Raw genomic sequence first — 115,343 nt, 5'->3', positions numbered from 1 at the left:
TAAAAAAAAGTATAATTAAAATAATATGAAGAATTTATCGCAATTATTAGATTTTAAGACGACTGAAATGAGAATCGCAGAGTCTGCGCTCAAGAAAATTAATAAACTTGAAAAAATAGTTTCCAAATTTACAGATGAAGAATTAAAGTCAAAAACACAATTTTTTAAAGATTTATTAAAACAAGGTTATACACTTGATGATATTAGAAATGATGTATTTGCTGTAGCGAGAGAAGCGACAAAAAGAGTTTTAGGAAAAAGACCTTATGATGTCCAAATTTTAGGTGGTATTTTACTTGATTTAGGTTCAGTTGCAGAAATGAAAACTGGTGAGGGTAAGACTATTACTTCTATTGCTCCTGTTTATTTAAATGCGCTTTTAGGAAAGGGTGCTATTGTATCAACTGTTAATGAATATTTAACAGAGCGTGACGCAAAAGAAATGGGTGTTGTTTTTGAGTTTTTAGGCTTAACAGTTGGAATTAATAAAGCTCAAATGGATCCGTATAATAAACGTAAAGCATATGCTTGTGATATAACTTATTCTGTTCATTCTGAATTAGGATTTGATTACCTTAGAGACAATATGGTTCAAACAATTGGAGAAAAAGTCCAAAGAGGTTTACAGTTTTGTTTAATTGACGAAGTTGATTCAATTTTAATAGATGAAGCTCAAACGCCGTTGATAATTTCTGGCGGAGAAACTGATGAAAAAAGTTACTTTGCTGCCGACCAATTTGTAAGAACTTTAGGTTCTGAGGATTATATTATTGATGAGGAAAGCAAGGCTATTGCTTTAACTCATTCCGGTATTGCGAAAGCGAATAAATTTTACCAAACTGAAAATATTTATAATATCGAGAATTCTGAAGATATACATTTAATTCAAAATGCTTTAAGAGCACATAAAGTTATGAGAATTGATGTTGAGTATATAATAAGAGAAGGTAAAATTGAACTTGTTGACGCATTTACAGGCCGTATTATGGATGGCCGTAGTTATTCTGAAGGTTTACAACAAGCTATACAAGCAAAAGAACAAGTAGAAGTAGAACCAGAAACAAAAACGCAAGCAACTATTACATATCAAAATTTCTTTAGAATGTTTAAAAAACTTTGTGGTATGACCGGTACAGGAAAAACAGAAGAACAAGAATTTATAGATATTTACAATATGAGAGTTAATGTTGTTCCGACAAATAAACCTATTGCTCGTGTTGATGAGTCTGATTCAATATTTGCAAATTATACAGATAAGTGAGAAGCTGTTGTTAATAAAATTAAAGAATTATATGAAAAAGGACAACCCGTTTTGGTTGGTACAGCACAGATTGAAGAATCAGAGTTATTACATAAATTATTATTAGAAAAAGGAATTCCACATACTGTTCTTAATGCTAAACAAAATGCGAGTGAAGCGGATATAATTTCTAAAGCAGGACAAGTTAAATCAGTTACTATAGCGACAAATATGGCCGGAAGAGGAACAGATATAAAACCTTCACAAGAAGCAATCGCATTAGGTGGTTTATATGTTCTAGGTACTGATAAAGCAACTTCAAGAAGAATAGATAACCAACTTAGAGGTCGATCTGGGCGTCAAGGAGACGTTGGAACAAGTAAGTTTTTTGTTTCTTTAGACGATCAATTAATGAAAAGGTTTGCAAGTTATGATTCGCTGATAGAAGCGTATGCTGATTCTCAAGGCAAGGAAATAACTTCAAAAAATTTAAAATTTGCATTTAATCATGCGCAAAAGAAAATCGAAGGATTTAATTATGATTCAAGAAAATCGGTTTTAAATTATGATGATGTTATTCGTCAACAAAGAGATTTAATTTATTCTCAAAGAGATTTAATACTAGTAACTACAAACATTCAAAAAGTTGTGAGAGGTATGATAACTTCTTCTGCTAGGTCAATAGTCAAAAATAGAGAATATACACTACATAATCATTCTTATAATTACGCCGCTCTTGTAAATTTCTTAAATGAAAATATAGGTAAATTAGTTGAGTTTAATTTTAATTTAGATGAAATTAGTTCGATTCACGAGACAGATCTTACCAATTATGTGTCAAATATTATTTTAAATGTATTTGAAGAGTGGATAAAAAACGCTTTAGAGTATTCAGATACAGAAACCATTAATTCAGTTGTTAGAGATACTATAATCAGTGTTTTAGATGATAAATGACAAACTCATATTAACAGAATGGACAAATTGAGATCGAATGTTAATTTGGTTCAATATTCACAAAAAAACCCGTATCAAATTTATACTGAAGAAGGAACTAAACTATTTGATGCAATGATTGATGATATTGCTTATGAAGTTATGTTATCTGTTTTTTCAAATAGAATTGGTAGAAAATCTTTATTAACAAAAGAAATAAAAAATGATCCTGTTTTCCAACAAATAGCTCAAAATTTTTCGTTTGATGTCAATAAATCACTAGAAGAACAAGAACAAGATTTAATTAGTTTTTATAATGCAATTAAAAATAGATTGAATGAAATACAAGAAAACGAAGAAAACACTAACTAAATAAAAAATCAAAGCAACTATTGCTTTGATTTTTTATTACCATCTTTACTGTTAAATGTTTGTATCAATCTTACACATCAATTCGGAAGAGTTTGAGCGTCTTCAGATGGTTCTTTTAATAGTAGAATGCCTACTATGGAAATTAATGAAACAAGTACAATGATAATAAACCCGATTATTGCATAAACTAAAGTGTTATTATAACCTAGTGAATTACCAATTATTGGTATTAAGGATACTATTATTGTAAATACTGTGAATATAATATATCCTAATCCTCAAATTAAAGAGAACATCCAACACATTTTTCTTATATTATTATTTTTATACTCATGAGGTAAATTCAAAATAACACCTTGAATTCCTCATAAAAATAATCCTGATAGAAATCCAAATATATATAAGAAAACATAACCAACAATATTTTCTTTAATTACAGAAGTTTTAAAAATAACCAAAGATAATATATAAAATAAAATTCCTAGTCCTAATAGTAATGCTATATATCATTTTCTTTTTATATTGTATTTAGAATAAGCACCAACAGTTAATGGTCCAATAAAGACTGCTGATAAATATATTATTACTCATATTTTAAGAGTTTTATTAAATTCATTTGATATTCCAGAAATATCTTGAAACATCTTCATTGTAAAAATAACTGGAAAAACTGAAGCACTTAATCATCCTCCAAATAATAAAATTCATGAGTAAGTTTCTTTAGTTTTTAAGTATTTTCATAAAATTCTAAATCCGTTCTGTTCTTTTTTTGCGTATGTAATTTCAGCTTTTGTTGGAACATCAAACTTTAAACCGAATATTATCATAACAATTAATGGTATTAAATTGAGTGAACTTAATATTGTTAATATTAATTGTCAATTTTTAACTATGGTTTTAGAACCTTCGATATTTGTTGTCACAAAGGGCAATATAGCAATTATAGTACCAAGAGGATAAGTTAAAATACCAAAAGAAGAAAGCATAGATTTCTGTTTTTTATTAAAAAAACTTGCAACAACAGGTTGTGTTAAAATTATTGTCATTGTTCCACCTATTGCCATTAAAGTACGCATGATCAAGAATAATGCATAATAGCCGTTAGAGTGAGGTAAATATTGTGCGGGTATCCCGAATAATGTTAGGGAAATAGCTATTATTGTTGTTTTTTTGTGAAATAATTTTACTAACAATAGTGCTACAACTACTGAACCAATACCTCTTCCGAGAGTTATACCTCAATTAGTTGCTTGTGTCATAAAATCAAATGATTTATCTTTGATAATTCTAAAATGAGCTAATATTCCGAAATTATCACCACCTTCTATGTATCCCTGGCCATTTAAGGCTCCTGCAAAACCTCAATTAGTTATAAAAATTAAATATGAGAATATTATAAAAAATCATAAAAATATACCATATCCAACTTTATGTTTTTCGCTATAAAATTTCAAAAAATTAATTGCCTTATCAATCATTATTTTAACCTTCTTTTTAAATCTTAATTTTACTTAATAAATAATACAACAATATTATTAAAATTAATAAAAAAAATGCAAAAAATGCACTTTTTTTATTAAAAAACAATGTTTTTACTTTACTTAGTCTGTTTTAATTGAATTTTGATATCAAAAATTCCTTTTGTTCTCATAAAATATTTTTATAATTTGGATCCTCAGGAGTGTTAATATTAAACAAATTTTCTTTAGTTGCTAAATTAATTTTAGCTTTAAATGATGTTTTTAAAACTATTATGTTTTTATCTTTAAACTCAAGGTTAGTATTTTCAAAATCTATTTTAGAAGCTTTATTTGGTTCTAGATTATTAAATAATTTTTTTATGAAATCTTCTTTTTTTGTTATATCATCTTTAATTTTATTATATTCATTTTTTAATGATTCAAAATCGTTGTATTTTGTTAGTTCATTTTCTTTAACTTCTATTGAGTTTTCATCTTGAAATCCAACATAATTTTTTATAGTTTCAAAATTCATATTTTTAAAACCATCTACTTCTAATGTTACTTGGTCATATAATTTCGCTGGTGATACATTTTTTAAATACAAACTAACAACTAAAAATAGTTTACCTTCAAAATCGTTAGCGTATGAATTAAAATAAACATTATATTTTTTGTCAAAAATATTTATTAATTCACTCCTCGCACCTAATAAATAAAAATCTTTTTCCTCTAATTCGTTACTTGTAGGTATTTTTTTCAAGTTAAAAAGTTGTCTTCAATATTCGTTGTTAGCATCCACATTATTTGTCGTTTTTATAACAGGATTTGAGATATAAGCACTTGCATAACTATTTCTTACTCTTTTGTTATAGCTTCCGAAGTTGAAACTTTTTAATTGTTCTTTTTCTGAAATTTGATTATTTTTGCTTGCTACTATAGCTCCTGAAATACTTGCGATAGAAATTCCTATTATAAGAGACCCGAAAATTATTTTCATTTTTTTATTCTTCATTATTACCTTCCTCGAATGCTTGATTAATATCCAACACTAGTTCATTTATTCCTGCTTTTGTTTCCGATGAAACTATAAAATATTTATTAAATTTAAATTTATCTCTATTTGTTTTAATGCTTTTTATTAGAGTGTTTTTATCTTTCTGTCTTAACTTATCTGCCTTTGTAAAAACTAAAGTATATTCAAGATTTATTTTATTAAGAAATTCAATAACGTTTTCATCATTTTTCGTAATACTATGTCTTGAATCGATCAAAAGATAAAGTTTTACTAAATTTTCTCTTTTGATCAAAAATTCTTCAATCATTTTCATCATTTGATCTATTTTTTCTTTAGAAAGTTTTGCGTATCCATACCCTGGTAAATCTACAAAAACAGCACCGAATTCATTTTCAAAAAAATTTAGCATTTGGGTTCTGCCAGGTGTTTTTGAAACCCTTGCTAATTTTTTGTTATCAACAATGCTATTAATTAAACTGCTTTTACCAACGTTTGAGCGACCTCAAAACGCAATTTCGTTATTGTTGTGTTTGTATCAATTATCTATTTTGTTTGATGATTTTATAAATCTAAACATCTTTTTCCTTTTCTTTCAATGATTTTATTAATGAAGAAGAGTATTTTTTGTATTTTTCGTCAGGTAGAATAAAAATAGTTTCTAAATTTTTATTTAAAATTTTGTTACCCGCTGCTAAGTCAAATTCATATTCCAAATCTTCAGAATTTCTAATTGACCTTATTAAATATTTTACACTCAATTCTTTTGCTAAATTTGCAATTAATTGATCTTTGCCACTTAAAACTACAACTTTTTCTAAGTTTTTTATTTCTTCTTTTATTATATTTATGTTTTTTATTATATCATTTTTTTCTTTATCCGGGTTTTGGGCCACAACTAAATAAACTTTGTCGAATAATTTCGTTGCTTTTATTAAAATAGATTTATGACCTTTATGAAAAGGATTAAAAGATCCTGCATATATCGCTTTATGACTCATAAATCTTTAATGCATTTTGAGCAATAAGCAATTCTTCATTGGTTCTAATTACAAAAACTTTAATTTCTGACTCACTACTTGAAATTAATTTAAAATCGTCTATTTTAGATTCGTTCAACAAGTCATCTAAAACTATATTTTTAATATTAATTTTGTTTAAAATTAACTTTCTTATAATCGGATTATTTTCTCCTATTCCTGCTGTAAATACTATCGCATCTACTTTAGGCCCTATTTTGTTAATATAATTAACTAAGTAATCTGCAACTTTTTGAGAGTACATTTCAAAGGCAAAAAGTGCATCCGGATTATTATTTTCCATTTCTTTTTGAACATCACGCATATCACTTGAAATTCCGGAAACGCCAAGCACACCACTTTTTTTATTTAAAATTTCTGTTATTTCTGTAATATTTAAACCTGTTTCTTTGATTAAAAATTCATGAATTGACGGATCTATATCTCCTGAACGTGTACCCATCATAATACCCGCCAACGGTGTTAAACCCATAGAAGTGTCAAATGATTTACTTTCTTTTATCGCACATAAACTAGCGCCATTTCCTAAGTGAACATTAACAAAATTTACTTTTTCTTTATCTAATATTTTTTCTAATTTCAAAGTTATAAATTGATGGGAAATTCCATGTGCTCCATATTTTTTTATGTTATATTTTTCTGTTAATTCTTTAGGAATTGCATATGTGTAATTTATTCTATCTATTGTTGTGTGAAACGCAGTATCAAAGTTGGCTGAGAGTTTAGAATTTGGGAATATTTTTTGGAAACCGCGAATTGTTTTTATAGCTGCTGGATTGTGCAAAGGTGCGTATATTGAGACGCTATCAATTATTTTAATTTCCTTTTCTGTTAATTTGGTTGTCGAGTTGAAAAATTTACCGCCTTGAACGACTCTAAAACCTATATATTCAATTTCTTCTTTATTTTTTATCAAGTTCATTTTTTGCATAAGTTGATAAATACCTTCAACTGCATCGTCATGATTTTTTAATTCTAATTCTAATGTTTGTTTTTGTTGTTTGCTTTTTATGGTTACTAAACCATTTTTTAAACCTATTCTTTCAGCTAAACCATTAGCTAATAATTTTAATGAATCTTTTTCAAAGATACTTATTTTTATGGAACTACTTCCAGGATTAACTGCTATTATTTTACTCATTTTTACCTCCTATTTGTAATGCTGTAATGTAAATTGTGTAAATAATATCTTTTTTACTTGCTCCTCTTGATAAGTCGTTTGCTGGTTGGTTTAAACCTAATAATATCGGACCAAATGCATCATAATTAGCGAGATATTGTGCTAATTTATATCCAATATTTGCAGAATTAAGGTCAGGAAAAATAAAAGATGTAAATTCACATTTATTAAAGTTTGTATCTTTTATTTTTCTAGCTCTAATTTTTTTATCAAAAGCAGCATCAAATTGAACTTCTCCGATTATTTTACGCCTTTTAGTGTTTTTTTGTAGTGTATTACTTATATTTCTAATTTCTTGAGTTTGTGTATTTTCCACGCTTCCGTATGTGGAATAACTCAAAAAAGCAACATTACTTTCTACATTCAATTTTTCTAAAAAGTTAATATGGTTTTTACCGATATTGTACAACGTTTTTTCATCTATGTTAATATTAACTGAAGGATCACTAAAAAAAAGAGTGCTATTCTCTTTTACTAAAAACATGATTGATGAAATTCTCTCTACATTATCATCTAACCCAATTACTTTTAGTGCAGCTCTGATAAAATCGGCACTAGTATATGAAAGTCCACCTATGACTCCATTAAAAAAACCTTTTTTAAGCAAAATTAAGCTAGAATATAAATCATCATATTTTTCAAAAGTTGATTCAATGCTCTCAATATTTTCTTTTCCGTTTCTTATTTTTTTATAAAATTCTTTTTTATCATAAAGATCTTTTTCGTAATCTTTTTTTATACTTTCATATTTAAATAATTTTATTTTATGATTATCCTTGAAGATATCAATCACTTCATCTATCAATGGATCATTATCGATCATTAATATTTTTACTTCGTAATTTATTTTATTTATTCTTTTATCTATTTCTTTGTAAAAATTCATTTTTTTCCTTTTTTCTTATATTAATTTTAAATAAATTTTTGAAATAATTAAAAAACAATTTTATTTTCATAAATATGAAAAAAGTAAAGTATTAATATAATAATTAAATATTTTTTATTTATGTATTTAATCTTATTATATAATTTTGGTGTCTAGGAAGTAAAATAAATAACAAACAAAAAACAAAAAATGCATAAAAGCATTAAAAAATACTTAGTTAGTTATAAGGTTCATCAAAATGATTTAATTTATAATAAACAAAGTTCTAATGTACACTTTGTTAATTTTATTTATTATTTTTTGATGATTATTTTACAAATATTCTAGAAATATTTGATAGACAATGAAGAAAGGAATTAATGAAAGCAATTTTCAGAAAACGATTAAATTCTGAGAAAAAACAGAAATTGAACAATAGTGATTCTGGTAAATTAAGAAAAATATTATCCAAAATTTCAGGTGCATTTATGTTGCCTATATCTATTATGTCAATTGCCGGTTTATTTCTTGGAGTTGGGGCCGCAATTAGTGGTCAAGGTGCAGAAGGTTCTGCACTACAAACTTTTGGTAATGCTATAACTGCATTAGGTGATCCAGTTTTTGCGGCATTACCATTGTTATTCGCATCTGCGTTCGTTATAGCTTTTACAGACGAAGCTGGTGTTGGTGTTTTTGCAACAATAATTGGTTATATGGTTTTTATCGCGATTCAACAAGTGTTTATTTCGCCGGTTGAAACAGATGTATTCTTGCAAAACAAAGAAACTAAAGAGTTTATTTTAAACTCTCAAAACGAAAAAATAAAAATCGGAAGAGAACTTATTGGTTATAAAGTTCTATTTACACAGGGTGGACGTAATCCTGAGACATTAAAAAATTTAGTTGGTACAACTTTAGGGTTTAGAGCCTTACAAACATCTGTATTTGGTGGTATTGCAGTTGGTTTAACTGTCCAATATTTATACAACAGATTTCATGTAATTCAACTACCAAAATTCTTATCATTCTTTGGTGGTAAGAGATTTGTGTCAATAATAACAATCCCTGCTTCTTTTGGGTTAGCGTTGTTGTTCTTATTATTTTGACCATGAGTAGGAGTTGGTTTAAACCACTTTGGAAGCGCACTACAAAAAGTTCCATATGGTATTGAGTCATTGATCTTTGGTTATTTCGAAAGATCTTTAATACCATTTGGTTTACATCACGTATTTTATGCGCCGTTATGATATTCTAGTGCTGGAGGAAGTGTTAATGAAGCACTTAATGCATGACAAGATTCTATTAAAGCTAGCGGTGATACACTTAACGCAGGTGCATCACTATCTGCATTAATTAATGAAGTTTCAAGTAATCCGGATAAGTTTAAAGGTGATTCGACGGCTGCTGTTAACTTATTGAAATTTTCATCTAATGTAATTGATTGATCTATTACAAAAGCAAATGGAGAAACAATTAACTTTAGCAAACCATTATTTGAATTTATTGCTAAAGATTTAGGTATAAAAATTGGTAGGTTTGCTGACGGTAAGTTTGCGGTTATGATGTTTGGTTTACCAGCAGCTGCAGTTGCAATGATTTTTGCAGCACCAAAAGAAAATAGAAAAGTAGCAGCGGGTACAGTGTTACCAGCCGCGTTTACTTCATTAGTAACTGGTGTTACAGAACCAATTGAATTTACATTCTTATTCTTATCACCGCTATTATTCTGAGGTTTCCATGCGTTTACAATAGCAACATCATTTATGTTCGCTAATTTATTAGGTGTTCACATACCTATGGTATTTTCAGGTGGAATTTTAGATTTAACATTATATGGTATTATTCCTTTTGCTAAAGGAACTCAATTCTACTATGTAATTGTTTTAGGTTTAGCTTATGCACCAATTTATTTCTTGGTATTCTATTTCTGAATTAAAAAAGCAGATTTAGCAACTCCAGGTCGTGGTGGAAATACTAAATTATTTACAAAAAAAGACTTTTTAAGCAAGAAACAAACTGAATCAAATTCAGAAAATTCTGAATTTAGTAGTATTGATCAACAAGCTTTAGCTTTAGTTCAAGCTTTTGGCGGGTTAGATAATATTAAGGCATTTAATAATTGTGCTTCAAGACTTAGATATGATGTTAAAGACATAAAAAAAGTTAATGCTGATTCTATTAAACAAGCAGGAGCTTTCGGTGTTAAGTTCGAAGGCGAAACACATGTTCAAGCTATTTTAGGGCCTACAGCTGAACAAGTTAATTCAAAGATTAAATCACAAAGAGATTTAATTGCTAAGTGAGAGCAGGCACAAAAAGATAACAATGCAACAATTCAACCGGAAGTTAAATCAGTTGAATCGCCTACAACAACTGAAACTAAAGAAGTTGAAGAAAAGATTGTATCTAATGAACAAATTATTACTAAAAAAAGTGTAAAAATACAAACTGTTGCAAAAGGTGAACTATTACCTTTAGAATCACTTAATGATGGAGTTTTCTCTGAAAAATTAATGGGTGATGGTTTTGTAGTTAGATTTGATGCTAATAAAGTAGGTAATGTTTATTCCCCTGTAAAAGGAAGAATAGTTTCTTTATTTGATTCTAAACATGCCTACGGTATCGAAACAAAAGAAGGTGTTAAAGTTTTAGTGCACATTGGTATTGATACAGTTAAATTAAATGGTGAAGGCTTTAAATCACACGTAAAATTAGGTAAAAAAGTTAATGCTGGAGATAAGTTGGCTACAGTTGATTTATCTTTAGTTAAAGAAAATGGTTACTTATCAGATGTGGTTGTTATTGTTTTACAAGAAGGTTCATTAAATAAATACGAACCTATCGAAGGAAAAACAAGAGCATTAACAACGAGTGAAATGGTTGGTTTAATTAAATAAAAATAATAAAAAATAAGAATTCTCGCATCAAGCGAGAATTTTTCATTAAACTAACAATAATCTTATCCTTTTAATATAATAATTAATATTATTATCGCAATACTCAAAAATACAACTGACATAAATAATGGAAAATTATATTTTGCTCTTTGTCACGCAGGTAAAAATAATCCAGTTGATTCGTATTTAATATTTTTATGTTTTGGATTATCTTTTATATATTGTTCTAATTGTTTTTCTTTAAAATTAGTAATTTTTTCTTTTGAATTTTTATGAAAAGATATCATAATTAAAGATAACAAAATGAGAGCTACGATTAAAATTATTTTTGCTCATAAGGGTAAGGATGCTAAACCTCTATTTGAGCCGAAGTTCATTTGGGCTGAATTTAAAATTACGTTAAAACTATTATTTGTGGTCACATTTCCTCTTTCTTTAGAATAATTATAAATAACTATTGCATTTATTTTAAATGAATTTATTAAAATTTTATAATAATAATATATTTTCGAAATGGTATTTATAAAAGTTAAAATGTTCAATTTAAAAAATGATACAATTATTTTATAAATTCAATAAGTTGTGTTAAATTTATTTTAGTCGATACCTAATCATATTATTTCTTAATTGAACCTTTTTAGATTGATATAAGATTAACTATTTACTTTTTATTTTTATGATTCTATTTTTTACGGTTACTTATTTTAATTATGGTTAAGATTAATGTTAAGTTTAAAAATAAAATTTAAGGTAATAAAAATTACATCATAATTAAATTGAATTTTGAAAAAAACGAAATATAACATTTTGAAAGGAGATTAAAATGCTAGGAATGATTATAGGGATCATTTTTTTGGTAGTTATTTTATTATTCTTAATTATTGCTTTAATTTCTTCAATTAAGGTAATACCGCAATCTAAATTTGCTATTGTAGAACGTTTAGGTAAATATAATAAAACTTTAGAAAATGGAATTAATTTTATAATACCTTTTTTAGATAGAGTAGTAGCAAGAGAAAATTATAAAGAAAAAGTTCTTGATTTTCCAGAACAAGATATTATAACTAAAGACAACGCGACAATTAAAGTAGATACCGTAGTTTATCTAAAAATAACAGACCCTAAATTGTTTATTTATGGAGCTGAAAACTCTATGAAAGCTATCGAAAATCTATCTGCTACAACATTAAGAAATTTACTTGGTGAATTAGAATTAGACGAAACCTTAACATCTAGAGATACAATTAATTCAAAATTAACTTTAATTTTAGATGAAGCTTCAGATTCTTGAGGAATAAAAGTTCATCGAGTTGAAATTAAAAATATAATACCTCCAAGAGACATTCAAAACGCGATGGAAAAACAAATGCGTGCAGAAAGAGAAAAAAGAGCAAATATTTTAGAAGCAGAAGGTTCAAAAGCTTCTTCTATTTTAATTGCTGAAGGTCAAAAAGAAGCTAAAATATTACAAGCCGAGGCGGATAAACAAGCTCAAATATTAAAGGCGGAAGCTAAAAAAGAAAGTGAAATACTAGAAGCGGAAGGTAAAAGAAAAGCAATTAATATAATCAACGAAGCTAATCTTAATAATGAAATTTTAACATTAAAAGCAATTGAACAACTAAAAGAAATAGCAAATGGTAAGGCTACAAAAATATTCTTGCCGTCTAATTTATCATCTATTGCTGGAACTATGTCGTTAGCATCCGAATTATTTACTAAAGAAAAAACTGAGAAAAAATAAAGTTTATTAATATTAAATAAAAATAAAAACGATAACCTAATATCAAGATATATCGTTTTTATTTTTTAAATTAATTTGCATAAATATGAAATTTTTTTATATTATATATCAAGTTTAAATACAATTTTTAATTGTAATTTAATATTTTTATTATCTAGAATATAATAAAAGTAGATATATATGTATAGTTTTAATATACGGAGGTAAAAATGTACAAATATAAAGCAAAATTAGTTTCAAGTGGTGAAGTTGTAGCAAAAGCAAATACACTGGAAGAATTAGAAGGTTTAATCAAAGGATTTCGAAGAGGTCAAAAACATGGTATGCACACACAAGGTAATGAAAAAATAGAGGTAATCCATGTTGAAAGAGATCACTTAAAAGGTGAAAACTACTCTAAGGAACATTTAATTAAAATAGTTTAGTTTTTATAATTATTTAAAAAAGCAACAAAATATTTTAAATGTTGCTTTTTATTTTCCTAAAAGTAGCGGTATTCCGAAAATTATAAAAGATATAGACACGTTTATAATTATTATTCAAAATAGTGAAAAATTTTTCTTTGCAAGCCAATATGAATATAAAATACCGACTGTTATAAAAATTTTTAATAAGGCATTTTTATAACCCACAAATAAATTATCATTACTTAATATTGCATATTTATCTATACTTTTATTAAATATAATTTCAGGAGCGTATATTCCTATAAATAGTTGTATTGCTAAACTGATAATTATTCCTGAAACGATAGGTTTCATAATTGTCATTAAATTTTGAATAAATGTACTACTTCTAAATCTATTTATATATTTCATTGCTAGTAACATCATTAGAATAGCTGGTATACAAAATATAAGATATGTTAAAAATATCGCCAAATAACCTCACCATTCACCGTTTGCGATTAAATAACCTGTAAAAAAAGCAAATTTTGTTGAAACAACCCCGGGGGTAGTGTTTGAGACAGTAAAAACTTTATTTATTGTATCAGAATCTATTTGTGAACCAAAAGTTGAACTCATTAAGTTTCACATTCAACTAAAAACAGGCATAAATACTTGACCGCCACCAAAAACAATTAGTGATACTAAAATGAGTAATGGTATTGAAACTAGAAGTGCTATCATTATTTACCACCTTTATTTTTATAATATTTAAATATAAAATACATTAACGAAACACTTATTATTGCGACAAAAGGAATGTTATATGGAGATGGAACGAATAAACAGTATCCTGCTGTGAATAAAATAACTGGTATTCATATATATATTGGTAAGGATTGTTTCGATTGTTTTATGTATCTTTGAGCAAATCTCAATAAAAAAGCAATTATTGAAATTAAAACACCAACAGAAATTATTTTTATATAGTCTGACGGTATGAATTTAAATAATAATAAAAATCCGAAAGCCATCAATACATGTGGTAGTATGGCAATTAGAGTTATTAGTGAACCTCAAATTTTACCTAGACGCTTCACTGAAATGTAAGATATAGTTTCTATTACAGAAGCACCAGGTATCATATTGGTTACAATTACAATGTCATCGAACTCAGCTTTTGTTAATCAACTTTTTTTATCAACAACTTCTTTTTTTATTATCGGAAGTAAAGCGTTTCCACCCCCGAAACCAACAAAAGTTACTTTAATTATTAAAATAAAAACAGATCAAAATCTTTTTAAAAAACTTTCTTTATTTTTCATTATTAACCTCGATAAATTATTATAATATTTTCTTTTGTATTTCAAAAAATATATTATAATATTTTTACATATAGCAAATATGGCGATCGTGGTGAAGCGGCTAACACAGCGGGTTGTGGTCCCGTCATTCGCGGGTTCGAATCCCGTCGATCGCCCCAATAATGCTATATTTTTTATTTTTTTAAATGGCTATTTTTTTCTCAAAAACAAGAAAAATACTATAATATTACCATAAAGTAATATATAATAGGGAGATACATATGAACTTCAAAAAAATAAAGAAAGTGTTTTTTTTAAATATAGGATTGGTGCTTCCGATTGCATCTTTATCATGCTCAAATCAATCTATAAAAAACGAAGATCAAGAACCGAAAAATTTTAATGATTCTAAAAAACATGATGATGTTATTAAGGTTTCGAAACTTTTAAATATTGATTTAAATTCTGAAGAAAACCAATTAGATTGGGTTGAATTCAAAGAACAATACTCAAAAATTCAATTTGATGAAAGTAAATCATCTGAATTTTTATCTAAAAACTGAATTACATTTCTGGCTAATTTAAATCAGTTTTATTCTAGACCATACCCTGATAATTCTGAAAATAAAGGTTGATATTTATTTCCTAACACTAATGCAGGAAAACATAGTCAGTTATATATTCATGTTATAGGTGTAGACCCAAAAGAAACACTTTTACAATCTCATAAACACATTAGTCTTCCGGATTTTGATACAAAATTAAATTCAAAGCTTACACAATTTTCTAAAGAATCTATGTTTGATTCAAATGAACGAGATAGTCAAGCTATTTTTCTAACAAAAAGAAGAACAGTTATTAAAATATCTAAGTCAAAAGGAAAAATAAAAGTATTTTATCCGAGTTATACTTTTTTAGCTAAAGATATTAATTCTAACTTTGTTAGATCAATTTCTATAAGTAATGAATATATTAATTTCTTGTTTAACGGAAATATTAATTCTAGAACTCAAAGTGATTTTGATAAATTTGAAAACATGACATTTGAAATTGGCGTTCCGTATAAATCATTTTTAATTTTAAAATAAGATAGTTTTTGAAAAACTGTCTTTTTTGTATTTAAAATAAATTTTATTTTTTTAATAAAAATGTTAAAATATAAAAAGATTATATTTATATTGAAATAATTTAATCGAATATTAAAAAAATAACGGTGAATTCACTTGGGTGTGCCTAAATAATTAGAGGTGCTAGGTGTTCGAAATCGTTACGATAAAAAACAAACTAAAAGGAAATTTAAAATGACAGAAAACAAAAAAGTTGAAAACAACACAAAAGAAACAAAAGAAACAAAAGAAACAAAAGAAACAAAATTACCAATCGTTTCAAGAACAAAATTATTAGAAGCAGGTGCATACTTTGGGCACAAAACATATGCTTGAAACCCAAAAATGAAAGAATTTCTTGTTCCTAATAGAAAAAATAGAGGTGCTCACATAATTGATATTTTTAAAACACAAAAATATTTAGAATTTGCTTATTCTTTAGTAAGTTCGTTAGCTGCTAAAAATGCTCAATTTATTTTTGTTGGTACAAAAAAACAAGCTAAAGATGCTATTAAAGCTGCAGCTGAAAGAACTAACTCATTATATGTAACAGAAAGATGATTAGGTGGAACTCTTACAAATAACGAAACAATTATGAAACGTGTACAAAAAATGGAGGAATTAGAAGCTAAAGCAGCTGATAATTTTAAAGGTTACACAAAGAAAGAAGCGTTAAACTTCACAAAAGAACTTGAAAAATTACATAAAAACTTAAATGGAATTCGTTCAATGAAACGTTTACCAAATGTTATGATTGTTGCAGATCCTATTCAAGACGAAATTGCTGTTAAAGAAGCAAAAAGAAAAGGATTAAAAGTTATCTCACTTCTTGATTCTAACGCTAATCCAGATTTAGTTGACTTCGGAATTCCTGCAAATGATGATTCAGCAAAATCAATAACACTTATAATTACAGTATTAGCCGATGCTATTGCTAAAGTAAAAGGCGGACAACAATTATTTGCGTACCAAGACGATGAAAAAGTTGTTTTACCTGAATTTCAACCAAAAAATACTTCAAACAATGAAGTAAAAGAATCTAAAAAACAAGAAGAAAATAATTAATTAAAGGGGTCATTATATGTCAGTAAACAAAATGGAATTAATCAAAGAATTAAGAGCTAGAACAAATTCTCCTTTTGGAGATGTTAAGAAAGCTTTAGAAGCTACAAACTATGATATTGAAGCTGCTATCGATTGATTAAAAGAAAACGGAATCGTTAAAGCTGCTAAAAAAGCTGGTAGAGTTGCTGCTGAAGGAGCTGTTACAGTTGCTGGTAACGAAAAAAGAGCTATATTAGTTGAAGTAAACTCTGAGACAGATTTTGTTGCTCAAAACGAAAAATTCTTAAGTTTATTAAACAAGGTTGCTGAAGCTTTATATGAAGCTAAAGCTACAACACTTGAAGAATCTTTAACTGTTACATTAGATAATGAATTAACAGTTGAACAAGAATTATTAAACGCAACAGCGGTTATTGGTGAAAAAATTTCATTACGTAGAGTTTTAGCAGTTGAAGCTAAAGAAGATGAAGTTTTAGGTATTTATGTTCATGCAAATAGTCAAATTGCTTCAGTTACAGTTTTAAAAGGTAAAAATTCTGAAGTAGCTAGAAATATATCAATGCATGTATCTGCATTAAACCCTGAATTTGATAAAGTAGAAAGTATTCCTCAAGAACGTTTAGAATCAGTTAAGGCAGGATTTACAAAACCAACAGGATTTGAAAGTAAACCAGAAAAAATTCAAGAAAAAATTGTTGAAGGTTGATTGGATAAACAACTTTCAGAATTTGTTTTAGAAAAACAACCTTATGTTATTGACGATTCATTAACAGTTGAAAAATATTTAAAAACAACTGATTCTAAATTGGTTAAAACCTATAGATTTGAAGTTGGTGAAGGTATTGAAAAAGTACAATCAGACTTTGCTTCTGAAGTTGCAAGCATGGTTAAATAATAAAAAAAGTAAAGTTTGTTCTTTACTTTTTTTATTAAACTGACATTTTGTTAATTATAGATATTATTAATTTCTCATAAGAATCTATAACATTTTCAATATCTTCTAAGTTATTTTTTATTAAAACTCTACTTTCTTTAGCGTCAGCAATTTCAAATGACATAGATATTCCGTAACCTGGATAATTAATTGTTGTGTCTAATCATTTTAATTCTTTTATGTTTTTAATCATATCTGTAAGTATTTTTAAAGAGTTTTGGAGCCCAATTTTAGATTGATTAATTATTTCGTTTAATTTTTCAATCCTATCTTTTTGTTCGGTTATAACTATTTCATTTTGCTTTATTTTTTGATTTAATTCTTCTATTTCTCTTTTTAAATTTTTCAACTCTTCTTTTTTAGAATTTAATTCTTCACTAATTTTTCTTTTTTGTTCTTCTAAATTTTGTATATTTAGATTATTTCTTAAATTATCTTCTGTTAATTGTTTTATTATATTCTCTTTACTTTCTAAATCGGAATTATAATTCTTAATTAAAATTTTATATCTTTCAATTTCTTTATCTTTTTGAGCAATAATTTCTACTAATTCATCATATTTTTTATTTTTTTCTTGTAATTCTAATTCTTTTTCGTTAATTAATTTCAATAAATTACTTATATCTTCTTTTGATTTTTCTAACTCTAATTTTAATTTATTATTCTCATTAATTACTAATGACAATTCATTATTTAAATTATTATTATCATCTATTAAAGAAACAATTTTTTCTTGTTTTTCTTGATTATTTTTAGTTAAATTTTTGATTTTAATATTTAATTCATTAATATTAGAGTTCAATTGTGCTATTTTTTCTTGTTTATTATTATTTTCTTCTTTTGTTTGCTCTAGTTCTAAATTCATTTCTTGAATTCTTTGGTTTAAAGAGTTAATTTCATTATTATTATCACTAATTATGTTTTTAAGATTTAATATTTCGCTTTTATTGTTTGCTATTTTTATATTAAAATCTTCTATTTTTATTTCTTTTGATTTAATAATTTCATTTTTAGAATTTAATTCACTATTTAAATTATTTATTACTCTTTTTTGATCTTTAAGTTTATTTTCAGTATTCTGACTTGACTTTTTTAATTCTTCAATTAATTTATTATATTCGTGATTTTGATTTTCAATTATTAAAATTTGATCATTTAATTTCTTTATTATTTTACTTTTATCTTTGCTGTCGGACGATAATAGTTTTATTGTTTCTAGAATTCTATTATATAAAACTATATTTTCTTTGTGTGCGTTCATTAGTAAGTTTGTATTTAATTCTAATTTACTTATTTTATTAGAAATTGTCTTTATAAATTTAATATTTTTATTAATCTCTAAAACAAGTTGTTCTATTTTATGTTCAATATTATTTATATTTTTATTTATTTTATTAATTTCCAATAAATTCTCTTCGTTTTGACTTTTTAAAAGTTTATTATTTTCTGCGAGAATAATGTTTTTGTTATTTCTATTCAAAATAATTTCTTTTGCATTTCTAGAAATAATTAACTCATTTTCTTCTATTTTAGAATTTAATAATTTTGCTTTATTTTTCTTTTCAATTAATTCTAAATTTAAATCAATAATTTGATTTTCTGAAACAATATTATTATTTATTATTTCGTTTACATTATCTTTTGCTAAATTATAGTTTTTATCAATTGTGTTTGTGATATCTAAAATAATTTGAATTACATCAATTAAGTTATTAACTATTTCATTATTTATAAAGATATATTTTTCTAAATTATTTTTATCTTTTCTATTATAAAAATCATTGGTAATTCTCTTTTTATCTTTGATTTTTTTAAGATTTTCTTGATATGTATGGATATTTGCTTCATTTACTATCTTTGGAATTATATATTCAAACAAATTAAGATTAAGTTCTAAATTTTGATTAAAAATTTTTATTGATGTATCGTTATATATATTCAGAATTGCTAGGTCGATTTCATTCATGTCTTTTATCTTTATTTTGATAGTATTAATTTCTTTTTCTAAACTAGAATAAAAACGTTTTACCATTTCTGTTTCTTGATTTAAAATGTTTATTAAAGATTCATTTGCTTTTGTTTTATCTTCGATTAAATATTTCTTATAACGTAAAATATCTAAATTTATATTATGTATTTTTTTATCTAACTCAAACTTGGACTCAATAGTATTTTTAAGAATAAACGAATTATAGTAATAATCATCTATATGCAATTTATAGTTATTTATTTCATTGTCAAAATAGTTATTTTCTATTTTATCTAAAAAAGAATTATTAAGTTCTTGGATTTGTCTATAAGTTTCTATGTATAGTTCTTTATTTGTAATTTCTATATCATTTAATTGGTTTATACTATGCATTAAGTCTAAATTAAAAATTTTGAGTAGTCCTTTTAATTCTTGATTAACTTCGTTAATTATGTTTTTATTTTCAATTTCATTTATATCTATGTAATTTATACTTATTTTATAAATATCATTGTTTAAATAAATTTTATTTTTTATTAGATTTTCTATATTTTTAAATGAATTTAATAATTTATTATTACTCAATTCTACTTTTAAAGTATTTTTTATTTTTTGGTTATTTTCTATCTCTTTTTCTTTGTTTTTCTTTAATTCTTCGTAGTTTATATTGTTCTCATTTTTTAGTGACTCAATTTTTGAATTTATCTTTTTAAAATCTATTGTTTTGTTTTCTAATTTTTTTATTTCAATATTGAATTTATCTTTTTGCAGCGTTGTTTTAAAGTCGCTATTCGAATTAAATTTTATTTGTTTCTTATTAGTTCAACTAATAGGTATTGTTGCTGTTATTAAACTTCCAACTACAATGCTACTTAAAATTAAATATTTATGTCTTTTCTTCATTTTCCTCCTGAATAATAATTTATTTTTTTGAAAAAATGAACAAAAAAAGTAAAAACAGTATTGATGTTTTTACTTTTAACAAAATATTAATTTCTTCTTGATTTACTAAAATCAAAATTTTCGATTATATTAATAGATTTATCAAAAACTTCATCTTCGCTCAATTTATTAGTATCTATTATTACATATGGTATTTTATATTTTGTGGTTAAATTAATAAATTCCTTTTTATAAATAGAATGTAATTCAAAAAAATATTCAAAATTTTTATTAAAATTATCTATTTCAACTTTTCTTCCTCTTTTTAAAATTCTATTTTCAACATTTTTAAAATTAATATCAAGAAAAATTGCAAGATCAGGATTATTATCTAAATTTATTAAATGCTCAGACATTTCTAAAAAAGCTTTTAGGTATCTAGATTCTTTTTTTGAAAGTGTGACGATTGCAAAAATTATATGCTCAATATTAAACCTATCTAAAAATATATGTGTATCCTTATGTGAATTTTTGTTTAAAAATTTTTTATTAGCAATATTAAATGAATTTTCTAAGGATTCAGTGATATATGCTTGAAAAGATAAATCAATATTTGGCTTTTGTGAATAAATTCATTCTAAATATTTGTTAAAAATTTCATCATTTTCACTAAATTCTTCCAATAAAACAGAGTTTTTATATTTTTTATTTAAAAGTTTTGATAAAGTGCTTTTTCCGCTACCTATCATTCCGCTTACAGATATAACCATTATTTCTTTCTTTCTAAAATTAATTTATTTTTATGTTTTTCGATTATTTCAATTGTTTTGTTAAAAACCTCTTCTTCATTTAAGTTTTTAGTATCTATTATCACGTAATTCAAATTATATTTTTTAGCTTGTTTTTCGAAAGTTTTCCTGTAAAGTGCAAAAAGACTTTTGAAGTATTCTATATTTTCAGAATAGTGATTTATCTCTACTTCTCTACCTCTTTTAAATAGTCTTTTTTCAAATGTCGAATAATCTAAATCTAAATAAATTGCTAGATCAGGGGTCTCCCTATTTTTTATTAAGTTATTAAACATAGCATCATACCCCTTTAAATAGTTATCGCCTTTTTTAGAGAGTATAACTGATGCAAATATGTAATGCTCTATGCTAAATCTATCTAAAAATATATGGTTTTTATCCATTGAATAATTTAATTCATAAAATTTATCTATTATCTCATTTAATTTTGTTGTATGATTTTCAATTACGTACGCTTGAAACCCCATTGTCAAATTTTCTCTTTTTGAATATAATCACTCTAAAAATTGATTAAAAACCTCATCGTTCTCTTCAAATTCTTCAAGTAATAGAGAATTTTTGTAAAATTTTGTTAATTTTTTTGTCAAAGTACTTTTACCACTACTTATCATTCCGCTAATTCCAATAACCATCAATACCTCCGGATATTTTTATTGAAATATTAGTATAACAAAAAAATAATATGAATTTTTGAAAAAATTTTTTTATTTCTTTTTATTTATTTAAATAGTTTTAAAATAATAGAACATTATAATTATTATTTAGGAGTAAATATGTTTTTAAAAAAACCTGAGGGAACTTTGGAAATTATCACCGGCCCAATGTTTTCTGGAAAAAGTGCAGAATTATTAAAAAGATTAAAAATTTTAGAAATTGCAGGAATAAAAACTTTAGTTTTTAAACCTCGTTTTGATAATAGATTCAGCGAAACTATGGTTGTTAGTAGAACCGGAGCAAAAACGGATGCTATTGTAATTGAAAAAGCAAAGGAGATACTAGATAATTGAGACTCTAGCGTTAAGTCTGTTGCTATTGATGAAATAAATTTTGTTGATGATGGAATTTATGAAGTAATAGATTTTTTAGTTTTAAATGGAGTTAGGGTAATAATAAGCGGTTTAGATATGGATTTTATGCGAAGACCGTTTGGTGTTACTCCACATCTATTAGCTATTGCCGATTATGTGACTAAATTAAAAGCTGTTTGTTTAGTATGTAAGTCTGATGCGGCATTTTCTTTCCGTAAAGAAATTAATAGCGAATTAAATTTGTTAGGAGACTCCGAATACGAACCTAGATGTAGAAAATGCCATATTATTGGTGAGAAACAAAAAAATGATACTTATTTTAAAAAGTAAAAAGTGCTATTTATCGATAAATATATAGCGCTTATATTTATTTTTATTTTTTCACTTATTTTAAGTTACAAAAAATGTATAATAATTACAAGATTATTTATTAAGAATAATCTCTTAAAAAATATCCCAATCAAGATTAAAAATATAATTAAAATTTATTAAAAGAGGAAAAAATATGAAACGTTTATTATGTTTATATAAGCCAAGCAATGATAAAAATTATCCGTGAGCTTTAAAACACCCAAAAGTTAAATCTGCTTTAGCGTTATTTAAAACACGTAAAGATGCTATGAATTGATTCTTAGAATTAGGATACGATTGTGCTACTTATTTTCAAACTGAAAAAAAAGTTTTTGGTGGTCTTTTTATTTCTGAAAAAAACGAAGATGGAATTTTTGAATTTGAAGTTAATACCGAAAGATACGATGGTAACGTTGATGAATTTGATATTCTTAGAGAATTTAATGTTGATCAAAAAACTGGTTTAAGAAATTATGAAGAAGCTGGAAAATACTTAAGAGAAATTGTTGATTTTAAAGTTTTACGTGATCATGAAACTTATTTCCCTGCTGATGACGATTTTGTTATTGAAAGAAAGAAAAACCCTAAAGATGTTCAAATTGAAAAATTACAAAAACAAATCGAGGAATTACAACTTTTATTACAAAGCAAAAACGTAGATTCACATGAAGTTTCTGTATTACTTGCAAAATTAAACGATACAAATTCAGACAAAGCTGCTTTACAAAGAGAAATTGAAATATTAAAAGCAAGAGCTGAATCTTATGATAATGTTGAAGTTAAAAAAGAAGTAGAAGTTAGAGAAGTAATTAAAGAAGTACCAGTTGAAGTCGTAAAAGAAGTTGAAGTAATTAAAGAAGTACCAGTTGAAGTCGTAAAAGAAGTTGAAGTAATTAAAGAAGTACCAGTTGAAGTCGTAAAAGAAGTTGAAGTAATTAAAGAAGTACCAGTTGAAGTCGTAAAAGAAATTTATACAAATGATAATGATTTAATTAAATATCACTATATTAGAGACCTTTCAAAAGAAGAACAATTAGAGTCATTAGCTGTTTTTGCTAACAAATTAGAAAAAATTTCAGATAAAGTAGTTGAAGAGAAAATAACTTCAATTCAAGATAGACAAGATATTAAAAACGAACTATCTTATTCGTTATCAGTTGCTAAAGAGTTGAAAGAATATTATAATGAAGATGTTAAAAAGACAAAATTATTAAAATTAATTATAGAGTCTTTAACAAAATCAACTAGTAGATTATCGACAAAAATATTTGCAAGAGAAGATGTTGCGCATGCACCTGAAAATTTTGTATATGTACAATTAGAAAATGGCGAAAATATTAGATTATCACAAGAAATTTCTTTTGTTATCTACAATAGAAAATATGTGGCTTTTGTCGAAGAAAAAGATTACTCATATGCTTTTGTTGCTCAAAGAGTTTCTAATAAAGATCATTTATTAGTATTTACTGATTATTCAAATAGTGTAAAACAAGAAACTATTGTAAAAACAAAAGAAATTTATGTAAATGAGAGTGATTCATTCTTATTCTGATCGGTATTATTAATTTCATTAGCATTTGGAGTTTTAATAACATTAGTTTTCATGCTTTGATTAGGATATGTACCTACATTAGCATAATTAAATATAATATAAAAAATAATAGGGAGCCTTTACCCTGTTATTTTTTATATTTTTTGTTTAGCTATTATGGGTTTTTAAAAGTGGAGAATTATACCAAATTTCCCAAAAAGCATTTTAAAAATTTGGTATAATAAATATTATGGCTATAAAAAGAGAAAAAATGTTAGAAATAGTAAATCATCTCAAAAATTTTGGTTTTGTTTTCCAAGGTAGTGAAATATACGGAGGATTGTCAAATACATGGGATTATGGACCGTTAGGTTCTTTATTAAAAGATAATATTGCGCGTGCTTGAAAGTTAGAATTTATTACTAAAGAGTCTAATAATCATTTGATTGATTCTAAAATTTTAATGAATCCAAATGTTTGAGTTACCAGCGGTCATGTTGGTAATTTTAGTGACCCACTTATTGAAAATAAAGTCAATCAAAAAAGATATCGTGCAGATAAATTGATTCAAGAAATTGATGAAAATATAATACCAGAAAAAATGTCTAACGACGAAATGAGAGATTTTTTAGTAAAAAATTTACCTGAATATGAGGGTTCAAAAACAGATTGGTCAGAAATAAGAAAATTTAATTTGATGTTTCAAACTCATCAGGGTGTAGTTGAAGGCGAAAAATATGTTGTTTATTTAAGACCGGAGACAGCTCAAGGTATTTTTGTTAACTTTAAAAATGTTTTGAGAACTTCAAGATCTAAATTACCTTTTGGTATTGGACAGATTGGTAAGAGTTTTAGAAATGAAGTTACACCTGGTAATTTTATTTTTAGGACTAGAGAGTTCGAACAAATGGAACTTGAATTTTTTACACATCCTGACGAAGCTAATAAATGATTTGATTATTATATAAATAAAGCATGAAATTTTGTTAAAAAAATAGGAATTAAAGAAGAAAGTATTAGATTAAGAAAGCATGATGAATCAGAACTTTCACATTATTCAACAGCAACAAGTGATATTGAATTTAAATTTCCTTTTGGATGAGGCGAATTATTAGGGGTTGCAAATAGAACTGATTTTGATTTAAAGTCTCATTCTGAAGTGACTGGTGAATCGTTAGATTATTTAGATCCGCAAACAAATAAAAAAATAACACCATATGTAATTGAACCAAGTATAGGATTAGATCGCTTAATGTTGGCTGTAATTTCAGATGCTTATAGTATCGAAACATTAGAAAATGATGAAAGAGTTGTATTAAAATTTCCTATAGAAATTTCGCCATTTAAATTGGCTATTTTGCCTTTGATGAAAAAAATTTCTCAACCTGCTATTGAGCTTTATAACAAATTGCTAGAAAAAGGAATTAGCGTAAGCTACGATGATGCTGGTTCTATTGGTAAAAGATATAGACGTCAAGATGCAATAGGTACATATTGATGTGCGACTATAGATTATCAAACATTAGAAGATAACACAATCACATTAAGAAATAGAGATACAATGGAACAAATTAGAATTTCTATCGATGATATTACTAAATATTTATAAAACTTAAAAAGGAGTTTAATTAAATGGCGACAATTCCAAACGAAATTGTTAATGAAATAATTTCGAACTCAAATATTGTAAATGTTGTGTCTAATTTCCTTGCTCTTAAACGAAAAGGGAATAATTATTCCGCACTTTGTCCTTTTCATTCTGATAGTAACCCGAGTTTTAGTGTTTCGCCGCAAAAAAATATTTATAAATGTTTTTCTTGTGGAGAAAGCGGAAATTCACTAACTTTTGTTATGAAAAAAACGGGTAAAAATTTCGTAGAAGCATTGGAATTTTTAGCAGAAATGATCGGATATACTTACGATTTTTCTAGTTATAAATTTAATCCTTTATCCACCTTTTCAAATGAAGAATTAAATTTATTTGAACTTTTGGATGCCGCAAACACTTTTTTAAAGACACAATTATTAAAATTTGAAAGTGCTCAAAAATTTTTAAATGAGAGACAAGTAAATAATTTTGATTTATTAAATACTTTTGATTTAGGTTATTCAAGAGAATCTGATTTATCTGATTATCTAACCAATAAATTACATTATTCCGAAAAAGAAATGATAGATGCTGGTCTTCTAAATAGCGATTTGTATAATTTTTTTAAAAACAGGATAACATTTGCTATACGTGATAATAACGGTAAAGTAGTTGGTTTTAGTGGTAGGACTTTAGATCCTAAAATCAAAAGTAAATACATCAATTCACCTGAAACTAAATTATTCAAAAAGTCTAAAATTTTATATAATTTTTATAATGCAAAAGAATTTATAAAAGCAAAAAAAGAAATTATTATTGTAGAAGGTTTTTTTGATGTAATTGCACTTTATAAATCTGGTGTTAAAAATGTTGTGGCATTAATGGGTACGTCACTTAGTGAAAATCATATATTTAATATTAAAAGTTATAAAATAAAGTTATTTTTGGACAATGATCAGGCAGGGATAAGTGCATCATTGAAATCAATACTATCATTGTATAAACACGGAGTCCATGATGTAGATGTTATTATAAATACTTATAATAAAGATCCGGATGAAATTTTTAAACAATATGGTAAAAATAAAATTTTAGAACTTTTAGAAAATACTAAAAATTCTTTAGATTTTATTTATGAGCATTTTATAAATAAAAATAGACTAATGGATAATAGAGATTTCAGTAGTTTACAAAATTTTGAAAATGATATTATAGAGTTTTTACAGTATTTACCAGAAAAATTTTCTGACTATATAATTAATAATTTTTATAAATCATATGATTATAAAATTGAAGTTAAGAAAAATGATCTTGAATACGAACTAAAAGATGATACTTATCTTGAAAATACAATTCCTTTAGACGAAAATTACTTGATACCTAATTATGTGCCTGCTGAATTTAACGAACAAAATCTAAGATCTTCAAATAATAATTTTATTAATAATAAATATATCGATAATAATTCAATAAATCTTTTAAGCAAAACAATTAATAATAATATACAGATTAAATTTTTGATATATATGTTAGAAAATAAGTATATCAATGATAAAATCGACCAATCAGATAATAGATTTTTCTTTTTGAAACATGAATCATATAAATATATATATACTAAGATACAACAAATGCACAAACAAAGTGATAACTCAGAAAATTTTTTAGATAGTCTAGAAGATGATTTCGAAGTAAGTAGTAATATAAAGAATATTATTAGGATAAAAAAAGAAGAAGTTTTAAATGATTTAAAAAATATTTTTTCACAATTAATATACTTAAAAAATAAAAACTCTAATATAGATCAAACTTCTATAAATTCCTTTTTTGAAGAATATTCAAAAAGAATTAAAAATGAATTAAATTCAAATGACGAAGAATGAGAAATTAGTTTAGATCCATTAATAAGAGCATTTACTAATGAATTCATATCAAAAAATAAAAATAATATGGCTAATATTGATATGTCTCAAATTGATTTAATAAGAGCTTACAAATCAAGAAACGTAAAAACAACCATAAATAAGAAAAAGCCAAAAGGAGAATAAAATGAATAATTATGATTTAGTAATTGACATTTTAAAACAAGAGTTAAAGAGAAAAAAGAAAACTTTTTTTACTCAAGAAGAAGTTTTTGATATCTTAGATAAAAGAAAACTAAGTATATCACAAGATGACGAGTATGACGGTATTACCGAATTTTTTGAAGTTCTTATGGAGCATAAAATCATTAGTAATAAAGTTGATCAAGGTGATGATGAACTAATTGATAATACATGATCAAAAGAATTAGAAAATAATACTAAAAAATTATCAAAAAATAAAGATAAAAAAACTTTAGAATTTAATGAAGATTCCGAAGAAAATGAGCTTGATTTTGATTCAGAAAACGATGAACTAGATCCTGATTTGTTTGAAGATGATGAAGAAATAGATTCTTCAGATGATGAAAAGACAGAGTACGATTATTCTAATGATGACAATGATGAAATAGATTCTGAAGAAGACGAAGATTCCGAAGAAGAACAAGAAGATGATGATTTATACTCATCATCGGATGATGAAGATTTTGATTTAGATTTGAATTTTGATCCTAACCAATCTATATTATTAGAAACAGAAAATAAAAAAACAAGTAACTTAGCAAATAAATTAACAGAAACAAATGATATTGTTAAATGATATATGCGTTGAATCGGTAAATATGGTAATCTTTTAACCGATGAAGAGGAAGCTGAAATTTGTCGTCAAATAGAAAAAGGCGGATTTAGAGGAAAAAGAGCTAGAGATAAATTAGTATTACGTAATTTACGTCTAGTTATCAATAATGCTAAAAAATACAAAAATAGAGGGCTTTCTTTTATAGATTTAATTTCAGAAGGAAATCAAGGTATAATGAAAGCTGTTCAAAAATTTGATGTTTCAAAAGGTTTTAAATTTTCAACCTACGCAACATGATGAATTAGACAAGCGATTACGCGCGCGGTAGCTGATCAAGCTAGAACTATTAGAGTTCCTGTTCATATGGTTGAGACAATTAACAAAGTTTCTAAAATAGAACGCGAACTTCAACATAATTTAGGCTACGAACCATCGGATAAAGAAATAGCTGATGAAATTAATAAAATCGCTGGAAATAATGATTTTACAGCTGATAAAGTAGCGTACATTAAAAAAATTAATATTGATCCAATTTCTCTTGATAAGCAAGTTGGTAAAGAAAACGATTCTTCATTTAGTGATTTTATTAAAGACGAAAACACAATTGGACCAGTTGATTTTTCAGCTCATGAAGAGTTATCTGATTTAATTTTAAAAATGATAGATGAAACATTAGAAGAGGATGAAAAAGAATTAATTTGTAAACGTTATGGTGTTGGCTATGATAAAGATGGTAATCGTTATAGGGTACATTCTTTAGAAGAATTGGCAGTTTCTAGAAACAATGTTTCTAAAGAAAGAATTAGACAAATTGAAAATAAAATATTAAGAAAACTAAGAAATAATCCTAAATTTGGTAAAAATTTAAAAGATTATCACGCATAATATGAAATTAAAAGAATTAATCAATGAACTTGAAAAAATGTACCCTTTATCAAATAAAGAGATATGGGATCCTTCTGGATATTCAGTTAAAACCCAACAACATAAAAAAATAACAGGTATTTTATTTGCAATAGATTTAACAAATGATGTTCTAAAATTTGCAATCGAAAAAAAATGTAACTTAATTTTAACCCATCATCCTTTTTTATTTGAAAAAGATAAAAAAACAGAATTTTTAAAAGCGCCTTATAAAAAGGAAATTGTTTCTAAGTTAAAAGAACATCAAATAACTTCTTATTCTATGCATACCAATTATGATTGTTCGTTATTAGGAACTTCATATCAAATAGTGAAATATATTGGTTTAGAAGAATATTTTGATTATACTTCTCCAAAGTATAGTGCTATAATAAATAAAAAAACTTCATTAAAAGAAATTGTTTTTTTATTACAACAAAAATTAGGTTTACATTCTTTTAGAACAAATCTAGATAAAGAAGATTATGATAAAGCATTTAATAATATTGCTTTTTTGAGCGGTAGCGGTTATATAGGTCAAATAATAGAAATGAAAGATAAAATTGATTTATTTGTAACAAGCGATCTCAAATGAAGTGATTGAATAACATACAAAAATACTAATGTTAATATATTAGAAATACCTCATTTAGATGAAGAAGTTTTTGCTTATCATTTACACGAAATTGTAAGAACTAAATTTAACAAGATAAATAATTTGCATATATACAAAATGAAATTACCTTATAATAATGTTCTAGAGGAGAAATAAATGAGCAAAATAACATCATATAATAATAATGTTCCGATATATTCTGAAGAAAAAACTTTAGAATATATCGAAGTTTTAAAAAAGTTTTTAAAAAATAAATTAAAAAGAGCCAATGCAACTGGTTTCATAGTTGGTATTAGCGGTGGAATTGATTCTGCATTAACTTATTCTTTAGCTAAATTAGTTGCTCCAAATACTACAATTGGTGTTGTTATGCCCATATCATCAATGAGCGATTATGACTTAAAACATATTAGTGAATTGGAAAAAACATTTGGTCAAGAATTTATTAAAGTTGATTTAAGTAGTGTTTTTGAAGAGCAATTAAAACAATTGAATATTTCTAATAAATTAGCTATAGCAAACATTAAACCTAGGTTAAGAATGACAACTTTATACGCTTTAGCTCAAGAAAATAATTCGTTAGTTTTAGGTACTGATAATGCTGATGAAGTTTATATTGGTTACTTCACAAAATATGGAGATGGTGGAGCAGACTTATTACCCATTTCTAGGTTAACTAAGGGCGAAGTTAATTTTATGGCTAAAATTCTAGGAGTTCCAGAAAGTATTTTAAGAAAGAAACCATCTGCAGGGCTTTGAGAAGGACAAAACGATGAAGATGAGTTAGGTTTTAGTTATTTAGAGCTTGATTACTATATAAATCATTTAAATGATAAGGATAAAATTAATTCATATATTAAAGATGAATCAATAGAAAGAATAAAACATAAGCATAAAATTTCTAAACATAAAAGAGATGGCGCTTATAAGCCAAATAAAATAAAATAAAAGGAGAAATAATATGGCAGGACATTCACATTCAGCAAATATAGCACATAGAAAAGGTGCGCAAGATGCGGCTAGAGGAAAAATTTTTCAAAAATTATCTAAGGAGATCTATGTAGCAGCAATGCTAGGACCAGATCCGGATACTAATCCTACACTTAAATTAGCTATTTCAAAAGCTAAATCAAAAAATATGCCAAAAGACAATATTGAAAGAGCTATTGCTAAAGCTAAAGGTTCAAAAGATTCGGAATCATTCATTGAATTGTTATTTAATGCGACAATTAGTGGCGGAGCTACATTTATGGTTTTAGCTTTAACAGATAACGTTAATAGAGCGAAATCTAATGTGCAATCATATTTTAACAAACAAAATGCAACACTTGGAAAAACAGGTCAAGTCCCTTACGCTTTTGATAAAAAGGGAATAATTGAAATATCTAAAACATTAGTTTCGGAAGATGATTTAATGATGGTGGCACTAGAAGCTGGAGCTGAAAATATTGAAACAAATGATGATACTTTTGTTATCTTAACAGAGCCAGATGGTTTTACTGAAGTTAAATCTAAATTAGAAGAAGATTTAAAGATTAGTGAATTTATCCAATGTGAAGTTACATACATTCCAAATATGTATGTTGAATACGATGACGAAAAGAAAGAAAAATTATTTGAATTCATTGATAAATTAAAAGATGACGATGATGTTCAAGAAGTTTATCATAATATTCAGGAGTAAATTTAATGAATTGAATTTACGAAATTTATAAAGGAATTAATAGCGGGATTCAAAATGATAGCGCTTCCAAAATAATATTAGTTTTAATTTTTTTACTAATATTACTTTCTATACCGACAATTTTATCGATAACTTTACCTTTTGCAAAGAAACTTTTAAATAGCAATATAAAAGTTTATTTATATGCTTTTTCAACAGGTTTTTTTATTATACTTGCGACTTTTGGTTTTTTACGAGAATCAATAGAGCAGTCTTCTTTATATGCTTTTAATAATAATTTTTCAACGAATAAAACGTATTTATATAATATATTTTTAGTTGGTGGTGGTTCGCTTTTGGGCCTTATAATTGCAATAGTAATTAAATTTGTTATCTCATACAAACTTAACCAAAAATTGATGAAATCCAAAAAATTAAGTGTTTTTATTCACGAACATAATCATTCCGACGGAGAGATACATCATCATTCCCACGAAGAATTTATGTCAAACAAAGACGATAGAATAAATTTGGTTGAAGATACAATTTTTGTTGAAAAAGTAGAAAAAAAGTTAAAAATAATTGCTTTACTACTCCTATTAACACATAGAATACCTGAAGGTTTACTAATCGGGTATAGCTTGTCTCAAAATATACTTTCGGGATATTATGCAGAAATGCAATTGTCGGATGGTGGAGTTACAACTTTAACTGCTGCGTATCTTTTTTCTTTAATATTACATTTAATACCCGAAGAGTTAATTTTTTATGTTAGATTACGTGAATCAGGGTTTTCTCCTCTTAAATCACTAATGATTTCGTTTTTAGGATTATCACTTTTCTTACCTTTTATGATCATTGGTGTTTTTGTTAATATAGGCAATGAAAAATACATAAATTCTTTAATTTATTCAACAATTGGTACTATATTTATTTTCACTTCTTTAGTTGAGTTTTTACCTGAATTCTATCATTGAATTCTTAATAAAAGAAAATATTTTTTTGTTATATTAATGATGTTTATTGGAATATTATTTGCAATTTTTGTTTTATCATTCCATTCACACAGTCATTAATTAAATAGGGCGACAAATAACGATTCGCCCTTTTTGTTATTTAAGTATAAATAAGAATGTAAATAATGTATAATTTAATTAAAGATTATTGTTTTTGAAAGGAATTGATGAATACTAAAAAAAAATACTTTGCATTTGCGTTTTTATCTATTCTTTTAGTTTTAATATTGATAATTTCCATCTCTATAATCTATGTTAAAAATGTAAATATACATACACATTGATTAATAATTGAATTGTCGGTTGTTGTTTGATTGATTTTAACATCATATTCTATAAATCAAACTATTTTGTATTTTGCTAAAAGTAGAGAAATAATTAAAAAATCATTTAATGGATTTGTAGAAGATATAATGGATTCTAATTCTATTGGTTTAATTATTTATGATGTTGATAAAAAAATTTTATATACGACAAAATACATAAGAACTAAATTTAAAAAAGATTTTATTGGCAGAAATATTTTTGATTTTTTTAAAGAAATAAACCCAAAATATAAGGATTTAAATTTTGATGCTAATAATTTTAATATTAGTAATGAGAACAATGATTATGAAGTTCAATTTTGACCTTTAAATAATGTTGTTGTGATAAGAGATATAACTGCAGAATCAATTTATAAGAATGAAATTTGAGAGCAAAAGCCCGTTATTGCAGAATTGGAAATTGATAATTATAGTTTATATCAATCAATTCTTTCTGAAGAACAATTATTTAAAATTAATTCTATAGTAATTAATATAATAAACGAATGTGTTAAAAAATATAATATTATTTATAGACAATATACTAATGGTAAATTTCTTATTTTTACAAATGAATTAACTCTAAAGGAATTGATTGAAAATAATTTTGATCCGTTTATGAATATACAAGAAGATATTTCGAGAGAAGAAATTAATATTAATAAGCTATCATTAAGTATTGGTGTTGCTCATGGTTGAAATTCTTTAAATGAAAAATTAGAACAAGCGAAAAAAGCTTTAGTTCAAGCTCAATCTCGTGGAGGGGATCAAGTTGCAATATTTTCAAATTTTATGCCACATAAATATTATGGTTCTAATAATGAAATACTTCCGGATAATAATAGAACAAAAATTAGAGAAGTTTCTAGTTATTTTTCAAAAAAACTAGAAGATACAAAAATAAAGAATGTTATCATTTATGGTCATAGGTTAGCAGATTTAGATGCTCTTGGCTCTGCTTATGCAATACATTTGATTGCTAAAAAATTTGGTAAAAAATCATATATATGTAGTGAAACGTACGACAGTACCGTAGAAAATTGGCTAGAATCAAACCCTTGATTTAATAAAAATCAAATATTAATAAATAGAAAACAAGCTTTAGAATATAGTTCTGTTGATGCATTAATTGTTTTAGTTGATAATTCTGACCCATTAAGAACAGACAATCCTAATTTACTTGTAAATACTAAACGTGAAAATATTTTTATTTTTGATCATCATAGAGTTGCAAAACAAGTTGATTATGCCTTAAAAACTAACATTTTTATTGATACAAGTTCTTCGAGTGCTTCTGAAATAGTAACCGAAATATTAATGTTTTTATCATATAAAAATATTTTAGACACAAATGGGGCTCAAATGTTATTAAATGGTATATATTTAGATACAAATAATTTCTCAAAATCAGCTACTCCAAGAGCATTTGAGGCCGCGGCTTGGTTAGGTTTAAAAGGAGCTAATCCAGTTATTAGTAGAGATTTATTAAAAATAGATGAAAAAACTGAAAAAGTAATTGAATCAATGCTATCAAATATAACTGAAATAAAAGAAGGTTTTTACTTAGCTTATTCTGATATTGAAGTAACTAATGATGTTATTTCTATAGCAGCAAACGAAGTTTTAAAAATTAAAGGTCGTGTCGCTTCTTTTGTTGTAGCAAAATTAAAAGGCACTAAAAAATACAAACTTAGTGCACGTGGGATAAATACAAATGTTCAAATAATTTGTGAAGCTGTTGGTGGTGGCGGTCATTTTAGTGTAGCAGCCGCAGAAAGTGATGAGCAATTAGAAGTATTTATTGATAATATTAAACAAGCAATTTCCCAAAATGGAAATAAGGAAGGATAAAAATGAAAATAATTTTAATTAAAGATTCAAAAGACGGAAAAGCTAACACAATTATTGATGTATCTCCAGGTTATGGTACTAATTATTTAGTTAGAAATAAAATTGGTGTTCCGTATAACGAGAAAAATTATGCTGAATTACAAAGAAAATTAAATAAATTAGTATCAGATGAACACCAAACAAGACAAGAAGCTCATGAGTTAAAAAATAAACTAGAAGATTTAGTTTTAAAATTTGAATTAAGCGCAAATATTGACGGAAATAAGAACTTAAATGTTCATGGTTCTATTTCTACTAAAGATGTCGAAAAAGAAATTTCAAAACTCGGTTTTAATGTTCCTAAACATGCTTTTCAAAAAATTCATTTAATTTCTGAAGGAAAACATGATGTCGAAGCTATCTTATATAAAGATATAGTTGCCAAAATTAGAATTGAAATAAAAATAAATGTACACAAATAATAAATTTAACAAAACTTTAAAATATTCTAATTTCGAAAAATTATCTTCAAAGTTTTTAACAAATACGCTTTTTCATGATTATAATATTGAGAGAAGTGTGTTGGCAGTCATGATATCAGTTGAAGATAAACAAACAATGGGTGTAGAGTATTTAAATTCTGATGTTTTCTTTTATGCGGATAATAGACAAGTTTTTGAATTTATAAAATTGAAAAGAGATTCTAACGAGGGTTCTATAGTATCTTATTCTTTTACTGATTTAAGTAATTTCTTAGCATCTAATGATGAATTAGCAAAAAGATTTCCCTTAGTAGATCAAGGACTACTTAACGATTTATCAACATTAATAGTTAATGAAAATAATTTTTTAAATTATATTCAAAAATTAATCGATTTACACAAGTTAAGACTATTGGAAGTTTTTTATAGTGACACTATAAATTCTATGAAAAATAAAACTGATGTTAAGTTCCAAGATTGTGTAGAAGACTTCGAAAAATTTGTCATTAATAATAAGGTCGACACCGTAGATAATAGTAGTTTTATTTCTCTTTCAGAAGCTACGAAAAATTATGAAGAGCAAATGCAAAAAATTATGGAAAGTGATGGTTCCTATAATGATGATAGAATTTTTACAGGATATCATGGAATCGATAAATTTACAAATGGTTTTAAAGGTGGTCAATTAATTGTTTTAGCTGCTCGTCCTGGTGTTGGGAAGACTGCTTTAGCATTAAACATTGTAAGTAATATTTTAAAAAATCCAAAGCGTAATTGTGCTTTCATATCTCTAGAAATGCCAGTAAATGAATTGGTGATAAGATATTATTCAGCAAATTCTAGAACACCAATGCGCAAAATATCAGACCCAAAGCAATTATCACCTCAAGAAATTGATGTATTAAAAGAATCTTTCAACAATAATGCTTTAGATAGACTATATTTTGATGATTCGCCTTCTAGCAAAATATCAGATATTATTTGAAAAATTAAATATTTATCAAAAGAATTACCAACTAAATTAGATTTTGTTGTTGTTGATTACTTACAACTTTTAAGCGGCGGAAATTTGTCTAACGGAAATAGACAAAATGAAGTTTCTATAATATCAAGAACACTAAAAACGCTTGCTTTAGAACTAGAAATACCAATTTTAGCACTTTCACAACTTTCAAGAACTGTCGAACAACGTGAAGATAAAAGACCACAACTACACGATTTAAGAGAATCTGGTTCAATTGAACAAGATGCAGATATCGTTATATTTTTAAATAGATCGAATAAATTTTTACAAGAAAAAACAAATACTGAAGATAGAAATAACCCTATAAAAATAGATTTAACCATCGCTAAAAATAGAAATGGACAACCCGGTATTTCTAATGTATATTTTGAAGGAAATATTGTGTTATTTCAAGAAATTCAAGAAGATAATTATTAAAAGGAGAAGCGGAATAATGGATTCTTATTATTGATGATTTAAAAGTAATATTAAAGTAGGTATTGCTCATGGATAGTTATTATTATTATTACATTTTTATACCAATACTGCTAGCTTTATTTTTTTTAAGTGGCGTATATAGTGGTTGCGAAACTGCTTATTCAACTTTAACAAAAGCTAAAATATATGAAATGGTTGAAAATAAAGAAAAATTTTCTAAAATAATAGAAAAACATAGTAATAGATACAATAGAATTTTAACAACAATATTGATTGCGAACAATATAGTCAATGTCTTATCTGCGACTATGACTGCATTATTATTAGGTAAGGTGTTTGAAAACTATACAAATGCTTCGTTTTTAACAACTATAATTTCAACCGCGTTAGTAACCCCTCTTTTAGTTATTTTTGGAGAAATTACTCCTAAATTATTAGCGAAGACAAATCCTAAAAAGTTTTTAAAAATGTGAAGTTGATGAATTGATGTTAATTATTGATTTTTTTGAGTTTTAACATGACCAATTAGCAAATTGTCTAAAAAAGTTTATGTTACGCATTCAGAAGAAGATTTAAAGAATATAATTAATATAGCTCAAAATGAGGGTGTATTACAAACGGGAGAAAGTTTATTAGCTCAAAATGCACTTGATTTAGATTCTACAAAAGTATCTTCGCACTACATTAGAATGAAAGATGTAACATATTTAAATTATAAAACTAGTATAGCGGATGCTCTCAAGGTTTTTGCAGAAACAAATTATTCAAGAATACCTATTGAAAAAGATAAAAAAATGATAGGAATAGTACTATTAAAAGATATTTTTTTACTTAAAAAAGGTCAATTATTAAAATACGTTAAACAAGTTCCGCAAATTTCATCAAATTCGATATTATCAAGTGCTTTAGAAAAAATGAGAAGCGCGCAAGCACAGATGGCTTTTGTGGTTGAAAATAATAGTAGCACAGATGTTTTAGGAATTATAACCATCGAAGATATTGTTGAAGAAATTGTCGGAGAAATATATGACGAATATGATGATGATGAACAAATTTATGAAATTTCATTAGAAAAATCTAGAGTACAAAGTGATGTGATAATGTGAGATTTATTCAAACAACTTGAAATAGATTCTTCATTACTAGAAGATAGTGAACACGATTTAACTTTAAGAGATTTTATACTATTAAAAACTTCTAAAACGAGACTTTACAAAAATGCTAGATATGTTTTAAATGATAAAGTAGCATTTAAAATCATCGAAATTAGCAAAGAAAAGAAAAAAATATCGACTGTTGAAGTAACAAAATTATAAAAAATAGACATTTTAACATAAGTTAAAAGTCTATTTTTTTTTATTTATTTTTTACCTAGCATGCTAAACATATTCTTTTTATAAACTTCGACACCAGGTTGATTAAATGGATTTACCCCAAGCAAGTATGCGCTCATTGTTAATGATCTTTCAAAGAAGATGAAAAGAGCACCTAAAGTAGATTCGTCAAATTTATTAAATAACATATGAATAACTGGTATTTTACCAACTTCATAATGAGCTTGTGAAGTAGCTTCAAAAGCTGTATTGTTAATAGAATGCAAGTTGTTTTTATCTAAATATCCTAGCTTATCATAATCTACTTCGTCTGTAGTGAATTCTATATTATCTTGTGGATTTTTAAGTGTTAAAACTGTTTCAAATAATATTTTATTACCATCTTGAATCATTTGACCTAAAGAGTGTAGGTCTGTGGAGAAAATAGAACTTGTAGGTCATATTCCTTTTCCATCTTTACCTTCTGACTCTCCGTATAATTGTTTTCATCATTCCATAAAATATTGCATTTTTGGTTCGTATGAAACCATCATTTCAATAGTAAAGTTATTTTTTGTATGTAATAAAAATCTAGCGACGGCATATTGATAAGCTTCATTTTCACTAATTTTATGCGAACTTAACTCTTTGTTTGTTTCGTTTGCTCCATCTAATATTTTTTTAGCATCAATTCCAGCACATAAAAATGGGAATAAACCGACAGCAGTTAAAACTGAAAATCTACCACCGATATCATCGGGTACTATAAATTTTGTGTATCCTTTTTCACTTGCTAATTCGAATAAAACACCTTTTGATTTATCCGTTGTTGCAACAATTAAATCTTTAGAATTTTCTCCTTCTTTTTCTTCTAAAATTTTTCTAAATTCCCTAAAAGCTATTGAAGGTTCAAGTGTTGTTCCTGATTTGGAAATAACATTAATTGCAAATTTTTTATTTTTTACATAATTCAATTTTGCTACTAATGTTTCAGCTGAAATGTCATTTCCAGCAAATAATAATTCCATTTTTGGTTTTTTCATTGAGTAAGGACCATAAATAAAATCATAACCAGATTTTGCACCTAAATAAGAACCACCAATACCGATTACAACAACAACTTCAACTCCATTTTTGTGTCATTCGTTAGCTTTTTGTTCCATTTTTGAAAATTCTTCTTTATTATAATTTTCGGGTAGATCATATCATCCAAGTCAATCTTTTTCAGCAACGTTTTTATTTAAAACATCATTATGAATTTTAGTGACATTATCTTGTAGTGAATCAATCATTTTTTTATCTAAATGTTGAGATGTTTTTTCTAAATTGATTTTTAAATATTTCATTAATTCTCCTTTAATAATTTAAATTATTAAAATTATATTATAATTTCACAAAAAATAATATTGTTTTTTAATCGTTCTTGATATTGTAAGTTATCTTACCAGAAGAATATGTGTAATTTTTTTGTTCGTTTTCAACGTCTTCTAATTTATACTCATATTCTTCTATTTCTGGAAATTTTTTTCTAAATAAAAACATTATAAAATCATATACCATAATCATTGCTCGAACATCGTTTTCACAATATCTTTTCAATTCCGGAACTACATTTTGTTCCCATACATTATCACTTATTCCGTTAACATGTCTTAAAATAGCGACTTCCATTGCCATAGTTCCTTTTTGGATTACTAGTTCAGAATAAGGTGTTATTTTAGATCTAAGGTCAAAATTCATTTTATTAATATATTTTTCAATTCCTTTTATTGAATAAAAGTAATTTAAAAATTTTATATGTATTCTTGTTTTTTCTAAAATCTTATTATTTTTCTCAAGATTAACGTTTTTATCATCACTAATTTCAATGTCATTTCCGTTTTCTAAGAATGTAAAATAATCCTTAATTTCATAACTATTTAATTTTGAATGTCCAAAGCAATCTAGTAAGTCAATTGTATTGTTATTTATTTTATTTATCTTGTTATCAAATTCGCTTTTTTCTTTGTAGATTTTATTAAATTCATTGATAAAATCAACATCATTATCCTTGAAAGCTTTTTCAACAAGTTTTTTAATCTCTCTATTTCTAGTGTTTTCATAACTTTTATTATAAACTACGTAATAATCATAATCATCGCTATGTATTTGATCTATCATTTTTACTAAATCGATAAGTTTTAAATTTTTGGTATCGCAAACAATATTCTTTTTATCTATCTCATTACCGTTTTTTGTTATTATTATGGATACTTGATTAACAATTTGATTGTAAGGTCCTATGTTATTTAAAGGTGGATAAAGTTCTGCAAAACCTTCATAATCATATCAACAAATTTTGGCATCTTTTTTATGTAATTTTTTAATTTTATTTAATGCTGCTATTGTAAAAAAGTTATCAGTTTCATTGAATTTTTTATTCTCATCTATTATGCTTTTGATATTATTTTTCGAAATATTTTTATAGTATTTGAAAGAAATTCTTTCAAATTTATCTTTTGTTAAGAATTTGAATATTGCATATTTTTCTTCTTTATCTATTCCTAACATATCATCAAAATAAATATTATTAATCTCATGGTTAAATGTATTTAAATTACCGTTAAGTCAATTTTCTACTAAGTTTTTCTTATCATTTTTATTATTAAATTGTAAAAAATGTACTATTGCATCTAGATTAATATTTTTAAAATCAAAATAGGATTTAGTAATTATTTTTTCATAAAAATCATAGTTAAAAATTGTGAACGCATAATCAGAATCATTATTTGATTTTTTTTCATTTTTAAACGGTATAACAATTTGTCCTTCTCTGTAACTAGTTATATCTTTCTTTGAATAATTAAAAAGAAGTAAATCATTAAAATTCAAAGAAATATTATTTTCTGGAAATATCATATTTTTAGATGCTTTTAAAAAACTATACACTGAATTATTTTTATCATATTTGTTATTTATGAACAGTAAGTTATCACCAGATTTTGTTATAGCCTCCGAAAATTCTTTCAACATATCTGTAAGGTTTTTTCCTGTTGGCTTAGATATTGATTTATTAGGTGACGCAGCAAAAGATTCGTAAAATTCAATTTTATTTTTTGTAATTTTTCCATTTAATTTTGTGTATGGGTTTATTAAAATGGTGGACATATCTCTTATGATAAGATTATTTTTGATAAATAAATTATTTGCAAAAAAGAACTTATAATATAGTTCATATTTAGCTTTAGTATAACTTAAAAGAACTAATTTATCGTTTTTCTTATCAAAAATTAAAAAAGGTAAATTGAATAAGAAATTATTTTCTCCTTCTATTAATGAATATCCAATAGTTCCGTTAATTATAACGTCAATTTCGGGATCTGCAATAGCATTTAATGTTTCATTTATTTTCACTTCAATACTATTTTTTGTACTTATGTACTTAGGTTTTTTTAAATTATATTTTTTTAAATAATAATTAATTGCATCGTTATTATATCTATCATAATTATCTTTAAATACTTTTATATAATCATTTTGATTTACAAAATTACCTTTTGACACAGCTCCAAAATCATGAAATACACTGTCTTCGTATTCAAACTTTGAGTAGTCAAATAAATTTTCGTTCTCATCAGTTTCTTCCCCAAATTCAATAAAATTATCTATTGAATTTGATTCGTCAAAAATATTATTTATATAATTGACCAAATCCTTTCTTTCTCAAATTAGGGCCGGATTTAACCCAAATGTTTTTTTAAAAATGTTTCAAGATATATTTATAATTTTCATTATTTATTCTCCTTATTAAAAACTAATATAAATTATTATAAGTTTTATTTATATTTTAAAAAAATAAAAAATTATTTTTTGGTTTGTTATAATATTTTTGTAAAGAATTGTAATAAAAGAAAAAGAGGTTTAAATGAAAAATACAAAAATATTTTTAAAAGTTTTTAGTTCTATTGTTGGATTTTCAACTTTTGCTACTGTCATTTCTTGTTCAAATAAACAAGATATGTCTAATGGAGAACCAACCAAAAATAAAGTATCTAAAGACCAAACTAACGATAATCCAAATGCAAACATTAATGAAATAGACTTTGAAGTTAAAAAAATATTTAATCAAAATTTTGAAAAAGAATATTCAAGTTCACAAGTACAAAATTTAATTAATGCTATTAATTCTAATTCTGTTTTGTTTTATGACTATAAAGCTAAAGCGCTATTATCTGCTCCTGAAGGTACAGAAAGACCTAATTGAAAGGAAAATAGTTACGCGAATGTTTTCGATGCTAGCGAATTAACAATTGGTGGTAAATATAATCTATCTAATGCTATAAATCCTACTTTTGAAAGTAGAGGAGTAAAGAAAAGTGCACCAAAAATAGAATATGTCAAAAGTGATAATAAGATTACAATAGCATTCAAATACACTAAGCATAACGGTGGTTCTAAAGATGTAACTGTATCGGATAATCAATATAAATTAATTATAAATTTATAAATTTAAACACCTAGTTAAATAGGTGTTTTTTATTTCTCAAAATGTACAGTATATATTGTTGTTTAGCTTTTAATTTATGTCAAAATAATGTATAATTTAATAAAATATATTTTATTAAAAGGAGTACTATGGCCGACGATAAAAAAATAAATGAATTTTTAAATGAAGAATCAAACGAAAAAATAAAAAATACCGATTTAGAGTTTGATTATGAAGAAGAAAATAGGCTTGTTTTTAAAAAGAAGGAAACTATAGTTGTCGATGAAGAGGAAGAAGAAATACCTCAAAATAAAGAAGAATATACTGTTAGTTCACAAATAATTGAAAAAGAAACAGACGGTGTATTTCCTGTTGTTATTGACAATGAAATGAAACAATCGTTTTTAGAATATTCTATGAGTGTTATAGTTTTTAGAGCATTACCGGATGTTCGAGATGGATTAAAACCCGTTCACCGTAGAATACTTTATGATATGGCAGAGTTAGGTATTACACCTGGTTCACAACATAGAAAAAGCGCCCGTATTGTTGGTGACGTTCTAGGTAAGTATCACCCTCACGGAGATAGTTCGGTTTATGAAGCAATGGTTCGTATGGCTCAAGATTTCTCAATGAGATATCCTTTGGTTGACGGTCACGGTAACTTTGGTTCTATTGATGGCGATGAAGCGGCTGCTATGCGTTATACAGAAGCAAGAATGTCTAAATTATCCGCCGAAATGTTGGATGGAATTAAGAAACAAACTATTGATTTTGTAGATAACTATGACGGTAGCGAAAAAGAGCCGAGTGTTCTTCCGTCTCGTTTTCCTAATATTCTTGTTTCAGGAGCCTCAGGAATTGCTGTTGGTATGGCTACAGAAATACCGCCTCATAATTTAGGAGAAGCAATTGACGCAACTATTGCATTAGCTAAAAATCCAGAATTAAATGTTCGTGATTTGATGCAATATGTAAAAGGTCCAGATTTTCCGACCGGAGCTATAATTCTTGGTACTAAAGGTATTATTGATGCATACGAAACAGGTAAAGGAAGTATTACAGTTAGATCTAAAACAAAAATTATCGAAAAATCTAATGGTAGAAATCAAATTATTGTTACAGAAATACCTTATGCAATTAAAAAAACAACTTTAATTCAAAAAATAGTAGATTATCATAAGACAAGAGAAATTGAAGGGATTTCAGATCTTAGAGATGAATCTAATAGAGAAGGTATAAGAATTGTTATAGATGTTAAAAAAGGTTACAACCCACATGTTTTATTAAATAAACTTTATCAAAAAACATATTTACAAACTACATATAGTGCAAACATGGTAGCTTTAGTTAACGGAGAACCTAAAGTTTTAAATTTAAAACAAATTTTATCTGAATATATTGCACATCAAAAAAATATAGTTTCTCGTAGATTGAAATTTGACCTTAATAAAGCCGAAGAGAGAGCACATATATTAGAAGGTTTAAAAATTGCAATTTCAAACATTGATGAAGTAATTAAAATTATTAAAACTTCTAAAACTGAGTCTATTGCTCAACAAAGACTTTCTGAAAGGTATGAGTTAACAGATAGACAAACTAAAGCAATATTGAGTATGAGTCTTGGTCGTTTAACAGGGTTGAGCATTGAAAATATGGAAGCAGAATTAGCTTCATTATTAAAAGAAATTCAATATTATTTAGAAATTTTAAGCGATGAACAAAAATTAATTGAATTAATAATTTCCGAATTAGAAGCAATTAAAAATAAATTCAACGATGAAAGACGTACTTTTATAGATGTTGCCGGAATTGGTAAGATAAGTGATGAGGATTTAATACCTGTTAAAGATATAGTTATAACAGCTTCAATAAACGGTTATGTAAAAAGAATTAATCTTGAAGAATATAATACTCAAAGACGTGGTGGTGTAGGTTCTATTAGTATGAAAACCTACGAAGATGACGATATTTCATTAATATTAAATAGTACAACACATAGTGATTTATTATTATTTTCAAATTTTGGTAAGGCTTATAGTTTAAGAGGTTATCAAATTCCAGAAGGTTCTAAACAAAGTAAGGGGATACCTTTTATTAATCTTATTGAAAGTTTAAATGTTAAAGATGGTGAAAAAATTATTTCTATAATTAGTGTTGATGAATTTCAAAGTGATAATTATTTAGCGACAATAACAAAAAATGGTATTTTTAAAAAATCGGATTTATCATTATTCAAAAACGTTCGTAAGAATGGTTTGAGAGCATTTAGTTTAGCTGAAGGAGATGAGTTAGTACGTGCATTTATAATTTCAGATAATGATAACATTCTTGTGGCAAATAATTATAAAAATATTGCTATTTTTAAAGCTAACGATATTCGTCCAATGGGTCGTACAGCTCGTGGTGTAAGAGGTATAAAACTAGAACAAGGTCAAAGTGTTATAGGAGCTTCAACAAATAGAGATGGTTCGTTAATACTTTCATTAGGAAGTAAAGGTTTTGGAAAACTTACAAACGAGCAAGAATATCGTTTATCAAAACGTGGTGCTAAAGGTGTGACAGGAATAAATCCTGAAAAAGCAGGAAAATTAGTTTTTGCGCGTTTTGTCGAAACTTCCGATGAGTTGCTGGTTATAACAACAAGCGGAATAACAATACGTACAAAGATTAGTGAAATTAGTCAAACATCTAGAGCTACAAAAGGGGTTAAAATAATTAGCTTAAGAGATAAAGACGAAATCACCGCAGTAGAAATAATTAAAGGCGAAAAAGAAAATTAATATAAGGCTATGTATGAAAAAAACAAATTTGAAAGACGCTTTTAAAAATATTGTTAAAGATAAAAAAGTAGGTAGATTACGCAAAAGTTATATAGAAGCAACAAATTATTTTAAGAAAGGTAATTTCTTAATATTAGCAGTAGGTTTTATTTCTGGTTTAATTTTTAAAGATCTTGTTTCATCCTTAGCTAATGATATAATCTTAGGAGCAATAAGCAGCATTTATAATTTTAAAAATGCGGATATCAATAGTTTAGCTTGACATGGAATTAAATATGGAAAATTCATCGGCATTTTAATTAATTTTATTTTAATTACTTTTGTTTTATTTATTATATTAATAGTCGTTTTCTTTATTAAGTCTTTTATAACAGATTTTAGAAAAAAAAGCAATCCGCCTATTGAAGAGACTGTCGAAAAACAAATTAGTATAGAGGAACAAATTTTAGAACAACTTAAACTTATAAATGATAAATTAAATAATTCTACCCAAAATATTGAATAAAAAACAAAATCAAAATGTTGATTTTGTTTTTTATTCAATACCATTTTTATTTTTAAAATTCATTTTAATTGGCGATCCAGTAAAATCAAAACTTGCTCTAAGTTGATTTTCTAAGAATCTTTGATAAGAAAAATGTAAGAATTTTTTATTATTTACAAAAAAAGTGAAGGTAGGAATTTTAGCTTTTTCTTGTCTTACATAATAAATATTTAATCTACCTCCATTAAAAGATTGAGGAGGTTGTATAAGTTGAGTTTCTAATAATAAATTTGAAAGTAATGATGGTTTAATATCTCTTTCTAAATTGGTGCGCACTAAATTAAGAGTATCTACTAATTTATTTATTCTTTGGTTAAATTTTGCGGATATAAATACAAACGGAACTCAAGGAACAAAGTGGAATTTATTTCTCATTTTTTTCTCGAATTCAGCCATAGTATTCGTTTCTTTTGATACTAAATCTCACTTATTTATCACTATTATTATAGGTTTTTCATTTTCTAGTGCGTAGCCAATAATTCTTGAGTCAAAATGTGAAATTTCTTCATTTGTAGCATCGATCACTATCAAAGATAAATCAGATTCTGATAACGAATTCATAGCACGCATTAACGCATAATGATCTACACTTTCAACTAATTTAGATTTTTTTGTGATTCCCGCTGTATCAATAACTTTATATAATTTGTCGTCGATAAAAATTTCTGATTTCACACTATCTCTAGTTGTTCCGGCTATTTCAGAAACTATAGATCTATTTTCTTTTGTTAAATTATTTAATAACGAACTTTTTCCTGCGTTTGGTCTACCAATTATAGAGAGGCTAAATGCATTTTCTTCTTGAGAATCTGAAAAGTCTAAATATTCTATTGCTTTATCTAAAACGTCACCAACACCTTCTCCATGAAGCGCAGATATCGGGAATATATGATCACAACCCAGTCTATATCAGCCATAATCAAAATCCTGCATACTTTCTAATTTATTAGCAACAGCAATTATTGGCTTATTACTTTTTCTTAATATATTCATTATAAACATATCATCATTAGTTATTTCGCTTTTTCCATCAAATAAAAAGAGAATAACATCTGCTTCTTGAATGGCAATTTTTGCTTGTATTTGAATTTGTTCTTGAAATGGTCTATTTTCTATTTCAATACCACCAGTATCAATTAATTTTAATTCATGTCCCGATCAATTTATTTTTTCGTATAATCTATCTCTTGTGACTCCTGGTTTATCGTATACTATTGAAACTTTTTTACCGATAAAACGATTGAAGAGAGTACTTTTACCAACGTTTGGTTTTCCTATTATTGCAATAGTGTTTTTCATATTACTCCTTAATTATTTTGATTTTTCCAAAGCAAGATTAATTATTTTTTCTACAACTTCATCTATAGTTAAAGCGGTGCAATCTATATATTCGCTATCTTCTGTTTTGTGTAAAGGATCAACAGCTCTATTCATATCTTGTTCATCTCTTTTTTGAACTTCGTACAATATTTCTGCAAAACCGGTGTTATAACCTAAAACCTCATTTTGTATCATTCTTCTTCTTGCACGTTCTTCCGCTTGAGCTCATAAAAAGATTTTAACTTCAGCGTGTGGCATTATTTTAAATGTAGTATCTCTTCCGTCGATAACAAAACCTTTTCTTTTTTTGGTCATATGTCTAATATAATCAACAACAAATTCTCTCACTTCGGGTATTTTAGCCACATTTGGTGTAATTTGAGAAATATAATCAGCTCTTATTTGGTGAGTTACATCAACACCTTTCAAAAGAATACGATCATCATCTAAAAGTTGAATCATACCTTGTTCAAGAGTTTTTATTACATTTTCTTTATCTCTAGTATCAACGCCCATGTCAATTACATTTTTAGCAATTGCTCTATAAAGACTACCGCTATTAATAAAAGTATAATTTAATTTATTGGCAATCATTTTAGAGACAGTAGATTTGCCCACTCCACTTGGTCCATCAATTGCAATATTAACCTTTCGCATAAAGTTCTCTCTTTCTATTTTTTAGATATTTTATTTATTATTTCTATAATTTCAGGGTTTATTTTTAAATTTTCATCAAAATCATAACCATTCATTAAATTACTATAATTTTTAGACAATTCTAATTTTAATTTAAAGGATTCGTCAATTAAGAATGTTAGTTCTTTTGAATAATTGAATTCTGAAAAATTTAAATTTTTCATTGATTTAGAAAATTCAATATCATAATCTAAAATAGGTTTAAAATTTCCATCGATATTTTTCTTAAATCATTTCATTTCTTTATTAAGCTCTTTATTTTCTTTATTTGATAAAATCATTAGAATAATTTCATCTCTACTCTTACTATAGTTTTGATTCATGTAAACTCCAAAACATTAATTAAAAAACACCAACTAATTTTAAAATAGGTAGTTAAGTGTTTTCTTTTTTTACTTGTTTTACCCTCTAAAGTGCCTTATATTTTTATAGTATATTTATGTTTTATATTTTATATTATCCCTAAATATTAATTTATTATATCATATTTAATAACTGTATTTATAAAAGTTAGTTTCATTTTAATATATTTTTCCTTTTTTGGTTTTTTATAATTAAAAACATATTTATTATTTGTGTGAAATAAAAAGATATTTTTTGTAACTTCCTTAATTTTAGGAGTATTAATGTTTTTTGTAGGAATTCATTTTTATATTAATAAAGTTGAAAATAAAGAAAATTATGTTAAAAAGTATGACAATAAGATTTATACCTATATTTTATCTGGTGCTCTAAAACATACAGGTATTCATAGGTCAAATCGACTACTAACTTATAAAGAATTATTTGTTATAAATAAGGTACTGCCAAATTCATCGTTGAAAGATTTTGAATTAAGTGAAATCGCTCCTAGAAACGAAGAAATTTATGTCCCTTTCGAGAATTACAAATTAAAATGATCGGAATTAGAAAATATTGAACAATTATTAAAGATTAATATTCAAAAAAGATATGCTAAATTGATAATAAACCATAAAAAGAAGTATAAGAAGACTTCATGAGCACAAATTTCAAATATTTTCGGAATTGGCCCAAGAATAATTTTGAAGTTAAAGAATTTTTTAATTCTAGATTAAAATATTTAAATGGTTTTTTATTATTATCTAGCATATTTATATTTATTTTTACATTAAATTATTCTTATTTAATTTTAATTATTCTAACATCTTTTTCTTTGATATTCATTGATAAGAAATCTAAAAAAATAATAATATTATTATCGATTATACTTAGCTGTATTTGTTTAGTTAAAAGACTTTTAATTTATGACTCAATTCAATTTTCTAATTATGTTTATGTAAGTAAAATAAGAGATAATTTTATTTACGTAAAAACTTATTTCAATGTTGAATATATGTTTAAGAATAAAAGTAAAATAGAATATAAAATTTTTGAAAACTTACATATAGTAGGTTTAATAACTAATTTTTGTGATACAAAAATTATTGAACCTAAAGTTTTATCAAAAGTAACACAACTAGATTTAAGATATTACTTTTTCTCTTTTTATAATAATTTTTCTAATTATAAAGAGTTAGTTACACCTATTGTTTTCGGACATTATTTCAGTTTTAAAAATGAATTAATTAAATTGACTAGTGAAATTGGTCTAATTCATTTAATAATTATTAGTGGTTTTCATTTTATTATCTTAAAAAAGATATTGAATAGATTTATAAAAAATAAGATATTAATTTTAATTTTTATGACAATATATTGAAGTCTTTGCTCGAATTCTGTTTCTATAAATAGAGCTTTCTTGATGGCTTTATTTTCGGAAATTAAGAATTATAAAAACAACAAAAATAACTATATAATGTGTGTTGTAGTCATTTGTTTATCTTTTAAAAGTAATAATAAATTAGAATTAGGTTTTTGATTGTCTTTTATAATAAGTTTTTTATTGATCAACACAAGTATTAAAAAAACATTTTTAAACAAAATTTTAATATATTTTTTGATATGACTAATTTCAACGTTAATTTTACTAACTAATGGTAAAAAAATTAATATTTTAGGAATATTTTTAATTTTGTTTCTTACACCATTTTTTGAATTATTTTTTGTATTATTATTAATTGCTTTTTGTGTTCCAATAATATCTATTAATTTATCAAATTTCATGTTTTTTTCGATTAGATCCGTTTCAAATATTAAAATTATTTTAGATTTAGATCTGAATACTTGTAAAAATTTGATTTTTATTTTAATTTATATGATTATATGATTTACAACAAGAGAAAAATATATATAATTAAAATATGATATTTATATATGGTAACGAAGAATATTTTATAAATAATAAAATAGATGAATTAAAAGACAATTTTTTAGACGAGAATATAATTTATTTTAAAGATAATTATACAATTAGTGAGTTAACAGAATCCGTTTCTAGTTTTGGTTTATTTTCAACACAAAAACTTATATTGGTTGAAAATTTTGAAATAATTGATTCTAAAAAAATAACAAAAGTACAAAATGAGTTATCCGAAGTTTTAATAAGTGCTCTAAAAAATAATAGATTACATAAAGTTGTATTTATACATAGAAAAAATTCATTTGAGAGAAATAATTTTGTCAAATTTTTGATTGAAACCGCAAAGGTTTTTAATTTTGAAAAGCTAGATTCTAAATCTATCGTCAATTTTATTGTTTCTTATATAACTTCAAAAGGAGGAAAAATAAGTTTTTTTGATGCTACTTCCTTATCTAATAAACTACCTAATAATTTATCAATAATAATAAACGAAATTGATAAAATGCTAAAGTTTAATAGTCAAATTAATTATTCCTTAATAAATAACAACATTCAAAATTATGTTTTAGAAGATTCTTTTGCTTTTATGAATGCCATCGAAACTAATAATTTAAATAATATTTACCAAAAATATAAAGAAAGATTTAACGAAGGTGATGATATACATCTTTTAATCGCGCAGTTAAGAAATATTTTTTCATTATCATATAAACTTCATATACTTAATAATAAGCTAAAGATGAATTATTTTGATATATCTTCTAAGTTAAAAATTCCAGAATGAAGAGTAAAAAAAGTTTTAAAATTGGTTAATATTTTTGGAATTAAAAAAATTAAAAATATTTTAATTAATTTAGGTATTGTTGATTTGCAATCTAAAAGTTTAGGGGTAGAAAACTATGAAATATTTGAAACATTCTTGATTACAAACTTCACAAAATAAATATACAATTAATTACTTGTTTTTACAAAAAGAAATACTTGTTGATAGTAATAAAAAAAATTCTATAGAGTATTATAAAAAAATAATAAAAAAAGTTGCCTTATTAAGTGAAAAAGGGATAAAAACAATTATTGTATTACCTGATATTTATCTTAGTTTTTTTAGAAATTTATATAGGGTTTCTGAGCAAACTATAGATGAATACTCATCAAAAAATCTAAAATATAAACTAGAGAATTTAAAAATTTTTTGTAAAAATATTATATCTCTAGATAATGTTTCAATTTATTATAAATTAACTTTTGACAATATAATTTCTATATCTAAAATAATTAATAAGCGAAAGAAAGAGGAAGTTGATAATAATGTAAATACAGAATATATTTCTTTTAGTAAAACAAGTATTATGGATTATAATGATCTTATATATACTCAAGAGATAGATTTATCAGAAAAAAATGAAAATAAAGAACGTCTAAGTTTATTCGATAATTTAAACGATATTTACAACGAATTTATTTATCTTTTTTATGTAAGCGGTTTAGTTTTTGAAAATGTTTTTTATTCTTTTGATAAAAAAATAAAACAAGATATTTTGGATCTAAAGAAAATTTTATATGACAATTTATTACTTTTTAAAAAGAAAAATAATACAAAAATTTTACTATACAATAATAAAGAAACTCTCAAAACTAATCTAATCGATAATAACGTTTTTGATGATATTTTTTTAGAACAAACAATTAATGATGATTTTTTAAAAAGTTTTTACGATATGGATAGATTAATCAAATTAAAATATATACCTGTATATAACTTTAATTTATTTTTAGAATCAAAATCATTTGAAAAAATATTTAAATTAGAACAAATGTTATTGATTATACAAAAAATATTTTTAGTTCCTAAGAATATAGCTTTTTTTCCTTTGCAAAAATATAAGAAAGACAATTTTACGAACGTAATTTCAGTTTTAAATTATGATGATATTGTAAATAAATTTATTTTTGATTTTATAATAAAAAGGTCTTTTGATTTTAATTTTTTAATTTCAAAAAAAGTAAGATTATTGTTTTTTAAAAACTTCTTTTTAAAAAAAGAAGTTTTTAGGATTAAATTATTTGTAGATGATCAAAAAATTGAAATAGCATTTAATTTATCCAATAAATCAATTAAACTAAATAAAAATAAGGTTTTAGCACCATATGAAGTTAAAGTCTTAGACTAACTCTTTTTTATTTTTAGAAGTACAAAAAGATATGCTCTTTTTATTCTGCTTCTGGTATATCTTTTGCTAACGCAAGAATCTATAAAGTCAAAATAATTATCATGATATATATTTTTTTTAAATAAATTCTCCATACCTTCGGAGATCATTTTAAATTTTTCTATTTCTTCTTTTGGTAAGTTTGTAACTATTTTTTTAAATTTTCCATATGTATTTTCTATTAAAAATTTACTTTTAATACTTTTTAATTTCATTGGAGTAAAAACTGAAATGTCTTCATTATTCTTTAACATTTCTCTTATTTTGCTTGCGCTCGCAAATTTATTATTAGTATTATTTGAATGAAATTCTATAGTTCTTGTGTGACAATATGGCTCAATTTTATAATTATTATTAATTATTGTTTTTACGTATTCTAAGCCTAAAATATCATTTGGCATACTTATGTTTGCGCAACTCAATTCATTAAGTGCCAAATTCGATGCTCTCGGGAAACTGTTACCCCCTTGTTTTAGATATTTTTTAACTAAATAGTTATATTTATCTTTATTATTATTTATAGTTTCCGCTATTTTTTTAAAAACATTTATATCACTAGTTTCGCTACCAAAAACAAGAGTATCTATACCTTTTTTGTATAATTTTTCAATACTTTTTTGTGCAAAAATATGTGCAGCTTGCGATGAAATATTAACATCTAATTTTATAAATTTCGAAACACCATATTTTTTTGCTATTTTTCTTCTTTTTCAATATGATGTACATATAAATTCTCCTCTTTGAGAGAATTTATGAGATATTGCCACGTATATTCTAGAGTTAGGAAATTTGTTTTTGATTCATTCTAATTGATAAATATGACCGTTGTGAAAGGGGTTATATTCTACTACAATTCCTACTTTTCTATATTTTTTTAGGTGCTTCATGATTATTATTATAACAAAATAACTTTGTCAACTTCTAATTATTTAATATATAAACTTGTTCAAAAATGTCGTTTGCATTATGAATATACACTCAATTAGACTATTTTTTATATTTAAAAGTAATTTATTTTTTTCTTTTTTAAAAGCTGTTTTGTATTATAATATATAAGCAATATTTAAATATTTAATAAAACCACAAGGAGGATACCATGGCAATTGTACCAAAACGTAAAACATCAAAACAACGTAAACATAAAAGACAAACTCATAGTGCACTAGATGTTCCAAACTTAGTAGAATGCAAAAATTGTTCAAAGATGATCGAACAACACGTAGTTTGCAAATTTTGTGGTTTTTACGCCGGAAAGAAAGTCGCAAACTTTCAAGCATTAAATGACAGAATCCAAAAATAATTTTAAATAGTGATCATTCACTATTTTTTATTTTCCTTTTTTAGTCTTAATTTAAATAAAAAATTAAATATTAAACGGAGGAAAAAATGATACTTTATAAAATTGGAGAAATTGTATATAAAAACAAAAATAATTTAATATTCGAAAGTAAGGGCGATGGTTACATGCTAAGTGTTCCTGATTTAAATAGATTTGAAGTAGGACAAAAAATAAAATTGTATATATATGAACATGCAACTGACTATGTAAAAAAATATTTTGGATTTAAAGATTTTAAAGAAAGAATATTATTCTTAGACTTAATATCAATTGATAAAATTGGCCCAAAAATTGGTTTAAACATTTTAGAAAAAGGATGAGAGAACATTGCTATAGCAATAGCAAACAATAACTGAACAATACTGTCAGAGTGTTCTTTTGTGAGTGAAAAGACAGCAAAATTAATATGCGTTGAGTTAAAAGATAAATGATCTAAAATGGTTAAGAAAGAAGATTTAAAAATTAGTGATGAAAGCAGGAAAAAACATGAATTAAAAGAGACTTTATTTATGTTAGGATTTAAAAAGCAAGAAATTGATTTTGCTTTAAATAACATTAAAGAAAAAAATAATATTGACAAAATGGTTGAAGAAGGAATTAATTTAATAACTATAAATTATAAAAATGAAAATCAGAGAACTCAGGCCTAATAATTTTAATGATTTTATTGGTCAAAACAATCTCAAAAAAACTTTGGATGCCATGGTAGAAAGTTCAACGAAACAAAATATTCCTTTACCTCATGTTTTATTATATGGACCACCAGGTATGGGAAAAACTACTTTAGCAAGTATCATCGCAACTAAAATGAATAAAAAAATTCACTTTATTCAAGGTGCAAATTTAGAAAAGAAATCAGACATTATAAATGTTCTTTCTGTTATAAATAGTGGAGATATAGTTTTTATAGATGAAATTCATAGTATAAACAAATCTATTGTAGAATTTTTATATAATGCAATGGAGGATTTTGTTTTTGACTTAATCATAGGAGTTGACGGAAATTCAAAAGCCATAAGGATGAAAGTCAAACCTTTCACTTTAATAGGTGCAACTACTAAATTAAATTATATACCACAACCTTTTAAAGATAGGTTTGGATATATCGGAAGACTAGTTAATTATAATAATGATGATATATTCAAAATACTAAGAAAAACATCTAAAAAACTTAATATTGTAGTTGATGATATTTTGTTAAAGGAAATTGCGGAGTATTCTAGAGGGACGCCAAGGATAGCGAATCATTTAATACAAAGAATCAATGATTTTGCTATAACAATAAATAATGGTCAGATAAATATAAAAATAGTAAAAAAAGCATTAAAACATCTTGAGTTATATAAGTACGGTTTAACAAAAGAACATATTCATTATTTAAATATTTTGAGAGATGGCTTTGACGAAAAACCTGTATCTTTAAATACTATTTCCAGCTTATTATCGCATGAAAAACAAGATATTTTAAATGAAATTGAACCCATTTTACTTTATTTAAAATTAATAAAGAAAAATTCTAGAGGAAGACAAATTACTTCAGAAGGAATTGATTATTTAATTAAGTTGAATTTAAGTTATTAGTAAAATACAAAACGCTAAAAAAAGACAAAAAATATGGTAATATTTAATAAGTATGAAATATATTAAAAAATTATTATCAATTAATAATTGAAAAAGATTTATTTTGAATATAACTACAATACTTATAGCATTGTTGACTATTGTTTTTGGTAGCGTTTTTTATATAGGAAAAAATGTTAATAAATCAATAGAATATGGTGGCGGTATTGAAGTATTAATTCAAGTTAAACAAGATGGAGCAAATGCGAATAATGAATTAACAGAAGAGGTTAATAAATCATTATTTAATAGATTAACTGGTGGTACCGGATTAAACGGAGTATCCGTCTACAGTGAAGGTGACGGAAAAATACGTATAACAAAAAGTGGCCGCATTTCTGAATCAGATAGAATTGCTTTTGAAAAAGCTATTGTGGAAAAACCCATTTTAACTATAACAGATTCAGATATTAAACCTTTATTTTACGATGGTGTTTTTAACCGGAATGGTTCTTTAGAAGATGGTACTCCTCAAAATTGAATACCACCTTTTAAAGTGGATGGTGCATCATATGTTCCGAATCCAACAACAGGTGGAAGTGATGTAAGTATAACATTAGATGGTATTGATGCTCAAAAACAATGAGCTGATGCAACAGAATATGCAACTAAAAGAGCAGATCAATTATTATTGATTTGATTAGATATAGATAAATTGTTAACAATTGCTAAAAATAATTATCCGGATGAGTGGAAAAAATCTGGAGAAAATTTATGAAATTTTGTCCATGTTAATGAAGAATTAAAAGATAAAGAAGGCAAGGCTAACCAAATAAAAGAATTTATTTTAAATATTCGCCAAAAATATTTAATTAGTGTTGCTCAAGTTAACTATCAAATTAACGGAGACAAAGTAAGTATTACTGGTAATTTTACTCGTGATAGCGCAATAGATCTTGCTAATAAAATTAACTTCGGTTTAAGCAAGTACGATTTAAGTGTTTTATCAAGCATATATGTTGATGCTAATTTAAATTCCAATTCATTCTTTTATGCAATGATTGCTGGAATAATTATATTTTCTATGATTTCAATTTTTATGATTGTAAATTATGGTCTTTTAGGTTCTTTAAGCACAATTGCTATGGCGCTATATATTTTTCTAACTTTATTAATTTTTACAGCATTGAGAGGAGAATATTCTCCTGCCACTTTAGCTGCATTAATAATTGGTATAGGTATAAGCGTAGATGCAAACGTAATCACTTATGAAAGGTTAAAACAACAAGTTTATTCAGGTGATACCCTAAAAAAATCCTTCAAAAACTCTTCTAGAAGTTCGTTAACTTCAATTATAGATGCCAATATGACTACAATAATTGTTGGGTTTATTTTGTTTTATTTTGGTACTAAGGATGTAAAAGGGTTTTCAATTACTTTAGTTTTATCTACGTTATTTACATTATTTTCAATGCTAGTGTTTTCGAAATTTATCGCAACATTAATGGTTAATACGGGTATTTTTGATAATAGATTGTGATTATTAGGTATTTCTAAGAAAAAAATCGGAAAAACTACCAATTTCAATTCTAAAGTCGCTAAATTTAATTATATAAAACAATCAAAATGATTTGCCTTATCTTCGTTTATCTTCTTAATAATTGCCGCTATTGTTTTTGGAGCTTTCGCAGGATTTAATATTTCTTTTTGAGACGGAGTTAATAGATCTATAGAATTTAGTGGTGGAATTAATATAACCATTCAAGGAGATTTTGAAAAAAATACAAATCTAAATTATAAACAAGCTCAAGAAATATCTAATAGTTTAATAAATTCCGCAACAAACTTAGGTATCAACGACGCTGGGGATATTATTAAAATTAATGGATTAAATTCTAACGACAATTATGTTGTTTTAATTAGGACAAAACAAGATTTAACAAATCAATTTCAATCTATCAAGGATTTTGTTTTAAATATAAATGATGATGTTTTAGTTACTAATTATTCTGTTTCTTATTCTGAAGCTACAAAACTTGTTCAAAACGCTTTAATAGCTACAGGAATTAGCTTTATAGGAATAATTATTTATATGTTAATTAGAATGAACTGAACCTTTGCAATAGCTGCTATAATTGGTTTGATTCATGATTTTTTAGTTGTCCTAGCATTTATATTCATAACAAGAATTCAAGTTAATACAATAATAGTTGCAGCGATGTTGTCTATATTAGGATTAAGTATTAATGATACAATAGTTACATTCGATAAAATAAGAGAAACAGTTAAGGTTAAATATCATAAACAATTTTTATCAAAAGAAGATATAATAAATATTGCCAATTCTTCTATCGGTGAAATATTAAAACGTAGTTTATATACCTCTTTTACAACGATGTTTGCTGTTGCGGTTTTACTCGCATTTATTAATGCTACTGATTTTTCATTTAATATAATAATGTTATTCGGAATTGGTATAGGAGTTTATTCATCTATATTTATAGCCACATGAATTTGAACAATTCTAGAAACAAAAAGACAACAAATATTAAAAAGAAGAAAAGAAACTGGTTATTGAAAAATTAATAAACCTGAAGAACAAACATTTAACGGAATCAATGATTATATTTAAAGTGTAGTTAACTACACTTTTTCTTTAACATTTTTTTCGTAAAATATTGATATAATAAATACATTATGTCAAACACAAAAAAAGAAGAAATACAAAAATTATGTTTAGAAAACAATTGAGACTTTGAGTTATTTAAAAAATACGTTGATTTAATCGAAGAAAAAAATAAAATAATCAATTTAACCGGGTTTAGCAATGAAAGATTATGATCTGAAGGGATATGAGAATCTCTTTTATATATGTTAGAAATTACAAAAAATAAAAAAGATTTAAGCATTTTAGATGTTGGTTCAGGGGCAGGTTTCCCATCTATACCCTTTGCATTGACTAAACCAAACCATAAAATTACAATTTATGAACCATTATTGAAGAGATTTAATTTTTTAAATGAAGTTGTAAATGTTCTGAAACTAGAAGATATTGTGAAAATATACCGATATAGAGTTGAAGAAGTTAAAGACAAAAATATTTATGATATAGTTACTGCTAGAGCGGTTGCTAGCGTAAAAGGAATGTTGATGTCATCATTTCATTTAGTAAAAGTAAATGGTGAATTAAATTTATTAAAAGGTAAGAATGTCTTAGAAGAAATAGAAGACGCAAAAGAAATATTTAAAAAGATCAAATTTGATTTAGAAGTTACTGATTTAATCGGCACTAAAGAAAATAGAGATAATAAAATTGTTAAAATAATTAAATTAAGAAGCACACCAAGCGTTTTTCCTTTTTCTTGAAAAGTTATTAAAAATAGTTAGGAGTTTTAAAATGATTGAATTTAAAAAAGCCATCGAAAAAGATAAAGAAGTTATATTAAAATTGCTATATAATGATGATCCTATACAATATTTATTTTTAATATCAGATATTGAGGAATTTGGATTGCATTCAGAGGTTACCGAAACTTATTTTGTTGATGAATATAAGGTAATAATTATGCGTTTTTATAATAATTTATTGATATACTCAAAAGAAGATTTTAAATTTAATATATATTCACTAATTAAATTTATTAAGGATAAAAAAATAAAAAATATCATTTATTCTTCTACTATTAGAAATGATTTAGAAATAGCTATGACAAATAACTTTAATAATTTTAGAGTAAGAGAAGAATATATTTTGAAGCTAAATAAAGAAAAGTTTTATGATTTAAACAATTTAGAAGATCTTAGCTCAAAAATTATTGAGGAAAAAGATTTGCAAAATGTAATAAATTCTAGAAAAAGAATTAAAGAATTTGAAGGACTTAGTTCTCAAGCTTTAGATATTGATTACTTAAAAACATCTCTTAATAAAGGGTATTATAAAGGTTTTATAAAATACGAAAATGATATTGTTATTTCACATGCTTCGGTTAGTGCACAAATAAAGAATGTTGCTATGCTTGGTGGTGTTTTTACACTTGAAGAATATAGAAAAAAAGGTCATGCAAAAGATTGTGTTTTAAAACTATCTGATTATTTATTAAAAAATAACTATACACCAGTTTTATTCTTTGATAATCCGCATGCGGGAAATTTATATTACAAATTAGGTTTTGAAGACTATTCAAGATTATTTGTTATTTCAATAGATGATTACTAATATTGCTATATGCAATATTTTTTTATTTTTTTATACAAATATTCAAAGTTATGATAAAATATTATTACGCAAACGAAATAAGTGCATGTTTAAATAAAAAAATAAAAATATTTTGATATTTTTAAAAATGTGTATAATATTATAGAAGCAATTGCGAGTATAGTTTAATGGCAGAACTTCAGCCTTCCAAGCTGACTATGAGGGTTCGATTCCCTTTACTCGCTCCATTTCAAGAAATTGACCTAAAATCCCGTTTGGGATTTTTATTTTTAAAATCATCTCCTTTTAATATGGAGATGATTTTAATTTATTTTGAAATATTTTTAACTTTATCGATTAAACTGTTTATTATTTCATCGTATATATTATTCATTGTTGTGAAATTTATTGCGTTAACGATTGGAATTTGACTACTAATTCTGTCGTCATTTCATTTTTCACTTGATTCTTCTGCTATTTTATTAAAATAATTATTTAATTTTTCGGTTGATAATCAACTAATATCATCATTATTATAAAAGAATTGATTATATACATTCACGACTTTAACTATTTTTTGATTTGTTCATTTATCGACAAAATCAAATGAAGGAATTAAATAAAAAATATCTTCATTATTTGATTTTAATTTATAAAAAGTGGTTTTTATATCAAATCTGTCAACTAACATTTTATTTAAGTCGTTGATTTCTGTTTCTAAAAATTTTGAATTATCAATCATTTTGAATGGATTAATTTTTTCCCCTCATTTTATTTGTGTCTTTACTTTGTCCAATGAATATTTTTTATTATATTTTTGAGATATAAAATTGTTTTTTCATTGATCGGGATTGTTTTCAAATAAGTTTTTTTCTGTTTCGTCTCCATTGATAAATTTACTATTAATAAAATTATATATATTATTAATTAATTGTTCTTTATTGAAAATGATTAAGTTTGAGTTTTCATCGAAAAAACTTTTTTCTACTTGAAAACTAATTCCTGAAATAAAATTTTCAAATTCATTAATTTTAAATTCAGGCATTTCTTTTTCTTCATTATTACCTTCTGCTAAACCAGAATGAGGTCTAGTATAATTTATTTTTAAATCTCAAGGTCTATAAAAAAAGATATTTTGAGTTCCTTTTTCATTAGAAATTGTATTTGTTCATGTGTAATTTATTCGTATTTTATCGCTATATTTAGAATTTCCTTTTATTTTATTTATTGAAATTACTTCTGCTTTATATCCGTTAGGAATATTAATAATTCTAAAATTATTTTTATTTATATTATCCATTCTATTTTTAGAATTTCATATTTGGGAAATATTCTCTGTAGCGACTATTTTTAAATTATCTAAATCTAAACTAGATTTATTGTTAATATTTGTTGTTTTATTTTCTTTTGAATTAGATGTTTCGGTAGTTTTGCTAGTTTCGTTATCTTTATGATTTGAACTTTGATTTTGTTTTTCGTTAATTATTGTTTTTTTAGAGTTAGTACTTTTTACATATTGGTTATTATTTTCTTTGTTTTGTGTTTGAGAACATGAAATTGTAACTGTTGGTAATGCGCTAAGATTTAGGAAAACAAACAATAGAATTTTATTTTTTACTTTCTTCATAAAAAAATTATATTTTATAAATTTTATGGTGATTGAAATTATTTTAAAATGAATTATTTATTCTTTACTTTTAAATAGTTTTTTCTAAAAAAATATTAAATATTTTTATTTATTAATTAAAAATATAAAATTAATATATGAGAGAAAAAATATATCTACACACAAATACAGAATATTCATTTTTGAGTTCTACCATAAGAGTTCAAGAACTTTTAGAACTTGCAAAAGAAAAGAATATTAAGTATATTCCTTTAACAGATAAAGAAAATTTATTTGGACTTCAATATTATTGAAATTTTCAAGAAAAATATGATTTTAAACCTATAATTGGTTCTGAATTTTATCTAAATGAGAACTTTACGATAATTGTTTTAGCAAGAAATAATGAAGGTTTAAGGCTTATTCAAAAATTAATTTATAAAAAATCAAAAGGTGATAATTTGTCACTTTTTGATTTTGAAAGCAATGATTTATTTGTAATAGATCATTTTGAACTTGGGATGGTTGCGAAAAAAATAATTTTAAGCGAATTACCCAAAAATTTTTACTTTAATTCTAAGAAAAATATCAATAATAGAAAAGTTGTTTATGCACCTACAAAAAGAATTTTGCATAAAGAAGATAATGAATTGTTACCTCTTCTTAATTTTATCAATCCAAATAATGATGTTGTAAATAAGATATACAACGATTATTTTTTAGATAATGAATTTGAAGAATTAGACCAAGAGGTTTATGATCAAATGGTCAATATTGTTGAAAGTATAAATATAACTAAACCAAATAGTGAAATTAAATTAGCTAATTTTTCTAATGATAATATTGATTTTTTTAAAAAATTAATTCTTGGAAAAAGATATAAAAAAATAATAAAAGAATATGATGTAAAAATAGTTAATGATAGGATAAATTATGAGTTTAACGTAATTAAACAATTGGGATTCATAAACTATTTTTTAATAATTCAAGATGCTCTTAGTTTTGCACGTAAACAAGGTATTGAAATAGGTCCTGGACGTGGTAGTGCTTCAGGTTCATTAATTTCTTATTTATTAGAAATTACTTCGGTTAATCCTTTAGAGTTTAATTTATTATTTGAGCGTTTTTTAAATGTTGAACGTGTTACGTTACCGGATATAGATATCGATATACAAGACACAAGACGTGATGAAGTTTTCGAATACGTGAAAAATAAATATGGCGAAGAAAATGTTTCTTTTATTTCTACATTTCAAACTTTAGCTTCTAAAAATTCTATTCGTGACACAGCTAGATTTATTAATCATAATGAAGTTATAATCCCAAAAGATGAAATTGATAAAATTTCAGCTTCTATAAGTTCTAAATTTTCAAATTTAATTGAAAATTATGAAAGTAACAAAAAATATAAAATTTGAGCAGATAAATATCCACAGTTACATAATTTAGCTTCTAGAATTGAAGGATTACCAAGGCAAACCGGAGTTCATCCCGCAGGTTTAATAATTTGTAATCAACCCTTATATAATGTTGTTCCTGTACGTAAAAACCAACAAACCTTACAACAAGTTGAAATGACACTTGATAATTTAGAAAAATATGGATTAATAAAAATAGATTTTTTAGGTCTAAAAAACTTAACTTTTATTAATAATATAGAAAAAAGTCTAGAACCCGAAAATCACTTTGATTCAATTTTAGAGGACAATGTTTCATTATTTAACGATAAAATCACTTTTAATTTACTAAATTCCTTAAATACAAACGGTATTTTTCAATTGGAATCTCCAGGTATGAAAAAAACAATTAAGGATGTTAGAATTGATAGTTTTGACGATATTTATGCTATTATTTCATTATTTAGACCCGGACCTCTTGAGTATATACCGATTTATGCTAAAAATAAAAACAATCCATATTTAATTGAAAAAATACATCCGATTTATGATCAAATAGTTAAATCAACTTTCGGAATAATTGTTTACCAAGAACAGATCATGGAAATAGTCCAAAAGATATCAGGGCTTTCTTTCGCACAAGCCGATTTATTAAGAAGAGCAATTTCTAAAAAAGATGAGTCAAAATTACATTCTTACAGAAAGATGTTTTTTGAAGGCGGGCTAAAAAATAACATTAATTTCGAAATTTTAAAAAAAATATACTTTAATATAGAAAAATTTGCTAACTATGGATTTAATAAATCACATGCCGTTGCGTATGCTTTAATTGCATATAAATTAGCATATTATAAAGCGAGATTTCCAATGTTATTTTTTAAAGTTCTACTTAGTGAAAGTAGTGGTGATTTAGACGCTATTAAAAAATACTCGGACGAAGCTTTTTTGTGCAATATAAACATCGAAACACCATCAATAAATTATTCTAGTGACGATGCTAATATTCATAATAATTCCATTTTTTTACCGCTTTTAATGATTAAAGGTCTTGGTAAGGTTGCAATTGATAAAATTGTTTATGAACGTAGTATTAATGGTTTTTATAATAATTTTATTGAAGCATACTTAAGAATGAGACTGTATGGTTTAAGTGAGTCTAATATAGATCTTTTAATTAAGTCTGGCTCAATGAGAGAATTTAATAATATAAATACTCTACTTTCTTGAACTAATATAGCAAAAACTTTTTATTCTGACTTAGTGCTTAGAATAAAAAGAAATAATATTCACCAAGAAGAATATAATTCGTATCTATTAGACTTTATAAAAGAGTTAAATTTGGAGATGTATACTAAAAATTTACCTATTGAGTCAAACGATTTAAAAGAACAAAAAGAATTAGAGATCAAATTATTAGGCAATAGTTACAACACTTCCTATCATAAAGTTCATAATAAACAAATAGATCATAATGTGCCTTGTCTAGCTAATGTTGGTGAAGAAAAAATATGATTAGAGGTTGAACTCATTAGTGTTAAGGTTGGATTTAAAAACGAAAGACAAACTAGTTTGAAAATAAGTGACTTTTCAACAACTGTAACAGCAAATGGGTTTAATAGCAAAATAAGAAATTTAATAAATTTAGATACAAGAAGAAAAATAAGAGTGTTAATTTCTAAAAAAGATAATAGATTTTACAATATATTAAATTACGAGGAGATTTATGGAGAATAACAAAAAGAGTTTAGTAATTGACGGTAATTATTTAATGTTCCAATCTTTTTATGCAACATATAGAGGTGAAGGTAGTTTAATTTTAAGCAATTCTTTTGGTGTGCCTACCAATGCAATTCAAGCTTTTATGATGCAATTTTTAAAACTAATTAAATTTGTGAGACCTGATAGTATTTTTGTTGCTTTTGATGCTAAGGGCCCCACAAAAAGACATGAAATTTTTTCAGAATATAAATCAGGAAGAACTAAAGCTCCGGATATACTTTACCCTCAATTTGACTGAATTAAAAGAATATTAAGCGGACTAAATGTTGTTTGACAAGAAAAGTTAGGAGACGAAGCAGATGATTTAATTGCGACATATTGTTCTAAAGTTAATGGAAAAAAATATGTTTTTTCAGCAGATAATGATTTATTACAACTCGTAGATGAAAATGTAACAATTCTTCGTAAAGATAAAACTAACTACAAAGAAATTAATAAAGATAATTTTTTTCAAATTTTTAAATTTCTACCAAATCAATTAACTTCATACAAAGGGTTAAAAGGAGATTCTTCAGATAATCTTCCGGGGGTGTTCGGAATTGGTGAAAAAACCGCTATAAGTTTGCTTGAAAAGTATAATAATTTTGAAAATATATATAAAAATTTAGAAAATAATAGCGATCTAACTAAAAGTGTCAAAAATAAATTAATTAATGGATATCAAACCGGTTTAATGTCATATAATTTATCTATATTAAATTGTGATGTTGAAAATTTTGAAACAAATTTAGAATTTTATAAATTACAACTAAATTATAATAATGCCATGGATATACTAATGGAACTGGAATTAAGCGTAGTTATAAATGAACTTAGAAAAAACTTCTAATAAACCTATAGCTATTTGTGGTCAAATTGGTTCTGGAAAAACCACCATAATACAAGAGTTAAAAAAAATGGGATATAGTACATTAATTTTAGATGATTATGTTTCTAATTTATATAAAACTAATAATGAGTTAATTTATGAAATGAAGAAAAAAATTGGTGATTTTATAGTAAAAGATCAAATTATTAGTAAACAATTATTAAAAGAATGAATATTAAACAATTTTAATAATATATATAAAATTGAAAATATTATTTATCCTTACATTTATGAACATTTAGTAAATAATAATTACGATTTTATTGAATTGCCCGTTTTAGACTCTGAAATAATTGATTTTTCAAAATTATTAAAATATGTTGTTGTTATTCATAGAAAAAATAAATTTGTTGTGGAAAACCCTCTTGTAGACTGACTAAATAAAAAAAATGACTATATAATAGATTTAAAAAGAAAAAATAAAAACTTAATATTTGTGGATATCTATAATGATAATCGAGAGATAACTAAAAAAATAAAAAAAATATTATTAAAAACTCAATAATAATTATAAAATAATAAAGCTACTAAATTTTAGGAGGACATAATGGAAAAAGTAAATTTAGACTATGATAATTTCGAAATAAGTAAAACAACTATTATTAGCAATGAGGATCGTGAAAATCTTAGACTTTTTTACGGGCCTTTTTTGGGTGCTGAGGCAGTTTACTTATATGAGTATTTATTAGATCTTGTGAAGGAATCTAATTGACGTAAGGTTGAGTTTCCATTTAGTCTCTTAAGTTTATATTTAAATATTAATATAGATAGTTTAAATGTTGCTCGTAAAAAATTAGAGGCAGTAGGTTTAATTAATTTATATAACGACAACTCAAAAGCTATTTCTATCTTTGATTTACAAAAGCCACTCGATTATAACGGTATTATAAATAATGAATATATTTCTAATTTAATAAAAGATAATATTGGTTTATCTAACTTGAATTACTTAATAAGTACCAAGAAACATAAAATTAGCGTTATTGATGATTCTAATTATGAAGACATTACAACAAATTTCTTTGATATGTTTAATCCTAATGAAACAAGTTCTAAAAATAATATTAAACAACATTACACAAATGTTGGTAAAAAAGAATATACAAAAAATGAATTAAGAGTAATGACTAAAAATCAACATATTAAAATACCTCTTCAAGCAGGGAGTGTTATTTACACAAATACTTATGATGCGATAATAAATCTTAAACCAGATGAATTTTATTCACAAATTAATAAAATTTCATTATCAATGGTGGATAATGACTTAATTTCATTTTGAGCTAGTAAAGTTACAGATTATAAAGTCTTAAATCTAGCAATGTTTATTGGTCGTAAAGCGCGCAAAACAGATTCTTGAACAAAGTATGTTAATACTTTAATTAAAGAGTTAGAAACACAAAATATTAATGATTATTACGAGGCTGAAGAATATTTAATTGGTAAAATGTTTAATAATAGTAAATTAAGACCAATATACGACGAGTTTATAGTTTTAAAAAATAATATTCAAGGTAGAAATGAATAGCAAATTAAAAATTATTGATCCCAAACTTAATTTTGCCAATTCTAATTTAGTTGTTGATGATAAAACTTTCATCGATTCTATAAAAAGTGATTCTGAATTAATTAAGTACTTAGATAAGTATAATATTTCAGATCAGGAAATAATTGAAAATAGAAATGATTTTTCTATAATGCGAAAAAATAATTCATCGAAGGATGTATTTTTTCTTATTCAAGTAAGAAGAAATCAAAACGAAAAATTGGAATTTTATTCTACTTTTTCGAAAAATTCGATCACAAAAAATTATATGATGAAAGAGAATATTGCATTTACCGAAATTTCTAAACCAACTACAGATGTTATTTCTTCAAATATAAGTCAAATAAAAAGAGGAAATGCCGTTTGAGAGTTTTTAAAAAATCTTAAAAAAGATAAAAATAAGTTTTTTGAGAATTTTTATGTTTATGGTGATGTAGATAGTGTTAGACAAGAATTTTTAAGTTCTTATGTTAATTTAATTGCTCAAAAAAATTTTAATGTTGCTTATATTGATATAAATTTATTAGATGATTATGTCAAAAATAGTTTAAAAAAAGAGAATTCAAATGAAATTATTAATAATTTAATTTACGAACTTAGTCAAATTGAATATTTGGCTATCGACGAAATCGGGTTGAAAACATTATCTTCATGATTTTTAGAAAGAGTTTTTTTAAATATAATTTCAAATCGACTATCAAATAATAAAAAAGTATATTTTGGAGCTTATTTTAGCTTGTCTTTTTTACATAAATATATTTTTAAAGATGACGCTTATATTGTTTCAGATTCTAATTCAAAAAAAGTTAAAAAATTAAAACCTTTGGCAACAAAAATTATAAAGACAATGAAATTATTATCAGAACCGAAATTTTTGTGAATTGATGATAAGTATTTGGAGGATAAATAATGAAAATAGTTTTAGCAGGTACACCTGATTTCTCGGTACCTATTTTCGAGAAAATTATCAATAATTTTGATGTTGTTGCTATAGTTTCACAACCAGATAAACCTAATAAAAGGGGTAATAAAGTAACCCCTACTCCAACAAAAATGCTTGCAAATAAATACAATATAAAGTTATTTCAACCAACTAAAATTAAAGATATCGAGCAAGATTTAAAAGATTTAGAGTATGATATTTTTTTAACATGTGCCTTTGGACAATACATTCCAGAAAGTGTGCTAAAAATTGCTAAATTAGGCTCTATTAATATTCATGGTTCTATTTTGCCAAAATATAGAGGTGCGGCCCCAATACAATATTCCCTTTTAAACGGGGATAAAGAAACAGGAATTAGTTTAATATTCATGGATAAAATAATGGATGCTGGAGACATTATCTTCAAAGCAAAAATTGATATTTCTGAATTTGATACATCAGATACATTGTTTAAAAAAATAAGTATATTGGCACAAGAAAAAATTGTAGATTGATTGAATAAATTTGAAAAAAATGATTTTATAATTGAAAGACAAAATAATGATTTAGCCACATTATCTCCTAAATTATCGAAAGAAGATGCTTTTTTAGATTCGTCACTGACTGTTGAAGATGCTTTTAATAAAATAAGAGCATTTAGTTCTAATCCAGGGGCTTATATTTTACTTAATGAAAAAAGAGTAAAAATTTTTTATGCTCATAATAAGAAAAAACATAATAATTCTTTAATCTTAAAATTTAAAAATGGATTTTTATATGCAACTGATTACCAATTCGAATCTAAAAAAAGGATTAATTTACTTCAAAAAACGTCATAAAAAGATGTTTTTTATTTTTTATAACTTTTTTAAAAATCTTTTTATATAAGAAATATTTTTAAAAAAAATAAAATAAAAAGTTAAAAAAGTTTATAATTATTAAAACATAACAAAGAAGTTATGTTCTTATATAAAAAATAAAACACTTTGAAAGGATAAAATGAAAAAAGTAGCAATTAATGGTTTCGGTAGAATTGGTAGATTATTCTTCCGTAGATTATTAGAATCACAATCAGATGTACAAGTTGTTGCAGTTAACGACTTAACAGATGCTAAAACATTAGCACACTTATTAAAATACGATACTGCATTTAGAGCATTAAATGCAGATGTTAAAGCAAAAGAAGGTGCTATTGTAGTTGATGGTAGAGAAATTAAAGTATTCGCTGAAAGAGATCCAGAAAACTTACCATGAGGTGAATTAGGAATCGATGTTGTTGTTGAATCAACTGGTTTCTTTACAAAACGTGAAGGTGCTGAAAAACACTTAAAAGCTGGAGCTAAAAAAGTTGTTGTTTCTGCACCATCTGATTCAGATGTTAAAACAGTTGTTTACAATGTTAACCATGACATTTTAAATGCAGATGACAAATTAATTTCTGCAGCTTCATGTACAACAAACTGTTTAGCACCTTTAACAAAAGTATTATCAGATAAATTTGGAATTGTTTCAGGATTAATGACAACAGTTCACGCTTACACAGGAGACCAAAGATTACAAGATGCTCCACACCGTGACTTACGTAGAGCACGTGCAGCAGCATCAAACATGGTTCCTACAACAACAGGAGCAGCTAAAGCTATTGGATTAGTAGTTCCTGAAGCAGCAGGTAAATTAGACGGTTCAGCAATTCGTGTTCCTGTTTTAACAGGTTCAATCGTTGACTTAACAGTTAGATTAGAAAAACAACCTACATTAGAAGAAGTAAACGCAGCTATGAAAGAAGCTGAAAGTGAATCATTTAAATATGAAACAAACCCAATTGTTTCATCAGATATCGTTGGTGAAACACACGGATCAATTTTCGATTCATTATTAACACAAGTTCAAAAAACTTCAGAAGGTAATGTGTACAAATTATTCTCATGATATGATAATGAAATGTCATACGTTTCTCAATTAGTTAGAACAGTAGTTTACTTTGCTAAATTATAATGATTAAATAATTTATAAAAAAATCAAAGCATTAGTTTGCTTTGATTTTTTAATAAAAAATTATAAGAATAAAAGAAATAAAAAAGTTTTGAATAATATTCAAAACACAAAAAAGTATAAAAAAATGGCGGAACAGAGAGGATTCGAACCTCCGCGGGAGTTGCCTCCCCTACAGTCTTAGCAGGACCGCCTCTTCAGCCTCTTGAGTACTGTTCCATCAAAATGTAATATTATTATATCATATAAAACAATTAATTAAATACTAAATTAGATTTTTTATAAAGACCTTGAAACCAAAGTGTGTTGACCTCGTTAAAATAAATGTATAATAGCAAAGAAAAAATACGTTTAACTTTTTTTATTTTAACCCCTCTTTTTATAAGAATATAAAATAAAAGTGGGTGGATTAATTTAAAATAAAATTATAAATGGTAAAGCAAAAAAATAATAAAATAGGCTTTAACCTATTTTATTATTAAAAAAAGCATTAAGTTTTATTTTTTAAATCCATAAACTAGTTTTCCTGAATTATATGAATAATAGTTGTCTTCGCCTTCTACATCGATTAATTTGTATTCAAATTGATCAATTTCGGGAAATCTTTTTCTAAATAAAAACATTATAAACTCATAAACTATAATCATTGCTCTTACATCATTTTCGCAATTTTTTTCAATTCAGGTACTACCTCTTGCTCTCAAACATTATCAGAAATAGCATTAACATGTCTTAAAATTGCTGCTTCCATAGCCATAGTACCTTTTTGAATTACAAATTCAGAATATGGTGTTATTTTAGATTTTAAATCAAAATTCATTTTTTTAATATATTTTTCAATTCTTTTTATTGAATAAAAGTAATTTAAAAATTTAATATGTATTCTTGATTTATTTGAAATATTCTAATTATTTTCTTTGTTTAAATTCTTTTCTTGAGAAACTTTGATATCATTATCATTTTTTGTGTAAGTGAAATAATCATCAATCAAGTAAAGTGTGTTTAAAACAGTAAGTTAATTGATCATAATTTGACGAAAAATTCATATCAATATTTATGTATCCATTAAGAGTTTCGAGTTGCTTCTTATAATAATCTTTTGCAATTATAATAAATAGAATATTTATTTATTTTATTATAAATACCTAATAAAATTACTTCATCTTCTTTCTCTATTTCGAGGTTTATAAATAAATATTCTAAAGTGTAATTTTCTAGCGAGTTAATATCAATTAAATTATTTTTGCTAGGCTGTTTTCACATCAAATCGGCCTATTCTATACCATGATAATTATAGAAGTATTTAGAGTTTTAATTTTTAATATAACTTTTAATAATATTATTGTATCATTAGATGTTTGACTTATTATAAATTTTAGTTTAAAATCGTGTTTGTTTTCGAGTACCAATAAATAGTATTTGTTTTTAATTTTTTTGTGTATTTTTTATATTTGCTATTCAAATGGTTTGGATTTAAAACCAAATTAATCAATGATTTTTAATATTTAACTTTTTATTTAAATTTAAATTCATTGTTATAAAAATAGAACTCTATTATTTCTAAAGTGTTATTTTTTACCTAATTTAATCATATGTTTTTTAAATTCTTAATTTAACTGAGTTTGATAGTATATTTCTATACATTAAAAACTAATTATTTTTTCTTTTTTTGTTTTATTTTTAAAATTTAGCACATTATAGTTATGTTAAATAATAAGAATAGAGGAATGTTTTTGGAAAGTGTTATAAATAAGACAATTTCCTGATTATGACAAAATAATATAGCATTTATTGAAAAGAAATCCCTTAGTATAGTTTTTAAAGGAGTAGAAAAAGATTATAAGAAAAGTAGATTATTAGATGCGAAAGTTACAAGAAAAAGCACTGTAGATTATATTGGTTGTTATAACGGAAAATTTATTTGTTTTGAAGCTAAAAGTGTTAATATAGATCGCTTTTCTCTAGATAACATTAAAAAACATCAATTTGAATATTTGAAATCAATACATTTAAATGGAGGTATTTCTTTCTTAATTTTATTTTTTTCACATTATAACGAATTTTATTTTGTAGATATCAATTATCTTGACTATATTTATAATAATTCAAATATTAAGTCAATTAATTATCAAGAGATAAAAAATAATTCAAGAGAATTAACTCTTGAATTTCCTGGGATATTGAATATATTAAGCTTTTAAATCAATTAAATCACGTAGATATTTTGATGGTTTGTATTTAATTACACGTTTTTGAGGAACAACTTGTAATTCTTTTGTAAATCTATTTGTTATTGTACGTTGTGGTTTTACAACTGTTGAGAAAATACCTAATTGAGCAAGTTTAACAGTATCTTCAGCAATTAATTGTTCTTTAAGCACAAAAACACATGCATCTAAAAATTGTTCTACGTCTTTTGATTTCATTTCTAATCTATCGGCAACTTCGATAATGAATTCTTTTTTTGTCATTTTTACTCCTAATATTTTTGGTCTTTATATATTTTATTATTATACATATTTTTTTTAAAAAAGACTTAATTTTAGTGAAAAAAGTTTTTTATGATATCAAATCCACATTTTTTTAATTAAGAATATCAAGTTTTTGAATAAAAATTTTATTTATATATTTTTAAAAATTAAAAATGATTTTTAACTCGCACTAAAAATTAATATTTATATTTTTGATTTTCAACGCTTAAAATTAAAAATATAAATATTTTTTACTTTTACACATTACTGTAATGTATTTTCTAGAAATTAAAATGATATTTTTATTTTTTGATTATAAAGTTAAAAATGGAATTAAAAATTACTAATATACATATTATGTAGGCTTAAAAGGAAATTACCGATGTTAAATTACAAAAAAGCTGAATTTCACTTTTTAATTTCTTTTTTTGTTTTTTTTTTTTGTTTATAATATTTTTATAAACTTACAAAGTAAGTTTATGTTTGTTAAAAATTAAATAATTAAGATTATAAAATAAAGATAAGGTAAAAATGATTAAAAATAATAAAAAATGAACAATGTTCACAAGCTCTGGGCTTGCGGCCATTGTTTCTATATCAACGGCAGTTACCGTTGTGTGATCTTGATATAATCAAAAGCAAGATTATAAAATAAGATACGAACAAGTTAAAAACATCTTAGATAAATTGAAATTGTCAAAAGAAAACATAGTAAATAAATTTAAGTTAATAGATTCAAATTTAAAAACAAATAATCAATTTAAACAACTTGATCAAATTGTTGAGATTATTATTAATAGTTTAAAAAATTCTATTAAAGCAAAAGAAAATGTTTTGAAAAATTTAGAACTAAATCGCACTAGTTTTTTAAACGAGAATGAAATGATGGATTATAATGATAGTCTTGATTATATTATTGAGTTTGATAAATTAATAAATGAAGTACAAGATATTAATGTTAAAAATGGATTAATTAGTGATTTAAAAAATGATACAAGTACTGATAATTCAAAAACACAACTTAGTAGATTAAAAGAAATTTTAAATAATCAAGAAAAAGAAATTAATGAAAATAAAGTTTCTATATCAACAATTATTTCTTCATTACCGGAAATATTAAGAAACAAATTTAATGAAAAACTAAATGATAGTCAAGATAATTTATCTAAACTAAAAGAATTAAAAGATGAATTAGATAAATATGTTCCTGTAGTTAATAAAGCTAAAAAAATTAAAAATCTTTTTAAAAAATCAGAAGTGTTTGTAGATTTAGATAATTCGACATTAGGTGATTTAAATTCTATAGAAGATAAAATTGATGAAATTTTAAGAAGTGAAAATTTATCAGAATTCGATCGTAAAAGAGAACAAGTTAGAAATTTAATTGATGTAATCGATGATGAACATGATAAAAATAATTTTATTGATAAGTTGGACGAAATAAACAATACAAAATCGATGAATGATTTAATTTCATTGGAAAAAGAAGTTGAAAATTATCTTAAATCTAACTCTGGTATCGAAGGTTTAATAAATTACAAGAAAAATCAATTATCTAAAAAAGTTAATGATTCTGATCTTTCTGATGGAATTAAACACAAATACACAAATGATATTTTAAATTCAACTAATTTAGATGAACTAACTAATATTGAAAAAGAAGTTGATGACTTAATTTCTCTACAAATGAGAAAAAAAGAAGTGGAAGAGGTGGTTAAATTATTAAATAATCCTAAAAAAGATGAACTTTTAGGACAACTTTCATCTACAAACGAATTAGGTAAAATGGATGAAATTTATAATGAAGCTACAAATATTTTGAGTGATGAAACCGAAAAAACTAAAAATGTTATTAAAAGATTAAAAGGTCTAACACGTCTAAAAAATGATTATGAATTAAATTTATCGGAAGCAAAAACACAATTTGACATTCAAAAAGTGGCTTCAAATGTAAAAGAATATATGGATGGTTTAATTGATGAAGCTACAAGACAAGTTGAGTCATTAGACGAAAATATAACATTAGTAATTGAAGGCGAAACAGTTAATAAGAAAAGTTTAAAGAATGAATTAATTTCTTTAAATAAGAACGGTAACGCTGGAGAATATTCTAAAATTATTGAAAAAGCAAGTGCTATTAAAAATTATGTTGAAGCAAAATCAAAAGGTTCTGATACAAGTGAAAAATTAAACGATAAAGAAAAGGCGAAAGAATTAAAAGAAAAATTACAAAATGCAAAATCATTAGACGAAGCATTAAAAGCCAAAGCTGAAATAGATAGATTGTATCAATTCCAACTAGATAAAGAAGAAGCAAAAATTGCAATAAATAAAGTAAAACACACAGTCAAAAAAGAACAATTAACAAAAAGATGAGAAGAAGCAACTACTTCTGATGAATTAATATTAATTAAAACTGAAGCTAATTCATATCATGATGCCGAAGAGGCAAATAAACTTACACATGATGAATTAGTTTACTTTGTTGATGAAAATATAAATGATTTAGAAAAGAAAAATAATTTTAAAGCAGAATTAGATTCTGCAATGAATGATTCTAATAATCAACCTAATATCAATCAAGATGAAATTGAACAAAAACTTAGATTAATTAGAGATAAAGTTAATGAATTGATTAAGGCTGAAAAAAACGCTGCAGAGGCCTTAAGACTTAAGAAAGAACAAATTAAATCTGATATCTTAAAAATTCAAAACAAGTCAAAAGCTAATGAATTTAATGGTGAATTAATTGATATTGAAGATATCACACAAGCTGAGAAATTGCAAGAAAAAGTTGACAAACAACTTGAGTTTGAAAAGAAAAGAAAAACTATTGATGAAAAAGTATTAGAACTTGAAGATAAAAAAGATTATTCAGACCAAATTTCAAAAGCGTTGGATATTGAGCAATTAAAAGAAATTGAAACAAAAGTTGATGAAGATTTAAAAAGAGAAGCTCAAGAGTTAAAAGAAGCTAAAGATGCCGCTTTAGATAAGATAGTTGATATTGCAGATAGTAACCCATTAAAAGGTGAATTATTTGAAGAAGTTGAAAAATCAAGAACTAAATCTGAAGTTGCTAAAATTATTCAAAAAGTAGACGAATTTTTAGGTGATTTAAGAACTCAAGCAATCGAAGCTATTGAAACAACAAAAGGTGATGATACAATACATTCTGAATTAAATGATGATTTAGGTGGAGCAAAAAATGAAGTTTTACTTAAAGATATAATCAGAAAAGCTGGTGAGGCTTTCGGAGATAAGAAAAGCAAGGTTATCGATCAGCTTGATATTTTAGATGAAACTCATCCTTCTAAAGAGGAGTTTAAACAACGCCTTAAGGATGCTAAAAATATTTCTGAATTAGATTCTCTTTTAACCGATATAAGAAGAACAAATGATATTGAAAATGTAAGAAAAAATTTAACTAAAAAATTGGAACAAGTTCAAGAAGAATCCGAAAAAGAAAAATTAGCAAAAGAAATTGAAGATGCTGCAAATCACGAACAACTAACAGAAATAAATCGTAAAATTGATGCTCAAATTCAAAAAGAAAAAGATGAAATAAAAGCTAACAAAGATATTGTTAACGAAAAAATAAAAGAATTATACAAAGACGAAAATATTAAGTTATTTAATGATCAAATAGCAAGAGAAGATTTAACGTTAGACGAATCTAGAAAATTAATTAAAAATATTGATACAACAATTGCTGTTGAACAAAATGAATTAAAAAATAAAATCGATGAAGCAACAAAAGAGATAAACGACAAGCTTTTAGATAGTAGTGAAAGAAATGATATTTTATTAGAAGCTCAAGGAGCTAAAAATCTTGTTCAAGTTGATCAAGCACTTTCTAATTTAGATCAAAGAATCGAACAACTTAAAGATGCTGCTAGAGCTGAAGCTAATAAATTACTATCAAACAATAATATGTTATCTAATATTGATAATGCTACAACACAAGAACAAATTGACGAAATAAAAAACGAAGCAATAAAATTATTTGAAATTAAAAAACAAAAAGTTTTAGAGAAACTAAATGCAACTATAAATGTTTCTCAGGTGTTACATGATGAAATTGAGTCAAATATTAACAACGCAGAAAATGAATCTAATTTAAATGAATTAAGTGCTTTAATTGATGAAAAATTATCTGAATTTAATTTAGTAACAGAAAGAGAAATTGATAGGTTAGTAGATAAATCGATTGTTATTTCAAAAGATAATTGAACATCTGAAAGAATTTCTCAAGGTCAAAGAGATGTTGTTAAAAATAAGATTAACGAAAAATGACAAAATTATATTGACCAATTAACTTCACTTGAAGGTGATGATGTAAATCATAAAAAATATGAAGATATTTTATCTTCATTAAATAAAGAGCAAGTAAACGAATCAACATTAGATCAATATATTCATGAAATGAAAAGTATATTTGATTCTAAAAAAACTTTAGTTGAATCAAACCTTGAAACACTAACAAATGAAGAAGTTAAATCTAATTTAACTCAAAAATTGGATGAAGCTAAAAAAGTTATTGATTTAAATAAATTAGAAAAAGAAATAGAACTACAACATAAAAAAGAAGAATTGATTGAATCGTTAAAAACAAAAATTGTTTTCGAAGATCAAATAGAAGATTTTAAAAATAGAATTAACGAAGCTACTGAAATTGAACAATTAATAAATAGTGAAAATGGTTTAGAAAAACAAATTAATGACAAGCAAGCTTATAATAATGAATTATTAAAAGAAATAGAAATTGTAAAATCCTTAAATAAAAAAATAAATGTCACAACAGAAAAGTTTAATGAATTTAATGAAGCGATTGAAGCTGTTAGAACTAATGAAAAATTAGCAGAAATCAAATCTCAAATTAACGATTTTATTTCTAACAAAAAAAGTGAAGTTACTCCTTTTATTGAAAAATTAGTTGGAAGCAACGAAAAAACTATAAAAGAAAATGAATTATCTGATGCAACATCTGAATCTGAAATTAACAGTGTTTTAAATAATGCAAAAGAGTTATTTTCAAATAAACAAAATAGTACAAAAACTCTTCTTGAATCTTTAACAGATGAACAGGTTAAAAAAGAGTTTGAAACTACAATAGATAATGCTGAAAATATTAGAAAATTAGATGAAATTAAAGATCAAATCAATAATCAAAAGTTAAGAGAAGAGATTCAAAAAGGAATTAATAAATTAACTGAAAACGAAAAAAGAATAGAACTTCAAAATGAATTAAATGATTTAACAAATGATAGATCTAATAAGTCTAAATTACAAACTTTAAAATCTAAAGTTGATGAAGCAAGACAACAACAAGAAGGTGAGTTTGTAATCGCTAAGGAACAAGCTCAAGAAGCTCTTAATAAATTGCTTCAAGATAATCCAAAACGTATCGAATTACAACGATTATTAGATTCATACGATAATAATCAAACAGATTTAGAAAAAGTTAAAACAGTTAAAATAAATGCAGAAGCTGAGTTATTAAGAATAAGAAATGAAGCTGAAAATACTTCTTCTAATAAAATTCAACCAAGAGGACGTGATACTCAATCACCTACACATTTAGAGAAATATAATGATTTTGCTAGAGAATTAGATTCTGCATCAAACGAAAAAGAAATAAATGATATCGTTGAAAAAATGGATACTTATATAAATCAAGTTAGAGATTTATATAAAAAATATGTAACATCAAATCTTTCTTTCGATGATACTAATAACGAAATTTTAACTAAGTTAGATTCCGCAAAAACTATAAATACATTAGATCAAGCTTTAAAAGATGCTAATAAAAAATCCAAAGATTTTATTACAAATTTAGTTAATACAATTGAAGATAACGATAAAAAACAAGAGTTTTTAGAAAAAATTCACAATGCTACTAATAAAGATGTTTCTTCAGAAACGCCAACAAAATGAAGAAATGAATTAGAGGTGTTGAAAGATATATATGATCAAGCTAGTGCATTTAAAAACAATGAAAACCGTGAATTAAGTGCTTTAAAACAAGAAGTTAAAAATAAAATTGAGACTTCGCTTAACGATAACCCTAATGATACTCAAGAGGATTCTAAAGCCAAATTGCTTGAATTAATTGATTCAGCTACAACAAAAGCTAAAGCGAACGAAGTTCTTTCTAAATTAAATGCAAAAATTAGCGGAATGAAACAAATTGCTGCAACTGCTGTCGAAAAAATTGATGGATCTAATTTATATAATTCATTAAAAGAAAAAATCGATTCTAATGATATTGATACAGAAGAGGAAATTCTTAGCATTCAAAAACAAGCTATTGCTGAATTTGCGAAAGTTAAAAAAGTAACAGAAGATGCTATTAATTTAGTTGATGATCAAACAAATAAAAATGACTTAATTTCTCAAAAAGATTCTGCTGAAAATATTGCTAAATTAAATGAAATAAAAAATGATGCATTAATAAAAGCTAAAAAAGAAGATCTTAAAAAAATAGCTGAAGGTTTATGAGGTAAGAAAAACTATAACAATGAGATAAATTCTGCTACAACATTAGATAGATTAAATGAAATCGAATCTCAAATTAATAACGATAAAAGAGTTCAAGACGAAAAATTAAGACAAGCTAAAGAAAAAGCATTAGAATTTGTTGATAAATTAGAAGATAAAACAGAAAAAGAAAATGCTATTAATGCTGCAAAAACTTTAGAAGATGTTAAAACGGTAGAAGACCAAGCTAAAAAAATTATTAGTGATTTACAAGGTGAAATTACAGAATTGCTGAAAAAAATTGAAGATTCTGAAAATTACAATTTATTCAAAAATAGAAATACACCGGATGCAAATGAAACTACTTTAAAACAATTAAAAACAGATTTAAACGATGAGTTTGATAGATTAAAAAAACAAACTCAAAATAAAATTAATGAACCAGCTCATTTTGAAAATAATAGTGTTACTATTTCTGAATACAAAGATAAAGAATTATTATTAACAGAAGCTAATAATGCAACAAATTATAGAGAACTTCATAAATTAGAAAATACTTCAGAAGTTAACAAACTTGGTAAATATGTTTCTGATGAAATTAAAAAAGTACTTGATAAAGGTACAATAGAAACAGATTTAAATAATATTTTAGCTACAAGACCTAATAGTGACGAAGAGAAAGAACAAAAAATTTCTGCTTTAAATGCAATTTTAGAAAGAGCTAAACAACAATCTAGAAAAGAATATATTGAGCTAGAAACATCTAAAGAAGAAGCAAGAAAACAAATTAATGAAAAATTAAATTCAAGCACTGAGTTAAAAAATACATTACTCTCAGAAGTAAATAATGCTCAAACAAAAGATCAAGTTGATGTCGAATTAAAAAAATTAAAAAATCATATGGACACTCAATTAGCTTCGGCAAATGCAGAAATTGCTAAATTAACTGAAAATAAAGAACCAAGAAACGGATTAAATACTAAATTATCAAACGCTATTAGTGAAACAGAAATTGCTAATGTCAAAAATAAAGCGATCACAGAGTTAGAAGAATTTAAAAATAATGCACAAGAAGATGTTCAAAGATTGAGCACAAATATCGAAGGTCAAAATAATTATTCTGAATTTCAAGATAAGTTAGAAACTGCTAAATCAACTAATACTCAAGAAGCGTATGAAGAAGTAGTTAGCAAAGTTAATGAAAAAATCGAAAAACTTAGAACATGAGCGAAAACTAAATTAGAACAAGTTGCAAATGATCAAGATAAAGAATCTTTAAGAAATCAAATAGAGCAAGCTAATACAAGCGAAAAATTAAAAGAATTAGAAAACTTGGTTTCTGTAACTATCGCTAGAGAAGCTGCTAAAACTGAAATTAATAAATTATCTTCAAATAATGATAAAAAAGGTGAATTATTAGCTTTTATCGAATCTTCAACAAGTGTTGCTGATATAAATTCTAAAAAAGATGAAGCAATTACTATGTTGAACGCTAAAAAGACAGAGGCAAAAAATTCTGTTGCTAAATTAGAAGGAGATAATAGTTGAATCAAAGCAAAAACTGATTTAAAATCCGCTCAAACAGAAGATGAATTAAATACTTTAATTGCAACAAGCGATGATGTATTTAATACTAAAAAGTCAGAAATTAAGGGTGAAATTGATAAACTTATAGAAGGAAATGAAGACTTATCAGTAGATAACTTAAATACTATAAAAGATTTAAAAAATTATCATGATAATCAAATTATTGCAAAAGCAAAAGAATATACAAAAGTAAAAATAAATCAAATTGATAATGCTACTAAAAAAGAGGGATTATCAAATGCTTTAGCTAAACAAAATAGTGTTGATAAAATAAACGAAATTTATAATCAAGCCATGGGAGAGATTCATAAAGAAGACGCTCTTAATAATGCTAAAACAAAAGCTATAACTTTTGCTGAAACAAAACTTGCACAAGATGATGCAAATTCATTTAAAACCAAAATTAACGAAGCTCCAAATATTGAAGAAGTGAATAAAATTAGAAAACAAATTGAAACAAAAGTAAATGATAAGTTAAAAGAACTAACAAAGCTAAAATCAAAATTCTTATCTAATAATGCAGTAAGACAAGAAGTAGAAGGAAATTCAAATAATTCAATTCCTGAAATGGAAAAATCTATTAAAAAATTAGAAACCGAAAAAGCTAGATTATCAAAAGCAACAAAAGACGAAATTGAAAAAATTCATTTAACTGATAATACTATTGTTTCTCAAGAAAAAATGAATTCAGAGAACCAATCATATAATCAAATAAAAAATGAATTAAATGAGATATCTGATTGAACCGAAGAGCAAGATAACATAATTATTAGTAAGGTTTCACGAAAATTAATAGAGAGAAAGTCTTCAGCAAGACAATATATAAATTCACTCACTCTAGATGACGGAAAAAGAAACGAATTATTAACTGAATTAGATTCTCGAAATACAGATAATTTAACTAAAATAATTAAGTTAGAACAAAAAGCAGATCGTGAAGCTAAAATTAAATCAATTAAAGAAAAAATAAACCAATTACATAATGATGATTTAAGAAGAGATTATAACCAGAGAGTCGAAAATGAAAACGAAAATTTAGTTGCTCTTGAAAGAGATGTAAACCAAAAACTAGAAGAACAAAAAAATAATATAAGATTAGCAAGAGAAGCGGCACAAGCTGAGGTTAATAAATTACCAAATTCAGAACAATCTGCAAAGAATATTGAGATTGAAAATGCTACAACTCAAGCACAATTAGATACAATTAAACAAAATGCTATTACTAGAATGCAAAATATAAGAGTAGAAGTTCAAAATGAAATAAATAAAATGCCTGAAAATGCAAGGTCTGAATTAAATTCAGAAAAAAATAAATGAATAAACAATGGTAATAACTTACTCACATTGAAGCAAACTGCTATTAATACTGTTACAAAATCAAATGAATTAACAACTAAAAATAATAATTCATTTGCCAATGAAGCACAAGCTAAAACATTCTTTGCTTCTCAAATAAATAGTTCAAAAGCAAATAATATAGCTAAAATTAATACAATTAGTAGTAATTTAGATAAAATTAAAACAACATTACAAAATTTAAGAAATAAACAAAATCAATTAGCTAGACAAGAAGATAAAACTAAATTTAATCAATTAGTTAACGAAGCCTTTATGAACACTAATAAAGAAATACTTGGTAATAATAGTTTATATTCAACATTAAACAATATTATTTCAAAAATTGATTTTAGATTAAAACAAGATCAAGCAATTAATGATATTAATACTAAATTAACTCAAGATGGGCAAAATAAAGTATTTTTAAATAGAGTTAATAATTTAACAAATAACGACGAAATAGTATTAAACAATATTTTAACTGATGTAACAGAATTATCAAAATCATTAAACTCAACTAAAGAATTAATCGATAATGTCGGACAACAAACTAATAGAATAGAATTAGAAAAAGAATGAAATAGTATAAACAATCTAAATAATGCGAAAGCGTTAAAAGCAAAAGTCGAAAGATTTAAAGCTAAGTTAGCAGAAATACAAGCGGATTTAAATGGTCTAGATCAAAAAAATCCAAATAAATCTAATTTAGAAGCAGAATTAAATGAAGCAACAACAGTTGAAAAACTTGAAGAAGTCAGAAAGAAAATTAGAAATGAAAAAATTAGAATTAATTGGATTCCTTTAAAAAATAGATTAAACGACGATAAACAAAAAAGAGAATGAGATAATACTATGAATGATGATAATTCTACAATAGATCAAATGAATCAAGTTATTAGTCTTGCTGAAGCACATTTAAATGAAAAAAGAACTACAGCAGAAAGAATCCTGAATAAGATAAATGAAAAAAGTCGATTATCAAATAAAGTTTCTGACACTAATAGCGAAAGAGATTATGATGAAGTTATCGAGTCGTCACTTAATATATTAAAAACTGTCGCTGATAAAGCGAATGTTATACTAGGAAAATTAAAAACAACTACTAAATCAGACAAAGGATTACCAGAAAGTTATACATTTAATGCTCCAAAAGAAATTTCTGAGAATATAAACGAAACAACTATTAACAATAGTTTAAAGGTTGGGTTAGATATCTGGAATTCTAAAATACTTGATGCTCGTAAATCATTACCTTTGTTAGAAGGTGATCGATCACATTTAAATGATTATAGTGGTAAGATTGGTAATGTATTTACTAACGAAAATATCAATCCAAATGGACCATCCGAAGAAGTTTTAGATCAATATGTTGTTGAAATAAACAGATTATATAGCGATAAACGAGCAGAAATTACAAACAAAATAAATAGCTCAAAAGTGCATTCAACAATTAAGTCTAATTTTAATACTCAATTTAATGCAGCGAAAAATCTAGGTGCACTAAACTCATTATCAACTGAGATTAGTAAATATGATGACAAAATAAATGAAATTTACATTGAAATAAATAAAGTTCAAAATAATTCTAAAAAAGAGACTTTTAAAACTCAATTAAGTCAATCTGATAGCTTAGAAAAATTAAATACCTTACTGGAAGATATTAAACAATATAACACAAAGTGAAATATCGCTAAAACTATCTTTGATGGAACAACGATAAATTCTAGAGATAAAAAAGTAGAATTTATCAAAAAACTAAACGATGCTACTACAATCGAACAATTAGATAATTTAATAGATGAATTAAAAAATTATTTTGAATTGAGAAAATTCCAAGGTATGAGAGACGGAAGAAAAAACTCACAATTTTTTGTAGGGCGTGATACGGAGAAAACTGGTGTTATAGAATTTAATGAACATTTAGAATTTCCTGAAAATAAATTTGTTTATATAGTATTACAAGGAGATGATGGTTCTTTTGCACTTTCAGATCCTATCAAATTAAATAGTAGTATTTTAAAATTCAGATTTTCAGGTGTTCAATTTGCGCAAAAGAGTCAACAATATAACATTTTTCAAAAAATATTTATTTCAAATAGCGATAAACATAAGACAATTTCTCAGCTAATTGAAGACAACCCTAAACAAGTTGATACTGCATCTGCTGATGTCAATTCAATTCAAGTGGTTAAGTATTAAAAAAAATAAAAATTCAAGTGATATTCATGCTTGAATTTTTATTACTAAATCTATATATTTAATGCTTTTTAGAATTTTAATATATAATGCTATATTTACATTCTAAACAAAGCAATCAGTTTTTTCAGTAAAAAAATTCATTTTTTATGTATAATTACATAACTTAAAGTATATTTGAATAACAAATTGTATTATATCTATTAATACCTTTTCAAACTTGAATTTATTTTAACGTTTTTTAATTATATAAATAAGTTTTAGAAAAAATATATTTTGTTAATCAAAATAATAAAAACTAAGGAGGAAAAATGTTTAATAAACAAAAAAGAAATACTATTTTTGCGAGTGCAACTATTGCTGCTATCACTTCGATTTCGGCTGGTGTTGTAATCATGTGAACATGATCAAACACTAAGGAAGATTACAACCTTAGATATCAACAAGTTAAAAATATATTAACAAAATTAAATTTACCAAAGAAAAATATTGAGAAAAAATTTAATTCAATAGATCCTAACTACAAAAGTATTAATCAATTTAAACAACTTGATAAAGTTGTTGAACTAATACTAACTAGTTTAAAAAAATCTATTAATTCAAAAGAAGAAAATTTAAAAACATTGAATATTCATCGTAAAGAATTTAAAGATGAGTTTGATATGATGGATTATAATGATAGTTTGAATTATATTAATGAATTTGATAGTTTAATAAATAATGTTCAAGATCCGAAAGAAAAAGAAACGTTAATTGATAACTTATTAAAAGATACAAGATCTCAAAATTCAAAGTTACAACTCGATAATCTTAAAAAAGTTTTAGAAGAGCAACAAAGAGAAATAAATGAAAATAAAGTTGAAATTTCAAAAATCATTTCCACTTTTCCAAAAATATTAAGAGATAAATTTAATAAAAAATTAGATAATTCGCAAAATAATTTAAATTCATTAAGAAATTTAAAATCAGAATTAGAAAAATATGAACCAATTGTTGAAAAAGCACAAAAAATTAAAAATCTTTTTAAACAATCTGAAGTTTATGTAGATCTTAATAATGCAGAAACAGAAGAATTACCAATAATAGAAGATAAAATTGATAAAATTTTAAAAAGTGAAAATTTATCCGAATTCGACCGTAAAAAAGATCAAGTTAAAAATTTAATTAATGTAGTTGAAGATGAAGGCACTAAAAACGATTTTTTAGAAAAGTTAGATGAAATTGACAAAATAAAAACAATGCCTGAATTGTTAGAACTTGAAAAAGAAGTTGAAAATTACTTAAAATCTAATTCAGGTTTACAAGGTTTAATTAACTTTAAAAAGAAAGAGTTAAATAATAAAATTAATGAATCTAATTTACCTGAAGAGATAAAACAAAAATATTTAGATGACATTAAGGTTTCAAGCAATTTAGATGAACTATCTAAAATCGAGAGCGAGATTGATGAATTAATAGCAATTGACAAAAGAAAAAAAGAAGTCGAAGAAATTATTAAATTATTAAATAATCCTAAAAAAGACGAACTTTTAAGGGAGTTATCATTAACTAATGATTTAGAAGTTATAGATAGAATTTCCGATGAAGCAACAAAAATTTTGAGTGAAGAAACCAAAAAAACCAGAAAAGTTATACAAAGACTAAAGGGTCTTCCTCGTTTGAAAAATGACTTTGAGTTGATATTATCAGACGCAAAGACACAAGGTGATATTCAAGAAGTAGCTTCAGATGTTAATGATTATATGAACGATCTAATAGATGAAGCAAATGAAATTGTAAATTCATTAGATAATGGTACATCTGTAATAATTGGTGAACAAACAGTTTCTAAATCTTCATTAGAAAAAGAATTAGAAAATTTATCAAACACCGGAAATGCAGGAGAATATTCTGAAATTATTGAAAAAGCTAATGCGTTGAAAAATTATGTTAATTCAAAACAAAAAGGTTCTGAAATAGTAGATTTATTAGATGATAAACAAAAAGGTGCCGATTTAAAGGAAAAACTAAAAAATGCAAAAACTTTAGACGACACTTTAAAAGTTAAAGCGGAAATTGATAGGTTGTATCAATTTCAATTAGATAAAGCGAAAGCAAAAAAAGCAATCGAAAGCGTTATTCATAATGATAAAAAATCTGAATTCACTAAAAGATTGAATGATGCTACAACATCAGATGAGTTGGTTATTTTAACATCAGAAGCTAATGCTTATCACAATGCAGAAGAATCTAATAAACTTACTCATGATCAATTAAAATACTTTGTTGATGAAAATGTTGGAGATCAATCTAAAAAAGAAGAATTTAAGAAGAAACTTGATGATGCAATGGTGGATCAACAAGGAAAAAATAATATAGATCAAGATCAAGTAGAAACAAAACTTAGAGAAATTCGTGACGAAATAAATGAATTAATTAAGGCTGAAAAAGATGCTGCAGAAGCTTTAAGGCTTAAAAAAGAGCAAATAAAAGCAGATATTGAAAATATAAACGATAAAGACAAAGCGAATCAATTTAACGATGAGTTAATTGATGTTTTAACTATTGAACAAGCCGAAAAATTACAAGAAAAAGTAGATCAACAATTAGAGTTTGAAAAGACAAAAAGAATCATAAAAGAAAAAGTTTCAAAATTGGAAGATAAAAAAGATTATTTAAATGAATCGAATAATGCGACATCTATTGACCAGTTAAAAGACATTGACTCAAGAATTGATCAAGATTTAAAGAGAGAGGCTCAAGAATTAAAAGAAGCTAAAGACGATGCATTAGAAAAAATAGTAGACATAGCAGATAGTAATGCGTTAAAGGCTGAATTATTTGATGCTGTTGAAAAGGCAAAAACAAAATTATCTGTGGCTAAAATAGTAGAAAAAGTAGATAATTATTTAAATGAACTAAAAGAAAAAGCTATTACTGCTATTGCCACAACTGTAGGTGATGATAAAATTCATAATGAGCTAAATGCTGACTTAGGTGGTGCCAAAAACGAAGTACTTCTTAAAGATATAATCAAAAAAGCAAACGAAAGTTTTTCTAATAAGAAAACAGAAGTTATCGATGAACTTTCAATATTAGATGATAATCATTCAACTAAAGAGGAATTTAAAGATAGATTAAAAAACGCGTCAAATATTTCAGATTTAAATGATTTATTAGAAGAAGTAAAAAACGCAAATAATATTGAGACAATTAAAAATAACTTAAGAAAAAAAATGGAACAAGTACAAGAAGGGTCCGAAAAACAAAAGTTATCTAATTTAATTGATCAAGCTAATTCTAGAGAAGAATTATCTAATATAAATGAACAAATAGATGGTCAAATTCAAAAAGAAAAAGACGAAATTCAAGCTAATAAAGATATTGTTAATGAAAAAATTAAAGAATTATATAAAGACGAAAATATTAACTTATTTAATAAACAAACTTCAAAAGATGATTTAGGTTTAGAAGAGTCAAGAAGACTTATTGAAAACATTGAAAAAACAATTGCGGTTGAACAAAATGAACTTAAAAATAAAATAAACGAAGCAGAAAACGAAATATTAAACACATTACTAGAAAGTCCAGAAAGAAACGATATTTTATTACAAGCAGAAAGCTCAAAGAGTTTAGATGAAGTGGATGTTGCACTTAGAAAACTTAACGAAAGAATTGAACTATTAAAAGAAGAAGCGAGAATTGAGGCTAAGAAACTTATTTCAAATAGTGACATGCTCACAACCATTAAACAAGCCAAAACTCAAAAAACTATCGATCAAATTAAAGTTGAAGCTATTCAACTGTTTAATTCTAAAAAACAAGCCATTTTAGAAAAACTGGATCAAAAAATTAATGTATCAACTGATATCCATGATGAAATTCAAGGCAACATTAATACTGTAGAAAACGAAATTAAACTAAACGAACTAAGTTCTTTAATTGATGATAAATTATTCCATTTTAATCGAGAAACTGAAAATCAAGTTAATAGACTTGTTGATAAATCAAGTATTTTACCAATAGAAAATTGAACAAACGAAAATATTTCACTAAATCAAAGAAATAGCGTTCAAAATATAATAAACAAGAAATGAACAAACTATTTAGAATCTCTTAAAAAATTAGAAGGTGATACAAATAATCATAAAAAATATGAAGATATTCTAACTTCTTTAGATAAAGCAGAAGTAAGTGAAGCAATATTAGATCAATACATAGATGAAATGAATAATATTTTTGATTCTAGAAAAGATATTGTTAGTGCAAATATTCAAAGTATTACAAACGAAGATACTAAGTTAGAACTTAATAAAAAACTTTTGGAAGCCAAAAATATTGAAGATTTAAATGAATTACAAAGACAAGCAGATTTACAACATAAAAAAGAAGAATTAATAAATTCTTTACCGACAAAAATTGTTTTCGAAGATCAAAAACTTGATTTTGAAAATAGAATTAATAATTCAACAAACATTGATCAACTTACAAACCCTAAAACAGGTTTAGAAAAAGAAATTAATGACAAACAAATATACAACAGTGAATTACTGAAAGAACTTGAATTTGTAAATGCATTAAATGATAAAATAAATGTTACAACAGAAAAACACAATGAATTTAAAAAAGCTTTAGATTCTTCTCGAACAAAAGAAGAAGTTTCTGAAATAAAGAGACAAATTAATGAATTTATTAAATCTAAAAAATCTGAAGTTGCTACTTTTATCGAAAAATTAGTCGGAAGTAATGAAAAAGAAATTAAAGAAGAAGAACTTAAAAACGCAACATCAGAAACAGAAATTCAAAGTATTCTCGATGTAACCAAGAAAATATTTTCTAATAAACAAGATAATATTAAAGAAACTTTAGAAGAATTAACAGATGAAACAGCTAAAAATAATTTTAATAATGCTATTGAAAATGCAATTAACTTTAAGAATTTAGATGATATTAAAGATAAAATTAATAATCAAAAATTAAGAGAAGAAATTCAGAGAGACATTAATAAATTATCTAATGGCGAAGAAAAAAAATCATTACAAGAAGAATTAAATAGTATTTCGAACGATAAAACAAATAAACTTAAGTTAACTAGTTTAAAAGATAAAGTTGATAATGCGAGGGCCAAACAAGAAGGTGATTTTGCGATTTCAAAAGAAAAAGCAACTAAAGCACTTGAAAAATTGTTACCTACTAATAATGAGCGTATTAGATTAGAAGGTCTTTTAAAAACATATACAAACGATCAAACCGATTCTGAAAAAGTTAAAAAAGTAGAGCAAGATGCAATTGCTGAATTAGAAAAAATTAAAAATGAAATAAAAGAAGAATCTAAACAAAACATTCAACCAAGAGGTCGTGATAAAGAATCTCCATCTCACACTGAAAAATACAATGAATTTAATGAACTATTAGAATCTGCAACAACAGAAAAAAGACTTAGAGATATATCTAGCGAAATGATAACATACGTAAATGATGTTAAAGACTTATATAAAAAATATGTTGATGCGAATTTACCAATAGAAAATATTAGAGAAGAAATAAAAACAAATTTAGTTTCTAAAACAAAAATAAATGATTTAGATGCTGTTTTAAAAGATGCTAACAAAAAAACAAAAGTTGCAATTGATGAATTATTAAACACAATTGAAGATACTAATAAGAAAAATGAGTTAAAACAAAAATTAGTTGATGCCACTTCAAATGATAATGTTGAGCCAACAATTACAAAATGAAGAAATGAATTAAGCGAACTAAAATCAATTTATGATGATGCTACTTCATTTAGAAATAACGAAAAACGCGAATTAGAAGATTTAAGAAATGATATTAAAAATAAAATTAATAATTCTTTAAACGATAATCAAAACGATAGTTCCGACAATTCAAAAGCAAAATTACTTGAGTTAATTGATACAGCTTTAACAAAGAGTGAAGCAAATGAAGTTCTTAAAAAATTAAACTCAAAAATCAATTCTATCAAAGAAGTTGCAAGACAAGTGGTTGAAAAAACAAAAGGTTCTAACTTATATGATAATTTAAAGCAAGAAATTAACTCAACTAACATAGATACTGAACAGGAAATTTTATTAATACAACAAAAAGCTTCTGAAGAATTTGAGAAAAATAAAAAATCTACTGAAGATTCTATAGCTTTAGTTCATGATGCTAACAAAAAAGCGGAATTGGAAAACGAGAAAAACACCGCCCAAAATGTTGGAGATTTAAATAACGTAAAAAATAAAGCAATATTAGAAGCTAAAAAAGAAGAATTAAAAGAATTAGTAAAAGAGCTTTGAGATCAAAAAGAATACAATAATAATATAGAAGTTGCAACAACATTAGAACAATTGAACGAAATTGAAAAATTAATAAATAACGATAAAAATGAACAAGATCTTCAATTGAAATCAGTAAAAGAAAAAGCGAGAGTTGCTGTTAATAAGTTAGAAGACAAAAATAATAAATTAACTGATATCGAAAACGCAACAACTTTAGAAGCGGTTAATAAAATAAAAAATGACGCTATTGAAGTAATTAGATCCTTAAAAGAAGAAATTAAACCTTTATTAGCTAAAATTGAAGGTTCAAACAATTATGATGCATTCGAACTCAGAAACAATGACGAAGCTAATGAATTAGAATTAAAACAATTAAAAAATGATTTAATTTCAGAATTTGATACTTTAAAATCAAATACAAAGAACAAAATAAATGAACAAGGTTCTTACAAAAACAATACAGTTATTGTGGATCAATACGATAAAAAAGAAAAATTACAAGCTGAAGCAGAAAATGCTAACAATTATTCTGAGTTACATAATATAGAAAACACTGCAAAAGTAGAGAAATATGCAAAATATGTAAAAGATGAAATAAATAAAGTTCTTGATAAAGAAAATATGCTTGAGCAAGTTGAAGAAATATTAAAAAATAGACCTTCAACAGATGATGAAAAACAAAACAAAATAAATGCATTAGAACAAATTGCACAAAAAGCAAGAAAAAAAGCTAGAAGTGAGTTAGCAGAACTTAACTTAGCAAAAGAAAATGCTAAAAGAGAAATAAAAGAAAAAGTAAACTTAAGTAGCGAAAAACAACAAGAATTTATCGGATGAATAAATCAATCTAACACTAAAGAAGAAGTTCAAAACGTTATAAACGATGTAAATAAATTTATTAGTGATGAAAAAACAAAGGTTGAAAATGATTTAATTAACAAATTAACCGAAAATAAAAACCCAAAAAATAAATTAAAAACAAGTCTTGATAATGCAACATCAGAAACAGAAATTGCTAATATTAAAAATGAAGCAATTGCAGAATTAAATAAGTTTAAAAATAATGCTGAAATAGCTCTTGAGAGATTAAGCGAAAATATTCAAGGTCAAAATAATCATTCAGATTTTGTTACTAAGTTAAATGGTGCTAAAACAACAGATACTCAAAAGGCTTATGAAGATGTAGTTAACGAAGTTGAAAAACAAATTGAAAAACTTAAAACATGAGCTAAATCTAATTTAGAACAAATTAATGATCAAGAAGAAAAAAATAAAATTAAAGAATTAATCGAAAGTGCCGACACAAGTTTAAAACTTAAAGAATTAGAAAATAGAGTTAATTTAACAATAGCTAGAGAAAAAGCAGAAAATGCAATAAAAAAATTATCTGATACAAACGAACAAAAAAATCAATTATTAAATTTTATTTATTCTTCAAATAGTCTTCAAGACATTGCAACAAAACAAGCAGAAGCCGAAAAAATAATTAACGATAAAAAGAAAGAAGCTACAGATGCGGTTGCTAAGTTAGAAGGTGATTTAACATATGTAAAATCAAAAGAAGATCTAGCAAAAGCGGATAATGAAGATCAATTAAACAATTTAATCAGATTAAGTAACGAAACATTCAATAATAAAAAAGATGAGATTAGATCTGAAATTAACAAATTAATTTTAGATAAAGATCTAATGTCGACAGATGGTCTTGATACTGTTAAAAAATTAAAAGATTATTCTAAAAATACAATAATTCCTAAGGCCTTAGAATATACAAATTCTAAAATAACTGAAGTCGCTGACGAGACTAAAAAGCAAGAATTAGAACAAATGCTTAAAAATAAATCACAAGTTGATGATATAAACGAAGTATACAATTTAGCGGTTGCGGAATTAGATAGAGAAAACGCTCTTGAAAATGCAAAAACAAAAGCTAAAGAACTTGCAAAGAACGAATTAAGTGATGAAGATTTAGAATCATTTAATACTAAAATTTCTCAAGCTAATACCATTGAAGAAGTAAATGCCATAAAAAGAGACATTCAAGCAAAAGTTGATGATAAAAATAGAGAATTAACAAAATTAAAAAATAAATTCTTAGATAGTAATGAAGTTAAGAAAAATGTCGAAAATGCAAGTAAAAATTCAGTGAAAGAAATTGAAAAATTAATTAAGAATCTTCAAAATGAAAAAACACAAATTATTTCAAAAACAAGTTCTGATTTGGAAAAAATTCACGTTACAGAAAAAGGATTGTTAACAGTCGATAAAATGAATGATGAAAATTCTAAATATAATGCAATAAAACTTGAATTTGATTCCATAAATGACTCAAATTGAACAGAAGAAAATGATAAATTAATAAGCTCAAAAGTTGACCAAGCTATATTATCAAGAAAAAATAAAGCAAGAGATCATATTAATTCACTTGATTTAGATAAAGATACAAAAGACCAGTTAATTAATGAATTAAACTCTGGTGATACTAATACTTACACAAAAATTATTAAATTAGAGAAAAAAGCTGATAGAGAATTAAGAGTCAAAAATATTAAAGATAAAATTTCAAAAATAAATGATGAAAATGTTAGAAACGATTTAAATAATAGAGCAAATTCTGATAATGAAAATTTAGATACCTTAGAAACAGATGTAGAGGGAAAACTTAAAGAACAAGAAGATGCAATCAATTTATATAAAGAAGAAGCAAGAGAAGAAGTTAAAAAATTACCTTTAAGCGAGCAAAAAACAAAAAATGATAATATAGATTCAGCAACAACACAAGATCAAATTGATACTATTAAACAAAGTGTTATTCAAAGAATGGGAACATTAAGAAAAGAAGTCCAAGATGAAATTGAAAAAATGCCTTTAAATGCTAGAAAATATTTAAGTGACAAAAAAGATTCCGTTTTAGATAATGGTGATGAATTATTATCGTTAAAGGAAATAGCGATTGAAACAGTATCAGAATCAAATAAATTGAAAGAAAAAAATGAGTCTGAATTTTCTAATGAACAAGAAGCGAAAGAGTTTTTTGATTCAAAAATTAATAGTTCAATAGCTGATTCTAAAGAAAAAATCAAATCATTATCTAATGATTTTGAAATCATCAAAAACAAACTTAAAACATTAAGAACAAAACAAGCAGAGCTAGGCGTTGAATATAAAAATCAATTCGATTCATTAGTGTCCGATGCTTTTAAAGACCTAAATAAAGAAATAATAGGTAATAATAGTGTTAATTCAATGTTAGATTCAATCATCGAAAAAATTAATTTTAGAAAAAAACAAAATGATGCAATTAAGGCCATCAAAGATAAGTTTGAAGATCAAAATCAAACCGTTACAACAGTAAACGATATTAATAATTTAACTTCAAACGATGAAAGAGGATTAGAAACTCTTGTTACAAATGCAAATAATTTATTTAATAACTTACAAAGTTTAAAAAATACTATTAATTCAATAGGCAAAGAGTCTAATAGAACCTCATTGTTAGAGGAATGAAAAAAAGTTGACACATTAAGTAAAAAGGAAACCTTAGACCTTAAGGTTAATTCATTTAAAACAACATTAGCTAGTGTTCAACAAGAATTAAATAATTTAGATAATCGAAGTAATCAAAAACAATCATTACAAACTGAACTAGATATGGCAGGAACAAAAGAAGCGGCAGAAAATGTTAGAAGTAAAATTAAACAAGAAAAGGCAAAGAATGATTGAGAGTCTTTAAAAGCAAGATTGAATAATGGCGACCAAAAAACAAATTGAGATAACATAGTTAATTCGGCAAAAAGCACTAGCGAGCAAATAGATACTGTTATAACTGATGCTACTAAATATTTAGAATCCAAAAGACAAAAGGCAATTTCAACTTTAGAAAGATTAAATGAAGATAATTCAATAAGAAGTAATTCAACATCCAAAACAACTATTTATAACACTGAAAGTGAATATGATAATCTAATTAATAATTCTATTAATTTCTTAAACAGTGAAGCTAAAAAAACAAATATATTAATAGGAAAATTAAAGGAAACTACTAAAAAAACAAATGATTTATCTCAATTTACTTTTGACTCAAACAATAATGTTGATGATAGTGTAACTGAATCTAAAATTAATAATGATTCTAAAAAAGTTGAAGAAATATTAAAGAGAAAATATAATGATGTAAAAGACAAATTAAACATATTAAACGGGTCTTCAGAACGAGAAACTTACAAAACAAAACTAGGAAGCGAAATTGACTTTTTAAATAAAACTGAAACTCAATACGATACTCTTATTAGCGAAATAGATGGAATATATAACGAAAAACACAAAATAGCCGAAAGATTAGTAAATTACGAAATTAAAGACCCTTCAAAGAAATTAGAATTTAATGAAAAATTTAGAAATGCAGCTAATTTGGGTGATTTAAATACATTAATTAATGAATTAAATAAATATTATGAATTACTTATTTTTAAACCAAAAAAAGATAATAATTCAAGTATAAGTCAGTTTAATTGATACAATGAAGATGTTGTAGGTGAAATTCAATTAAATAAAGTTGAAGGTGATTATAAGGATAAATATATTTATTTAGTTGTTAAATCATCAAAAGGTGATAATTATGTTGTATCTAAACCAATATTATTAAATAATAGTAATTTAAAATTTAATTTCCCAATTAAAAATTTTATTGATGATGGACATTATGATTTACATAAAGTTGTAGTATTAGATTATGATGCTAATGATAACAATGTTATTCTAAGTAGTAAAAATATAATAAATAATAAATATGCATCTATTTATAACTTTAATATCAAACTAGGTACAATAACCGCTAACAATGTAAGTATGTCATGAAATAATTTAAAAGAAGCAATATTAGATGAAAATTCTCGGCCACAAGGTGCTGAAATGATTGAAAAAAGTGTTGATGCTAATGTGCAAATAAATGGTTTTACAGCCGAAAATATTGATATTAGTAGTATTAAAAATATTAGAATTCATTTAAAAGGTGAAGCTAACACTGGTAATTCATTTACAAATGATAGATTTAATAACGTTACTTTAATAGATAGACTCGAACTTACAAATGAAAATTCTAATATTTTAGTACGTAAGGTCGATAACACTGATTATATTTTCTTTGATTTAAAAGCCAAAGGAATGAAAGCAGGATATGTTTATAATCTTGATAAAATTGAATTTGATATAAATAGAAGCCATATAATAAAACATTATGTTTATAATAAGGTTAAAAAAGATAACGATGAAAATTCTATAAATTATTCTGAAAATTATAGTTATAAAGAAAATACAAATGAAGCTATTTCATGATTATTTGAATTAAAGAAATCCGATAGGGATAAATTATTAACTGTTAAAGAAGAGTATCCGAATAATCGAAGTTATAAATCTATTTTAGAATTTAATGATGGTTGAGATATTTATGCTTTTTCTGGTCTATTTAGATATCTAAATAGTTTTGTTCCTGATATAGGAAGCAATTTAGGAAATCATCAATACAAAAAAGAAGATGGAACAAGTGTATCTTTAAGAGAAAGATGAAAAGATTATTTAATTAATAAATTAACACAAATATATAAAGATAAATATAATAAAGATAAATATTATGCAACCATACCAACTAATAGACGTTGAGGTGATGGTTGATCACTTTCATTTATACAACTAGGTATTGACCCTAATAGTTACAAAGAATATACTGGAATGGTCATTCATGGAACAAATACTTTTGCGCCTGTTTTAGGTGGTAGAAATGTGGAGTATGATTTCCAACATTCTCCTAAATATTTCGAATTGATGAAGGGATTCATGTATAAGCGAAAAATATGAGAAAACGGAAGAAGTGTTTGAGCCATGTGGCTAAAGGGTGCTGGTCAAAAATCAGGTTTAACTGCAGATTTTAATGAATATGACGAAAGCGACCTAAAAAATACTATAAGATTGGCTATTGAATTCGTTTTAGAATTCGGAGCAACTAATTATATTGGTGATAAGATGACATATCCAACCGAAACTATTAAAAATAAATAATGTTAAAATATTAGCAAAGTTAAAATTGCTAATATTTTTTCAATAAAATAAAAGAAAATATTTTATAATTATTAAAATAAAAAAATAAGAGGTATAAATGAAAGAATTAATAATAATCGGTAACTGAAAAATGAATAAAAATTTCTCTGAAACAGAAAAATTTATTAGTGATTTTTCAAAAGAATACCAATCAAAAAAAGATTTAATTTATAAAAACGTTAAATTTGGTGTAGGAGTACCATCTGTTAACTTATCAGCATTTAGATTAAATAAAGTAACAGACTTAAAATTAGCAGCTCAAAACGTTAGTGATAAACCAAAAGGGGCATACACAGGTGAAGTCTCAACATCAATGCTAAATGACTTAAATGTTGATTATGTAATTTTAGGTCACTCAGAAAGACGTACATATTATCATGAAACAAATGAAGAGATTTATGCTAAAGCAAAAGCTACAATTGAAGCTGGTATGACACCAATTATTTGTGTAGGGGAAACTCTTGAAGAATACGAAAAAGGTTTAACTAAAGAAGTTGTTAAAAATCAAATTGAGAAATCAGTTGCAGACTTAGATTATACTAAAGTAGTTGTTGCTTATGAACCAATTTGAGCGATTGGAACAGGTAAAGTTGCAACACCAGAAATTGCACAAGATGTATGTGCATATATCCACTCAATCACATCAAATGATTTAAAAGTTCAATATGGTGGAAGTGTTAATCCTAATAACATAAATGAACTATCATCTCAAAAAGATATAGACGGATTTTTAGTTGGTGGAGCTTCATTAGAGGTTGAAAGTTTTGTAAAATTATTAACATTAGGTAAATAATAATGAAAAAAGGAACTATTTTTACATTTATAGTTCTTTTTTATTTTTAATTTCCTTATTAAGTATGGAAAAGCAATACGATTATAGAGATTGTTCGTTATATGTATTTAAATATTACGCTAAAAAATATCATAACGAAGATTATGACATTAATGAATTAAAAATTAACGTAATGTATGATGATACTGGAATAAGTTTAACCAATTTAAAAGATACAATTAGTTCATATGGATATAGCTTAACTTCTTACTATTGTAAAATTAGTGAACTAAGACAATTAGAAAAAAGTGAATATCCTTTTGGGGCAATTGTTAGAAATGAAGAATTTCAACATATAGTTTTTATTGAAGATATAGAAAATGATTATGTCAAATATTATGATCCCGGCTCTGGAAAAGTTATAAATTCAAAAATCATAGATTTTAAAAATATATTTTTAAATATAATTGTTAAATTCAATAAAAAAATATCTCCCTTAGAAAAATATAAGGAACCCAAAAAAATATTTAACATAAATAAATATTCTTATTTTCTATTTTTTTCACTTCTTTTAGAGTTGATTTTAAATTTAATTTATCCTTTTGTTACTAAATATATATTACAATCATTAGTTCCAACTAGGCAAATAAATGAATTTTATTATTTAATAATTATTTTTGTTACTTTTACTTCATTTTCATTATTGATAAGCCTTATAATAAATAAAACGACTAAAATCATTGTTTTAAAGAATTTTGAAAAAGAATTCTTAAATATACTAGAAACATTTTCTAAAGAAAATATTAATTTAATTAATAATTTAAACGAAATAGAAATTAAACAGAGAATAAATAATATATACCAAATTGAAGCATATAAGATGACATTTATACCAAGAGTTTTATATATTCTACTTTCTTTTTTGATTTCGCTTACACTAATTTTAATAACTAGTTATTTGTTGACTTTGATTATGATTATTATAGGAGCCTTGATAGGAACATTTACTTTTTTATATTACTTATGATATCGAAAATCAACTAATTTTTTAATTTCTGAATCAATATCTTTAGATAGATCTTTAGATAATTATATTAAAATATTAAAGACTAACTTTCTTTTGTTAGAAGAAGAAAAATTTAAAAATAAAATGATAAAAAATTTTCAAAGTCATAATTGCAGTTTTAAGTCTTTTATAGTTAGTGAAAGTTATTTTGATAGTATTAATAAATTTATTGACATCATAATTCCCATTTTGATTCTATTTTTCGGATCTCTACAAATTTGAAATAATAAAATAAATTTATATCAATTATTATTTTTCTTAACGGGAACAAAAATGTTCTTATCACCGATCAAACAAATAGAACCTATTATAAAAGAGACTCAAAACTTCAAATTAAACAAAAATATATTAAATATTTTTAAAAAAAATAAACGTAAAACTAAAACTTTAAATTTTGATAATATTGGACAAATAAAGCAAATAAAATTATCATATGTTTCTTATAAATATAATAAAAGCCAAGAAAAATATTCAGTTAATATTCCGAGATTAACTTTAGAAGGTAATAATATATTAAAAGGTAATAACGGTAGCGGGAAAACAACACTGTCATCTTTGTTAATGGGTAAGTATAATATTACTAATGGTGAAATTTTTATTAATAATAATTTGGTCAATTTATATGATAATGATTTTATAAAACAAAGAATTTGTTATATTGGAGATAACAAAAATATACCTAATTCTACTTTAAAAGAATATTTGTTAATAGATGATTGGGAAAATTTTACTAATATTTTAAATAAATTTCAAATTTATGAAGCGTTTAAAGCTCTTAATATGCATATAAGAGAAGATGTTATGGTAAAGAAATTATCGAGTGAACAAATACAATTAGTCAAGTTTTTGAAGTTGTTATTATATGATTATGATGTATTTATTTTTGATGAAGCTTTTGAAGCGATAAGCGAAGATGTTTTCATTTTTTTGAAAGAAAAATTAACTAAATTATTAAATAATAAATTAACACTTGAAATCAGCCATAATTCTAAATATATTTTTGATAATGCAAGGATAATTAAAATTGAAGAAATTACTAAATTTTTATAAATTAGAAATATTTTTTTTAATTGTATTATTGGTTTTGTTATCTTTTTTAATATATTTTGGTCTTTTTTATAAGGTAAAAAGCTATAAAAGTGTAATAATATATTTTAATGATAATAATTTAGAACTAAAAAATATACAACCCAATGAATTAATTTATGAAAAATATAATTTAGTAGTTTTTGATGAAAATAATAACATCGAATATCCGATTATAATTTCAGGTATTAGTAATAATAAAATAGAAATAATAAATGACGAATTAAAAAAATATTTAATAGATAAAAATAATTTATTTTTAAATTCATTATTAGAGTTAAAAACAGAAACCTTAAGTCAAATAATTTATGACAATTTGGTTAGTATTTTTTTAAAAAAATAACCCTTATCACTAAATAATATATAATATAAATATGAATATGAAAAATAATTATGATATTTCATTAAACATAAAAAAAGAAGTGAAAAATGTTGAGTTATTTAAGGATGAAATGATCCAAATAATTAATAATTTTGGAAACTTTTTTAAAATAGATCCAAATAAAAAGATAATATTGGATGTAACATTTGTTTCCAAACCTAAAATTCGTAAGTTAAATAAAGAATATAGAAATAAGGATTATGTAACTGATATTTTATCATTTGACTTTGGAAATTTAGAATTTTATGAAAAGATGCCATTTATTCATTTGGGTGAATTAATAATTAGTTGAGATAAAATGAAAAAACAAGCAAAGGAATTTAATCATAGTATTAAAAGAGAGTATTGTTATTTATTTACTCATGGATTAGTTCATTTATACGGTTATGATCATGAATTAGAAGAAGAAAGAGTTGTTATGAACAAAATTGTTGATGAAATTTTTGAACCATTAAAAATAAAAAGAGAGGATTAAAATGATTGAAAAATTAAGAAATTTATTGTCAAAAGCATATGCTCCATATTCTAATTTTCAGGTGGCTGCTATTGCTGTTGATTTTGACGGAAAAGAATATTGAGGTGTTAATGTAGAGAATGCTGCATATCCTTCTGGTCTTTGTGCAGAAAGGAGTGCATTATTTGGCTCTGTGGCATATGGCGGACATGTCGGTAAATTTAAAGAAATACATATCATTTCTAGAAAAAATGAAATAATAACCCCATGCGCAGGTTGTCGTCAAGTTATGACTGAATTTATGCCGCAAAATGGCTTGGTTTACCAATATTCAAATGATGGAACTCAAACGAGAGTGAACACTGTTGCAGAACTTGTGCCTTATCCAATTTTTATGGAGAATATTAAGTAATGAAAATATGTTTTGCTAGTATAGTTGGTAGACCTAATGTAGGTAAAAGTAGTTTGCTAAATGCAATTTTAGGGTACAATGTTGCAATTGTAACTAATGTAGCACAAACAACAAGAGATCAGATCACTGGAGTTTATACCGACGAAACACATCAAATTATATTTACGGATACTCCTGGCATACATAAACCAAAAAATAAGCTAGGTGAAGTATTAAATAAAAATGCTTTTGACTCTATAGAAGGAATTGATCTTTTGTTATTTTTGTCTCCTTCTGATGAAGAAATTGGCCCTGGAGATAAATTAATATTATCTAAAATAGAAAATATTAAAAATAAAATAGCGGTTATATCTAAAATAGATAAAATTAAAAAAAATCCTGAAAAATTAACAAAAAAAATCCGTGAATTGGGCGAATTTGGATTTGATAAAATTGTATCAACAGACATATATAACGACTCTTCAATAGTTTCCTTAATTGATATTATTAAAGAATACTCTAACGAAGGTGAATTACAATATGATCCTGATTCTATTACTGATAAAAGCATGCGTTTTTTAGCAAAAGAAATCATAAGAGAATCAGCAATAGAAAGATTATACGATGAATTGCCACACTCTATTGCTGTGTCTGTCGAAATTTTTCAAGAATTAGAAAATAACATTATTATTGAAGCGATAATGTATGTAAAAAAAGAATCTCAAAAAGGGATGTTAATAGGAAAGAATGCATCTAAAATCAAGGAAATAAGTAAAAGTTCAAGAGTAAAAATGTCTCATCAATTTGGAGTCCCTGTTTCTTTATATTTAAAGGTAAAAGTTGCTAAGAAGTGGAATGATGATGAAAAAACATTATCTAAATTTGGGTATTAAATAACTCTTATTATTAGGGTTATTTTTAATTTAGCAAAAAAACTTTTAGGCTGCTAAAAATTTGATAAAATTATAAAGTATGAATCAAAAATTAGATAATAAATTAGAACCAATATTAAAGTATACAGTTAAATTATTTATTGAGGAAGGCGAACCTGTTAGTAGCCAAGCCCTCATGGATAGGTTTAATGATATTAGCTTTTCTTCAGCTAAAGTTAGATATTTAATGAATAAACTTGAAGAAATAGGATATTTACAAAAAGCAAATTGTTCTAGTGGTAGAACTCCTACTTTGCTAGGTTTAAATTATTATGCAATATACTTAAGTCAATCATTTGAAAAAGAAATGATAAATAAATTAGAAAAAATATTTAAACAAAAAGAAGTTGATATTGATAACACCGTTGATCAAGCAGCTAATATAATTTCAGAAATGACGGGATTAACTTTAGTTAAGACTAACTATAACAATAACGAAACTTTAAAAAGCATTGATATGACAGTTCTAGATGAAAAAAGAGCTACAATTGTTATGGTTGTTTCTACAGGTCAGGTATATTATAAAGTTATAACTATAGATAGAAATAATAATTTAAATGATATAAAGATAGCTTTAAAAATTTTCAAAGAGAGATTAATAGACGTTTTGGTAACTGAGCTTGCACAAAGAGTTTTTTTACTAAAAGATATTTTATCCGAATCAATTAAGAATTATCAAAGTATAATAGATTCTTTTGTTAGACAAGTTTTTAATGGTGAAATTAGAAAATATAAAGAAAATAAAATATATGGTAAAAATAATATTATTTTAAGTCAAAAAATTAATAGAAATAACTTGAATAAAATGATTGAATTAATTGAAAATTATTCTATTTGAGAAAAAATAGAGTCACATTTTGATGAAAATGAAAAAATAAAAATATCAGTTGATGATACAGGTTCTTTTATGTCTAAACGTATTATAAATAATGATACAACTACTGAAATATCAGTGGTAGCTTCAAGCACGTCAGATTATAATAAAATGCGTACAGCACTTAATGCTTTAGAAATTTTTGTAGAAAAGGAAAAAAGGGAGAAATAAATGAATTTTAAGAATAATAATAAACATAGACATTACCATTTTAGGGATTGAAATATAATTGAAGCTGATTTTGAAATACTTTTAAACGGAGAGTCTCTTCCGGATTTTAAAATAAAAAAACAAATTACATTGGGTAAGAACGAATATATTGAAGGCTTAGAAGTAGATAAATTTATTATTGGATTACCTATAAAAAAAGAATTAGAATTATCTATTAATGTTCCTGAAAATTTTGAAAATAAAATTATTTCTGGTAATGAGGTTAAAATTTATTTAAAAAATATTAAATTAATAAATTATGACGCCCGCAATTTAGAAATATCAAAACTAAAAAAGGTAGAAGAAAGAAATTTAGAGTTAGAGAAGAGGGTGCTAGAATTAGAAAACAAACTAAAAGCAAATGAAGTTGTTTTTGTAGAAAAAGCAAAGCAATTATCTCAAGCAGTAGAGGAAAAAATAGCTAAAGAAAAAGAAATTTTATTCGAAAAAGCAAAAAAAGAAAAAGATGAGATAAAATCATTTGCTTTACAAGGGTTTTTAGAAGATTTTATAAATCCTTTTAATAATTTTGTAATGGCTCAAAAGGTTGCTGAAAACTCAGAAAACGATCAGTTAAGAAATTACGCAATAGGTTTTAATATTGTAATTAAACAAATAATTGATGTTTTAGAATCTAATAATGCTGAATTGATTATACCTACTTTAAATACTGAATTTGATCCTAATACACAACAAGTTGTAGATGTAGTTCAAACATATAATCAAATAGATAAAGATAATCAGATAACTAAAGTAGTTAGATATGGTATTAAGCTTTCCGGAAGAGTAATTACCCCTGCCTCAGTTGTAATAAGTAAAAAAATTAGCAATTAAATGCTTTGGCTGCTAAAAATATGTTATAATTAAATTATGACTTCGTTAAAAAAAGAAGCCATGTAGATAATAAATAATTTAAGACATAAATAATTAACTAATAATTAGGAGAGAATTAAAATGGCAAAAGAAATAATATTAGGGATAGATTTAGGAACAACAAACTCTGTTGTTTCCATAATTGAAGGTAAAAATCCTGTCGTACTTGAAAATCCAAACGGTAAAAGAACAACACCTTCAGTAGTAAGTTTTAAAAATGGTGATATAGTTGTTGGTGATGTTGCGAAAAGACAAGTTGAAACAAATCCAAACACTATAGTTTCTATTAAAAGATTAATTGGTACAGGAAAAACAGTAAGTGCAAACGGAAAAGAATATAAACCAGAAGAAATATCAGCAATGATTTTATCATACATGAAAGACTATGCTGAAGCAAAATTAGGTCAAAAAGTTAAAAAAGCGGTTATTACAGTTCCTGCATACTTTGATAATTCACAACGTGAGGCTACTAAAATAGCAGGTAAAATAGCAGGTTTAGAAGTATTAAGAATCATCAATGAACCTACTGCTGCGGCATTAGCGTTTGGTTTAGAAAAAACAAATAAATCAATGAAAGTCTTAGTTTACGATCTTGGTGGTGGTACATTCGATGTTTCTGTTTTAGAGTTGGAAGATGGAACATTTGAAGTACTTTCAACTAGCGGTGATAATCATCTAGGTGGTGACGATTGAGATAATGAAATTGTAAAATGAATGATTGGAAAAATAAAATCAGAACACGGTTATGATGTTGAAAAGGATAAAATGGCTAAAGCTAGGCTGAAAGAAACAGCAGAAAAAGCTAAAATAGATTTATCTAATCAATTGGTAGCTACAATTAATTTACCTTTTTTAGCTATGACTGAAAATGGACCCCTTAACGTTGAACTAGAACTAAAAAGAAATGAATTTGAAGAAATGACATCTCATTTATTAGATAGAACAAGAAAACCAATTGAAGATGCATTAAAAGAAGCAGGTATAACATCAGCGGATTTACATGAAGTTTTACTTGTTGGTGGTTCAACACGTATGCCGGCAGTTCAAGATATGGTTAAACGTACATTAAATAAAGAACCAAATCGTTCTATAAATCCTGATGAAGTAGTTTCAATTGGTGCTGCTATTCAAGGTGCTGTTTTAGCGGGAGATATTGATGATATTTTATTATTAGATGTTACACCTTTAACATTAGGTATCGAAACAATGGGAGGGGTATCTACTCCTTTAATTGCTAGAAATACTACAATTCCAGCAACAAAAAGTCAAATTTTTTCAACAGCAGCTGACAATCAAACAGAAGTTACAATTAGAGTTGTACAAGGTGAAAGACAAATGGCGGCAGATAATAAAACACTTGGTTCATTTAATTTAGGTGGAATTGAACCCGCTCCAAGAGGTGTTCCACAAATTGAAGTTACATTTTCAATTGATGTTAATGGTATTACAACAGTAACTGCAAAAGATTTAAAAAATAATAAAGATGCAAAAATTACAATTTCAAATTCTACTAAACTAACAGAAGAAGAAATTGAAAGAATGGTTAAAGAAGCAGAAGCAAATAAAGAAGCAGATGCTAAGAAAAAAGAAGAAGTTGAAACAATTGTTAGAGCCGAAAGTTTAATTGATCAAATTAAGAAAGCGAACGCAGAGCAAGGTGATAAATTAGATCCTAAATCAAAAGAAGAAAGTGAAAAATTAATTAAAGAATTACAAGAACTTATTGATAAAAAAGACATTTCTGCTTTAAAAGAAAAATTAGATCAAGTTGAAAATATGATGCGTGATTTTGCTAATTATGCCGCACAACAAAACGCAACAAATAATAATTCTAACGATGAAGAAACAGCTACAATAGTAGAAGAAAACGATAAATAAAAAAATAAACAACATGTTTTTAAAATAAATGTGTTGTTTATTTTTTAATAATTATAATTAATTTTAATTTTATTGATAAATTCTTGCTCTAAATTTTCAGGTGGACTTTCATATATTACAACTTTTTTATTTTTATTTAATTGCGTAGAAAGATTTAAACAGTTCAAAAAAATATTAGAATTATAAAGTTTTGAAGATATTAATTTAGATATAATGATTGCTTTAATTTTAAATTTTTCGAGCAAAAAGGATATATTTCTATTTATGTCTTCTATATAAAAGAATGTCAATATTTCGTTATTATAATTAGATAATATTTTGCTTTCTAGTAAATTAATATCGTACATTACTCCTAAATCATAAATCATTGGGATTATATTTTTAGATTTAAATTCCTCTTCTTTTATAAACAAATAATTAGCTTGAGACATTTTAAAAATTAATTGAGTTGTCCCTAAGTTTTCTGAGTTTTTTGAAAAATAATTAAATCAATTTAATTCCTTCAAATGAGATAAATACTCGCTTTTATCAAATAAATAGTAAAAACGGAAAAGTACTTTCAATCTATCGTAGTTTGGTTCAATTATTTTAAATTGTGTTTTATTCTTTGAAATGTAATTTACTATATTTTTTATATTAACTCATTTTTTAGGGTCTTTATTATCTGTTATTATTTGTTTATATCTATAGTATTCCTCATTGAATAATTCAATTTCTTTGCGTATATTATCATCGGTGTTATTAAAGTAATATTTTGAAGAATTTTTAGAATCATAGTCTATATTGTATAGAGAATATTTCACTAAATCATTTATATAATCTTGTTCATAATTATTTATTTTAGGGTATTGTATAATTGTCGCTCTTTTATATATTCTTGATAATGTAGTTGAATTATTTATTTCGTTTATTTTATTTAAAAAATTATTATATTGATTTTTAGATGTATATTTAAGTATTAAGTAAATATAATCATCGCTCTTGAACAAATTAACAATTTGATCATTTAACCCAAATAAATCATTTAAAAAATCAGTATTATCATTATTTTTATTTAAAAAATAAAAATTTTTTAAAAGTAATCCTATAATGATATTTTTTTTATTTTTTAAAAAATCATTATTAGTTTGGTTGTTTAAGGTTATGTTGTTTAAATTGTTTATTTTATCTTTATATTCTACACCTCATTTAAGAGAGCAATAATAATTATTCCCGTCAATTGTTTTTATAACCATTTTCATTGGTTTATTTTTTAATAATTTTTTATTAAATTTATTTATAATTTTTTCAAAAAGTCTTAATTTAATGTTGAAATCCTTATTTCAAAAAACATCTATTTTACTCTCGTAATTTTGTAAATTCTTATTTATTATCTCTTTTATTTTATTTGAACTATCTTTATTAAAAAAATTTAAAAATTCATTAATAGATATATAGTTGTATTTGTTAAAGTTAAAACTATTTGAATCTAAATATGTTGAGAGGAAGTTATATTTTTTATTATTTCTAATTACTCTTTTGTTAATATTATCAATTTTAAAAATTACAACACCAGATGAAGTTCGTTTGTAAAAATATATAAACTTAAAAACTAAATACGATGATATTAAAAATATTAATAGAATAATTGAAATGTAAATTAATATTACTAAATAGTTCATTCTATTCCTTGATACTTATGATCCTAATTGAATGATGTCTTTTATTTAATGTTCTTTCTTTTCCGTCTCTAAATCTTACTAAAACTTCATTACCTGAGCCGAAATCTACAACTTCACCTTCTCCAAAAATTGTATGAGAAATTATATCTCCAATTATCATTTTAGAATTTATTAAAGAAATCTCATCAGGAGAATAATCTAAGTCCAACCCGTGATCATCGTTCATATTTGTATAATTATCAACATTTATACCCATTTCAGTTATAAATCTAGAGGGTTCTTTAGAAAGGTCTGTCCCAAATATTTTCCCACGCGATGAACTTAAAAATAAGTTGTTTCTAGCTCTTGTTATTCCGACGTATGCCAACCTTCTTTCTTCTTCGAAAGTTTCAGGGTCAGAATCAATTTTTTCTATTATTCTATATGAAGGGAATACACCACGCGATAAACCTACTAAAAAAACGTTATCATATTCTAGACCTTTTGCGGAGTGAATAGTCATAAGTGTTACATAATTAGTGTTTCCCTCGTAATCATCTGTAACAGATAATAAATTAATATAATTTAAATAATCGGCTAATTTTTTTTCTTTATTTTTTTCTTCTCAAGTTTTGATCGAAGCGATTAGTTCTTTAACGTTTTCAATTGCTGTTCCTCTTAGGCTAGTGTCTTTCTCGATAAAATGATAGTAATCTAATTCCATTAAATAAAAATCAAGTATTTTAGAAATTGAGTGTTTTGTTATTTCTAACTTTCTTAACTCCTTTTTATATCGTATTGTTATTTGTAAAAATTTAAATAATTTTACAGCAAGATTGGGGTGTTCTCTTTTAAATTCAGATCAATTACTTTTATTTGTAATTGTTTCAAATGTGTTTAAGTTACCTTTTTTTGCGACAAATTCTTTAATTGTTTCTATTGCCTTATGCCCAATTCCTTTTGTTGGTACATTAACTATACGGTAAAAAGATAGTTCATCATTATTATGTAACAATCTTAAAAAAGCGATTGCATCTTTAATTTCCGATCTTTGATAAAATTTGACCCCGTTTATTATTTTGTGAGGTATATTTTCATCAATTAAAGCTTGCTCGAAGGCTCTTGAATAATAATTTGCTCTATATAGTATTACAATAGATTTTAATTGGTTTTTTTGCTTTTTTAACTGATTGATTTTATTTACTACTCATTTTGCTTCACCTTCTTCACTAAAACTATGCATAAATTCAATGTCAGCACCCACTCCGTTTTCGGTAACTAAGTCTTTGTTGTACCTTTTTTTATTCATTTTTATAAGTTTATTTGCAGCGTCGAGTATTTTTTGTGTGGAACGATAATTTTTATCTAAAACAACCGTAAATGTTTCTTTAAAATCTTTTTCGAAATCTAATATTAAATTAACGTCCGCACCACGTCAATTATAAATAGTTTGGTCTGGGTCACCAACAATAGTTAAGTGTGTATTTTTTCCGATTAAACTTTTTATAATTCTATATTGTAATTTTGAAGTATCTTGAAACTCATCTACAAGAATATATGAATATAGTTTTTTATATTTTTCTACTATATCTGGTCTAGTGTGAAATAAAATGTTTGTTTTAATGATTAGGTCATCAAAATCTAAAGCACCATTTCTAGCTAATTCGTTTATATATTCAAAATATATTTTATCTTCAATTTGATCCATATTTTTTATATTATAAAACTGATTATAATCGGTTGTATTATTTTTTTGAGTCGAAATATAGTGTATTGCTGATTTATAACTAATTTCGGAACTAGTTATTCCTAATTTCTTATAAATTGCACTCAAAATTTGAATTTTATCCGGCTCATCCACTATTGTAAAACTATTACGATATCCCAAGTTATGAATTTCATTTCTTAAAATAGTTGCACAAAAAGAGTGAAAAGTTTTAATATTTAGTTTTGTTTCTAAATTATTACAATATTTTTCAACTCTTATAGACATTTCTTGAGCCGCTTTATTAGTAAAAGTAACACCTAATATATTTTTTGCAGGTATCCCTAATATATTTATTAAGTAGGCGATTTTACGTGTTAAGACTTTAGTTTTACCGGTCCCTGCTCCAGCAATAATTCTTAGGTGTTTGTCAAAGTATTTTACGGCTTGGTTTTGCTTTTCGTTCAAATCACTCAGTAAATCAATCTTTTTTGTATTAATTGTCATATTATTTCTCCTCATCTTTTAAATTTGCTTTGTTATTAACATAAACAATATTTCTTCTTTTTGAGTAAAACGGTACTAATTTTATTAACTCAATATCATCAACAATAATTTCATCTTTATTAACTACTCTTGTTTTTGTTATAATATCTATTACGGATAATTTCTTTTTATATACAATTATAAATAAGTAATCGATAAATTTAAAGATACTTATGGCGTATGTAAAAATTTGAAAAAATTTATTAATTATTTCTAGAGTTAGGTTACTCTTTTTTTCATCCACATAATATGAATTGTAGTAAGCCACCAAAAATACTAAAACTCACATTAGAGACATTAAAGAAAAACTTAATGTAGATCTTTTAATAATAGAAATAGAGTCAAATTCATTATTTTTTGATGAAATTATTTTTATTTTTAATAAATATTTACCGATACTTTTACCTTTCAAAACTAAGGGTATAATTATAAAAAAAATACTATTATTAAATATTCCTATTAGAGCGGATCAAACAAGTTTGTTTGTAGGTATATTTTTTGCATAATTAAAAATTCCGATAGCTCAAACTAGAAAAATAGAAACTAGCAAAAACAGGATGAAATCTATTATTTCCGAAAAAAACCTCTTGTAAAAAAAAGAGTTTTGATATTTTTTCATATTATTCTAAAAAGTCCAAAATTTTCATTTTTTTAATTTTGTATAAAGGTTTTTTTAGTAACTTAGATTCATCATTGTCACTTGCTAAGTAAATATTAGATTTAAAAAAATCATTTTTTATTGCATTACTTTCTAGTTTATCAATTAATTCATAATGTCTTTTTACAAAGGTAAGACTTCTTTTTTCTTGGATTTGTTCCTTTTCGTATTTATATATTCTTTTATATGTAAACGTTGTTTCATTTAAAAAACCAGTTAACAATAATTTTATTGTATATATTTTTGCGTAATTAATTTCTTCTAAAATTTTGGGGTTATTTTCCTTGAAGTAATTTTCAACAATGTTGAATGAGTCTAAAACGTGCCTTGAATTAAATCAAGTATTAGAGTTTATAAATTCTCTATAAACTCTATAATCAAGATACATATATGTTTTTGCTTCGGAGAATAATATATAATTTAATTCAACACACATCTTGGTGTCATTTAAATTAGAAGGCATATATTTAACAAGCTTTTTATATAGATTTTTTTTATAAACTTTATTAAAAATAAAAGGGAATGTATAAGCGTAAGTACTCTGCATTTTATTTATATCTACTTTGTTAATTAATTTTAATCTAGCTTTTGGTTTTCATCTTATAGAACCAATTAGTCTAGGTTTAAATTCTAATATATCTGCTGAATATTTTTCTGCTTCGTTGATAATGTTTGAAACGTATTTTTTTCTTAACGTGTTCTCTGAATTGATGACAACTAGAAAGTCCCCTCTCGCAATTTTAAATGCACTAGTCAAATTTAGTTGATAGCTATCAACTTTATTATTAAAAACAACCTTCAATCTTGAGCCAAATAAAAGAAAATATTCTTTTAGAGATTCTAATATGTTGATTTGTTTCTTATTAATGAATAAAATTATTTCAAAATCTTGATTATCTTGATCTTTTAGATCCTTTAAGAATCATTCTATATCTTTGAATAAATCACCAACAAGAGAAACAATACTTAATTTCATTTTTTCTCCTTAAAATTTATTGTTAAATAGTCATAAAACATATATTATTATTTTATCATATTTTATAAATAAATATTATTTATAAGAGTTGTAGAAGAAGGGAGCAGATGTTAAAATTATATTTTTTGTAATAAAAATTTACTTTTTTTAAAACTAAATAAATATCTTAATTTTTATAATTTTATTTTTTAAAAAAGTATTATTTTTTATATAATTTAAATAACAAATTAATTTAGTAGTTCGAAAGGATAAAAATGAAAAAAACTATAAATGATTTAGATTTAAACAATAAAAAAGTTTTAGTTAGAGTTGACTTTAATGTTCCTTTAAAAAATGGTGTTATCACATCCACAAAAAGAATTAAGGCAGCATTACCTACAATTCAAAAAATAGTATCCGAAGGTGGAAAAGCGATTTTATTTTCTCACTTAGGTAGAGTTAAAACTGAAGAAGATTTGGAATCTAAAAGTTTAAAACCAGTTGCTATTGAGTTAGCAAGACAATTAGGTCAAAAAGTTATTTTTGTAACAAAAACAAGAGGTGAAATATTAGAAAAAAGTATTGAAAATATGAAACCAGGTGAAGTTTTATTAGTTCAAAATACAAGATATGAAGATTTGAATAATAAAGCTGAAAGTAAAAATAATGAAGAATTAGGTAAATATTGAGCTTCATTAGGTGATGTATTTGTTAATGATGCTTTCGGGACAGCTCATAGAAAACATGCATCAAATGTTGGGATAGCTTCTAATATCACCGAATCATCATTAGGTTATTTAATGGAAAAAGAAGTTTCATCACTTCAAAAAGTTATTGGTGAACCTGAACATCCATATGTTGCAATAATTGGTGGAGCTAAAGTATCTGATAAAATTCAAGTTTTAGAAAATTTAGCTAAAATTGCTGATAAAATGATAATTGGTGGAGCTATGGCTTACACTTTCTTAAAAGCTCAAGGATTAAATACAGGAACTTCTTTGGTGGAAGATGATTATTTAGATTTAGCTAGAGACTTCTTATCAAAATATTCAGAAAAAGTTATTTTACCAATTGATCATGCTACATCAACAGAATTTAAAGATGTTGAACCCGTTTTCCAAGATGTAGAAATTTCAGAAGGGTATATGGGTCTAGATTTAGGACCTAAATCAATTGAATTAGTAAAAAGTACTTTAAACAATGCTAAAACAGTTGTTTGAAATGGACCTATGGGAGTAGCAGAATTCAAAAATTACCAAAAAGGTACATACGCTGTTTGTGAATCAATTTCTGAACTTACCGATGCATATACAGTAGTTGGTGGTGGAGATTCGGTTGCCGCCGTTGAAAAATTGGGAATGGAAGACAAATTTACACATGTTTCAACAGGTGGTGGTGCTTCACTTGAATTGTTACAAGGTTTAGAATTACCGGGTGTTACTTCAGTTCAAGATAAATAGAAAAAATGATTATTAAAAAATGCGAATTACTCAAATTCGTATTTTTTTATAATTCTAACGTAATATTTAGAGGTTCAAGTTTTCTGGTTTTAATATTAGAATCTTTTAGAATTTTTCTTGAAATTCATGCATCATCAGTATCGTGATATTTATCTTCTAAGTAAACAATTTCTGTTATTCCTGATTGAACAATAGTTTTCGAACAATTTGAACAAGGGAATAAAGAAGTATATAATATCGCATTTTCTAATTGTGTTGTTGAATTTAATATCGCATTAATTTCTGCATGTACAACATAAGGATATTTATTGTCTTTTTCTAATTTTTTATCTCTTGCTCACGGGAAATCAAAATCATTGCCTGAAGGCATACCATTATAACCTAAAGCAATAACTCTCTTTCTATTATTTATTATACATGCGCCAACTTTTGTGTTAGGATCTTTTGATCGTAGGGCACTTAATTTAGTCAGTGCCATAAAATATTGATCTCAATTTAGTATTTTATTCATAATTATAAGTCAATGTTTTTTACGTATTTTGCATTTTTTTCTATGAATTCTTTACGAGGTGCAACATTTTCTCCCATTAGTATCTCAAATGTTCTGTCCGCCTTGTAAGCGTCCTCTATTTGAACTTGAAGCATTTTTCTATTTTCTGGATTCATTGTTGTTTCTCATAATTGTTCTGGATCCATTTCACCAAGACCTTTATATCTTTGTATAGTTATCTTAGAATTTGGATTTAATTTTTCCATTATTTCATTTTTTTGTTCATCGTTATAAGCGTATTCGACAAATTTGTTTTGTTGGATTTTATATAAAGGAGGTTGTGCTATATAAATAAAACCATATTCAATTAACGGTTTAAAGTATCTAAAGAAAAATGTTAGTAATAATGTTCTAATGTGCGCACCATCAACATCAGCGTCGGTCATTATTACGATTTTGTGATATCTCAATTTGTTGATATTGAAAGTATCTCCTAACCCTGTACCTAATGCAGTTATTAATGACATTATTTCTTCGTTGTTAAACACTTTTTCTTGTCTTGTTTTTTCAACGTTCAAGATTTTTCCTCGTAATGGTAAAATAGCTTGAGTTTTTCTATCTCTTCCCATTTTAGCTGAACCACCAGCAGAATTTCCTTCGACTATATATAATTCACTAATTTCCGCATTTTTACTTGTACAATCGGAAAGTTTACCTGGTAATCCACCACTTTCGAAAACATTTTTTCTTCTTGCGTTATCTCTTGCTGCGCTAGATGCTAATCTTCCTTTTCTAGCGAGTATTGCAGTGTTAATAATTTTTTTAGAAATATCAGGGTTTTCATTTAAAAATCTCTCAAGTGCTTCTGAATATATTTCATTAACCGCTCTACGAGCGTCTTTAGAACCTAATTTTCCTTTTGTTTGACCTTCGAATTGTGGATCTGGATGTTTTATAGAAATAATTGCTGTTAGTCCTTCGATTAAATCGTCTCTTGTGAATTTATCAGTTTCACTTTTTATTAAATTTTTATCAATAGCATAATTATTTATTAATCTCATCAATGAATCGTAGAACCCAGACAAGTGAGTGCCACCTTCGTGAGTAGAAATATTGTTTGTATATGTTATTATATTTGATCTAAACATATCTTCTAAATATTGAGCTGCAACTTCTACTCCTATAATTACTTCTTCTCCGTTTAAGTCGTTATTATATTTGTATTCTCCTGAGGCGTAAATAACTTCTTGGTTAATTGGTTTGTAACCTTCATTTATTTCTTTAACGTAATCAACGATACCATTATCATATTTGAATTCGTTGTAAGAGTTATCACGATGATCTGTAACAGAGACAAATAAACCTTTATTCAAGTGAGCTATTTGTTTAGCGTGGTCAATAATAAGTTCTTTGTCAAACTTAATTTGTTCCATAACCTTGTAATCAGGATGAAATTTTATTGTTGTACCAGTTTCGTTTTCTTTTGTTTCACCAATAATAGTTGTAGATTGAGTTATTTGTCCACCATTAGCAAATTTTGCGTTATATAGTTTTCCGTCACGTTTAACTCAAGCTTCCATGTAATCGCTAAGAGCGTTAACTACAGAGGCGCCAACACCATGTAAACCACCACTAACTTTGTAAGCATTAGATTCAAATTTACCACCCGCATTCAATTTTGTTAAAACAACTTCGAGTGCACTGATGTTAAATTTTGGATGTAAACCAACCGGTATACCACGGCCATTATCTTCCACAATTATTTCTTCGTTCTTAGTGATTGTAATGTTAATTGTATTAGCAAACCCAGCCATAGCCTCATCTACGGAGTTGTCAACTATTTCTCAAACCATATGATGAAGACCGCTTTTAGATGTGCTCCCGATGTACATTCCAGGACGTTTTCTTACGTGTTCAAGACCTTCAAGATGTTTAATATTTGAAGCGTCATAATTATTATTTAAATTTTCTTTCATCAAAACTCCTTAATATATTTATTTAAATATATTATACCATTTTTTTATATTTATAGAACACTTCCTCCAATTCCAAACTTCAAAATCCTTTTTCTTGTGCTTTGCTTTTTTCTTCTAACCCTATGATATAGTTATAAAAGTCATTTTGAAATTTATTTTTCGTATAATATTTTTGCTTAAAATTAGAGTTTTGAATATATGCCACTCTAGCTAATCCTTCTTCTATTAAAAAAGAATTTAAAGTATTTGCAAAAATATTTTCATCAAACTTTTGTGTGTAAATTAGTCCAACATCTCTACCATATTCGTCATTATCAATGTGCTTATAATAAAAATAATCTTGATTTGAGGTTTTGTCTCTTAACATTTCTTTAGCGATATTAGCATAATAATTTTCATATTTAGCTAACTTATTTTTATTATTTTTTTTAAGTGTTTCAGGTGTATCAATTCCATACAACCTTATTTTAATTTTTTTACTTTTAATTTTTGCTTCTACAGTGTCTCCGTCTATAATTTTTGTTATTATTAATTTCTCTATATTTTTAGAGGCGTTTGTATTATTTTTTTTAGAACTAACAATTATCCCGATAACTATCAAAAGAAAAACAAGGATAATTTTAAAAATATTTAGTAAATTTTTAGGCATTTTTTCAAACATATATAATATATGTGCGTTAGATCTAATTTAAACAAAAAAAGTAAAAAAATATTTTGTATTTAAAAAAAGTGGTGGTATAATAGTTTTGCTAACTAGCCAAGAAATGGAAACTTTCAGTGTTAGCAAGCAATAGAAGTTCTTTGAAAACTAGATATATACAATAAACATGACAGTCAATTTTTTCGAGAGTTTGATCCTGGCTCAGGATGAACGCTGGCTGTGTGCCTAATACATGCATGTCGAGCGGAGTTCTTCGGAACTTAGCGGCGAATGGGTGAGTAACACGTACTTAACGTGCCCTCTAGATTGGGATAACGATGAGAAATTATCGCTAATACCGGATACTTATTAGTTTGGCATCAAACTAATATAAAAGGAGCGTTTGCTTCACTAGAGGATCGGGGTGCGGAACATTAGTTTGTTGGTAAGGTAATGGCTTACCAAGACGATGATGTTTAGCGGGGTTGAGAGACTGATCCGCCACACTGGGAC

Annotated in this window: 82 protein-coding genes, 3 tRNA genes and 1 rRNA gene; 55 read left to right on the top strand and 31 right to left on the bottom strand. The window is 25.1% G+C overall.

From position 1 onward, the window contains the following. Positions 1 to 25: 25 nt before the first annotated feature. Positions 26 to 2,548, top strand: coding sequence for a preprotein translocase subunit SecA (secA, locus tag JXZ93_RS02820; RefSeq protein WP_205852668.1), 2,523 nt, complete (start codon positions 26 to 28; stop codon positions 2,546 to 2,548). A gap of 17 nt (positions 2,549 to 2,565) precedes the next feature. Here secA and JXZ93_RS03940 read toward each other — a convergent pair whose 3' ends face one another. The 6 genes from JXZ93_RS03940 to JXZ93_RS02790 all read right to left on the bottom strand — a co-directional run bounded on the left by JXZ93_RS03940 (position 2,566) and on the right by JXZ93_RS02790 (position 8,129). Further along, the gene (locus tag JXZ93_RS03940) at positions 2,566 to 4,026 is read right to left on the bottom strand and encodes a hexose phosphate transporter (protein WP_205852018.1); all 1,461 of its coding nucleotides are present in this window, start codon (positions 4,024 to 4,026) and stop codon (positions 2,566 to 2,568) included. Positions 4,027 to 4,159: 133 nt separating this feature from the next. Then, complete coding sequence (locus tag JXZ93_RS02810; protein WP_205852667.1) at positions 4,160 to 5,023, bottom strand: MAG1430 family protein; 864 nt, start codon at positions 5,021 to 5,023, stop codon at positions 4,160 to 4,162. Further along, positions 5,013 to 5,603 (bottom strand): ribosome biogenesis GTP-binding protein YihA/YsxC, encoded by a 591-nt coding sequence (gene yihA, locus JXZ93_RS02805; protein WP_205852020.1) that lies wholly within the window; start codon positions 5,601 to 5,603, stop codon positions 5,013 to 5,015. Before yihA ends, JXZ93_RS02810 begins: the two co-directional genes overlap by 11 nt. Further along, complete coding sequence (gene coaD / locus JXZ93_RS02800; protein ID WP_205852021.1) at positions 5,596 to 6,024, bottom strand: pantetheine-phosphate adenylyltransferase; 429 nt, start codon at positions 6,022 to 6,024, stop codon at positions 5,596 to 5,598. Before coaD ends, yihA begins: the two co-directional genes overlap by 8 nt. After that, a complete protein-coding gene (locus JXZ93_RS02795) occupies positions 6,014 to 7,204 on the bottom strand; it encodes an acetate/propionate family kinase (protein ID WP_205852666.1) in 1,191 nt (396 codons plus the stop codon). Before JXZ93_RS02795 ends, coaD begins: the two co-directional genes overlap by 11 nt. Next, positions 7,197 to 8,129, bottom strand: coding sequence for a phosphate acyltransferase (locus JXZ93_RS02790; RefSeq protein ID WP_205852023.1), 933 nt, complete (start codon positions 8,127 to 8,129; stop codon positions 7,197 to 7,199). Before JXZ93_RS02790 ends, JXZ93_RS02795 begins: the two co-directional genes overlap by 8 nt. 359 nt (positions 8,130 to 8,488) lie before the next feature. Between JXZ93_RS02790 and JXZ93_RS04270 the strand changes: the two genes are divergently transcribed. Continuing rightward, a complete protein-coding gene (locus JXZ93_RS04270) occupies positions 8,489 to 11,005 on the top strand; it encodes a PTS transporter subunit IIABC (RefSeq protein WP_205852665.1) in 2,517 nt (838 codons plus the stop codon). A 62-nt stretch (positions 11,006 to 11,067) separates the two neighbouring features. Here the strand turns inward: JXZ93_RS04270 and JXZ93_RS02780 are convergent, their stop codons facing one another. After that, complete coding sequence (locus JXZ93_RS02780; protein WP_205852025.1) at positions 11,068 to 11,427, bottom strand: hypothetical protein; 360 nt, start codon at positions 11,425 to 11,427, stop codon at positions 11,068 to 11,070. A 401-nt stretch (positions 11,428 to 11,828) separates the two neighbouring features. Between JXZ93_RS02780 and JXZ93_RS02775 the strand changes: the two genes are divergently transcribed. Continuing rightward, the gene (locus JXZ93_RS02775) at positions 11,829 to 12,749 is read left to right on the top strand and encodes an SPFH domain-containing protein (RefSeq protein WP_241006921.1); all 921 of its coding nucleotides are present in this window, start codon (positions 11,829 to 11,831) and stop codon (positions 12,747 to 12,749) included. 209 nt (positions 12,750 to 12,958) lie between these two features. Next, positions 12,959 to 13,174 (top strand): MAG6790 family protein, encoded by a 216-nt coding sequence (locus tag JXZ93_RS02770; RefSeq protein ID WP_205852026.1) that lies wholly within the window; start codon positions 12,959 to 12,961, stop codon positions 13,172 to 13,174. 48 nt (positions 13,175 to 13,222) lie between these two features. Here JXZ93_RS02770 and JXZ93_RS02765 read toward each other — a convergent pair whose 3' ends face one another. Further along, complete coding sequence (locus tag JXZ93_RS02765; protein WP_308699363.1) at positions 13,223 to 13,879, bottom strand: chromate transporter; 657 nt, start codon at positions 13,877 to 13,879, stop codon at positions 13,223 to 13,225. After that, complete coding sequence (locus tag JXZ93_RS02760) at positions 13,879 to 14,460, bottom strand: chromate transporter (RefSeq protein WP_205852027.1); 582 nt, start codon at positions 14,458 to 14,460, stop codon at positions 13,879 to 13,881. Before JXZ93_RS02760 ends, JXZ93_RS02765 begins: the two co-directional genes overlap by 1 nt. An 82-nt stretch (positions 14,461 to 14,542) precedes the next feature. Here JXZ93_RS02760 and JXZ93_RS02755 point away from each other — a divergent pair. From JXZ93_RS02755 to tsf, 4 genes are all read left to right on the top strand, one after another. Continuing rightward, positions 14,543 to 14,618, top strand: a tRNA-His gene (locus tag JXZ93_RS02755). 102 nt (positions 14,619 to 14,720) lie between these two features. Continuing rightward, complete coding sequence (locus JXZ93_RS02750) at positions 14,721 to 15,527, top strand: hypothetical protein (RefSeq protein WP_205852028.1); 807 nt, start codon at positions 14,721 to 14,723, stop codon at positions 15,525 to 15,527. A 213-nt stretch (positions 15,528 to 15,740) separates the two neighbouring features. After that, a complete protein-coding gene (gene rpsB / locus JXZ93_RS02745; RefSeq protein WP_205852664.1) occupies positions 15,741 to 16,610 on the top strand; it encodes a 30S ribosomal protein S2 in 870 nt (289 codons plus the stop codon). 16 nt (positions 16,611 to 16,626) lie between these two features. After that, complete coding sequence (tsf, locus tag JXZ93_RS02740; RefSeq protein ID WP_205852663.1) at positions 16,627 to 17,505, top strand: translation elongation factor Ts; 879 nt, start codon at positions 16,627 to 16,629, stop codon at positions 17,503 to 17,505. A gap of 34 nt (positions 17,506 to 17,539) precedes the next feature. Here tsf and JXZ93_RS02735 read toward each other — a convergent pair whose 3' ends face one another. The 3 genes from JXZ93_RS02735 to JXZ93_RS02725 all read right to left on the bottom strand — a co-directional run bounded on the left by JXZ93_RS02735 (position 17,540) and on the right by JXZ93_RS02725 (position 21,836). Continuing rightward, entirely contained in the window at positions 17,540 to 20,416 is a 2,877-nt protein-coding gene (locus JXZ93_RS02735; RefSeq protein WP_205852662.1) for a hypothetical protein, read from the bottom strand. 86 nt (positions 20,417 to 20,502) lie between these two features. Further along, on the bottom strand, positions 20,503 to 21,165 hold the full coding sequence (locus JXZ93_RS02730) for a deoxynucleoside kinase (RefSeq protein WP_205852661.1): 663 nt from the start codon (positions 21,163 to 21,165) through the stop codon (positions 20,503 to 20,505). Further along, positions 21,165 to 21,836, bottom strand: coding sequence for a deoxynucleoside kinase (locus JXZ93_RS02725; protein ID WP_205852033.1), 672 nt, complete (start codon positions 21,834 to 21,836; stop codon positions 21,165 to 21,167). Before JXZ93_RS02725 ends, JXZ93_RS02730 begins: the two co-directional genes overlap by 1 nt. 141 nt (positions 21,837 to 21,977) lie before the next feature. Between JXZ93_RS02725 and JXZ93_RS02720 the strand changes: the two genes are divergently transcribed. The 13 genes from JXZ93_RS02720 (at position 21,978) to JXZ93_RS02660 (ending at position 37,935) form a co-directional block, all read left to right on the top strand. Continuing rightward, a complete protein-coding gene (locus JXZ93_RS02720) occupies positions 21,978 to 22,562 on the top strand; it encodes a thymidine kinase (protein ID WP_205852034.1) in 585 nt (194 codons plus the stop codon). A 175-nt stretch (positions 22,563 to 22,737) separates the two neighbouring features. Then, positions 22,738 to 24,222 (top strand): MAG3090 family protein, encoded by a 1,485-nt coding sequence (locus JXZ93_RS02715; protein ID WP_205852660.1) that lies wholly within the window; start codon positions 22,738 to 22,740, stop codon positions 24,220 to 24,222. Between the two features lie 142 nt (positions 24,223 to 24,364). Further along, positions 24,365 to 25,723, top strand: coding sequence for a glycine--tRNA ligase (locus JXZ93_RS02710; RefSeq protein ID WP_241007143.1), 1,359 nt, complete (start codon positions 24,365 to 24,367; stop codon positions 25,721 to 25,723). 23 nt (positions 25,724 to 25,746) lie between these two features. Beyond that, the gene (gene dnaG, locus JXZ93_RS02705) at positions 25,747 to 27,750 is read left to right on the top strand and encodes a DNA primase (RefSeq protein ID WP_205852659.1); all 2,004 of its coding nucleotides are present in this window, start codon (positions 25,747 to 25,749) and stop codon (positions 27,748 to 27,750) included. 1 nt (position 27,751) lies between these two features. After that, positions 27,752 to 29,248: an RNA polymerase sigma factor gene (locus JXZ93_RS02700; RefSeq protein ID WP_205852039.1), complete on the top strand. Its 1,497-nt coding sequence runs from the start codon at positions 27,752 to 27,754 to the stop codon at positions 29,246 to 29,248. Position 29,249: 1 nt separating this feature from the next. After that, the gene (locus JXZ93_RS02695) at positions 29,250 to 30,038 is read left to right on the top strand and encodes a Nif3-like dinuclear metal center hexameric protein (protein WP_205852040.1); all 789 of its coding nucleotides are present in this window, start codon (positions 29,250 to 29,252) and stop codon (positions 30,036 to 30,038) included. Continuing rightward, on the top strand, positions 30,039 to 30,830 hold the full coding sequence (gene nadE, locus JXZ93_RS02690) for an NAD(+) synthase (protein WP_205852658.1): 792 nt from the start codon (positions 30,039 to 30,041) through the stop codon (positions 30,828 to 30,830). A gap of 13 nt (positions 30,831 to 30,843) precedes the next feature. Beyond that, a complete protein-coding gene (locus JXZ93_RS02685; RefSeq protein WP_205852042.1) occupies positions 30,844 to 31,566 on the top strand; it encodes a YebC/PmpR family DNA-binding transcriptional regulator in 723 nt (240 codons plus the stop codon). Between the two features lie 5 nt (positions 31,567 to 31,571). Further along, a complete protein-coding gene (locus JXZ93_RS02680) occupies positions 31,572 to 32,621 on the top strand; it encodes a ZIP family metal transporter (RefSeq protein WP_205852043.1) in 1,050 nt (349 codons plus the stop codon). 107 nt (positions 32,622 to 32,728) lie between these two features. Continuing rightward, positions 32,729 to 34,717, top strand: a complete 1,989-nt coding sequence (locus tag JXZ93_RS04265; protein WP_205852657.1) for a DHH family phosphoesterase — start codon at positions 32,729 to 32,731, stop codon at positions 34,715 to 34,717. A 2-nt stretch (positions 34,718 to 34,719) separates the two neighbouring features. Then, entirely contained in the window at positions 34,720 to 35,178 is a 459-nt protein-coding gene (rplI, locus tag JXZ93_RS02670) for a 50S ribosomal protein L9 (protein WP_205852045.1), read from the top strand. Continuing rightward, the gene (locus tag JXZ93_RS04260; RefSeq protein ID WP_205852046.1) at positions 35,165 to 36,619 is read left to right on the top strand and encodes a DnaB-like helicase C-terminal domain-containing protein; all 1,455 of its coding nucleotides are present in this window, start codon (positions 35,165 to 35,167) and stop codon (positions 36,617 to 36,619) included. Before rplI ends, JXZ93_RS04260 begins: the two co-directional genes overlap by 14 nt. 68 nt (positions 36,620 to 36,687) lie before the next feature. Beyond that, complete coding sequence (locus JXZ93_RS02660; RefSeq protein ID WP_205852656.1) at positions 36,688 to 37,935, top strand: hemolysin family protein; 1,248 nt, start codon at positions 36,688 to 36,690, stop codon at positions 37,933 to 37,935. A gap of 44 nt (positions 37,936 to 37,979) precedes the next feature. Here JXZ93_RS02660 and JXZ93_RS02655 read toward each other — a convergent pair whose 3' ends face one another. Together JXZ93_RS02655 and JXZ93_RS04255 are read right to left on the bottom strand one after the other, a co-directional pair. Further along, on the bottom strand, positions 37,980 to 39,278 hold the full coding sequence (locus JXZ93_RS02655; protein WP_205852048.1) for a glucose-6-phosphate isomerase: 1,299 nt from the start codon (positions 39,276 to 39,278) through the stop codon (positions 37,980 to 37,982). Positions 39,279 to 39,345: 67 nt separating this feature from the next. Next, positions 39,346 to 41,703, bottom strand: coding sequence for a UU173 family protein (locus JXZ93_RS04255; RefSeq protein ID WP_205852655.1), 2,358 nt, complete (start codon positions 41,701 to 41,703; stop codon positions 39,346 to 39,348). 133 nt (positions 41,704 to 41,836) lie between these two features. Between JXZ93_RS04255 and JXZ93_RS02645 the strand changes: the two genes are divergently transcribed. The 3 genes from JXZ93_RS02645 to JXZ93_RS02635 all read left to right on the top strand — a co-directional run bounded on the left by JXZ93_RS02645 (position 41,837) and on the right by JXZ93_RS02635 (position 45,685). Beyond that, positions 41,837 to 42,418 (top strand): hypothetical protein, encoded by a 582-nt coding sequence (locus JXZ93_RS02645; protein WP_205852050.1) that lies wholly within the window; start codon positions 41,837 to 41,839, stop codon positions 42,416 to 42,418. A 128-nt stretch (positions 42,419 to 42,546) separates the two neighbouring features. Continuing rightward, positions 42,547 to 45,180 (top strand): DNA gyrase subunit A, encoded by a 2,634-nt coding sequence (gene gyrA / locus JXZ93_RS02640; RefSeq protein ID WP_205852051.1) that lies wholly within the window; start codon positions 42,547 to 42,549, stop codon positions 45,178 to 45,180. 13 nt (positions 45,181 to 45,193) lie between these two features. After that, the gene (locus tag JXZ93_RS02635; RefSeq protein WP_205852654.1) at positions 45,194 to 45,685 is read left to right on the top strand and encodes an MscL family protein; all 492 of its coding nucleotides are present in this window, start codon (positions 45,194 to 45,196) and stop codon (positions 45,683 to 45,685) included. Positions 45,686 to 45,715: 30 nt separating this feature from the next. On the opposite strand, the gene der is transcribed toward JXZ93_RS02635, so the two are convergent. From der to JXZ93_RS02620, 3 genes are read right to left on the bottom strand one after another with little or no spacing between them, the layout of a single operon-like run. Next, positions 45,716 to 47,023 (bottom strand): ribosome biogenesis GTPase Der, encoded by a 1,308-nt coding sequence (der, locus tag JXZ93_RS02630; protein ID WP_205852053.1) that lies wholly within the window; start codon positions 47,021 to 47,023, stop codon positions 45,716 to 45,718. Positions 47,024 to 47,035: 12 nt separating this feature from the next. Then, positions 47,036 to 47,701 (bottom strand): (d)CMP kinase, encoded by a 666-nt coding sequence (gene cmk / locus JXZ93_RS02625; RefSeq protein WP_205852054.1) that lies wholly within the window; start codon positions 47,699 to 47,701, stop codon positions 47,036 to 47,038. 14 nt (positions 47,702 to 47,715) lie between these two features. Then, positions 47,716 to 48,063 (bottom strand): hypothetical protein, encoded by a 348-nt coding sequence (locus JXZ93_RS02620; protein WP_205852055.1) that lies wholly within the window; start codon positions 48,061 to 48,063, stop codon positions 47,716 to 47,718. A gap of 252 nt (positions 48,064 to 48,315) precedes the next feature. Between JXZ93_RS02620 and JXZ93_RS02615 the strand changes: the two genes are divergently transcribed. After that, positions 48,316 to 48,816, top strand: a complete 501-nt coding sequence (locus tag JXZ93_RS02615; protein WP_374962859.1) for an MAG0490 family ComEA-like DNA-binding protein — start codon at positions 48,316 to 48,318, stop codon at positions 48,814 to 48,816. Between the two features lie 733 nt (positions 48,817 to 49,549). Here JXZ93_RS02615 and JXZ93_RS02610 read toward each other — a convergent pair. After that, a complete protein-coding gene (locus tag JXZ93_RS02610) occupies positions 49,550 to 49,864 on the bottom strand; it encodes a hypothetical protein (RefSeq protein WP_205852057.1) in 315 nt (104 codons plus the stop codon). A 137-nt stretch (positions 49,865 to 50,001) separates the two neighbouring features. On the opposite strand from JXZ93_RS02610, the gene holA reads away from it, so the two are divergent. Further along, the gene (gene holA / locus JXZ93_RS02605) at positions 50,002 to 50,943 is read left to right on the top strand and encodes a DNA polymerase III subunit delta (RefSeq protein WP_205852652.1); all 942 of its coding nucleotides are present in this window, start codon (positions 50,002 to 50,004) and stop codon (positions 50,941 to 50,943) included. Next, complete coding sequence (locus JXZ93_RS02600) at positions 50,900 to 52,171, top strand: hypothetical protein (protein ID WP_205852651.1); 1,272 nt, start codon at positions 50,900 to 50,902, stop codon at positions 52,169 to 52,171. Before holA ends, JXZ93_RS02600 begins: the two co-directional genes overlap by 44 nt. On the opposite strand, the gene JXZ93_RS02595 is transcribed toward JXZ93_RS02600, so the two are convergent. Beyond that, positions 52,168 to 53,097: a nucleotidyltransferase gene (locus JXZ93_RS02595; RefSeq protein ID WP_241007142.1), complete on the bottom strand. Its 930-nt coding sequence runs from the start codon at positions 53,095 to 53,097 to the stop codon at positions 52,168 to 52,170. The two genes, JXZ93_RS02600 and JXZ93_RS02595, sit on opposite strands and share 4 nt — an antisense overlap. Before the next feature lie 209 nt (positions 53,098 to 53,306). Between JXZ93_RS02595 and rpmF the strand changes: the two genes are divergently transcribed. From rpmF to JXZ93_RS02560, 7 genes are all read left to right on the top strand, one after another. Further along, the gene (gene rpmF, locus JXZ93_RS02590; protein WP_174892728.1) at positions 53,307 to 53,510 is read left to right on the top strand and encodes a 50S ribosomal protein L32; all 204 of its coding nucleotides are present in this window, start codon (positions 53,307 to 53,309) and stop codon (positions 53,508 to 53,510) included. An 86-nt stretch (positions 53,511 to 53,596) separates the two neighbouring features. Then, entirely contained in the window at positions 53,597 to 54,199 is a 603-nt protein-coding gene (ruvA, locus tag JXZ93_RS02585; RefSeq protein WP_205852060.1) for a Holliday junction branch migration protein RuvA, read from the top strand. Next, positions 54,174 to 55,130 carry a Holliday junction branch migration DNA helicase RuvB gene (gene ruvB, locus JXZ93_RS02580; RefSeq protein ID WP_205852650.1) on the top strand — a complete coding sequence of 319 codons (957 nt, stop codon included), beginning with the start codon at positions 54,174 to 54,176 and terminating at the stop codon, positions 55,128 to 55,130. Before ruvA ends, ruvB begins: the two co-directional genes overlap by 26 nt. A 52-nt stretch (positions 55,131 to 55,182) precedes the next feature. After that, entirely contained in the window at positions 55,183 to 57,741 is a 2,559-nt protein-coding gene (secDF, locus tag JXZ93_RS02575) for a protein translocase subunit SecDF (RefSeq protein WP_205852649.1), read from the top strand. A gap of 65 nt (positions 57,742 to 57,806) precedes the next feature. Continuing rightward, positions 57,807 to 58,496, top strand: coding sequence for a 16S rRNA (guanine(527)-N(7))-methyltransferase RsmG (rsmG, locus tag JXZ93_RS02570; RefSeq protein WP_205852648.1), 690 nt, complete (start codon positions 57,807 to 57,809; stop codon positions 58,494 to 58,496). Between the two features lie 10 nt (positions 58,497 to 58,506). Further along, positions 58,507 to 59,325 carry a GNAT family N-acetyltransferase gene (locus JXZ93_RS02565; protein WP_205852064.1) on the top strand — a complete coding sequence of 273 codons (819 nt, stop codon included), beginning with the start codon at positions 58,507 to 58,509 and terminating at the stop codon, positions 59,323 to 59,325. 153 nt (positions 59,326 to 59,478) lie between these two features. Further along, positions 59,479 to 59,552: transfer RNA gene (locus JXZ93_RS02560), tRNA-Gly, on the top strand. Between the two features lie 80 nt (positions 59,553 to 59,632). Here JXZ93_RS02560 and JXZ93_RS02555 read toward each other — a convergent pair. Beyond that, a complete protein-coding gene (locus tag JXZ93_RS02555; RefSeq protein ID WP_205852647.1) occupies positions 59,633 to 60,931 on the bottom strand; it encodes a hypothetical protein in 1,299 nt (432 codons plus the stop codon). Positions 60,932 to 61,068: 137 nt separating this feature from the next. Here JXZ93_RS02555 and dnaE point away from each other — a divergent pair, with 137 nt between their 5' ends. The 7 genes from dnaE to gap all read left to right on the top strand — a co-directional run bounded on the left by dnaE (position 61,069) and on the right by gap (position 69,417). Further along, entirely contained in the window at positions 61,069 to 64,041 is a 2,973-nt protein-coding gene (gene dnaE / locus JXZ93_RS02550; protein WP_205852646.1) for a DNA polymerase III subunit alpha, read from the top strand. Next, positions 64,031 to 64,915: a 5'-3' exonuclease gene (locus tag JXZ93_RS02545; RefSeq protein WP_205852645.1), complete on the top strand. Its 885-nt coding sequence runs from the start codon at positions 64,031 to 64,033 to the stop codon at positions 64,913 to 64,915. The genes dnaE and JXZ93_RS02545 overlap by 11 nt, the downstream gene beginning before the upstream one ends. Next, positions 64,893 to 65,459, top strand: coding sequence for a dephospho-CoA kinase (locus JXZ93_RS02540; protein WP_205852644.1), 567 nt, complete (start codon positions 64,893 to 64,895; stop codon positions 65,457 to 65,459). The genes JXZ93_RS02545 and JXZ93_RS02540 overlap by 23 nt, the downstream gene beginning before the upstream one ends. A gap of 42 nt (positions 65,460 to 65,501) precedes the next feature. Then, positions 65,502 to 66,482 (top strand): hypothetical protein, encoded by a 981-nt coding sequence (locus JXZ93_RS02535; protein WP_205852643.1) that lies wholly within the window; start codon positions 65,502 to 65,504, stop codon positions 66,480 to 66,482. Continuing rightward, positions 66,475 to 67,410: a hypothetical protein gene (locus tag JXZ93_RS02530; protein ID WP_205852070.1), complete on the top strand. Its 936-nt coding sequence runs from the start codon at positions 66,475 to 66,477 to the stop codon at positions 67,408 to 67,410. The genes JXZ93_RS02535 and JXZ93_RS02530 overlap by 8 nt, the downstream gene beginning before the upstream one ends. Beyond that, complete coding sequence (fmt, locus tag JXZ93_RS02525; RefSeq protein ID WP_205852071.1) at positions 67,410 to 68,261, top strand: methionyl-tRNA formyltransferase; 852 nt, start codon at positions 67,410 to 67,412, stop codon at positions 68,259 to 68,261. Before JXZ93_RS02530 ends, fmt begins: the two co-directional genes overlap by 1 nt. 160 nt (positions 68,262 to 68,421) lie before the next feature. Then, positions 68,422 to 69,417, top strand: coding sequence for a type I glyceraldehyde-3-phosphate dehydrogenase (gene gap, locus JXZ93_RS02520; protein ID WP_205852072.1), 996 nt, complete (start codon positions 68,422 to 68,424; stop codon positions 69,415 to 69,417). Between the two features lie 125 nt (positions 69,418 to 69,542). Here gap and JXZ93_RS02515 read toward each other — a convergent pair. The 3 genes from JXZ93_RS02515 to JXZ93_RS02505 form a co-directional block, all read right to left on the bottom strand. Continuing rightward, positions 69,543 to 69,633 (bottom strand) — tRNA-Ser (locus JXZ93_RS02515). Positions 69,634 to 69,911: 278 nt separating this feature from the next. Beyond that, entirely contained in the window at positions 69,912 to 70,061 is a 150-nt protein-coding gene (locus JXZ93_RS02510) for a hypothetical protein (RefSeq protein ID WP_205852642.1), read from the bottom strand. 5 nt (positions 70,062 to 70,066) lie between these two features. Then, on the bottom strand, positions 70,067 to 70,234 hold the full coding sequence (locus tag JXZ93_RS02505) for a hypothetical protein (RefSeq protein WP_205852641.1): 168 nt from the start codon (positions 70,232 to 70,234) through the stop codon (positions 70,067 to 70,069). Between the two features lie 883 nt (positions 70,235 to 71,117). On the opposite strand from JXZ93_RS02505, the gene recU reads away from it, so the two are divergent. Next, positions 71,118 to 71,615 carry a Holliday junction resolvase RecU gene (gene recU, locus JXZ93_RS02500; protein WP_205852074.1) on the top strand — a complete coding sequence of 166 codons (498 nt, stop codon included), beginning with the start codon at positions 71,118 to 71,120 and terminating at the stop codon, positions 71,613 to 71,615. On the opposite strand, the gene JXZ93_RS02495 is transcribed toward recU, so the two are convergent. Continuing rightward, complete coding sequence (locus JXZ93_RS02495; protein WP_205852075.1) at positions 71,604 to 71,885, bottom strand: HU family DNA-binding protein; 282 nt, start codon at positions 71,883 to 71,885, stop codon at positions 71,604 to 71,606. The genes recU and JXZ93_RS02495 overlap by 12 nt on opposite strands. Before the next feature lie 531 nt (positions 71,886 to 72,416). Between JXZ93_RS02495 and JXZ93_RS02490 the strand changes: the two genes are divergently transcribed. The 11 genes from JXZ93_RS02490 (at position 72,417) to dnaK (ending at position 104,760) form a co-directional block, all read left to right on the top strand. Continuing rightward, the gene (locus JXZ93_RS02490; protein ID WP_205852640.1) at positions 72,417 to 83,489 is read left to right on the top strand and encodes a hypothetical protein; all 11,073 of its coding nucleotides are present in this window, start codon (positions 72,417 to 72,419) and stop codon (positions 83,487 to 83,489) included. Between the two features lie 308 nt (positions 83,490 to 83,797). Further along, on the top strand, positions 83,798 to 95,803 hold the full coding sequence (locus JXZ93_RS02485) for a hypothetical protein (RefSeq protein WP_205852639.1): 12,006 nt from the start codon (positions 83,798 to 83,800) through the stop codon (positions 95,801 to 95,803). 97 nt (positions 95,804 to 95,900) lie between these two features. After that, entirely contained in the window at positions 95,901 to 96,635 is a 735-nt protein-coding gene (tpiA, locus tag JXZ93_RS02480; protein ID WP_205852638.1) for a triose-phosphate isomerase, read from the top strand. 64 nt (positions 96,636 to 96,699) lie between these two features. Then, on the top strand, positions 96,700 to 98,730 hold the full coding sequence (locus JXZ93_RS04250) for an Mbov_0121 family peptidase domain-containing ABC transporter (RefSeq protein WP_205852637.1): 2,031 nt from the start codon (positions 96,700 to 96,702) through the stop codon (positions 98,728 to 98,730). Then, on the top strand, positions 98,705 to 99,109 hold the full coding sequence (locus tag JXZ93_RS02470) for an MAG1140 family protein (protein WP_205852636.1): 405 nt from the start codon (positions 98,705 to 98,707) through the stop codon (positions 99,107 to 99,109). The genes JXZ93_RS04250 and JXZ93_RS02470 overlap by 26 nt, the downstream gene beginning before the upstream one ends. A gap of 31 nt (positions 99,110 to 99,140) precedes the next feature. Beyond that, positions 99,141 to 99,623, top strand: coding sequence for an rRNA maturation RNase YbeY (gene ybeY / locus JXZ93_RS02465; protein WP_374962852.1), 483 nt, complete (start codon positions 99,141 to 99,143; stop codon positions 99,621 to 99,623). 1 nt (position 99,624) lies between these two features. Then, on the top strand, positions 99,625 to 100,014 hold the full coding sequence (gene cdd / locus JXZ93_RS02460; protein ID WP_205852635.1) for a cytidine deaminase: 390 nt from the start codon (positions 99,625 to 99,627) through the stop codon (positions 100,012 to 100,014). After that, the gene (gene era, locus JXZ93_RS02455) at positions 100,014 to 100,886 is read left to right on the top strand and encodes a GTPase Era (RefSeq protein WP_205852083.1); all 873 of its coding nucleotides are present in this window, start codon (positions 100,014 to 100,016) and stop codon (positions 100,884 to 100,886) included. Before cdd ends, era begins: the two co-directional genes overlap by 1 nt. A gap of 79 nt (positions 100,887 to 100,965) precedes the next feature. Further along, positions 100,966 to 101,970 carry a heat-inducible transcriptional repressor HrcA gene (locus tag JXZ93_RS04245; protein WP_205852084.1) on the top strand — a complete coding sequence of 335 codons (1,005 nt, stop codon included), beginning with the start codon at positions 100,966 to 100,968 and terminating at the stop codon, positions 101,968 to 101,970. Next, complete coding sequence (gene grpE / locus JXZ93_RS02445; RefSeq protein WP_205852634.1) at positions 101,971 to 102,843, top strand: nucleotide exchange factor GrpE; 873 nt, start codon at positions 101,971 to 101,973, stop codon at positions 102,841 to 102,843. It abuts the gene before it with no gap. Between the two features lie 120 nt (positions 102,844 to 102,963). Further along, positions 102,964 to 104,760, top strand: a complete 1,797-nt coding sequence (gene dnaK / locus JXZ93_RS02440) for a molecular chaperone DnaK (RefSeq protein ID WP_205852633.1) — start codon at positions 102,964 to 102,966, stop codon at positions 104,758 to 104,760. A 44-nt stretch (positions 104,761 to 104,804) separates the two neighbouring features. Here dnaK and JXZ93_RS02435 read toward each other — a convergent pair whose 3' ends face one another. The 4 genes from JXZ93_RS02435 to JXZ93_RS02420 form a co-directional block, all read right to left on the bottom strand. Then, positions 104,805 to 106,421, bottom strand: coding sequence for an MHO_4530 family protein (locus tag JXZ93_RS02435; RefSeq protein WP_205852632.1), 1,617 nt, complete (start codon positions 106,419 to 106,421; stop codon positions 104,805 to 104,807). A gap of 1 nt (position 106,422) precedes the next feature. Then, a complete protein-coding gene (locus JXZ93_RS02430) occupies positions 106,423 to 108,612 on the bottom strand; it encodes an ATP-dependent helicase (RefSeq protein ID WP_205852631.1) in 2,190 nt (729 codons plus the stop codon). Between the two features lies 1 nt (position 108,613). Then, a complete protein-coding gene (locus JXZ93_RS02425; RefSeq protein ID WP_374962847.1) occupies positions 108,614 to 109,063 on the bottom strand; it encodes a hypothetical protein in 450 nt (149 codons plus the stop codon). Between the two features lie 208 nt (positions 109,064 to 109,271). Beyond that, on the bottom strand, positions 109,272 to 110,285 hold the full coding sequence (locus JXZ93_RS02420) for a glycosyltransferase (RefSeq protein ID WP_205852090.1): 1,014 nt from the start codon (positions 110,283 to 110,285) through the stop codon (positions 109,272 to 109,274). A gap of 254 nt (positions 110,286 to 110,539) precedes the next feature. Between JXZ93_RS02420 and JXZ93_RS02415 the strand changes: the two genes are divergently transcribed. Further along, on the top strand, positions 110,540 to 111,724 hold the full coding sequence (locus JXZ93_RS02415) for a phosphoglycerate kinase (protein WP_205852629.1): 1,185 nt from the start codon (positions 110,540 to 110,542) through the stop codon (positions 111,722 to 111,724). A 46-nt stretch (positions 111,725 to 111,770) separates the two neighbouring features. Here the strand turns inward: JXZ93_RS02415 and JXZ93_RS02410 are convergent, their stop codons facing one another. The 3 genes from JXZ93_RS02410 to JXZ93_RS02400 are packed head-to-tail and all read right to left on the bottom strand — an operon-like array spanning position 111,771 to position 114,851. Further along, positions 111,771 to 112,235 carry a cytidine/deoxycytidylate deaminase family protein gene (locus JXZ93_RS02410; RefSeq protein WP_205852092.1) on the bottom strand — a complete coding sequence of 155 codons (465 nt, stop codon included), beginning with the start codon at positions 112,233 to 112,235 and terminating at the stop codon, positions 111,771 to 111,773. Positions 112,236 to 112,237: 2 nt separating this feature from the next. Continuing rightward, entirely contained in the window at positions 112,238 to 114,190 is a 1,953-nt protein-coding gene (gyrB, locus tag JXZ93_RS02405; protein WP_205852628.1) for a DNA topoisomerase (ATP-hydrolyzing) subunit B, read from the bottom strand. Between the two features lie 31 nt (positions 114,191 to 114,221). Beyond that, a complete protein-coding gene (locus JXZ93_RS02400) occupies positions 114,222 to 114,851 on the bottom strand; it encodes a thermonuclease family protein (protein ID WP_205852627.1) in 630 nt (209 codons plus the stop codon). Between the two features lie 178 nt (positions 114,852 to 115,029). Between JXZ93_RS02400 and JXZ93_RS02395 the strand changes: the two genes are divergently transcribed. Next, positions 115,030 to 115,343: ribosomal RNA gene (locus tag JXZ93_RS02395) — 16S ribosomal RNA — on the top strand; the annotation flags it as partial.

It is taken from the genome of Mycoplasma sp. CSL10166, from assembly GCF_017116885.1.
Taxonomy (GTDB): Bacteria; Bacillota_I; Bacilli_A; order Mycoplasmatales; family Metamycoplasmataceae; genus Mycoplasmopsis.
The sequence above is the reverse complement of the archived record's forward strand: the minus strand, read 5'-3'. Positions and strand labels throughout refer to the sequence as shown.